Genomic DNA, 115,343 nt, shown 5'->3' with positions numbered 1-115,343 from the left:
AGGAAGGACAGGGTGGCTTCGAGCACGATGGCATTGGCAATCTGGATGGTGGCGAACACCATCACCGGGCCCATGCAGTTGGGCAGCAGGTGGCGCGTCATGATGCGCCAGCCGGGGAAGCCCAGGTTCTTGGCCGCCTCGATGTATTCCTTCTTGCGCTCCTGCAAGGCACGGCCGCGCATGATGCGGGCGTAATGCGCCCACTGCACCATCACGATGGCGATCACCACCTTGTCCACGCCCCGGCCCAGAATGGCTAGCAGCACCAGCGCCACCAGGATGGTGGGAAAGCCGAGGATGAAGTCGACGATGCGCATCAGCACGGTATCGACCCAGCCGCCAAAATAGGCCGCGACCAGGCCGACGAGACTGCCGATAATGGTGGCGAGCACCACGGCGCTCAGGCCCACCATCAGGCTGATGCGCAGGCCGTGCAGGATGGCCGAGAGCATGTCACGGCCCTGGTCGTCGGTGCCCAGCCAGTAGGTCATGCCCGAAGCAGCTTCGGACATCGGCTTGAGGCGGCCGTCCATGAGGTCGAGCGCGCCCAGGTCATAGGGGTTTTGTGGCGACAGAAACGGCGCCAGCAGCACCACGGCCAGCAGCAGCACGAGGGCGATCACAGCCCCTTTGACGGACGGTTTGCTGCGCAGTTTCTTCAAAATGGCACGCCGCTGGGGCGTGTCTTGCAGGGGCTGGGCCCGCTTGCTGGGGTCGATGGTCATCAGGGGTTTGTCGGGCTGCATCATTGGGCCTCCTGCAGCTGTACGCGCGGATCGAGCACCGCATAGGCCAGGTCCACCAAGAGGTTGATCATCACGAAGATGAAGGTGACCAGCATCACATAGGCCACCACCACCGGGCGGTCGAGCTTGTAGATGCTGTCAATCAAAAGCTTGCCCATGCCGGGCCAGGCGAACACGGTCTCGGTGATGGTCGAGTAGGCGATCAGGGTGCCGAACTCCATGCCGATCACGGTGACCACGGGGATCAGGATATTGCGCAGGATGTGGCGGGTCAGGATGCGGCGCTCGCTGATGCCCTTGGCACGCGCGAACTTCACATACTCCTGGGTCTTGGCCTCCATCACGCCGGTGGCGGTGAGCCGCAGCACCAGCGCGATATTGCCCAGCGCCAGGTTGATGGCCGGCAGCATCACATGGCTCCAGCCATCGGCGGTGAACAGCGACAGCGGCACGCCCAGCACATTGACCGTGTCACCCCGGCCCGAAGAGGGCAGCCACTGCAGCCAGACGGCGAACATCAGTATCAGCATCATGCCCTGCCAGAAGTTGGGCAGCGAAAAGCCCAGCACCGAGCCGCCCATCAGGCCCCGGCCCAGCGGCCTGTCGTTGAAGAGGCCGGCAATCAGGCCCAGCGGAATGCCGAGCAGGCAGGTCAGCCCAATGGCGACCACGACCAGCTCGAAGGTGGCCGGAAAGCGCTGCACGATCAGCTCGATCGCGGGGATGCCATGCACAAAGGAGGTGCCCAGGTCACCCTGGAAGGCGCGGGTCAGAAAACTCCAGTACTGCAGCCAGACCGGCAGGTCCAGCCCCAGGCGCTTGATCATCGCCTGGCGGTCTGCATCGCTGGCCTCGGCGCTCACCAGCAGCTCGATGGGGTCGCCCACCGCGTAGACCGCCATGAACACCACCAGCGAGACCGCCAGCAGCACCAGAAAACTTTGCACCATGCGGCGCAGGATATAGACGATCACATTACGTCCTCAAAATTAGAATGCCATGCGCTGTCACCTGCATGGTTGCCGCCCTCTGTGGAGTCTTTTCATCGTGGGGCGTACAAAATCACAAAGCCCGCATGGCCCCACCACTGGAGCTGGATGCGGGCCCTGCCAGGGACCGGGCCTGTTTGGCGCCCGGTGTGGCACCAGCTGTCTATTTCGGTTTGACCGACATCGCCAGCGTGTACTGGTCGCGTCGGCCTTCGTAGCTCAACCCTTTCTTGAATGCCCAGATGCTGCTCTCGAAGTGCAGCGGAATCAGCGGTACGTTGGCCAGCGCAATCTGCGTGGCCTGCTGGTAGGCGGCCTTGCGCGCGCTCGCATCCATCTGCGCCATTGCGGGCACAAACACCTGGTCAAACGCGGGCAGGCTAAAGCCGCCGTAGTTGCTGGTGCCCAGGCCCTTGTCCTTGTCGGTGGTGGCCACCCAGTACTGGAACAGGCCCGAGGCCTCGCCGTTCTCCGACGGCCAGCCGCCCATCGCAAAGCTGAACTCGCGCTTGGCCCGCTTGGGGAAATAGATGGCAGCGGCTTGCGCATCCACCGTGGTCTTGATGCCAATGCGCGTCAGGTACTGGGCCACCGCCTGCGCGATCTGGCCGTCGTTGATGTAGCGGTCGTTGGTGGTGGTCAAGGTCAGCTCAAAGCCTTGCGGGTAACCGGCCTCGGCCAGCAGCTTCTTGGCGCCTTCGGGATCGAACTTGATCTCGGCGGGCTTGTCGAGGCTGCCGAACATGCCCGTTGGCATGTACTGGTTGGCCACGGTGGCCATGCCATCCATCAGCCGCTGCACGATGGCCTTGCGGTCAATGGCCATGTTGATGGCCTGGCGCACGCGCAAATCCTGCAGCGGGTTCTTGCCATCGGCGGCCTTGGCAAACGGGCTTTGTGCGCGGCCGGCGTCCGGCTGGAAGAAGATCAGGCGGGTGGACGGCGTCGCGACAAAGTCGAGCTTGCTGTTGTCCTTGATGCGTGGCAGGTCGCGCGCAGCCGGGCTTTCGATGACATCGTAGTCCCCGGACATCAGCCCGGTCAGGCGCGGGCCGGCATTGGGCACCGGCACCATCTTGACGCTCTTCCAGTGCGGCTTGCTGCCCCAGTAGGCTTCGTTGCGCTCCATCTCGATACCGGTGCCCTTGACATAGGACTTGAGCTTGTACGGGCCCGTGCCGATGGACAGCTTGCCGGTGTTGAAATCGGCCACCGTGGGCCAGGGCGAGGTGACGCCGCAGCCCTCCTTGGGGGCAAAGCGCAGCTTGTCGAACTTGGCGATGCCGCTCCAGATGATGGGCAGCGAACGCGCCAGCTCATTGGGCATCGTCGGGATGGGCCGCTCGCTCTTGATGATGACGGTGTAGTCATCGGGCGTCTGCACATCGCTGAAGCTCTGGGCCGGCTCCATGTAGGAGCGCGAGACATTGGTCTCGTTGTTCAGCACGCGGCACAGGGTGAACAGCACGTCCTTGGAGGTGAAGGGCTCGCCATTGGAGAACTTCACGCCCTGGCGCAGTTTGAGCTCCCAGGTGTTGTCATCGACGGCGCGCCAGGACTGGGCCAGGCCCGGGATCAGCTCCATCTGCGCATTGCGGTTGATCAGCGACTCGAAGATATGGGCCGAGAACGCGTCGTTGGTGGTGACCTTGTGGTAATGCGGGTCAGCGGCGGTGGGCTCGGAGGCGAGGCCGATGGTCAGCGACTGGGCGGCCGCCATGCCCGCAGGCAGAGCGAGCGCAGCCAGACTGGCCAGCGACAAGGGTGTGCGGCGCGAGATCTTCTTGGTAGACACAGGTCGTTCCTCCTTGGTTAAAAGCCTCGTAGGGCAATGCAAGTGCCGTGCCACTACGTATTTCTCATCGCCCACGCCGGGGTGCAGGACCCCGGCTGCCGCAAGCACTTTGCTTACTTGGCGGGCTTGACCGATGTGGCCAGCGTGTACTGGTCGCGGCGGCCTTCGTAGCTCAGCTCTTTCTTGAAGGCCCAGATGCTGCTCTCGAAGTGCAGCGGGATCAGCGGCACGTTGTCCAGCGCGATCTGCGTGGCCTGCTCCAGCATGGCCTTGCGCTTGACCGGGTCCACCGTCTTCGCAGCCGGGATGTAGACCTTGTCGAAATCGGTGTTGCTGAAAGCGCCGTAGTTGCTGGTGCCCAGGCCCTTGGGCGAATCGGTGCTGGTCACCCACAGCTGGAACAGGCCCGAGGCTTCGCCGTTTTCCGACGGCCAGCCACCCATCGGGAAGCTGAACTCACGCTTGGCGCGCTTGGGGAAGTAGATCGAGGCGGTCATCGCATCGACCTTGGTCTTGATGCCGATGCGGGTCAGGTACTGTGCGACGGCCTGCGAGATCTGCGCATCGTTCATGTAGCGGTCGTTCGTCGACGACAAGGTCATCTCGAAGCCATTGGGGTAGCCGGCTTCGGCCAGCAGCTTCTTGGCGCCTTCGGGGTCGAACTTGATCTCGGGGGCCTTGGCCAGGCCGCCAAACATGCCATCGGGCATGTACTGGTAGGCGGGGGTGGCCATGCCGTCCATCAAGCGCTGCACGATGGCCTTGCGGTCGATCGCCATGTTGATGGCCTTGCGCACGCGCAGGTCCTGCAGCGGATTCTTGCCGTCGGGGGCGGTCACGAACGGCGACTTGTCGCGGCCGATATCGGGCTGGAAGAACACCAGGCGGGTGGACGGCGTGGCCACAAAGGCCAGCTTCTTGTCTTCCTTGATGCGGGCCAGGTCGCGGGCGGCCGGGTTCTCGATCAGGTCGTAGTCACCGGACATCAGGCCGGTCAGGCGCGGGCCGGCGTTGGGCACGGCCACCATCTTGACGGTCTGCCAGGCAGGCTTGGGACCCCAGTAGCCGTCATTGCGCTCCAAGGTGATGGCATTGCCCTTCACATAGGACTTGAGCTTGAAGGGGCCCGTGCCAATCGCCATCTTGCCGCTGTTGAAGTCGGCCACCGTGGGCCATGGGCCTTTGTAGCCGCAGCCTTCCTTGGGGGCGAACTTGAGCTTGTCGTGCTTGATGATGCTGCTGGAGATGATGGGCAGGTTGCGCGCAAACTCGGCCGGAATCAGTGGCACGGGCTCTGCGGTCTTGACGATCACGGTCAGGTCATCGGGGGTCTGCACATCGGTGATCAGCTTGGTCGTATCCATGTACGACTGCGAGACATTGGTCTCGTTGTTCAACGTGCGGCAGATGGTGAACAGCACGTCCTGCGAGGTGAAGGGCGCGCCGTTGGAGAACTTCACATCCTTGCGCAGCTTGAACTCCCAGGTCAGGTCGTCCAGGTTCTTCCACGAGGTGGCCAGCGAGGGCACCAGCTCCATGCTGGCGGTACGGCCCACCAGCGAGTCATAGACATGCGCCGAGAACGAGTCGTTCGTCGTCATCTTGTGGTAGTGGGGATCGGCCGCTGTGGGCTCGGAGGCCAGCGCAATGGTCAGGTGTTGGGCGTGGGCTGCGCCAATGAGCGAGGCACCCACCAGCGCCAGGGCGCGCTTGTTCAATGCGAAATTCATGTCTGTCCTTGGGATCTTGGCTAGCGCTGCCAGCAGGCAGCGCTTTCGAACCGGGAAGCAAGACCATCGCGCACCAGCGCGCGCCATCGTCCGCAGCCGGAAAGCCTGCGAATTCTCACACGAAATGACATCTGCTCACGCTCACGCAGCCCGTGAAAAGTGGGCATTTACCCCAATAAAACAAGGAGATGGGCGATCTTTTGCTGACATTGTTCGTGCAGCACACAATGTTATGCAAGCTGCGCAACAATGCGATCCCTGCGGGTGGGAAAATCCAGCACGCGCACTGCCCTCTGATCGGTACGATGCGCATCCACCCGCCCCCTGCCAATACGCTTTCCAACCCCTATGCGCCGCCGCCTTTTTTTGGCCTCCAGCCTGTTTGCCGCCAGCCTGCTGGCCGCCTGCTCCTTGCTTGCCCCACCCAGCTACACCCTGTCTGCCGCTGAGCTGCAGACCATCGTGGCCAAGTCCTTCCCCCGCTCCTATCCGCTGCTCGGCCTCTTGCAGCTCGATGTGCAGGCGCCCAGCCTGCAGCTGCTGCCCGAGACCAACCGCATCCAGGCGACGATGCGCGCCGAGATGTCGGGCAAGGTGCTGCCCCACCGCCTGGACGGCACCATGGTGCTGGACTTTGCACTGCGCTACTCGCCGGCCGACCACAGCCTGCGTGCCACCCAGGTGCAGGTGCAGTCGCTGCAGATGACCGGCCTGCCCGAGGCGATGGAGGTGATGCTGCAGGCCTACGCGCCGCGCGCGGCCGAGCATGCGATGGAGGATGTGGTGGTGCACACCTTGCGCCAGGAGGACCTGGAGCGCCTGGACAAGGCCGCCGAGCTGCCTGCCACCTTCCAGGTGACGGCCGAGGGCCTGCGCATCGAATTTGTGAAGCCCCAGGACGCGAAGTAGGCCGACAGGCCCGCGCCCAATCTGCTTTATGCTGCTGGCAAGGCGCATACCTGCAAGCCGCCTGCATATCGTCTGGAGATTCCCATGAGCACCCTCGCCGATTTCAGTATTACCCGCAAATGGCCGGCCACCCGGCCTGATCTGCTGCAGCTGTATTCGCTGCCCACGCCCAATGGCGTCAAGGTCTCCATCCTGCTCGAAGAGCTGGGCATGCCCTATGAAGTGCACAAGATCAGCTTCGAGAGCAACGACCAGACCTCGCCGGAATTTGTCGGCACCTTCCCGAACAACAAGATCCCGGCCATCATCGACCCCAATGGTCCCGGCGGCCAGGCGATTGCACTGTTCGAGTCCGGCGCCATCATGGTCTACCTGGCCGAGAAGACTGGCATGTTCCTGCCGCAGGACCCCGTCAAGCGCTACGAGACCCTGCAGTGGCTGATGTTCCAGATGGGCGGCATCGGCCCGATGTTTGGCCAGGTCGGTTTCTTCAACATCTTTGCCGGCAAGGATTTTGAGGACAAGCGCCCCCTGACCCGCTATGTGGACGAATCCAAGCGCCTGCTGACCGTGCTGAACAAGCACCTGGCCGGCAAGGAATGGGTGGCCGGTGACACCTACACGATTGCCGATATCGCCATCTTCCCCTGGATCCGAAACATGATCGTGCGCTACAACGCCGAGGCCTTGATCGGCTGGGGCCAGTACCCCGAAGTCAGCCGCGTGCTCAGCCACTGGCTGCAGCGCCCGGCCGTGCAGCGCGGTTTGCTGATCCCCTGATCGGCTGAATCTTTAAGCAAAAAATGCCAGCCCGAGGGCTGGCATTTTGCTGGGTGGCCGATGCTTAGAGGGCGGCGCTGACGATGATTTCGACCAGCAACTCTGGGCGCGCCAGCTTGGCTTCGCAGGTCGCGCGGGTGGGCATATTGGCCTTGTCGGCCCATTCGCCCCAGACCTGGTTCATGCCGGCAAAATCCTTGTCGATGTCCTTGAGCCAGATCTGCACGGTGAGCAGGCGCGACTTGCTGGTGCCGGCTGTTTTCAAGTAGCCGTCGATCTTGGCCAGCACGTCGCGGGTCTGGGCGCCAATGTCGCCCGAGATGTCGCCAGCGGTGACGCCGGCCACATAGACCACGCCGCCGTGTACAACGATGCGGCTGAGGCGTTCATTGCTGTCGATACGTTGGATGTCGTTGCTCATCATTTACTCCCTGAGATAAAAATACGACCGCCGCGCTGCTAGGCAGCGGCAAAGCGGTCCACACGAAACGCCGAAATCGGCAAGCTGCTGGTGCCCTTAGTCACCAGCTCGGCCACAATACAGCCGGTCATCGGACTGAGCTCAAAGCCATGGGCAGAGAAGCCAAAGGCATGCACCAGGTTATCAGCACTGGCACTGGGGCTGATGACCGGAATCTCGTCGGGCATAAAGCCCTCGATACCGGTCCAGGCCCGTGCAATGCTCACATCGCGCAGATGCGGGAACAGGTCGATGACCGTCTGCGCGCTCTTGGGCATGCGGTTGAGGTCGACCATCGCATGGCGTTGGCTGGCGTCGGCCTCGCAGCGCAGGCCGCCGCCAATCAACACCGTGCCATTGTCGAACTGCTTGAACGACAGCGGCCGGCCCATGGCGCCCAGCACCGGTTTGACAAAGGGCGCCACGCGCTGGGTCACCATCAGCATCAGGCCGCCGGCCACCATCGGCACCGGGTCGCCCACCTGCGCGGCAAAATCTGCCGCCCAGGCACCCGCGGTGTTGACCAGCCAGGGCGCATGGAATGCGCCCTGCGCGGTGCTCGCCTGCCACATGCCAGCCTGGTGGTCCACCCGCAGCACGGGCGCCTGCTCGACGATCTGCACGCCCAGCTTCTCTGCCGCCAGGCGGTAGGCCGTCGCCACCTTGTAGGGCAGCGCATAGCCATCGCGGTCGGCCCAGATGCCGCCCACCACATGGGGCGAGATGCTGGGCACCAACTCGCGCACCTGCTGCTGGTCCACCCATTGCTCATGGAAAAAGCCCAGGCCGTTGAGCATGGCCACGCGGGCCTTGGCCTTGATCTCGTCGGCCTCGTTCTCGGCGACCTGCAGCTGGCCCGAGGGCACAAAGCCGCCATCGCTGCCGATGATGTCGGCCAGGCGATGCCAGAGCTGCTCGCGTGCCGCCAGCGCCAGCGGGATCTCGGCCACATGGCGGCCCAAGGTGCGCACGCCGCCGGCATTGACGCCCGAGGCATGGCGGCCGCAGTACTCGGCCTCGATCAGGCGCACACGCAGGCCTGCCTTGGCCAACTGGAAGGCGCTGGACAGGCCCTGCAGGCCGCCCCCGATCACCAGCACATCGCTGCTGCCCGATGCCGGGTTTACCAGGGCAACCATGTCACACGCCTGCGGCCAGCTGGGCCAGCGACAGCGATTTGAGTGGCGGACGGATGCGGTAGTAGCCCACCTCCTGCGGCGGCAAATTGGCTTCCTTGGCGATGATCTCGGTCACCGTCAAACCGCATTGGCGGCCCTGGCAGGGGCCCATGCCACAGCGGCTGAAGGACTTGGTCTGGTTCGGGCCCACGCAGCCCAGCTGCACCTGCTCGCGGATCGCGCCTGCGGTCACCTCTTCGCAGCGGCAGACCACGACCTCGTCAGCCGGAATGCGGAACTCGTCCTTGGGCCGGTACTGCTGGTTCAGGAAGGGGCGGATGCGCAGGTGCTGGGCGATCTGGGCGCGCTGCTGGGCACCGTCTTCGCTGGTGCCAAAGCCCAGGCTGTTGGCCACGCCGATACCGGCGAGCGCGCCCTGCATCTCGGCCACCAGCGCGCCGCCAATGCCGGCGCCGTCACCGGCGATATAGATGCCCGGCAGGCTGGTCTGGCCCCAGCTGTCGAGCACCGGCAGCCAGCACAGCTGCTCATCGTCCCAATGGTGCTCGGCGCGCAAGGACCAGGACACCTGGGTGTTGGGCACCACGCCCTGGTGCAGCAGCACCAGCTCGCAGTCGATCTGCTGGGAGTGGCCCGCGCTGGTAAAGCGCACCTGGCGCACCGCGTCTTCGCCCTCGATGCGCAAGCCGCCCACATCCTTGAAGAACGGAATGCCGGCCGACTTGATCTCGCGCAGCAGCCCCAGGCCCTTGCGCACATAGCCCCAGCCGGCCAGCAGCGACGAGGCATGGCGGATCGCCAGGCGCCAGTCGGTGCCCGCAGACGTATCGAGCACCGCACGGATCTCGACGCCCGCGCGCAGGTACTGCGCCGCCAGCAGGTAGAGCAAGGGGCCGCAGCCGGCCAGCACCACCGGTACCTGGGGCACGACGGCGGCGTTCTTGAGCAAAATCTGGCCGGCACCGGCGGTCATCACCCCGGGCAGGGTCCAGCCCGGCACGGGGAAGGGCCGCTCCATCGCGCCAGTGGCGATCACCAGCGACTTGGTCTCGATGCGTGTGGTGCGGTCATTGCGCAGCACATGCACGGTCTTGTCAGGGTCGATCTGCCAGACCGAAGCGCCGGCCCAGTGGGTCAGGCCACTGGCGCGGACCTGATCGGCCAGCGATTTGCCGTAGACATAGTCCGCGCCGAGGATGCGCTCGCGCTGGGCATCGGTCTGGGTGATGCTGCGGTAGATCTGGCCGCCCACCTGGGGTTGTTCGTCCAGCAGCAGCACATCCAGGCCGCGCCGCTGGGCCGCCAGGGCCGCTGCCATGCCGGCCGGGCCGGCGCCAATCACGACCAGGTCGCGGACCTGGCTGGGCGCGTCGTTCAAAGGGATAGCGGGATTAGACATGCTTGGCCTCCTGCGCATCCAGCACGCTGGGCGCCGCCTGCATGGTGGTCACCTCCATGCCGTCTTCGGGGGTGATCAGGCAGGCCTGCTGGTTGGGCCGGCCGTTGACGTCGACCATGCACTCAAAGCACACGCCCATCATGCAGTAAGGCGCGCGGGCGCCCTGGCCCACGGGCGAGACGCGCACCGCGGTGATGCCGGCTGCCAGCAGGCCAGCGGCCAGGCTGCTGGCGGGCGACATGCGTACCACCGCGCCGTTGACCAGCACCGACACCGTGCCAGCGGCCCCGGCCTGGTGGCCAGGGAGGTATTTGAAAAGGGCTTTAGATGCCATAGGGTTTCACTTCCGTTTCCGGCGTAAATCGTGTCGCGGGGAATGCCTCGATGGCGGCCGGCCGCAGGCCCGTGGCCACCCAGGGGGCGATGCAAAAGACGTGCTGGGCCGCCAGCGTGACGCCGCTGTGGCAGGTCACCGCAAAGGCGCCAGGGTGGCTGTCCGACTCCTGGTACATCGGAAAGCCATCGGGCGACATCACCCGCAGCGCCGCCCAGGTGCGCACCACGCGGGCGTTGGCCAGCACCGGGAAGCACTTGACCGCACGCGCGGCAATCCTGGCGTTCACCGGCACGCGCACCATGTCGTCAAAGCCCAGCTCCTCCATCGAGTCGCCAATCTGCACCGTGCCCTCATCGGTCTGGCGCACATAGTTGGTGGGGTGCGTCAAGAAGGGCTGAACCCGTTCGGTGATGAAGACCTGGCCCTTGTTGGGCCGCACCGGCACAAACATGCCCACCATGGCCGACAGCTGTTGCGTCGCGTGGCCGGCGGCAATCACGATGCGCGGCGCCTGCCAGGCACGCTCGCCGGCGCTGACGTGGAAGATGCCACCGTCTTTGCGGATCGCATCGACCTGCATGCGGTTGTGGATACGCGCGCCCTTGGCGATATTGGCGCTGTAGAGCGCGCGCAGCAGCTTCAAGGGGTTGCAGTGGCCGTCCATCGCCGAATAGGTGGCGCCCGCGACCTCGGGGCCCAGCCCCGGCAGGTGCTCGGCCGCCTCGTCGCGGCTGAGCACCGTGCTGCGGTAGGCGGGGTCGCCCACCTCAGACTCGAGCCAGCGCAGTTTGTCCACGCGCTGGGCCATCTCTTCCTCGCTCAGGCAGATGTGCAGGCCTCCGGGCTGCATCAGCTCGACGTCGATGCCGGTCTGCGCCTGCAGTTCATCGCGCAGCGCAGGCCACTGGCGGGCCGAGCCAAAGCTCCAGCGGGCGTAGTCGGCCATGCCGAAGCCCTTGCCCTGCACCCAGACCAGGCCGAAGTTGCCGCGTGAGGGACGAATCGTGTCGTCCGCACCATCGAGGATCGTGACCGACAGGCCCTGGCGCAGCAACCCGTAAGCCACGGAACTGCCAACCAAGCCTCCTCCAATCACAATGACATCGCTGCTATGTGTGTTGTTGTTCATTTTTTGCTCTCTCAACCTTTGCCAATCAGTACCTTCTCCAGGCCGACGAGCTTGTCCAGGATGACCATCAGCACCAGCGTGCCGACGATCAGCACAGTGGAGACCGAGGTCACCAGCGGATCAATGGTCTGGGCGATGTGGTTGTACATGGCCACGGGAAGGGTCATCGTGCCGGGCGTGGCCACGAACACCGTCATCGTCAGTTCGTCAAAACTCTGGATGAAGGACAGCATCCAGCCGCCGGCGATACCGGCCATCAGCATCGGCACGGTGATGCGCAGAAAGACGGTGCTGCGCGATGCGCCCAGCGACAGGCCGGCATGCTCGATCTCGCGGTTCATGCCGGTGGCAGCCGACAGCACCATGCGCAGCGCATAGGGCATGATGCAGATCACGTGGGTAAACATGAGCCAGAAGAACGAACCCGAGAGCCCCGCGATGTTGAAAAAGCGCAGGAAGGCCGCGCCCAGCACGACGTGGGGAATCATCAGCGGCGACATGAAAAAGGCCATCAGCACCTCGCGGCCGGCAAAGCGGTAGCGGGTGATGGCCAGCGCCGCCGGTACCGCCAGCGCGATCGCGATCGAGGCGGCAGCCAGGCCCAGCTTGGCCGAGAACCAGAAGGCCGACTTGATCTCGGTGGCATCGAGGATGGCACGGAACCAGCGCAGCGACAGGCCATCGGTGGGGAAGGAGATGAAGCCCTTGTCGGTAAAGGCCACCGCCACCACCACGGCCAGCGGCGCCAGGATGAAGGTGATGAAAAGCGCGTGGTAGACCAGCGCCAGAGGACTGTTTTTTTGCATGGCTCAACCCTCGAAAACAGCTTTGAAGCGGCGCTCGATCCAGCGATTGCAGCCCACGATGATGATGATGTTGGCGACCAGCAGTACCACGGCAATGGCAGCGCCCAGCGGCCAGTTCAGGGTGTTGAGGAACTCGTCATAGGCGGCCGTGGCCACCACCTTCAGGCGCCGCCCGCCCAGCAGTGCAGGTGTGGCAAAGGCCGATGCCGACAGCGCGAAGACGATGATGCTGCCCGAGAGGATGCCGGGCAGCAGCTGGGGCAGCACGACACGGCGGAACACGGTGCGCTGGCTGGCACCCAGTGACAGGCCGGCGTTCTCGACCTGGGGGTCGAGCTTTTGCAGCGAGGCCCAGACGGAGATCACCATGAACGGCACCATCACATGCACCATGGCAATCGTCACGCCCGTCATCGTGAAGGCCAGGCGCAGTGGTTCGTCGATGATGTTGAACAGCATCAGGCCCTTGTTGATCAGGCCGTTGTTGCCCATCAGGATGGACCAGCCCAGGGTGCGCACCACCACCGAGATCAGCAGGGGCGCGAGGATGATCAGCAGAAACACACCACGCCAGCGGCCCCGCATGCGCGAGATGATGAGGGTCTCGGGCACGCCCAGCACCACGCACAGCACGGTAACGATGGCCGACATCAGCGCAGTGCGGCCAAAGATCTCCAGGTAGTAGCTGTCGCTGAAGATCTCCAGGTAGTTCTTGAGCGAGTAGACGCTCTGGATGCCTTCCATGCCGTTGAAGACATTGAGCGACAGGATGGCGGTCAAGGCCAGCGGCGCCAGCAGCATGGTCACAAAGACCAGCAGGCCGGGGCCGGACATGGCCCAGGGTTTCCAGCGGTTCTTGCTATCCACGGCTGGCCTCCTGCTGGGTCAGCACGCGCACATCGTCGGGGGCCCAGTTCAGCGTGACCTCGTCGCCCTCATGCAGCGCGGCACGCCGCGCATTGGGCAGGCTGATATGGATGTCGCCCAGCGCGGTGCCGACATTGACCACCCACTGGCTGCCCAAAAACAGCAAGGTCTTGATGGTGCCGGGCAGGCCGCCCTGGCCGGCCGGAGCCACCTCGATGCGCTCGGGCCGCAGGTAGACCACGACCGGGCCACTGTCCACCGGGCTGGGCGCGCCCAGCACCATGTCGCCAATCTTCACGGTCTCGCGGCTGTGGGCCTGGCCTTCGAAGCGGTTGGTCTTGCCCAGGAACACCGAGGCAAAGTCACAGCTGGGCTTGTCATAGATCTGCTGGGGCGAATCGACCTGGGCGATCTGGCCGTTGTGCATCACCGCGATGCGGTCGCTCATCGTCATCGCCTCGACCTGGTCGTGCGTCACCAAGATGGTGGTGATGCCCAGCTGGCGCTGGATGGCGCGCATCTCGACGTGCATTTCCTGGCGCAGCTTGGCGTCCAGGTTGGACATGGGTTCATCGAGCAGCAGCACCTCGGGCTGGATCGCCAAGGCGCGGGCAATGGCCACGCGCTGGCGCTGGCCACCGGAGAGTTCACGCGGGTAACGGGCGCCGAGCCCATGCAGGCGCACCAGCGCCAGCGCATCCTGAATCCGCTGCTGCACGACATCGCGGCTGAGCTTGCGCATCTCCAGGCCAAAGGAGATGTTCTGCTCGACCGTCATGTGGGGAAAGAGCGCATAGCTCTGGAACACCACGCCCATGCCGCGCTGCTCGGGGCGCAGCTGGGTGATGTCCTTGCCGTCCAGCACAATGCGGCCCTGGCTGGGGTCCAGAAAGCCGGCGATCATCTGCAAGGTGGTTGTCTTGCCGCAGCCCGAAGGGCCCAGCAGCGACACAAACTCACCGCGCTCGACGTCCAGGTGGAAGTCCTTGACGGCAACAAAATCCCCGAACCTCTTGGCAAGGCCCTCGATACGTAGAAAACTCATGTGAAACTCCGGGGCCTGCGGCCCGCGTGGGGCGGCGCGGCAGGCCTGTGTAGGGCGGCTGGCGGCTTAGCACCTATCCATAGCGAAGATGTCGAGGCACCCTTAGCGTTCGACAGTGCGGTTCCAGCGATTGGTCCATTCGGAACGCTTGACGTTGACGATCTTGTAGTCCACGGTCTTCAGCTGGGCGATCTGCTCGGGGCCATAAGGCACTTGCTTGGCGACCTTGTCGTCCAACTTGACCTTGCTGTTCATGGGGCCCCAGGCCTGGGTCTCGGCGAGCGCCGTTTGCGATTCAGGCGTGTAGAGGAACTGCACGAACTTCTGCGCACCGGCCTTGGGCTGCTTCTTGGCAACGGGGCAGACGGAGGTGAACAGCGCAAACGCGCCTTCCTTGGGGTAGACGAACTTCACGGGAAAGCCGGTATCGGCCAGCGCCTTGACGCGGCCGCTGCCCCAGACGCCGATGACGGCATCGCCGTTCTGAAACAGCTCGGTCATCTTGCCCGGCGACGGCTCCCAGGCCAGCACATTGGGGCCCACTTCCTTGATCAGCGCCTGGAAACCGGGGTCGATATTGCTCGCGCTGCCGCCGTTCATCTCGGCAAACATCAGCAAGGTCTGCAGACCGTAGCCGTTGTTGATCGGCGGGATCACGGTCTTGCTCTTGAACTTCTTGTCCTTGAGGTCGTTCCACGACGTGGGTGCGGCCCAGCCGGCCTTCTTGAAGGCCTCTTCGTTGTAGAACAGGCCGGTGGCGATGACGCCCAGGTTCAGCGACTTGTTGCCCGCGGTCTTGGCCATCGGGTAGAGGTCGTTGTAGACCGGTGCGGATTCGATGTCGCCGCAGAAACCGAACTGCACCGCCTGCTCCATCGGGCCGTCATCCATCAGCGCCACGTCGTACTGCGGGTTGTTCTTTTCGGCCTGCAGCTTGGCCAGGGTGTCGGTGGAGTTGCCAGGCACATAGATGACCTTGTTGCCGGTCAGCTTCTCATAGGCGGGAATTATCTTTTGCTTGAAGGCGGTCTCGGTCGAGCCGCCATAGCCACCGACATAGATGTCTTCAGCATGGGCGATGCCAGTGGTGGCAGCAAAGGCAGCAGCCAGGGAGAGAGCCAGACGGGATGCGGTCATCGAAATTACCTCCAGAAAGTAGCGTGAAACCAAGTGGAATTCAATCTGTCTGGTCACCAATGATAGGCATCTGCAGGCAAAATTGAATCGGTGAATTCCTGCTTCAATGCCTTTATGAGATGGAAATTTCTTAATCAATAAACCATTGAAATATTTACAAAATTAGTAATTTTGTAGACTATTCGATTGCATTAGGCCATTAACTCATGTCTTTACAACATGGATAAGAAAATCACACTGCGGCATCTGGAGGCCTTTCGGGCGCTGATGCTGCGCCGCTCGGTCACCGCAGCGGCCCAGTCGCTGGAGGTGACCCAGCCCGTGGTGACACGGCTGATTGCCGAGTTCGAGGCGCGCATCGGCATGCCGCTGTTCGAGCGCGTCAAAAGCCGGCTGCAGCCGACCTCGGCGGCGACCTTGCTGCTCGAAGACGTGCACCAGGCGCTGATGGGCATCGAGCGCATCCGCAACATCTCGGAGAACGTACGCTTTCGGCGCCTGCAGCGGCTGGAGGTGACGGCCGCGCCGGCGATGGCGACCTCGTTCCTGCCCAGCGCCATTGCCAAGTTCAGCGCCCAGTTCCCCGAGACCCTGGTCACCTTGCACATGCAGGCTTCGCCGGCCGCGCTGGACATGGTGCAGGCCGAGCGCTGCGATATCGGCTTTGTGATGCTCTCGCCCGACCACACCCGCTTCAAGGGGCTGGAGACCTTGGTGATCGGCAAATTGGTCGTCGCCGTGCCTGCCGGCCACAAGCTGGCGCGCAAGACCAGCCTGTCACCGGTCGACTTTGTCGACGAGCCCTTGGTGTCGCTGCCCACGATGATGGAGACCCGCACCAAGCTCGACAGCCTGTTCCTCGTCAACCGGGTGCAGCGCCGCGTGAACATCGAGACCCAGATCTCGTACGCCGCCATCAAGCTGGTCGAGGCCGGCGCCGGCCTGGCGATCATCGACCCGCTGACGGCCTGCAGCTACCACGGCCCGGATGTGAAGTTTGTGCTGTTCGAGCCCGCCGTCCCTTGCGAGTACTCGATGGTGGTCTCCAACCGCCATGCCTCCACCCTGGTGCTCAAGCCCTTCATCGACCTGGCTAAGGCAGAGATCAAGCGCATGCTGCCCAAACGCTGGATCCTATAAGAACCTGTTCAAAGCGGCGCTTCACTCCGGCGTAATGCCCGCTGCCTTGATCACCTGCCCCCATTTGGTGGTCTCGGCCGCCTGGAACTGCGCCAGCTCGGCCTGGCTCGTCGTCCAGGGCTCGGATCCCGACATCTCGAAGAAGGACTTGGCAGCCGCACTGCCCACGGCCTGGCCCAGCAGCTGGTTGAGCTTGGCGCTGACGGCAGCGGGCACATTCGCTGGAGCATAGGCGGCAAACCAATAGCCCATGTCATAGCCCTTCACACCGGCCTCGGCAATGGTGGGCACATCGGGCAGCTGGGCGCTGCGCTTTTGTGTGGAATAGCCCAGTGCGCGCAGCTTGCCCGCCTTGATTTGCGGCACGCCGGTGGAGACGTCGGTGATCATCAGGTTGATCTGGCCGCCCAGCAGGTCGGTGATGGCCAAGGGGTTGCTCTTGTAGGGCACTTGCAGGATGTCCACATGGGCCAGCTGCTTGAGCATCTCGCCGGCAACGCGGCTCGACGAGCTGCCGCTGCCAAAGCTGAGCTTGCCCGGGTTGGCCTTGGCATAGGCGAGCAGATCGCCCACCGACTGGTGGGGCGCATTGGCCGGCACCACCAGCACCTGGCCGCCCTTGCCCAGACCGGTGATCGGCGTGAAGTCCTTGACCGGGTCATAGGACAGCTTGCGGTAGAGGTGGATATTGGCCGCATGCGTGGTGTTGGTGGTGATCAGCACCGTGTAGCCATCGGCCGGGGCCTTGGCCACCGCCTGCGCGGCGATCATGCCGCTGGCACCGGCCTTGTTCTCGACGATCACCGGCTGGCGCGTCTGCTCGGTCACCGCCTGGCCCAGCGCGCGCGCCAGCTGGTCGGTGGCACTGCCTGCGGCAAAGGGCACGACAAAGGTGATGGGCTTGGACGGGTAGTCGCCCTGCGCAAAGGCCAGGGGGCTGATGGCCAGCGCCGTGGCACAGGCCAGCAGGTGGCGGCGGGTGGAAAATGTCATCTCTTGTCTCCGGTTGGTTTTTTATTCAGGGGTGGATGGGGGTTCCGCATCGGCCGGGCCCACCAGATGGGCCTGCAAATGCAGCGGCAGCGCGATCGGCATCTGCAGCACGCGAAAGCACAGGGTCTTGCCATGGCTGTCGAGGTTCAGCGCGTCGTTGACGCCGCCGTCCAGCACCTCGTCCAGCACCAGGTTCATCGCCTGCAGTTGGGGCAGCAGGTAGCGCTGCACACGGCTGGGCTGGCGGTCGGCAAACAGCGCGGCCACGGCCGCTTCGCTGACCTGCTCACAGATAACCTCCCACAGCGCGGGATGCCAGGCAATCACGCTGATGTTGGAGCGGTTGCCCTTGTCGCCGGTGCGCCCATGGGCCAGGCGGTACAGCGGGGTGGTGATGCTGTCGGTCATGCGGCGGCCTCCTCTTGCGCAGCCCAGGTAAAGCCCGTGGTAATCAGTGCCTGGGGCACCAGGCAGGACACCATGCCCAGGCGCTGGCGCATATGGCTGCGCACGCCACCGCCACCGGCGGGCCCGCAGCAGTACAGCGCATTGATCTCGCGCGGCAGGCGCGCTGCAGTGGCCTTGTCGGCATGCTGCCAGGCCATGCGCAGGCGCACATCCTGCGATGCGGCTGACAGGTCGGCACCGGCCAGCCAATCGCTGGCATCGTTGCCCCAGACGCTGGTGACACCGATCAGGTCGCTGCGCAGTGGCGCAATGCCCTCAAGGCGCTGGGCAACGGTCTGCGCCGCCAGGCGCGCACGCTCGGCCGCACGGGGGCCGGCATAGGAAATCTCGGCCTCGGCAAACCAGCCCGAGGCATAGCAGGTGTTGACCTTGAGCGCCTCGGGGCGCGGGTGGCCGATGACGCCCTCCAGGCGCACGCGGTTCTCGCCCTCGGCCCGCACCTGGGCCTGGCTGATGTCGGCCACCACATCGGGGGTCAGGTAGCAGCAGGGGTCGTGGATCTCGTAGAGCAACTGTTCCTTGACGGTGGCGGTCGTGATGCAGCCGCCCGTGCCCTCGGGTTTGAAGATGCTGCAGTTGCCGCTGTCGTCGATCTCCGCGATCGGGTAGCCCAGCCGGTCCATGCCTGGCACCTCTTTGTAGCCCGGGTCGGCAAAATAGCCGCCGCTCACCTGGGTGCCGCATTCGAGCAGGTGGCCGGCCATCGTCGCGCGGGCAAGGCGGTCCCAGTCATCCCAGGCCCAGCCAAAATGCGCCATCGCCGGGCCCAGCACCAATGATGGATCAGCCACCCGGCCGCAGACCACGATATCGGCGCCCGCCTGCAGCGCCTCGGCAATCGGCCGCGCGCCGATATAGGCATTGGCGCTGACCAGCGGCTGCTCGGGCATCTGCGCACCCAGCGCCTGGGCCAGCATGGGCCGGTGGGCCGGGCCGCTCAGGTCATCGCCCTGCACCACGGCGATACGGGGCGCGCGCAGGCCCAGGCTGCGCGCCAGCGCGGCAATGGCGCGGGCGGCGCCTTGCGGGTTGGCCGCGCCAAAATTGCTGACGATGCGGATGCGGTGCGCCAGGCAATCAGCCAGCACCGGGCGCAGCAGCTCCACCAGCAAGGGCTCGTAGCCGGCCTCGGGGTCGTCGCGCCGGGCCAGCTGGGCCAGCGCCAGGGTGCGCTCGGCCAGTGTTTCAAAAATCAGAAACGCGGGCTGCTGCAAGGCCACCAGCGCCTGCACCACCGGCGCTGCCGCATCCACCCGGTCGCCTGAAAAGCCAGCCGCGCAGCCAATCAGCATGGCTGCGGGCGGTGTCTTGTCTGTCTGCATAGCATCTCCTGCAGCCCACTATAGAAAAGAGGCTCTATGTTGTGAAATCGATAATTGAGATCGATTAATCTGTAATACAAATGAATCTATCCCAGCGCGACATCCAGGCCTTTTTGGCGCTGGCCAGCCAGAAGAACTTCACCCGAGCCGCCAGCCTGTGCCACCTGTCCCAGCCGGCTTTCAGCGCCCTCATCCGCGCGCTGGAGACCACCGTGGGCCTGCGCCTGTTCGAGCGCAGCACGCGGCATGTGCTGCTGACGCCCGAGGGCGAGCAGTTTCTGTTATCGGCCCAGCGCATCGCAGCCGAATTTGCCGCCTGTGAAAAAGCGATGCGCGCTACCGCCCAGCTTGTCCAGGGCCGGGTCGCCGTCGCGCTGCTCCCGTCGCTGGCCGCTGGCTGGCTGCCGCCGGTGCTGCGCAGCTTTGCCGGCCAGCACCCCGGTGTGCAGCTGCAGGTCTTCGATGTGCTGTCCGAGCCCTGCATTGCCGCGGTGGCCAATGGCGATGCCGACTTCGCACTGGCCGCCATCCGCGCCGACACGCCCGATCTGCGCGCCGAGCCCTTTTGCAGCGACCGCTTTCACCTGGTCTGCCCGGCCAACCACCCGCTGGCCGCGCTGGACGAGGTGCAGCTGCCCGATCTGGCGGCCTGGCCCTTTGTGCACCTGGCCCGGCACAGCAGCGTGCGCCAGTACCTCGATGCCGCCTTTTTCCCGCAGACCATGCAGACCCTGGTGGAGGTCGAGCAGCTGGCCACCGTGATGGGCCTGGTCAAGGCCGGTCTGGGCATCAGCGTGGTGCCGGCCCTGACCTTGTTTCACTTTGCGCAGCCTGGCCTGGTCACCCGGCCGCTGCATCTGCCCGGCATGGACCGCCAGATCTACCTGGTGCGCAGGCGCGAGCCGCAGCTGTCGGTGGCGGCCCAGGCGCTGTACCAATTAATGCAACAAAAACGCCCAGATTTCTCCCATATTGCTTGAGGCCCTCTACACTCCAGCGCTGATGTCCTTGCCTACGATGCCCCCGTTCGCACCGCCTGCACCCGCGATGCCGCTGCCCTACCTGGCGCTGCGCACGCGGGTCGTGTCGCTGTTGGCATGGGCTGCGCTGTTTGCGCTGCTGGCCTGCGCCATGCGCATGCTGCTGAACTACCCCCTGTGCGTCAACGACGAGAAGAACTGGATCGGCATCGCCCAGCAGCTCGACCAGGGCGTGGCCTGGCCGGTCTCGGGGCCTGCCTTTGTCAACACGCTGCGCCAGGCGGCCTGGGTGACCGGCTCCAGCCACGCCGAGGTGATGCCCTGGATGGGGGTCTGCGGCGTGTTTATCGTTGTTGGGGGTCTGAGCTGGGGCTACTACCGCCTGGGGCTCAAGACCTTGGTGCCGGTGTTTGCAACGCTGGCGCTGTCGAGCTATTTCTGGGCGCCCTTGCTTGAGGCTCGCCCGCAGCAATGGGGGCAGCTGGCGGTATTTCTGGGCACCATCTCGGCCTGGCGCTGGCTACAGCACCGGGGCGGCCTGGCCTTTTTTGTCGCGCTGCCTGCCGTCGCCTTTACCCATATCCTGAGTCACGCGGTGCTGGTCTTTCTGTGCCTGGTGCTGGTGGCCACCCATGGCATTACCCAGCGCCGCTGGAGCCTGCGCCACCTGGCCATTGCGCTGCTGTGCATCGCCAGCTTTGCGGTCTATGCCTGGCCCGGCGGGCCTTACACCGATATGCTGCGCGACCTGCGCCAGGCCCATTTCCAGCACTGGCCGCTGAGCCTGCCAGCCTCCTTGGACCTGCTGGTGGCCGTGGCCGCCATGGCCTGGGCCAGCCGCCGCTGGTGGCATGGCGACATCCGCTGGCCCGCTGCAGCCCTGGCCGGCTTGCTGCGCCACCAGCGTGCTGCCGGATGGTCGCTGTGCATCGCAGCGCTGCTGGTGCTCACGATGCAGGCCTATCTGCTGCCACCGGCGGCATGGGCGCCCTATGGCGGCTCCTGGATCCGGTTTGTCGTGTTCCAGTCCGGCAACCTGCTGCTCGCGGGTTTTTTGCTGGTCGGTGCCGGGCGCTGGCTGGGGGGCTTTCACCACCAGCGGATCGATCCGGGCATGGCCCGTTTTCTGGTCTGTGTGCTGGGGGGCGTTGCGCTGCTGGGCCTGCTGGCCGTTGCCGCGTCGTGGTGGCTGCTGGACACCAACTGGATGCTGCGCGTGCTGAACTACGGCATCTTCTTTGCCGCCGCACCTGCGGCACTGGGCATGGAGCATGTCACCCGCCACTGGCCGCGCTGGCGCCGGGGCTTGCTGCTGGGCGCGGGCATGGCCGCCAGTGTGCTGGCAGTGGTGCGCCCGCCCATGCTGCTGGGCTGCTGAGCCAGCCGCCCTGGCAAGAACCTATGCGCTAGACAAGCGCTGGCCAAATGCTGGCTAGGCGCTACGCATGAACAAATGCCCCCCTACCAAGGCGTGGCGTGCACCGGCCCAGGCAGCCATCTCATCGCCCCGCAAGAGCAAGGCATGGCGGCCCAGCTGCAGGTGGCGGACACCACGCCGCGCCAGCCAGCGCTGCCACCAGCCCGCAGGCGGCGCTGGCAGTGGCTCGGCACCCGTCTCGCTCAGCAGATCGGCGGCAGAGCGGATGGACAGGGCGCTAAGCGCCTGCTCAGCGGCGAGCCGCTGGACCAGCGTGATCACCTCGGACCAGCCCAGGTCGGCCAGCGACACCTGCGCCAAGCCGCCCAGAGCCTGCAGATCGGGACTGCGCTGGCCGCTGGCATCGACGCAGAGCAGCAGGCTCTCGGGGTGGGCGGCCTGCCACTGCTGCAGCAGCGGCCATTGCGCGGCCTGCTGCACCACCGCAACCTGTAAGGGCCTGGCCGCTGCGGCCGCCTGGGGCTGGGCAGGTGCCCGCTCACTGGCGGGCAGAATGCTGTCGTAGACCTCAGCAATTCGCCGCTCGCACTGGCCAATGGTGAAATAGGCGTCAGCCGCCTGCTGCGCCGCCAGACCACGCCCGGCCAGCTGTGCCTTGGCGGCTAGCGCCTGGCGCATGGCCTCTTTCCAGGCCTGCACCTGGTCGGGGGCATAGCACTGGCCGCTGCCCGACTGCCCCACCACCCAGGACATGCCCGAGCCATCCAAGTCGGAGGCAATGCAGGGCTTGCCATGCTGCATGGCTTCGATCAGTACCAGGCCAAAGGCCTCGGTGCGCTCACGCGAGGCCAGCGCAAAGATATCGCAGCTGTTGAACAGCGCATGCTTTTGCGCCTCACTGACCTGGCCGAGCAGCTGGACGTTGGCGCAGCCTTGCTGGGCGCGCTCGCGCGCAATCAGCGCTTCGAGTTCCTTGCGCTGCTCACCTTCACCGGCAATGATCAGCTGCACATCGGCAAAGCCGGCCACGGCCGAGATGAGGGTGTCAAAGCCCTTGTAGTAGGTCAGCCGGCCGACCGACAGCACGCGCAGCCGGGCATCGCCCCAGAGCTGCAGCTGTGGGGCCTCGGCCTGTGCCTGCTCCAGCACCCCCTGGCCCAGCGGCTTCAGGCCCAGCGGGATCGCCAAGGTCTTGAACAGCCAGCGCTGCAGCGGAACGCTGGCGGCCATGTAAGGCGGCGAGGTGGCGAGGATGGCCGCGCTTTGCCGCAGCAGCTTGGTCTCGAAGGGCCGGTAGACCTGGTAGCACAGCTGCAGCAGGCTATCCCATTTCGAGATCAGCACATCCGAGTGCCAGTGCGTGACCCAGGCCACCCGGCGCGCGGCGGGCATGATGAGCGCCCAGAACGCCGCATTGTTGGGCATGTGCAGATGCAGCACATCGGGTTGGAAGCCGCGAATGGCCCGGTGCAGCGCCAGCGGAAAGCCCAGCGCAATCGGCGCGAACACCAGGGTGATCTGCACCGGCACGCGGATGAGCCAGGGCGGGTCCTCGGGTAGCGGATCGCCATGCACGACCGCGCGGGCGTCGATGCCGTTGGCGCGCTGCTGCTCGATCAGATCGGCCAGAAACGATTCCATGCCGCCCCGGTACGGCGGGTAGAACTTGCCCACATGCAGCACGCGCTGCGGCGCATCGCCCGCCTGTGCATGCAAGGGCGCAGCCTGGGGCCGGCCCAGCCAATGGCGCAGCATGTTATTGGCCGCCCTGCAATTGCTGCAGCAGGCGCTGGTAGACCGGGTTGGCCGGGTCCATGGCGCTGGCGCGTTGCAGGTTGGCAATGGCCTGGGCACGGTCGCCCTGCTCGCGGTAGGCCAGGGCCTTGCCGTAGTAGGCGGGGGGGTTGGGCTGGCGCGAGAGCGACGCATCAAAGATCTGCAAGGCCTGCGCAAAATCGCGCTTGCCAATGAACGCAATGCCCAGGCCCACCTCCAGGCGGGTGTTGCCCGGCGACATCTGCAGCAGGCGCTGGTAGTTCGCAATGGCCACGTCGTAGTGGCCCGAGGGGATGGCAACCTCGGCCTGCTCCAGCAAGATCTTGGGCAGCAGGACGTCTTCGGGCTTCATCGCCAGGGCCTTGGCATAGCTTTGGAACGCCGGCTCCATCTGCTGCGTCATCTTGTAGGCCGTGGCCTGGTGGTAGGCCAGCGCCGCATTGTCAAAGCCTTGCTTTTGGGCGCTGTCAAACGCGGCCAGCGCCTCGGGGTAGCGCTTGAGCAGCTCCAGGGTCATGCCGCGGTTGAACTGTGCCGAGCCCAGGGGTTCTTGCAGCGCAACCGCTTTGTCAAAGTCCTGCAGCGCCTGCTCGTAGATCAGGTTTTCCAGCAGCGACGCACCCCGGTTGATAAAGGGGCGCCAGCGGCCAAAGGCGTTGAAGGGGGCCTGCTCGTCCACCTTCTGGGCGGCATCGCTCCAGGCGCTGTACTCAGACTTGAGGCTCAGGCTGCGCTCCGTGGCCAGGGCCGTCAGCACCAGGCCAGCGGCGCAGGCGATGGCCACCATCAGCTTGCGCGGAAACAGCAGCAGCACCAGCGCGAGCAAGGCCGGCAGCAGCATCGCCCAGATATAGCTGCGGTAGAGCACAAAGGGGTCTTGCAACCAGCTGGTGACAAACTCAGTGCTGAACAGCAGCGCCGTGCAAAGCAGCACCAGGCCCACCAGGCCCCAGGCATCACGTTTGCGCAGCAGCAGGACCGCGCTGCCAATCACCAGTGCCACATAGCCCAGGCCACCCAGCAGATGGGGCAGGCTGACAAAGCTCAGCGGGAAGACCGGGCGCAGGTCCAGCGCCATCCACTGCACATTGGGCAGCAGCCACAGCAGGCCGTACTGGAAAAACAGCTTGCCCTGGTTGAGCAGGCTGAGCGGGTAGATCGACGAGGTGATGCCTGGCTGCAGCTGCTCGAGCTGGCGCACATAGGCCCAGGAGGTGTCATCGGTGGCGACAGCGCCGACAAAGGCGCCCAGCTGCGTCCACAGCAGCGCGGTGAACAGCCCGATCAGCACGGCAATCGCCACGGCGATCGCCAGCAGCTTCTTCCACGAAGGCCGTTTGACAAACACATACAGCGGCAAGGCGAGTGCCGGCAGCACCACCGCATGCTCTTTGCTCATCAACGCGCAGAGCAGGAAAACCACGGCCAGCGCCGCCCATTGCAGCCCCGCCCCCGCCAAGGCGCGGATATACGCCCAGCAGGCCAGCGCGGAAAACAGGGTCATCATCACCATGCTGCGCTGGATCAGATAACCGACGGCATATACGCCCACCGGGTGCACGGCAAACAGCGCCACTGCGGCAAATATCGCCATCCGGATATTGGTGTCAAAACCCGGCTCTGCCCGCGCCTCGTCCGAAAACTGGGTGTGTTTGAACAGTGCCGACACCAGCAGCCATATTGCATAGCAAGTGGCCAGGTGCAGCACGATATTGACGACCCGCTGCACGGCCATACTCTCGCCAAAGAGCGACTGCACCCAGACAAAGCTGCCATAGGACAGCATGCGCACCTTGGGCTCGAGCAAGCTGCCATAACGGCCAAAAATGGTGCCGTCCGACAGCCGGCCATCGTCGAACACCAGGCCGTTGTGCAGGCCCAGGCCATAAATCGTGAGGACGGCGGCCAGGAGCGCCAGCACGCCCAACGACCAGAAAATTTTTGATTTTTGCATTGGCTAGTTGGCTTGAGAAAATGCCTTCGCCCTGCGTTGGCAGGGCCTGCGCAACACCTGCAGCAGGTGCGCGAGCCATTCTAGAGGACTATTTACCCTCTGTATAAAGCGCTCGGGGCGCTGAGCCAACAGGTCGGCCGGAGCGGCCCCCGATAATCGGCCCAGGATTTATTGCAAATCTTTGTGCCCATAGGCACAAAACCCTGGCTTGGGGCCTTTTTTGGGGTGCAGGCGGCAGGTTTCGGGCCGCTTGTCATACACGGTGCAGCGGCGCGCCACCGGGTCGAGAAACTGGCAGTCGCCACTGGCGCGGCGCGCCATCGTGAAGATATTGTTCTTGGGGTTGTAGTGGTCGATCAGCCGGGCCTTGAGCAGGCGCTTGGCGATCAGCTTGTGCGCGATGTTGTCCACTTCAAAGGCGTCCACCAGGCCCAGGCGCACCAGATCGGGCAGTTGCACCTCCAGCGGCATCGTGCAGCAGTTGGCCGCGCAGCTGTCGCAGAGACCGGCCTTGTACTTGGTCCAGGTCTCCAGGCGGTCAACATCAACAATTCGGATCGGGGATTTCATGGCGGGGCGCTGCGCAAGCGGCATGGCAGGAGTGGCCGCTTATTTTGAAGGGCGCCAGTATCGCGCCAAAAGGATGCCGTGGGAGCGCACTGGGGCTTGGCGAGCCGGGCAGAGGTTCAACCGTGCTTGAGCCACACCGCGCCATCGCGCTCTTCGACCGCCACCGCATCCAGGCTGGCGCCCCGGCAGGGGCCGCCCACGCATTTGCCGGTATCGGGCTGGTAGATGGCGCCGTGGTAGGGGCAGAGGATGAACTGGCGGCCGCTCTCCAGAATGTCGCCATCAAAGTCCATGGGCACGCTGGCGTGCTGGCACTCGTTGATCCAGCCGTGCAGCTGGCCCTGCCAGCGGATCACAAAGGCCTTCTGGCCGTTGGGCAGCTGAAAGAAAAAGGGCTTGCCGTTGTCCTGCAGGTCGGCGCTGGCACCCAGGGGTTCGGTGCCGTCAAACAAGATCGTGGGCGTGGGGGCGGTGGGCTCGGTCATGGCGGGCGCGTAGTCTTTATGGTCAAAAACAAAAGGCAGCCGCCCCATGCACATCGGCACGCGGCGGCTGCCCGGGGGCTGGCTGTATTTATGCGCTGGCAGCCGTGGTGGGCATGCAGGCAATCACCTGGGCCACGGCGGCGGTCAGCTTCTTGGCATAAGGCACATGCAGGAACTCATTGGGCCCGTGTGCATTGCTCTTGGGGCCCAGCACGCCGCAGACCATCATCTGCGCCTTGGGGAAGCCGGCGCTGAGCATACCCATCAGCGGGATCGAGCCGCCCTGACCGATAAAGCCGCAGTCGGCGCCAAAGTGCGCGCGGCTCGATTGGTTGAGCGCGTTCAGGAACCAGTCGCTGGTGTTGGGCGCATTCCAGCCATTGGCACCGCTGGCCCCTTCCCAGGTGACCTTGGCTTGGTAGGGTGCATTGTCTTCGAGCAAGGTCTTGAGCTCTTGCATGCACTGCGTGGCATCGACCAGCGGGGGCAGGCGCAGGCTCAGCTTGAACGCGGTATAGGGGCGCAGCACATTGCCGGCATCCTGCAGCGCAGGCAGCCCTTCGGCGCCGGTAACGGACAAGGTCGGCTCCCAGGTGCGCTTGAGCAGCGCCTGCGTGGGGTCGGTGGTGGTGGGCAGCGCAAACAGGCTCGAGCCATTGCAGTCAAAATGCGCCCAGGGGAAACGCTTGTACAGCTCGTCACCCAGAATGCCGGCCGTGGCCTGCGCCTGGGCCAGGCGCTCAGCCGGTACCGCGCAGTGAAAGCTCTCGGGCAGCAGGCGGCCGGTCTTGCTGTCTTCGAGGCGGTCGAGCACCTGGCGCATGATGCGGAAAGACGAGGGCACAACGCCCGAGGCATCGCCCGAGTGCACGCCTTCGGTGAGGATCTCCACCTTCAAGGTACCTGCGACCATGCCGCGCAGGCTGGTGGTCAGCCACAGCTGGTCGTAGTTGCCCGCGCCGCTATCGAGGCAGATGACCAGGCCCACATCCCCCAGGCGGGGCTTGAGCATGTCGATATAGACCGGCAGGTCGCCCGAGCCACTTTCCTCGCAGGTCTCGATCAGGCCGACAATGCGCGGGTGCGGCACATTCTGGCGCTTGAGCTCCTGGATGGCGGCCACGCTGGCATAGGTGGCATAGCCGTCATCGGCGCCGCCCCGGCCATAGAGCTTGCCGTCTTCGTATTTGGGGGTCCAGGGGCCCAGGTCATTGCGCCAGCCGGAGAACTCGGGCTGCTTGTCCAGGTGGCCATACATCAGCACGGTCTGCGTGCTCTGGGCCTGGGTGGCAGGCACTTCAAAGAACAGCACCGGCGTGCGGCCCGGCACGCGCACCACCTCCAGCGTCAGCCCCTCGACCTTCTGCGCCTCGATCCAGGTGGCGGCATTGCGCACCACCGTGTCGATGAAACCATGCTGCTCCCAGTTGCCATCAAAGCCCGGCGACTTGGCGGGGATGGCGATGTAGTCGGTCAGCTGGCGAAGGATATCGCGGTCCCACTGCTGGCTGATGTGGCTCAAGGCCGCATTGGCTTGCAGATGGGCGGCGTCTAGGCGGGCGTTCATGGGTGAATCTCCTGGAGGTGCTGCCACGACAAGGGCAGCCGCAGGCATAAGCGTACCAGCGCCAGCGCCGCCCGGCTATCGCCTCGGGCAAAGCCCTGCTGCCGTCATCCAGCGCAGGGCCCGGCCGGGCAAGGCCCGCAGTGCGGCTCAGGCGTGCTCGAAGTGGAACACCGCCGTGCCCGCGCGGGCATTGGGCAGCCAGCGCCGCACCTCACCATTTTGCAGGCCAAAGCTATCAAGAATACGCAGCTTGTTCTTGAGCGCCAGCACCTCAAAATCCTTGAAGGTGCCCACGCGGATATTGGGCGTGTCGTACCACTGGTAAGGCAGGCGCTTGGTCACCGGCATGCGGCCTTTCAGGATGGACAAGCGGTTGGGCCAGTGCGCAAAGTTGGGAAAGGCGACGACGCCCTGCTTGCCGATGCGCGCGGTCTCGCGCAGCATCACCTCGACATTGCGCAGATGCTGCAAGGTGTCAATCTGCAGCACCATATCAAAGCTGTTGTCCTCGAAGATGGCCAGGCCGTCTTCCAGGTTCAGCTGCAGCACGTTCACGCCCCGGCGCACGCAGGCGAGCACATTGGCGTCGTCAAACTCGATGCCATAGCCGCTGCACTGGCGCTCGCGCTGCAGGTAGGCCAGCAAGCTGCCATCGCCGCAGCCCAGGTCCAGCACGCGTGCGCCCAGCGGCACCAGGTTGGCAATGGCTTGAAAGGTGGAAGAAGCTTCGGTCATGCGGCCTCCTGGGCGCTGGGCTGGCCGGCGCTCAGTTCGCGGGCCATGTTCTCGAAATAGGAGCGCATCACGCCCATGTAGCGCGCGTCATCCAGCAAAAAGGCGTCATGCCCATGGGGCGCGTCAATCTCGGCGTAGCTGACGGTGCGGCGGTTGTCGAGCAAGGCCTTGACGATCTCGCGGCTGCGCGCCGGCGAAAAGCGCCAATCGGTGCTGAAGCTCACCAGCATGAAGCGGGCCTTGGCGCCGGCCAGCGCCTGGGTCAGGTCGCCGCCAAAAGGCTTGGCCGGGTCAAAGTAGTCGAGCGCACGGGTGATCAGCAAATAGGTATTGGCGTCGAAGTAGTCGCTGAACTTGTCGCCCTGGTAGCGCAGATAGCTCTCGATCTGGAACTCCACATCCTGGGTGCTGTATTTGAGATCCATGCCTTCGCGCAGCTGGCGGCCGAACTTCTGGTTCATCACATCGTCACTCAGGTAGGTGATGTGGCCGATCATGCGGGCAATGCGCAGGCCGCGCTTGGGGATCACGCCGTGGCGGTAGAAGTGGCCGCCGTGGAAGTCCGGGTCGGTCACGATGGCGCGGCGGGCCACCTCGTTGAACGCAATGTTCTCGGCCGACAGACAGGGCGCGCTGGCCACCACCACCGCATGGCGCATGCGGTCGGGGTACTGCAAGGTCCAGGACAGTGCCTGCATGCCGCCCAGGCTGCCGCCCAGCACGGCGGCCAGTTGCGTGATGCCCAGGCGGTCGAGCAGCAGCGCCTGGGCATTGACCCAGTCCTCCACCGTCACCACCGGGAAATCGGCGCCATAGACCTGGTCCGTGTCCTTGTCTGCATCCGGATTGCGGTGCATGGGCCCAGTGGAGCCAAAGCAGGAGCCCAGGTTGTTGACGCCGATGACAAAGAACTGATTGGTATCGACCGGCTTGCCCGGGCCGATCATGTTGTCCCACCAGCCCTCGCTCTTGGGCTGGCCCTCGTAGTAGCCGGCCACATGGTGCGAGGCGTTGAGCGCATGGCACACCAGGATGGCGTTGGAGCGGTCGGCATTGAGCTGGCCGTAGGTCTCGTAGGCCAGGTGGTAGTCGCGGATGGAGGCGCCACTTTGGAGCGGGAGCGCCTCCGGGAAATGCATTGATTGGGGTGTCGCAACGAATGACATAAAAAACCCGGCAACGCTAAAAACGAGGCCGGGTCGATGGAATGCAGTCGCCTACCGAGTCTTTAGCTGGATTTATAAAGCGCCCGCAAGCTGAAGCAAATCGGCGCCGTGAAATCTCAGTGTACTGCAAATCGGCCGCGCATGGGCTGCATCAACTGCCGCCCAGGTAGAGCCGGTTGGAGCTTTTGACCTCTTCCATCACCGCGTAGGTGCGGGTCTCGCGTACGCCGGGCAGCTGCCACAAAACCTCGCCGGCAAAGTGGCGGTAGTGGTTCATGTCGGCCACGCGGATCTTGACCAGGTAGTCAAAGCCGCCAGCCACCATATGGCACTCCATGATCTCGGGCCGCACCTGCACCGCCGCCTTGAACTCGTCAAACACATTGGGGGTCGTGCGGTCGAGCAGCACCTCGATGAAGACCAGCATCGCCGCGCCCAGCTTTTGCGGGTTCAAGCGCGCCTCGTAGCCGGTGATATAGCCTTCCTTGGTCAGGCGCTGCACGCGGGCCAGCACCGCCGTGGCCGACAGCGACACCGCCTCGGCCAGCTTCAGGTTGGAGATGCGGCCGTCGCGCTGCAGCACAGCCAGAATACGCAGATCGATGCGGTCCAGGTCCTCCGGTGGGTCGATGATGGCGGTCATGGGCTGAATTTTTCACTAAGAATGGGCCACATTATGGAGAGAAATTCAAACCATAAACGATCACACTGGCGGCATTCACTATCTACTTGCTAACCGAGCCCGCCATGACTGCCAATGCCGTTGTTGACAACCAGCCCACCACCACCTCGTCCCTTTCGGCCGCAGACAGCAGCCCATCTGGCGCAAGCGCTCCTGTTTTTAATGAGCTGGTGTCGGCACTGCAGCCCGCCTCGGCGCTGCGCGCGGCCATCACCGCCGCCTACCGCAAGCCCGAGCCCGAGGCCCTGCAAGCGCTGCTGCCCCAGGCCACGCCGCCCGCCGCCATCGCCCAGGCGGGCGACGCGTTGGCGCTGCAGCTGGCCCGCAGCCTGCGCGAGCGCAAGGCCGACAGCGGCCGCTCCGGCCTGGTGCAAGGCCTGCTGCAGGAGTTTGCGCTGTCGTCGCAAGAAGGCATTGCGCTGATGTGCCTGGCCGAGGCGCTGCTGCGCATCCCGGACACGGCCACCCGCGATGTGCTGATCCGCGACAAGATCGCCCACGGCCAGTGGAAGGCCCATGTGGGCAAGAGCCCGTCGATGTTCGTCAACGCCGCCGCCTGGGGCCTGGTGCTGACCGGCAAGCTGGTCGCCACGCACAGCGAAGGCTCGCTGGGCCAGTCGCTCACCCGCCTCATTGGCCGGGGCGGCGAGCCGCTGATCCGCAAGGGCGTGGACATGGCCATGCGCATGATGGGCGAGCAGTTCGTCACCGGCGAGACGATTGGCGAGGCGCTGAAGAACGCCGAGCGCCTGGAGGCCAAGGGCTTCCGCTACTCCTACGACATGCTGGGCGAAGCGGCGATGACCAGCGATGACGCCAAGCGCTACCTGCGCGACTATGAAAACGCCATCCATGCGATCGGCAAGGCCAGCCATGGCCGGGGCGTCTACGAAGGCCCGGGCATCTCGATCAAGCTGTCGGCGCTGCACCCGCGCTACAGCCGCGCCCAGTACGACCGCGTGATGGCCGAGCTCTACCCGGTGGTGCTGCAGCTGGCCGTGCTGGCCAAGGGCTACAACATCGGTCTCAATATCGACGCCGAAGAAGCCGACCGCCTGGAGCTGTCGCTGGACCTGCTGGAAAAGCTCTGCTTTGCGCCCGAGCTGGCCGGCTTTGCCGGCATCGGCTTTGTCGTGCAGGCCTACCAAAAGCGCTGCCCCTATGTGCTGGACTTCATCATCGACCTGGCCCGCCGCAGCCAGCACCGGCTGATGGTGCGCCTGGTCAAGGGCGCCTACTGGGACAGCGAGATCAAGCGCGCCCAGATCGACGGCCTGGAAGGCTACCCGGTCTACACCCGCAAGGCCTATACCGATGTGTCCTACCTAGCCTGCGCGCGCCAGCTGCTGGCCGCACCCGATGCGGTCTACCCCCAGTTCGCCACGCACAACGCCCACACCTTGGCCACCATCTACCACCTGGCCGACCCGGCCCGCTACCAGCCCGGGCAGTACGAGTTCCAGTGCCTGCACGGCATGGGCGAGCCGCTGTACGAGCAGGTCGTGGGCCGCAACGCCAGCGAGAACCTGGGCCGCCCCTGCCGCATCTATGCACCCGTGGGCACGCATGAAACCCTGCTGGCCTACCTGGTGCGCCGCCTGCTGGAGAACGGCGCCAACACCAGCTTTGTGAACCGCATCGCCGACCAGGACATCCCCCTGGCCAAGCTGGTGGAAAACCCCGTGACCACCGCCCAGCAGTGGGCGCAGAGCGAAGGCCAGCTGGGCCTGCCCAACCCGCACATTGCCCAGCCGCGCGCGCTGTATGGCGCAAGCCGCAGCAATTCGGCAGGGCTCGACCTGTCCAACGACGACCGCCTGCGCGCGCTGCAGAACGACCTGCAGGCCAGCGCCCAGATGGCCTGGCATGCCCAGCCGATGCTGGCCGATGGCGCGCCCGCATCCACCCAGGCCAGCGAGCCGGTGCTGAACCCGGCTGACCACGGCGACCAGGTCGGCAGCGTCACGCAGGCGTCGACCGAGCAGGTGGAATTTGCGCTGGCCGCCGCCCAGGCCGCCGCTGCCCGCTGGCAGGCCACCGCGCCCGCCCAGCGTGCTGACTGCCTGGCCAAAGCTGGTGATCTGCTCGAAGCACATATGCCCACCTTGATGGGCGTGCTGGTGCGCGAGGCCGGCAAGACCTGCTCCAACGCGATTGCCGAAGTGCGTGAGGCCGTGGACTTTCTGCGCTTTTACGCCGCCCAGGTGCGCAGCTGGGGCCAGGCGGATTACCAGGCGCTGGGCCCGGTGGTTTGCATCAGCCCCTGGAACTTCCCGCTGGCCATCTTCAGCGGCCAGATTGCCGCCGCGCTGGCTGCCGGCAACACCGTGCTGGCCAAGCCGGCCGAGCAGACCCCGCTGATCGCGGCTGCCGCCGTGCAGGCGCTGTGGCAGGCCGGCGTGCCGCGCGATGTGCTGCAGCTGCTGCCGGGCACCGGCGAGACCGTGGGCTCCCGCCTGGTGGGCGACCACCGCGTGCAGGCCGTCATGTTCACCGGCTCGACCGAAGTGGCGCGCATTCTGCAAAAGACGCTGGCCCAGCGCCTCGACGCCCAAGGCCAGCCCGTCACCCTGGTGGCCGAGACCGGCGGCCAGAACGCGATGATCGTGGACTCGTCCGCGCTGGCCGAGCAGGTCGTGGTCGATGTGCTGTCCTCGGCCTTTGACTCGGCCGGCCAGCGCTGCTCGGCGCTGCGCGTGCTGTGCGTACAGGAAGAAGCGGCCGACCGCCTGCTGCACATGCTGCGCGGCGCGATGCAGGAGCTCCAGCTGGGCAACCCCTGCCAGCTCAAGACCGATGTCGGCCCCGTCATCGACGCCGAGGCCAAGGGCGTCATCGACCAGCACATTGCCCGCATGCAGGCCGCTGGCCACCAGGTCTGGCAAAACAGTGGCGCCAGCGCGCAAGGCACCTTTGTGCCGCCCACGGTGATCGCCATCGGCCAGCTCTCCGAGCTCAAGCGCGAAGTCTTCGGCCCGGTGCTGCATGTGCTGCGCTACCGCCGCGAGAACCTGCCCCAGCTGCTGGCCGACATCAATGCCACCGGCTATGCGCTCACCCTGGGCCTGCACACCCGCATTGACGAGACCATTGCCCAGGTGGTCAACGCTGCGCATGCCGGCAATATCTATGTGAACCGCAATATCGTCGGCGCCGTCGTCGGTGTGCAGCCCTTTGGCGGCGAAGGCCTGTCGGGCACGGGCCCCAAGGCCGGCGGCCCGCTGTACATGCTGCGCCTGCTCAGCCGCATGCCGGCCACGGCCACCGTGGATGCGCTCGCCCACCTACCGCGCATGGCCGGTAGCGAGGCCCCGGCCGCCAGCACCGGCCAGCGCGGTAATGCCCATGGCCTGGAACAGGCCGATGCCGCCCCCGCCGCTGGGCTGGAGGCGCTGCAAAGCTGGGCCAGCCAGCAAGGCCAGGGCGATCTGGCAGCGCTGTGCCAGCGCTATGCCGCCCATACCGGCAACGGCTTTGCGGCCGAGCTGCCCGGCCCTACCGGTGAGCGCAATCTGTATGTGCTGAGTGGCCGCGAGCGCGTGGCCTGCGTGGCCAGCACCAGCAGCCTGCTGCTGGCCCAGCTCGCCGCCGTGCTCGCCGCGGGCTCCACCGCCGTGTGGCCCGCAGGCAGCAGCCAAGCCAGCCTGCTGGCCCAATTGCCCGCCTCGGTGCGTGCCTCGGTGCAGCTGTCTGCGCACAGCGAGCAGGCCTTTGTGCAGTCCGAAGCCTTTGATGCGCTGATCGTTGATGCCGCCAGCGGCTGGCTGCCCACGGCCAGCACCTTGGCGGGCCGCGCCGGCGCCATCGTGCCGATCACCGCCCAGGCTGCCGACGGCAGCGTGCCGCTGTTCCGCCTGCTGGCCGAGCATGCCATCAGCATCAACACGGCTGCGGCTGGCGGCAATGCCAGCCTGATGACCTTGGACTAACGCTGAGGCTTGGGGGGGCGCCCCATGGAAAAAGGGCTGGAGATCGCAAGATCCCAGCCCTTTGAGTTGGTGCGTTGCTAGTGTTGCTAGCGCAGCCAGCGCTATCAGTCCATCGTCGTGAACAGCGCGGCCACACCCAGCACCAGGAAGATCACCGCGCAGACGCGGTGGATCCAGCGGATCGGCAGCCTCTTGGTGATCTTGTCGCCAAACCAGACCACCGGCGCATTGGCCAGCATCATGCCGATCGTGGTGCCTGCGACCACCCAGTAATAAGAAGCGGGGTACTTGGCGGCCAGGCCCACGGTGGCCAGCTGGGTCTTGTCGCCCATCTCGGCCAGGAAGAACAGCAGCACGGTGGTGCCGAACACACCCCAGCGGCCGCTGCTCTTGCCCGCTTCGTCCTCGTCGATCTTGTCGGGGATCAGCATCCAGCCGGCCATCAGGATAAAGGACACGCCCAGAATCCAGCGCAGCACATCGGGGCCCAGCATCGTGGTGATCCAGGCGCCAACGGCACCGGCCAGCGCATGGTTGACCAGGGTCGAGACGAAGATGCCCAGCGCAATGGGCCAGGGTTTGCGGTATTTGGCAGCGAGGACGAGGGACAGCAACTGCGTCTTGTCGCCCATTTCGGCAAGGGCGACGACGGCGGTCGAGAGGAGAAAGGCTTCCATGGAGTGGGGATCGTTATTGCAGCCGGATATCGCAAGACAGCATTGACCGCATCGCGACTCCGGCATGGGATCGCAACGTGGTCAATGGTCTCGCCCAGCATCCTCATCACCAGATGCCGTGTACGCCATAGGCCGCGAAGGCCCAAGTTTGTTGACGCACACTCTGCGGCGCATTGCGCGCCCAGCAGGCTACTCCCCAAAGACTGGCGCATCATACGCCCAAAAGCGATGTTGCGCCGCAACACCCACGCCCTCCAGGGAAAATACCAAGGGCTGGTTGCAGCAACTGTCAACACAGCGTAAGGCGATTCACCCATAATGGTGAAGCTCAATGTGCCCCCGGGTACACTAGAGCGCGCGGTGATCCGTCTTGGAAGTTGTCACAGGTTTGTTGATTGCATCAGGCTCCATCGCTTTTTTTACTTTTTTCGGAGTCCTCAAATGGGCAACAAACTTTACGTGGGCAACCTGCCTTACTCTTTCCGTGACAGCGATCTGGAAAGCACTTTCAGCCAATTCGGTACCGTCTCCAGCGCCAAGGTCATGATGGAACGTGACACCGGCCGTTCCAAGGGCTTCGGCTTTGTGGAAATGGGTTCGGACGCTGAAGCACAAGCTGCTATCGAAGGCGTGAACGGCCAAGGCTTTGGCGGTCGTAACCTGGTCGTGAACGAAGCACGTCCAATGGAAGCCCGTCCTCCACGCAGCGGCGGCTTCGGCGGCGGTGGTGGTGGTGGCCGTGGTTTCGGCGGTGGTGACCGCGGCGGCTTCGGCGGCGGCGATCGCGGTGGCTTCGGCGGCGGTGGCCGTGGTGGCTACGGTGGCGGCAGCTACTAAGCACATCACATCCAAAACCTCTTAGAGGTTTTGACAGTGAGATGACGGGTTTTCCCGGAAAAAAGGCCTCTTTGAGGCCTTTTTTGCATCTGGTTGCAGCTTCTGCGCCACAACAGAGGGGCACAACTATCCCATTCCCGGTTTTTATGCCAGAAAATAAAGGATGGAGCATTCCTCCATTGGGCTACTGCGATAGATGACCGGTGTTCTACAGGGCGCGATCGCATTATTTAAGAGTTATCAGGAGTCCCTCAAATGGGCAACAAGCTTTACGTCGGTAATTTGCCATACCAGGTTCGCGACAACGATCTGGAACAGGCCTTTGGTCAGTTTGGCAGCGTAACCAGCGCCAAGGTGATGATGGAACGCGACACCGGTCGCTCCAAAGGTTTTGGTTTTGTAGAAATGGGCAGCGATGAAGAAGCCCAAGCTGCGGTCAACGGTCTGAACGGTCAGCCCCTGGGCGGTCGCAATCTGGTCGTGAACGAAGCACGTCCCATGGAGCCCCGTCCTCCCCGCAGCGGCGGTGGTGGTTTTGGCGGCCCCCGTGGTGGTGGCTTTGGCGGCGGAGGCGGTAACCGTGGCGGCTTTGGCGGCGGCGGTGGTGGTGGCTACGGCGGCGGTGGTGGCGGCGGCTACGGCGGCGGTGGTGGTGGTGGATACGGCGGCGGCGGAGACCGTGGCGGCTACGGTGGTGGCGGCGGCGGTGGCTATGGCGACCGCGGTGGTCGCGATGGCGGCCGTGGCGGCAATGACCGCGGCTTTGGTGGTGGCGATCGTGGCGGTGAGCGCGATGGCGGCTTCCGCAGCCCCTACGGCAATGGTTCGCGCAACCGCGGCGGCAACCAAGGCTACGACAACAACGACGATTATTGATGCCTGCAGGCACCGCCCAGCGCTGTGCCGCACCGCAACGACAAAGCCCCGCCAGGGGCTTTTTTCATGCCTGGCTTAGGACCTGCTTTCAGTCTTGACCCGGTGGCGCCTCTTGCACCCGCTCGCGGTGGCGGTGCTTGCGCGGGCGGTTGGCCAGCGCGCGGTCATAGAGGGCATTGGGCAGGCAGCGCAACAGCCGCGCCACCCAGCCCATCTGCCAGGGGATCACGGCATAGCTGCGCGCCTTGGCAATCACTGCAAAGGCCTTGTCGGCAAAGGCCTCTGGCTGCATCAAGAAGGGCATGCCGTAGCGGTTGTGGCGGGTGAGCGGCGTGGCCACAAAGCCCGGGCAGATGGTGACCACCTGCACGCCGCTACGCTTAAGCTCCACCCGCAGGCTCTCGCAGTAGCTGATGACGGCGGCCTTGCTGGCGCAGTAGGCGCCGTGGCCGGGCAGGCCGCGTATGCCGGCCACGCTGGCAATGCCCACCAGCTTGCCGCTGCCGCGCGCCTGCATGGGGCGCACAAAGGCATGGAAGGTCGCGGCCATGCCGATCACATTGGTCGCATAGGTCTGGGCCATGACCTCCAGGTCCTCGCGCTCGGCCGTGTCGATGCCGTAGCTCACCCCGGCATTGGCCACCACCACATCGGGCAGGCCCTGCTGCTGCAGGCATTGCGTGCAGGCAGCAATGGTCTGGTCCTGGTCAGCCACGTCGGCGCCATAGACCGCGTAGCGGCTGGCATCCATCGCCTGCGCCTGGGCCCAGTCCGCAATCAGCGCGGTACGGCGGGCCACCAGCGCGAGGCGGTAGCCGGCCTGGTAGTAGCGCCAGGCCAGCGCCTGGCCGATGCCGCTGGAGGCGCCGGTGATCAGCACCAGCGGTGCATCGCTCAGGGGGGTGGACATGCGGCGCTCAGCGTGCGGGTTGCAGCACGCCCTTGACCCGGCCCTTGAGCTCTGCGACCTGGGTGATGTTGTTGAAGACCATCGAGTCGGCCGTGAACCGGTCCTGGCCCCGGATGATCTCGACGGGCTTGTTCGAGCTCACCCGCTCTTCGTTGACAAAGGCGTGCAGAAACTCGCCCCGGAACTCCATCTGCGGCGCGCCCGGCTTGTTGCTGCTGCGCACCACCTTGGCATTGCCAAACAGCTGCACTTCGGAGCCATCGGCATTGGACAAGGCGCGGTTGGCGGTGGCCACTGTCGTCGAGCCATCCTGGCGGATGGAACGCATCGTGGCCGTGTCGATCTCCAGCGTGTCGGTGTCCATGTAGTGGCGCATCTTGTTGCCCTGGATCTCGCTGGTCAGCACGCCGGTGCCGTCAAAGCTGCGCACCGAAAAGTCGTTCATGTAGTAATCCACTTCGTGGCCGGCCACCGCTTGTTCGCGCACGCTCTGGGGCTTGGGGGCATTGCGCACCAGCCACCAGGTGCCCAGCGCCAGCAGGCCCATCAGGATCACCGGCAGGTAGATGGACGACAGGTCCATGAGGCGTCGCAGGCGAGATTTCATTGTCCGTACCGATCGAGCAGGTTGACATAGGCACCGCAGGCGGCCAGCACCGCGTCGCACAGCTCGCGCGCAGCACCTGCGCCGCCGTGGCGGGTGGTTACCCAGTGTGCCACGCCCAGCACTTCAGGGTGGGCATTGGCGGGCGCGCAGGCCAGCTGGCAGCGGCGCAGCACCGGCAGATCCGGCCAGTCATCGCCAATGGCTGCGGCCTGGTGCCAGTCCAGGCCCAGCGCCTCGAGCATGGCCTGGGCGGCAGGCAGCTTGTCCTCGGTGCCGTAGCGAACCTGCTCGATGCCCAGCGCCGCCAGGCGGTGGCGCAGCGGTGCCGAATCGCGCCCGGTGATGACGGCCGGCACAATGCCGGCCTCGCGCAGCATCTTGAGACCATGGCCGTCGAGCGTGTGGAAACGCTTGAGCGTCTCGCCCTGCTCGCTGATGTACAGGCCCCCGTCGGTGAGCACGCCATCCACATCGAAGAACACAATCTTGATACCCTGGGCGCGCAGCAGCAGCTCAGCGGGCCACTGCTGGGCGGGGGTGATGGCGGGCAAGGTTAATGTGCTGGCCATCAGATCACCTTGGCCCGCATCAGATCACCCACATGCACGATGCCCACCAGGCGCTGGTCCGCATCGGTCACCAGCACGCTGGTGATGCGGTGGGCCTCCATCAACGCAGCGGCGTCGGCCGCCAATGCGTCGGCCGAGATCTGGCGCGGCGTGGCATGCATCACCTCGGCAGCGGTCAGGCCGCGCAAGTCGGCACCAGCCTCAATACGGCGGCGCAGATCGCCATCGGTAAACACGCCCTGCAGCAGGCCATGCGCATCGACGATGGCAGCCGCGCCCATGCCCTTGGCACTCATCTCACGCATCAGGTCGCTGAAGCTGGCGCTGGGCAGCACCGTGGGCAGCGCATCGCCGCTGCGCATTACATCAGACACATGGGTGAGCAGGCGGCGGCCCAGCGCGCCACCGGGGTGGGAGCGGGCAAAATCCTCGGCCTTGAAGCCGCGCGCATCCAGCAGCGCCACGGCCAGCGCATCGCCCATCGCCATTTGCGCGGTGGTGCTGGCCGTGGGGGCCAGGTTCAGCGGGCAGGCCTCCTTGTCGACCTGGGTGTTGAGCACCCAGTCGGCATGGCGCGCCATCGAGGACTGCAGGTTGCCCGTCATCGCCACCACGGGCACGCCCAGGCGCTTGAGCACCGGCAGCAGCACGGAAATCTCGCCACTCTCGCCGCTGTTGGAGATGGCCAGCACCAGATCCTGGCCCGTGACCATGCCCAGATCGCCATGGCTGGCCTCGCCCGGGTGCACAAAGAATGCCGGCGTGCCGGTCGATGCCAGGGTGGCCGCAATCTTGCGCCCCACATGGCCGCTCTTGCCCATGCCAGTGACCACCACACGCCCGGGAATGTCCAGCATGCGCTGCACGACCTGGACAAAGTTGTCGTCCAGGCGCTGCGTCAGTGCCGCAATGGCCTCGGCCTCGATCGCAAAGGTAGACGCCGCCAGGCGCAGAATCTGCGCCGCTTCCACGGGGCGCTTGGGCTGTAGGGTGCTCATGGAGGCTGATTTTATCGGAGCGCCCGCGCCCCGGCCGGTGCGGGTCATTGCCAAACATGCTTAACCTGCGGCGGGTGCCGGTTGCAGCTGCCGCAGTTGGACTACCATGGCGGCTCCTCCCCTTTTCTGCCCGCCCACCATGCACGCTCCCGACGTCAACGCCTTTTTGCGTCACCACATCCGCACCGTTCCCGATTGGCCAGCGCCGGGCGTGCAGTTCCGGGACATCACCCCGCTGCTGCAGAACCCGCAGGTCTTCCATGTGCTGATCGATGCCTTTGTGCACCGCTACATGTCGCGCGACATGCGCCCCGATGTGGTGGCCGGGCTCGATGCGCGCGGCTTTATCCTCGGTGCCGTCATCGCCTACCAGCTCAAGGTGGGCTTTGTGCCCATCCGCAAAAAGGGCAAGCTGCCCTTCACCACGGTGGAGGAAACCTATGAGCTCGAATACGGCAGTGCCACGGTCGAGTTGCATGCCGATGCGGTCAAGCCCGGCGACAAGGTGCTGCTGGTCGATGACCTGATTGCCACTGGCGGCACGATGATGGCCGGCAAGAAGCTGCTGGAGAAGCTGGGCGCCCAGGTGATGGAGGGCGCTGCGATTGTCGACCTGCCGGAGCTCGGCGGCTCCAAGCGGCTGACCGATGCGGGTCTGCCGCTGTTCACGCTGGTGGATTTCGCAGGGCACTGAGCCCCAGTCACCGCCGCTGCGGTGCAGGCGCTCAGTGCAGGTCGCCGTACTGGGTATTGCTCAGGCCGCCAAAGCTGGTGTCTGCCGTGGGCGCAGGCGCACCGCCGCGTTGCGCGGCCTCCCGAGCGATCTGGGCATTGTGCGCGGCGCTGCGCGCGGGCGGAACAATCGGCGCGGGCCGGGGCGCTGCGCTGGTGGCAACGCGGCTTGCGGGCGATGCGCCGTCGAGCGCCGGCACCGGGTTCAGCGCCGCCTCGAGCAAGGCTTTCTTGAAGGCGGCAATCTCCGCTTCATCGACCGGGTCCATGCCCAGCGGCACCGGCACCACGGCCGGCTGGGGCGCGGTGACCGCACTGGGGGCCTTGGTGCTGGCGACACCCAGCTGGGCATTGAGACGCCAGTAAACCGAGGTGATCACAATCTCGAAACGGGTTTTGGCCGAGTAGGCGATCAAGGCCTCGATCTGGGTGAGCTTGTCGGGCGAGGCGCAGTACTGCTGGGCCAGATCCACCATCACGATGAACTGCGTGGCGCGCTTGTCCAGCGCCAGCACCTTGAATTTGTAACCTGCCGACAGAATGCCCGAGCGCACCATCGATTCGCGCACGGCCGAATACACCATCTCCCGGCGGGCCGAACGCTCACCGGGACGCGGCGCGGCGCTGTCGTGCTGCGGTGTCGCAGCCATGGGCCTGGCGGCCACCAAGGGGCTCTGGGCGGCCAGCATATCGTGCTGGCCCATACCCATTGGCTCGGCAAACATGGTTTGCGGCCCCAGGGGCGCAAAGGCCGATTTTTTTTCTGGTCGACTGAACCATTTGGCAAATATAGACATGCCACTCCCTACCCTGATCAGAATTTGTGCCCCAGACACAAGCCTTGCAACGTGGTTGCTCCGCCGTCAGCATCAAGCCTTGTCGGCCAGACTTGGTGCCCACCGTATACCTGCGGTGTGCTGGGCGGTGTCCGCGACGCTCACATGGTCACCCGTTTCATCGCGCAACAGGCGTTTGTAATTGTAGGAAGGAGTATTGCATACACTTGTCAGAAAAGCGCGTGCGATTTGACCAATGCCAAGCTTTTATGTTGCGGCTACGCGGCGTTTGCGGTTGCCCAGGCGCTTGGCCAGCACCGATCCGGCCGCCATCGCCAGCGCGACGGCCACCGTGGGCTGGCGGTTGCACAGCTCGGTAAAGCGGATGCTAGACAGCCCCCAGAGGCGGCAGCCAGCCACGGCCTGCACGGTGGCATTGCGCGGTTGGTGCGAGAAGAACGCGCCTTCGCCGACAATGGAGCCCGCGCCGACGATCGCCAGGCGAATGCGCTGCTTTTCGTCCTCGAAATGCACGCTGAGGCTGCCGCTTTCGACGAAAAACAAGGTGCGCTCCTGCGTGCCTTGCTGAAACAGCACCTGCGATGCGGCCAGCTGGGTCTGCGTCAGGTACGGCGCGAGAATCTCCCACTGCGCAGCCGTCAGCGGGTTGATCATGCTTTCCTCGTCCTGGCAGTTGTTGATGGCCGCCACCAGGGGCTTGATGTCATTGGCGCTACTGAACATGAAATCCTCCTCCGCAATCCTGGCGGTGGGCCCACCAGTGATTTATCGAAATTCCTAATCCAATAAATCTAACCGAGTGGCTGCACAATGGCTGGGCGGCTGGGCAAAAATTTGTAAGAAGTATCGTCCAGTCCACAATTCCTGACCAAGCACGCCGCCTCCCACCTTCTCTCCTAGACGTTTTTCAGATTCCATGCATGCATTACTAGAGGCCATCGCCACCATGCCCGCGAGCCAGCAGGCCCAACGCCTCTTCCACGGGCGAGGCGGCCTGTTTCCCGGTTGCGAACACCTGTCGCTGGACCTGTACCCACCGGCGGTGGTGCTGACCAGCTTTGCACCGCTGGCCGACGAGGCGCTGCAAAGCGTGGGCGATGCGCTGCAGCAGCGCTGGCAGCAGCTCTACCCGGGCGAGCCGCTGACCTGGGTCTACCAATGCCGGGCGCTGGGCGCGGCCGAAACCCGCCTGGTCCAGGGTAGCCTGCCCGAGCCCCATACGGTGCAGGAAGACGATGCCCGCTACCTGGTGCATGTGCTGCGCGGCCAAAACCATGGCCTGTTTCTGGACATGGCCGAAGGCCGGCGCTGGGTGCGCCAGTTCATCGCGCGCCAGCCCGATCCCGAGCGCTGCACCGTGCTCAACCTGTTTGCCTACACCTGCGCCTTTTCAGTGGCGGCGCTGCAGGCCGGCGCCGGCCAGGTGGTCAATATCGACATGAGCAAGGCGGCCTTGGCCAGCGGCCAGCAGAACCACCGCCTCAACCAGCTCGCAGGCGGCCAGTTCTGGGGCCATGATATTTTCAGCAGCTGGGGCAAGATCACCCGCACCGGCCCTTACCAGCTGGTGATCATGGACCCGCCCAGCTACCAAAAGGGCAGCTTTGTCGCCACCAAGGATTACGCGCGCCTGATCAAGCGCCTGCCCGACCTGCTGGCGCCGGGCGGCTTTGCGCTGCTCTGCCTCAACGCCCCCGAGCTGCCGCTGGCCTTTTTGCAAGACCAGATGGCCGCGCTGGTGCCGGAGCTGGAGTTCATCGAGCAGGTGGCCAACCCAGCCATCTTTGCCGATGTCTCGCCTGACCGGGCGCTCAAGGTGCTGGCCTACCGCATGCCCAGCTAAGCCTGGGCGGCAGGCTGGTCCGCTGAGTCGACAACCACCAGCTTGCCGCACAGCGCGAACGGGTGCTGAAGCCCTACTACCGCATGGAGCACTCCCGCAATGCCGCATCCGGCGGCGTGGGGCTGGGGCTGTCGATCGCGCAGACGGTGGCGCAGGCCCATGGGGGTGAGCTGTTGCTGCGCGACGCGGATGGGGGTGGGTTGGAGGCGGTGCTGGTGCTGCCTCGGGTGGCTGCAGACAGCGCCGCTAGCGCTGCAAGCTAAACGCGCGGCAAGGCTTATTTGCCAATACAAAAACTCGAAAAAATCACCCCCAGCAAATCATCCGATGTGAACTCGCCGGTGATCGCATTGAGTGATTGCTGGGCCAGGCGCAGCTCTTCGGCCAGCAGGTCGAGGGCGGGGCTGTCGACATGCAGCTGGGCATGGGCGATGTCCAGGTGCTCTTCGACCTGCTGCAGCGCCTGCACATGGCGGGCGCGGGCGATGTAGGTGCCTTCGGCGGCGGGCTGCCAGCCGGCCATGGCCAGCAGCTGCTGGCGCAGGGTGTCCAGGCCCGCGCCGGTTTTGGCCGACAGCACCAGCGGGGCCTGGTCGCCTGCAGCGGCAGCAGCAGCCGGGGTGCTGAACTGGGCGGCGGCCTCGGCGCTTTGGCGGTGCGCCTCATCGGGGGTCAGTGCGTCGGCCTTGTTCCAGACCTGCAGCACGGGCACCGTGGCAGGCAGTTGCTGCTGCAAGGTGGCGGCAATCTCGCGGTCGGCCTGGGCATAGTCGGCCTGGGCCATGCGGGTCAGGTCGTGCAAGAAGAGTACCGCGTCGGCGGCGGCGATTTCTTCCCATGCGCGGGCAATGCCGATGCGCTCGACCTCGTCACTGCTCTCGCGCAGGCCGGCGGTGTCGATCACATGCAGGGGCACGCCTTCGATCTGGATGGTTTGCGTGACCTTGTCGCGCGTAGTGCCGGCAATGGGGGTGACGATGGCCAGCTCGGCGCCAGCGAGCGCATTGAGCAAGGAGCTTTTGCCGGCATTGGGCTGGCCGGCAATCACCACTTTGATGCCCTCGCGCAGCAAGGCGCCCTGGCGGGTTCGCTGCATGACAGCCTGCACGGTGGCGCGCAGCTGGTCCAGCTGGCCATAGGCATCGGCTTTTTGTAAAAAATCGATCTCCTCCTCGGGGAAATCCAGGGTGGCCTCGACCAGCATGCGCAGGTGCACCAGCGCATCGCGCAGGCGGTGCACCTCTTGCGAGAAGGCGCCGGTCAGCGAGCGGCTGGCACTGCGCGCGGCCGCCTCGGTGCTGGCGTCGATCAAATCGGCAATCGCCTCGGCCTGGGCCAGGTCGATCTTGTCGTTCAGAAACGCGCGCTCGGTGAACTCCCCCGGCTCGGCCAGGCGCAGGCCGGGCAGCAGCGGCGTGCCACTGTCAGCCTGCGCCTGCGCGGCTTCCAGGCAGCGGGCCAGCAGCAGCTGCAGCACCACCGGGCCGCCGTGGGCCTGCAGCTCCAGCACGTCCTCACCGGTGTAGCTGTGCGGCGCGGGAAAGTACAGCGCCAGCCCCTGGTCGATGGCCTGGCCATCTGCTGCTTTAAAGGGCAGGTAGGTGGCTTCGCGCGGCTTCAAAGCCTTGCCGCAGAGGCGCTCAACCAGCGGCGCAATCGCCTTGCCCGATACGCGCACAATGCCCACCGCTCCGCGCCCGGGGGCAGTGGCAATGGCAACAATCGGATCGTGGTGGCGGGCAAGCATGGGCAGGTCTTTGGCGCGAGTGGGGCAAGCCCCACATTATCGTGGCGACCGGGCCGGCGCCATGTACTCCAGGCTATTGGCCTCGTTCACCGCACTTAGCCCCGCCCCATGAAAAAAGCCTGCTGGCGCAGGCTTTTGGGGTGGTTGGAGTGTGCAGCGAGACGCTTACTTGACCGTAGTCCAGGCGGGGATGGGGCGCGCATCGGCGCGGTAGACGGTCTCGATGCCCTTGCGCATCGCCCAGGGGAAGATCTGGTGGTGCACGGGGATCGTGTAGAAGTTGTCCTTGGTCATCTTCAAGGCATCGTTGATCAAGGCGTCGCGCTTGGCCGTGTCGGTCTCGGTCTTCATCGCGTCGATCTTGGCGTCCAGCTCCTTGTCGGCAATGCGGCCGCCGTTGTAGACGCCGCCGCCCGCGGCGCCCTTGCTGTGGATCAGCGCGTCAAGCGAGTAAAGCGCATCAAAGGTCGCCACGCCCCAGCCGAACAGGTAGGCGTTCGGGTCGGAGTTCATTACGCGGGTCACGAACTGCGCCATCGGCGTCGCCTGCAGGCTGGTCTTGATGCCGATGCGGGTCCACATTGCGGTGACGGCCTGGCAGATCGCCTCGTCGTTCACATAGCGGTCGTTCGGGCATTCGAGCTTGAGGTTGAAGCCATTGGGGTAACCCGCTTCGGCCAGCAGCTTCTTGGCGCCTTCGACGTCGTACTTGGCAGCACGCTCTTCGAGCTCCTTGCTCCAGCCATGCACCATCGGCGCCACCATCGTGCCGGCGGTGATCGACATGCCGCGCATCGTGCGCTTGTGCAGGCCGTCGGTGTCGATGGCCATGTACATGGCCTTGCGCACGCGCACATCCTTCATCGGGTTCTTGCCCGGCGTGCCAGCGCCTGGCAGCTCGTCGCGGAACACGTCCAGGCCCAGGTAGATGGTGCGGTTCTCGGTGCCCTCGAGCAGCTTCAACTCAGCGGTCTTCTTGATGCGCTCCTGGTCCTGGGGCGGCGGGTCGACCATGAAGTCGACCTGGTTGGAGATCAGTGCAGCGGTGCGGGTGGCGGCCGACTTGATGGGGGTGAAGACGATCTCGTCGACGTTGCCGGTGGGCTTGTCCCACCAGGCGGCGTTCTTCTTCAGGGTCAGCTTGACATCGGGCTGCCAGCTGACGGCCACAAAGGAGCCGGTGCCATTGGTGTTGCGGCTGGAGTAGCTTTCTTCCTTGCCGGCGTAGTCCTGGGTCTTGACGGCGTTGTTCTTCTCGGCCCAGGCCTTGTTCATGATGCGCGCCTCGGTCAGCTCGCGCAGCAAGATGGGGTTGGGGCCCTTGAGGATCAGATCGACGGTGAAGTCATCGACCTTCTTGACTTCCTTGATGCTCTGGGTGGCGCTCATCATGTTCGATGGCGGGGTCATGATGCGGGTCAGCGAGAACACCACGTCATCGGCGGTGAAGGGCGCGCCGTCGTGGAATTTGACGCCCTTGCGCAGCTCAAAGCGCCACTGGGTGGGGCTCACCTCGGTCCACTTGGTCGCCAGTGCGGGCTCCAGCTGGAAATCCTTGCCGTAGCGCACCAGCGGCTCATAGACCTGCTGCAGGAAAGCATGGGTGGTCTGGTGGTTCTGTGCGTGGGGGTCCAGGGTCAGGATGTCATTGGCACCTGCCCAGCGCAAGGTGGCTGCCTGGGCCGCGCCCGCACAGAGCAACACCGCCAGCGCCAGCGCGCTAGGTCGAAAAACCGATACTTTCGCCATACCTGAACCCCTATTTTGTTGAACACATTTTCAAACAACTCATGCTAACGAAAAAACGGTCGCTAATGCGACCGTTTGGGAGGTGTATCCGGGAATGCCCGCCTAGGCAATCCCTGCATTGACAAATGCTGGCTACTTGAACTTTGGCAGATTGAACTGCGGTGGCACACCCATGCGGGTATTGATGATCCACTGCTGGGCAATCGACAGCACGTTGTTGGTCAGCCAGTACAGCACCAGACCGGCCGGGAAGAAGAAGAACATCACGCTGAACATCAGCGGCATGATCCACATCATCTTGGCTTGCATCGGATCCGGTGGTGCGGGGTTCAGCGCCGTCTGCAGCAGCGACGACAGGGTCATCAGCACGGGAAGGATGAAGAACGGATCGGGCACCGACAGGTCATGGATCCAGCCGATCCAGGGCGCATTGCGGATTTCCACCGACGACAGCAGCACCCAGTACAGCGCGATGAACACGGGAATCTGGATCACGATCGGGAAGCAACCGCCCATGGGGTTGACCTTCTCTTCACGGTAGATGCGCATCATCTCCTGCTGCATCTGCTGGGGCTTGTCCTTGAGGCGCTCACGCATCTCCATGATGCGGGGGTTGATCGCCTTCATCTTGGCCATCGACGCGTAAGCCTTGGCATTGAGCCAGTAGAACGCAATCTTGAGCAGCAGCACCAGCGCCACAATCGACCAGCCCCAGTTGCCGATGAAGCCGTGCAGCTTGTCGAGCAGCCAGTACAGCGGCTTGGCCAGAATCGTCACCCAGCCGTAGTCCTTGACCAGTTCCAGGCCAGGGGCGATGGCTTCGAGCGTCTTTTCGATCTGCGGGCCCACAAAGAGGCGCGCATCGATGGCCTTGCTCTGGCCGGGAGCGATCTCGCCCAGGTGGGTGATCTCGCCGACCGAGTACAGGTTGGTGCCGGCCTTGCGCACATAGATGTCGCGCTGCGTGCCCTGGGGCAGCAGCCAGGCGCTGGCAAAGTAGTGCTGCACCATGGCCACATAGCCGTTGTCCGCTGCCTTGTCCACGCTGTCGGTCTTGCCGTTTTCGATGTCCTTGAAGTCGACCTTGTGGTACTTCTTGGCCTCGGTGTAGACGGCCGGGCCGGTAAAGGTCGAGTAGAACGAGGATTCGCCAGCGGGCTTGTTGCCGTCGCGCGTCAGCTGCAGGTACAGCTGGGGGTTGACCGCGGCCGAGCCGGTGTTGACGACTTCCTGCTTCAAGCCAATGGCGTAGTCGCCGCGCTTGAGCGTCCAGGTCTTGACCAGCTTGACGCCGCCCAGGTCAGGCGACTCGAACACCACGTTCAACTCGTTCTGGCCCTCGGCCAGCTCGCGCGGGCCGGGCTTGAGGGTCATCGCGGTCTTGTGGGTCGGGAAGTTGCCACCGATCAGACCCGTCTGGGCCACGTAGACGCGGTTGGCGCTCTCGTCGAGCAGCTTCACGGGCTTGGTCTTGTCGTCCTGGTCGGCGTACTTGAGCAACTCGGCACCCACCAAGGATGCGCCTTCGCTGTCAAAGGTCAGGCGCAGCAGGTCGGACGCCACGGTCAGCTTCTCGCGTGCAGCAGCAGGGGCTGCCGCATCCGCAGCAGCCGTGCCGGGCACGTTGCTTGCGTTCGCAGGCGCCGCAGGGCTGGCGCTGGCAGCGGGCAGACCGTTGTCGGTGCTGACTGCATCTGCAGGCGCCTGGGCCGTCACCTCAGGTGTGGGGAAGAATGTGGGTTTGCGACCATTGTGGATTTGCCACTTGTCCCAGAGCAGGACCAGGGAGAAACCAAATATCACCCACAAGATGGTGCGGCGAATATCGTTCATGAAGACTTCTCAGAGGGGGAAGAGGATGAATCGGCGGGAGTCACCAGACGACTGAACCAGCGCGGATGCGCGGGGACCGGATCGTGGCCGCCCTCGCACCAGGGATGGCAGCGCACCAGGCGGCGCACCGTCAAATAGCTGCCCATGGCAGCACCGTGCTGTTCCAGCGCCTGCAATGAATAGGCAGAGCACGTGGGCTCGAACCGGCAGGCAGAACCTAGCCAAGGGCTCAGCAGCAGCCTGTAGCCGCGCACCAAACCCATGAGCAAGCGTTGCATCATACGCTAAGCACCTTGGCGCCTTCGCTGCGCTCGGCTTTGGCCGGCTGGCTGTTCTTGTGCGCCCGGGCAAACAGCTGCATCAGCTCGGCCCGCACCGCCTGCTTGAGCACGTCGGAGCTGGGGCTGATGAACTGCTTGCGGTCGAACGTGCTGCGCAAGCGCACCACGTGGGCGGCGGCTGGCAGCTGCGCCTCATGCAAGGCAGCGACGGCATAGATCTGCCGCTTGATGGCGTTGCGGGTGACCGCGCGGCGCGCCCAGCGCTTGGGCACCATGGCACCCAGCCAGGTCGCCTCCAACGCAAAAAGAGCCTGCGACCCAGCCTTGACAGCTGGATCACCAGGCCCTGATGGGGCAGCAGCGCTGCCCGAGGCGTCGGCAGACAACACCAGCCTGTGCAGCGCAAAGTGCGCTGTACGGGCGATGGTGCCGCCTGCCATGGCGGCTTGGAATTGAGGGCGAGTCTTAAGGCGATGCATAAGTGTCACCCACTGGTGCACTACCTGGCACCCGAGAGGTGCCCGTCACCCTGTCAGCCTTACAGGCCCAGACGCTTGCGGCCCTTGGCGCGGCGTGCGTTGATAACAGCGCGGCCACCCTTGGTCTTCATACGGACGAGGAAACCGTGGGTACGGGCGCGGCGAACTTTGGAAGGTTGGTAAGTACGTTTCATGATGCAATTCCTAGAGAGGCTTGGTTCCGGTTTGTTGGCCGCTTGCATCCAAAAATGAACACAAAAGCAACCAAGCTCAAGCCCTGCTCAAGCGCAACACCGGTGAAATAGTGCGGTCCACCCCCATGGCAAGGACACAAGGTCTGTTGCCAGCGCGAGGGGACACGCGCGTAAAATTCGCCCTGACATGCAGGGAAACCGCAAATTATCGCAGTGTTTACTGTCCTTGGCAATTACTTGGCTTTGTCCTCGGTTTTTTCTGTAATATGCGCAGACTTTTGCCGAGTCTGCGGCCAGCCCATCGAGGAAACCCGAGCATGGGGTTTGTGCAGACCAGTCCGTTGTGTGGATAACTTTTGCACAAGCTACAATAGGCAGCCGATCAACCTTCCCCCTTATCCACAACAACAACAGCGTGGGGGATGAATCTTTCCGTGGGATAACAATGGATGAAGCCAGCCTGGGCCAAGGTTTGTGGCGTGCAGTTGTAGAGCAACTCGCCCAAGAAATGCCCGAGCAACAGTTCAACACCTGGATCAAGCCGCTGACCGCTGTCGTGTCGGACGACTTGTCCAAGGTCACGCTCTATGTGGCCAACCGTTTCAAGCTCGACTGGATTCGCGCCCAATACACCGGCCGCCTGGCCGCCATGCTGGAGGAAACCTACGGACAACCGGTGGCCATCGAGTTGGCCATTGCCCAGCGAGATGCGGCCGTGCGCACCGTTGTGCGCCCACCGGTGCGCAGCGGTGGTGCGCTTGCAGCGTCGGCTCAGGGCAGTGGCACCTCGTCAGGCATGGGCCTCGGGCCGTCCTACGGGCCAGCTAGCCGCAACCCCGGCCAGGCTGCCGCCAACGCGGCCGAGCAGTACCGCAACAGCATCCAGATCAGCGACGCCAGCCCCGCGCCCCATACGGGCCAGGCCAGCAGCGCCGAGGGTGATACCGGCAATGCCAGTGGCAACTTCCGCAACCGCCTGAACCCGGTGCTCACGTTTGACACGCTGGTCGAAGGTACTGCCAACCGCATGGCGCGCTCGGCGGCCATGCATGTGGCGGCGTCTCCCGGACATCTGTACAACCCCTTGTTCATCTACGGCGGCGTCGGTCTGGGTAAGACCCACCTGGTGCATGCCGTGGGCAACAAGCTGCTGGCCGACAACCCGGACGCCAAAGTTCTCTACATCCATGCCGAGCAGTTCGTTTCGGATGTGGTCAAGTCCTACCAGCGCCGCACCTTTGACGAGTTCAAGGAGCGCTACCACTCGCTCGATCTGCTGCTGATCGACGATGTGCAGTTTTTCGCCAACAAGGACCGCACGCAGGAAGAGTTCTTCAACGCCTTTGAAGCGCTGCTGGCCAAGAAGAGCCACATCGTGATGACGTCCGACACCTATCCCAAGGGTCTGGCCAACATCCACGAGCGCCTGGTCTCGCGCTTTGACTCGGGCCTGACGGTGGCTATCGAGCCGCCCGAGCTGGAGATGCGCGTTGCCATTCTGATCAACAAGTCGCGCGTCGAAGGCACCGAGATGCCCGAGGAAGTGGCCTTCTTCGTGGCCAAGAACGTGCGCTCCAATGTGCGCGAGCTCGAAGGCGCGCTGCGCAAGATCCTCGCCTACTCGCGCTTCAACCAGAAGGAAATCTCCATCCAGCTGGCGCGCGAGGCGCTGCGCGATCTGCTCTCGATCCAGAACCGCCAGATCAGCGTGGAAAACATCCAAAAGACCGTGGCGGACTACTACAAGATCAAGGTCGCCGACATGTACAGCAAAAAGCGCCCGGCCAGCATTGCCCGCCCGCGCCAGATTGCCATGTACCTGGCCAAGGAGCTGACCCAGAAAAGCCTGCCGGAAATCGGCGAGCTGTTTGGCGGCCGCGATCACACCACCGTGCTGCACGCGGTGCGCAAGATCGGCGGCGAGCGCCAGCAATTGACCGAGCTGAACCAGCAATTGCACGTGCTGGAGCAGACCCTCAAGGGCTAGCCGATGGAATTTTTTGATTTCGCCAATTGCCTGCGCGCCGCAGGCACAATGGCAAATGGGACAGGTGCAGAGGGGGCTCCGTGCACAACTGCCGTCCACAACAACACCGCAATTTGACAAGAGGTTGAAATGATTGTTCTGAAGGCCACACAAGACAAAGTCATCGCAGTACTGCAGTCGGTCGCCGGTATTGTCGAGCGGCGCCACACTTTGCCGATCCTGGCCAACGTGCTGATCCGCAAGACCGGCAATGCGCTGCAGCTGACCACCAGCGACCTGGAAATCCAGATCCGCACCACGGCCGAGCTGGGCGGTGACATGGGTGACTTCACCACCACCGTGGGCGCGCGCAAGCTGATCGACATCCTGAAGACCATGCCCAGCGACCAGACCGTGAGCCTGGAGACGCAGCAGTCCAAGATGATCCTCAAGGGTGGCAAGAGCCGCTTCACCTTGCAGACCCTGCCGGCAGAAGACTTCCCGCTGGTGCAGGAAGCACCCTCGTTCGGCCCCGTGTTCAGCGTGCCGCAAAAGGTGCTCAAGGACCTGATGGGCCAGGTCTCGTTCGCGATGGCTGTGCAGGATATCCGTTACTACCTGAACGGCATCCTGTTCGTGGCCGAGGGCAACACGCTGAGCCTGGTGGCCACCGACGGCCACCGCCTGGCCTTTGCCAGCGCCACTCTGGATGTGGAAGTGCCCAAGCAGGAAGTGATTCTGCCGCGCAAGACCGTGCTGGAGCTCCAGCGCCTGCTGTCGGACGCCAGCGGCGACAACCAGCCCGTCATCGAGATGCAGTTCGCCAGCAACCAGGCGCGCTTTACCTTTGCCGGCATGGAGTTCGTCACCAAGCTGGTCGAGGGCAAGTTCCCCGACTACAACCGCGTCATCCCGCGCAACCACCCCAACAGCATCACGCTGGGCCGCGCGCCACTGCTGGCCAGCATGCAGCGCACGGCCATCATGACCAGCGACAAGTTCAAGGGCGTGCGCCTGACCATCGAGCCCGGCACCCTGCGCATTGCAGCCAACAACGCCGAGCAGGAAGAGGCGGTGGATGAGCTCGACATCGACTATGGCGGCCCGGCCGTTGAAGTCGGCTTCAACGTCACCTACCTGATCGATGTGCTCTCCAACATGGGCCAGGACATGGTACGCATCGACTTTGCCGACAACAACAACTCGGCGCTGATCACCAACCCGGAAAACGACACCTTCAAGTACGTGGTCATGCCGATGCGCATGTAAGCCACGCAGGCGACCCGCGCGCCGGTTTGCAGCAGCAGGCCGGCGCAGCACCGAGATTTATTTGATTCAAAGACATGGCAGGGCGCCGCGCCCGCCAGTGCAGTACCAAGGCAGCTTCATGACCGCAGAAAACCAGCCGGAACAATCCCCCAGCACGCCAGGCCCCGATGCCAGCGGCTATGGCGAAGGCGCCATCCAGATCCTGGAAGGGCTGGAGGCGGTGCGCAAACGCCCGGGCATGTACATCGGCGATACCTCGGACGGCACCGGCCTGCACCACCTGGTGTTTGAAGTGGTGGACAACTCCATTGACGAGGCCCTGGCCGGCTATTGCGACGACATCCTGGTGACCATCCATGCCGACGGCTCGCTGTCGGTGGTGGACAACGGCCGGGGCATTCCCACCGGCGTGAAGATGGATGACAAGCACGAGCCCAAGCGCTCGGCCGCTGAAATCGCGCTGACCGAGCTGCACGCCGGCGGCAAGTTCAACCAGAACAGCTACAAGGTCTCGGGCGGTCTGCACGGCGTGGGCGTGTCCTGCGTGAACGCGCTGTCCATCAAGCTCAAGCTCATCGTGCGCCGCGAAGGCCAGGTGCACCAGATCGATTTCTCGCGCGGCTTTGTGCAAAACCGCCTGGTCGAAGTGGTCGACGGCGTGGAAGTCTCGCCGATGCGCATTGTGGGCGCCACCGAGAAGCGCGGCACCGAAGTGCACTTCCTGCCCGACCAGGAAATCTTCAAGGAAAACTACGAGTTCCGCTACGAGATCCTGGCCAAGCGCCTGCGCGAGCTGTCCTTCCTGAACAACGGCGTGCGCATCCGCCTCAAGGACGAGCGCGATGGCAAGGAGGACGACTTCTCCGGCGCCGGCGGCGTGCAGGGCTTTGTCGAGTTCATCAACGGGACCAAGAAAGTGCTGCACCCCACCGTGTTCCACGCCGAAGGCAGCCGCCCGGCCGAGACCTATGGCGGCATCCCCGGCACCGAGATCGGTGTCGAAGTGGCCATGCAGTGGAACGACGGCTACAACGAGCAGGTGCTGTGCTTTACCAACAACATCCCCCAGCGTGACGGCGGCACCCATTTGACCGGCCTGCGCGCGGCGATGACCCGCGTCATCGGCAAGTACATCGCTGACCATGACCTGGCCAAGAAGGCCAAGGTCGAAGTCACCGGCGACGACATGCGCGAAGGCCTGTGCGCGGTGCTCAGCGTCAAGGTGCCCGAGCCCAAGTTCAGCAGCCAGACCAAGGACAAGCTGGTCTCCAGCGAAGTGCGCGCGCCTGTCGAGGACATCGTCGGCAAGCTGCTGACCGAGTACCTCGAAGAAAAGCCCAACGACGCCAAGATCATCTGCAACAAGATCGTTGAAGCGGCCCGCGCCCGTGAAGCGGCCCGCAAGGCCCGCGAAATGACGCGCCGCAAAGGCGTGCTCGACGGCATGGGCCTGCCCGGCAAGCTGGCCGACTGCCAGGAAAAAGACCCAGCGCTGTCTGAAATCTACATCGTCGAGGGTGACTCCGCAGGCGGCTCGGCCAAGCAAGGGCGTGACCGCAAGTTCCAGGCCATCCTGCCGCTGCGCGGCAAGATCCTGAACGTGGAAAAAGCCCGCTACGAAAAGCTGCTCTCCAGCAGCGAAATCGTCACCCTGATCACCGCGCTGGGCACCGGCATCGGCAAGGTGAGCGAAGACTCGGGCAAGAGCAGCACCGACGACTACAGCCTCGCCAAGCTGCGCTACCACCGCATCATCATCATGACCGATGCGGACGTCGACGGCGCCCACATCCGCACCCTGCTGCTGACCTTCTTCTACCGCCAGATGCCCGATCTGGTCGAAGCCGGCCACATCTACATTGCGCAGCCGCCACTGTACAAGGTCAAGAACGGCAAGGAAGAGCTGTACCTCAAGGACGGCCCTGCCCTCAACCAGTTCCTGCTGCGCGTGGCCCTGCAAGGCGCCAGCGTCAGCACCGGCGGCGCCAACCCGCGCACCATCGATGGTGAAGAGCTGGGCCGCCTGGCCGGCATGCACCTGGCCGCCGAAACCGTCATCGACCGCCTCTCGTCCTACCTGGACGCCGAAGCGCTGCGCGCCATCGCCGACGGCGTGCAGATCCGCCTCGACACGCTGGACGACGCCATGGTCTGCGCCCCGGTGCTCGAAGCCAAGCTGCGCGAGCTGACCACCACCGGCGTGCCCGCCGAGGTCACGGGCGAGCTGGACCCGCACACCGAAAAGCCGATCCTGCGCATCAGCCGCCACCACCACGGCAACATCAAGAGCTCCATCCTGACGCAGGAGTTTGTCGAAGGCCAGGACTACGCGGCGCTGGCCGCCGAAGCCCAGAACTTCCACGGTCTGCTCGCCGAAGGCGCCAAGGTCACCCGTGGCGAAGGCGAAAAAGCCAAGATGGAAAAAGTGACCGACTTCCGCCAGGCCATGCAGTGGCTCATCAGCGAAGCCGAACGCACCACCGCCCGCCAGCGCTACAAGGGCCTGGGCGAAATGAACCCCGAGCAGCTGTGGGAAACCACGATGGACCCCCAAGTCCGCAGCCTGCTGCAGGTCAAAGTCGGCGACGCCATCGAAGCCGACCGCGTCTTCACGATGCTGATGGGCGACGAGGTCGAGCCCCGCCGCGACTTTATCGAGACCAATGCATTGCGGGCGGGGAATATTGATGTGTGATGGGTGTCAGCGGCGTAGGGCGCCGTATTGTTTGCGACTCGCGACACAATTTTGCGACTGGATGCCACAAACCAAACGACTCACCTACCTTTAGGCGTTAAATGAAGACTCTTGGCATAGCCAGCAAAAAGAGCCCGGATTCATCCGGGCTCTTTTTTATATCTTTTTTCTATGGACAATTTGCAGTGATTGTTGTCACCTATGATCTCATTGCACTATTTCGCTCACAACCGCATAGCGGTCATTCGCGCACGGATGTTCGAGATGGCTCTGTGACGGCTTTCAACTCTTGATGGGCATGTTTTCGTAGCCCAAGCGGTGAGCGTTGGAGGGCGAGGTCAGGCCTTTCGCGCGAGCACCTCAAACTCGTGGTGAATTTCGGCTGGATTCGATGTGTTACGCAGGCCCGTGCTGAATCGCGCGACGGCATGAAGAAAACCCATGTGGTCAGTAACCCGGTAGAAGCCTGATTCTGGCTCCGGCCTTCCAAGACTTGGCGGCAAGGCCTCATCCCATCCCTCTTCGGCCGCTGGCCATGGCCGCAGGACATAGTCGCCCTTCTTGTGCGGGTACAGAACCCATTTACTGCCATCGTCAAAGGCGTAGCAGAAGAAGCTGCCGTTCAATTTCACCTCCTGCGCCCAAGGTGGAGAGGGTGGCGCCACAGGACCATCAGGCTCTTGGTGCTGCGTGAAAACGCGCGGTACAGGCTCTTGGATCACTTTGTTGGCAAATGCCGCTCTCAAAGCTCGAAGCTTTTCCCGTGGATCGAAGGCAACAGTAGATCTTGCAGCCAGGCGTTGGGCTTCCCGGCGACGCTCTTCCATTTGGGCAGCGAGTCGCCTTTGCTCCTGCTCCTGCTCCTGCTCCTGCTCCTGCGCCTGCGCCTGCTCCCGGATCAGGCGCTGACGCTCTTCCTCCTCAAACCGCGCCAGCAGAAGATCTGTATTGGTATCCAGCAACTCGCGCTCCTCGGTTGTCAGCGGTCGACCAGACCCACCGAAGTTGAACTGGGGCTGTCCCAGAGCTTTGGCGCTTCCATAGCGGCGCTCAAAGCATGTGCTGCCCAGCACCATCAGGACTCCGCCCTCGCGCACGATATGGATTGCCGCGTGCACCCCATGGCCACAACCAGGGTTCTGGCAGCGAACCCGCTCGTTTTCAGGTACACGAACAATAGCCAAGAGCTTTGAACCCATTGTTTGCATCTAGAACACCTCCGCTTTTTCGACAGTCTACAAGTGGCGGACCGAGCCAAACGGCACTTCATCCATCATTGCGCCCCGTCCATAGGACAATCCATGAATGACACTCATAGCCACCATCGCGGCAACCGGTAAAGATGTCGAGTCATTCAACACGCCACCGGACATCTGGGCGCATTGGCGGAAGCAGCCCATCGGCACCTTTGTCATTGGCCGACACCGAACGCCAGCAGTACTCAAGCGCAGTCCACGCGGTCTCTAGTTCCTTGCCGCAGCACCAGGATATGCAGAAAGACGGCACACAGCATGGAAGTGGCAGGAGGGACGACCGGCTATGAGCACAAGGTTTAAAGGCGGCTCAACGCTTAGCATTTGAGCAGACTGTGCCACCCATGAGTGGAATTTGAAGCGCGTGAAATGAACTGGGCCGACTGCCGCTATTGGGTCGGACCGATGACTGCATAGGGTCGAGCAGCAACAGTCATGCGCCGCCACTTGGAGCTGCTGGTACGATGCCTCAATTCGGCTACTTCCGGAAATTTGTGCCTTGTCTCTAAATTCGATAAATCCTCCTCTTTCCGTCAACGCCGCCCTTGATGCACTTGCAACCTTAGTAGGTCATGAGGTCGCGTTGCAGGGGAACCTACGCTTCGAGTTCGAAGGAACCGCCTTGGACCATTTCCCCAAGGCAGAACGTCGCAATGTGGCTGATGAGGGGCCGCTGGAGCCATCGAGCGTTTGGCTGAGCGTTGGGACAGGCGCATTGCAGTTCAACGAAGAACAGCTTCGGCGATGGCATGGTAAGCGAGTCTTAGTGCTCGGAACCCTGCTCGGTCCCAATGAGAAGCTTGGAGGGTGCGGCCATTTCTCGGCGTTTCCTGCTGAGATTCTGGCTAGGTCTATCGAGCGGCTCTAGTCGCCCAGAAGCGTTCGGACAACGAGATAGCTGTCGGTGCGCCGTGAGTTTTGAATTTTTCTCACTGAGGTTTGAACTCGGGGCTCAGTGAACTCAGCTCGAGGGCGTGCCGGGGCGGCTTCCAGCCTGTCGCCGGCCCGTGAGGCTGCTGGTGCGCCTGGTCAATTCGAAGGTAGGATGGTGGCTCTCGGCCAGAAGCAGCCAGCTAACCAATGCTGCTCACTGAGATAAGATGTGGGGATGCCGAGGCCTCGCCCCATTCAGTTTCGTGCCGTCCACGACAAAAATCGCTGGAGAAACTCGAGTCACGAGTCTGAAAAGCACGCGCTCGTCGGAAGCTCGTCGACAGACATACGCAGCGCTCGCGCGCTGTTTGACTATCGGAACACCGCGATTGACTACAGCGAGGAAGGTCGGCCGAGATACGTGGTGGTATGGGACCCAAAGGCCAATGTCGGTACGATTGTGCAGCCAGACTCGAACCAATCCGATGGCCTTCGCCACGCACTCATTCCCATGGAAGACATTGAAAGGTTCGAGCGGGAAGGTCCGCCCTCAAATGCTGAACTCGAACGCTATTTCGTTCTGAATTCAATCTGCATTTCAGCTGCTGATTTCGAAGATTTTGACAGTGTGCTCGAAGACTTCAACCAAAGGCTGGCTGTGTCGCTTAAAAGTAGTTCTGCCGACAGGAAGCGAAGGCTTGCACGCGCCAATCCCGTTCCAACCAGAATTGAAGTTCGCACCAGCGTATTTGTACGTAATACTGATGTGATCGCAGAGGTTCTGGAACGCGCTGCAGGCGTGTGCGAAGGTTGCCGGGAGTCCGCCCCGTTTGTACGTGCATCAAATCGCACCCCGTATTTGGAGGTTCATCATCGTGTCCAATTGGCTCGCGGTGGTCCGGATACAGTGGCCAATGCTATAGCGCTCTGTCCTAACTGCCATCGACTAAGGCATTTCGGTGTGTGGGTTGAGTGTTAGCAAACAGAAGGTTGGGCCACAAACATTGATTTGAACCTGAGGACGGCAATTTACGCTCTCAGGCTTCTCTCATATCTGTGGCTTTCGCTGCGACCACTGCAGCGAGCGAGACTCAGGAAGTGACAATCGCCTTCGCCCAAGAACTTGATGCCCGTGGAATCGGCCAGCAGGTGTAAGCCTTTGTCGCTTGCGCGGTAGTGCACCTGCACATTCAAGCTGTTTTGCCTGCGACACACCGTGCTGTAGTCGGGCACTGGCCAAGGCAGGCCTGCCATACGCAATAGCGACTGCACCAGGCCCAGTGTCTGGCGCAAGGGCTGGCCAAACAGGCTCTTGATGGTCAGGCAAAACTGGATGGCCGCATCTGAGAACTTCTGGCAACGACCACGCCTACCCGTGGGCAGGGCTAGCCACTGCATGTCCCTATCCAGCCAGATGCTCAGGTCTCCTCGCGCCTTCAACGCTGCGTTGTACGCCTTCCAGTTTGTGGTGCGGTATTTGCGCCGCCCCCAGTTCGTCTCACTCATCTCCTCAGCCTACGCTAGCTGAGGACGACATTTGTGCAACAACGCCCACCTCCAACCTAGTTGATTTGCCCAGCCTCACAGTAATAATTTCCGATGCGTGCACCAGCACTCCACCCTGTTCGAAGCCGCTGAAAGCGTAGACAAAGCGATTGGCATGTCTTCTCTGAAATCTCGTGCAAACAAACTTCACGACCAACGTAAATTTGCGATCCTTTTATAAAATAGATATAAAGCGAATAAAATCATATACTATGGTCAAGCACGTAGAAAGTTATCAACAGTAGCTGCCATCGCCATTCTTTTGAAATTTAGTTGATTTGCAAATCAAACCGATCAGAATCATAAAGATTAGCTCGACAAGACTTATATGAAAAAAACTCTTGCCATCCTAAAGAAATTGCTTTTAAAAAGTCTTCACAACGCATTATCTTGGTTGGAAGCCAAAGACAAATTCACTGGTGCTCACACCAAATTCTTGGATCTCGCGCCGACGGATGAGGCAGACAGCGCGGGCGTATACTCCGAAGCTATTCTATTTGCAACAAGCAATTCCAAGGTTTTTAATATTGCTCTAACAGGTCCCTATGGCTCGGGGAAGAGCAGCATTATAAAGTCCTTTTTAAAAAATTACAGACGATCAGCATTACATATATCTCTCGCCGCATTTATCCCTGAGAGCAACTCAGAGAGTGGAAATGTAAGCCGCCAAGAAATCGAAAGAAGTATTTTGCAGCAGATGCTATATGGAGCTGACGCCAACAAGCTTCCACTGTCACGCTTTAAAAGAATTCAGTCACCCAGTTTTTGGTCAATTCCTAAATCTCTCTACATAACATTGGGAATTCTCTCTCTCTGGTACATCCTGAGTCAGCAAACAAACATCATCAGCGGAAAGTTCTTTATTCCACTAGAATTAAGCAACTGGCTTAATTTGGGAATTTTCTTTTTCTCAATGATATTCTTATGGACGGCCTTACATCATTTTTATATCGCCAGCTTCGGACTGTCCCTGAAGAGCGTTTCATTGAAGGATGTTGAAATACGGCCAGCGCACGACGATCAGACATCAATACTAAATCGTCATTTAGATGAAATACTATACTTCTTTCAATCAACCGATTACGATCTAGTGATCATTGAGGATTTAGATAGATTTAATGACAGCGAGATTTTCGTAACATTACGCGAAATAAATAGCTTGATAAATGAGAATGCAGGCATCAAACGAACTATCAGATTCCTCTATGCCCTACGAGACGATATGTTCATCAACACCGATCGAACTAAATTTTTTGAATTCATTATTCCTGTAATTCCCATCATCAATTCCTCCAACTCCATTGACATGGTATTAAAGCAGGGAAGAAGACTTTCGCTTGACGAACGCCTCGATAAACAATTCCTTCGTGAAGTCTCGCGCTACTTAAATGACCTTAGACTAATCAACAATATATTTAACGAGTATGCCATTTATGTAGCCAATCTTGAAACTGATGGGGAGAACCTACTTGATGCAAACAAGCTGCTGGCAATTTTAATTTATAAAAATGTTTACCCAAAAGACTTTGAACAATTACATCGTGGCATTGGAAATCTGGCATCGATATTTAGTCGCCAGCAAGAACTGATTAGACAAGGGGAAGCGAGATATAGAAAAGACATCGAGAAAATGGAAGCACTATTAGTATTGGGTGAGCGACAAACCCCTTCAGACTTGCGAGAGTTGCGGCAAATCTATGCGATGGCAATTATCGAAAAACTTCCAACAGGCATCGTTCATATTAGTCTTGACAGACAAACACTGATTCCTCTACCGCAATTGGCAGATCACAGTGAATTTGAAAAATTGATTGCTGCTCCCCGTGTCTATCATCATTATTATAACAATCAAGGAAATTGGGCCGATTTCTCCAACCTTCAAACGGAAGTGGACTCTCAAAAATCCTACATTCAACGTAAGGATGAGATCCAAAACAAAGATGTTGACACTAGAAATAAACTACAAAAGAAAATCCTCGAACTTAGACTAATGATCCCAACACTTCGGACCATAAAGCTAAATAAACTATTGCGCTTGAATGCAGAACATGTAGAAGATCTATTCAAAGGGTTCGAATTAAATGGGGAGCTTGCACGCTTTCTAATTTTAGAGGGGTATTTGGATGATACCTACTATCAGTACACTTCACTTTTTCACTCAGGCCGCCTATCACCCAGTGACAACAAGTTTCTAATCCAAATACGCGCATTCATCACACCTGAGCCCAGTTTCCCTCTCGACAATCCCAAGGAGGTTATCGCAGCAATGCGAGACGAAGATTTTCGACAGAGCTACGTCTTGAATGTTAGGCTCGTAGATAGCCTTTTAGGTGATCAGTACCTTAAAGACACTCATGCGAAGCAACTCCTCGAGTTTTTGTCCTCCAATTTCGACATTTGCGAGGAATTTTTTAGCGCTTATTATATAAGTGGCCTTACCGCACCCGTACTTCTTCAAGAATTAGCGAATGTATGGAAAAATTTAGTGCCTACTTTACTCGTAAGCCCTAACAACATTTCCCACATTACTCAGTTGATCGCGAACCTACCGCTAGACTCATTGAGTACCCTAGCAAGGGAATTTCAAGACCTATCAGATTTTACAGCAGAAAATCTTTCCAAAATTCTTGCAACTCAACCTGAATTGACATCCGAGCGCCTTAATTGCCTAGATTTTGACGTGAAAGATTTCACGGAAATCAAAGATTATCCTAAAATAGTGCGCTTCATGTTCGAAGAGGAGAAATACGAGCTCACGATAAAAAATCTAGAATACATTTTCCAAGAAATCCTTCTTCAAAGTGATATTAAACCATTATATGCAAGTAATTTCACCACCATCCGCTCAACGAACAGCCCCCCCTTAATAAACAAGGTAGAGCGCAACTTCAGTAATTATATGCATGATATTCTGTTGAAGTTAACAGAAAATTCCGAGGAAGATGTGTCCGCTATTCTAGAAGTTCTTACCAAATATTCACTTGATCAAAGTGACTTGAGGAGCTTTTTGGATATGCAAAGTGCCAGACTGCCTTCACTAGAAGGTATATCTGAAAAATTGCACTCGATGCTCTTTCAGCTTAATGCGATAGAAGCAACTTGGGAAAATTGCCTCTCCTTCATAGAATCCACTGAATTTGAGCCAAATAGTCTGATCGGCTTTCTGGACTCGTATGGTGTGCGTACTGCAATCCTACAGCACTCAATACCAAGCGATGCGAAATCGTCGAAATTACGTCAATTTATTCTTAATTCAGTTTCGCTGTCTGATGACGCATATAAAGCTTATATACAAGCCCTCCCGAACCAGTTCACGGAACTACCACAAGAACTTGAATCAAGCAAAACTAGAATATTGATATCAAACAAAAAGATCACATTTAATAAAGCAAACTTAGATGTAATCGACGACAATCAAGATCTACAATTAATTTTCGTCAAAAATAACATCCATGCGTATCTTGATGAGCATGAGCACTTTTCCCTAGGTGATAACTTCAACGAAAAACTTCTACAATCTGATATAGATAACTCCATCAAACTTAAGTTAGTTGAACTAATGAATTTGGGCGCATCGGAAAATCCCCCAGAGAGATTTGCGCTTATTGGTTCAATTATTCATATTACAGATGGAAATATATCATCCATTGACAAGAAAATCGCTCAGTTATTAATAATCCATTCCTCCCCTGTAGAAACACAAATTTCGCTTCTCAATAAATATAATTCTTTATTGTCAGATGAAGATGTACGGTTTATTTTGGCCGCTTTACCCCGCCCATATTCAGATATTAAGATTGGCTACAACTCACCAAAATTAAAAAAGAGCTCAGACAATATTACTTTAGTTAAATCTCTTGATTCAAGGAATATCATATCCTCATGGGGAGAAGATAAATTATTTACGGATGAAATTAAAATAAATCTTTATAGACGCTAATTAGTGTTAGCGCCGATGCAAATCTGATCAGCTAAACCATAAAAGGGGGGTGCGGACGAAAACTTGGACTGCCAGGAGGCAGTTCATGTATTCATACGAAGATCGCATTCGAGCCGTTGAGCTCTACATCAAGCTGGGCAAACGCGTTAGGCCTACTATCCGGCAGCTGGGCTATCCCACCAAAAATGCGTTGAAGGGCTGGTATCGCGAGTATCAGCAGTGCTTCGATTTGCCTGCAGGCTATGCTGATCGCAAGCCCAAGTTCTCGCAGGAGCAGAAGAAGGCAGCCATTGAGCACTACCTCGCCCACGATCGGTGTATTGCTGCCACCATAAGGGCACTGGGCTACCCGTGCAGAGGAACGTTAAGTGAATGGGTTCGCGAGGCCTTTCCAGAGACCAAGAGAGCCATAGTCGGGAGTGTGGGCCAACGAAGGTATCCCGAAAGTGTGAAGCATGCCGGGGTCATGGAGCTTTGCACTCGGCAGGAAAGTGCGCAGGTTGTGGCCGAGAAGCTAGGCGTTTGCCGGCCAACGTTGTACAACTGGAAGAACCAACTTCTGGGACGTGAGGCACCCGCATCCATGAAACACACCCACCCATCCCCAAAGGAGCGTGAGCAGCAAGAGCTCGAGCGCCAGGTTGAGGCATTGCGCCGGGAGTTAAGGCAACTGCGGCTAGAGCAAGACCTCTTGAATAAGGCTAATGAATTATTAAAAAAAGGCCTGGGCCGAGATCTGCAGCTCCTGTCCAACCGGGAGAAGACACTGCTGATTGACGCCCTCAAGGAGCACTACCGCCTGCCAGAGCTCCTTGCACACTTGGGTCTTGCACGCAGCTCATACTTCTACCCTCGGTCCCGCACAGCGGTCGGAGACAAGTACCTTGTGGTGCGCCAGTCCCTTACCGAGATCTTTGAGTCAAACCACCGCTGTTACGGCTATCGCAGGCTGCAGGCCTCGCTGACCAGGCAGGATGTGACCATATCCGAGAAGGTGGTGCAGCGGCTAATGAAACAAGAGAGCTTAATCGTGGCCCAGCCCAAATGGCGCAGGTACACGTCCTACCTCGGCGAGATCAGCCCCGCGCCCGAGAACATCATCAACCGCAACTTCCATGCCGAAGTCCCCAACGAGAAATGGCTCACGGATATCACTGAATTCCAGATCCCAGCGGGGAAGATCTACCTGTCGCCGATCATCGATTGCTTCGACGGCATGGTAGTGAGCTGGACCATTGGAACGAATCCAGATGCTGAGCTGGTCAACACAATGCTGGATGCAGCGATAGAGACAGTGGCTGACACAAGCTCACCCTTGGCTCTCTCAGCCCTATCGAATACCGGGCGAGCCTTGGACTTACGGTGTAAAACCAGTCCAAGTTTTTATCCGCCCCCCCCTTTGTGGTTTAGCTGATCAGATTTGCATCGGCACTAACATCTTGACCATCGGAGCCAACACGGCTTGGCCAATCACCGCCGCACCAGGTCCCTCGCCTAACAGCTCGGCGATGCGACGCTCATCGAGGCGGCCCACTTTGATGTCCTCTCTCATCTGAGAAGCAAGCGCACCCTTGGCGAGGTCCAGCGTCTCGGTCGCCTTGGTCGAGAGCCCGTTGGCTGAGTTCGGGTCATGAATGGTCATCGCGTCGATCATTGGCCCAAGCGTCAGGAGCAGCGCCGCCGGAAGATGCGGCTTGAAGTTTTCAAGAACATATTTGGCGACGTTCAGCACACGCTGTGCCTGTCCATCTATCACACGAGCCAAGAGATCCTCGGCCTCAACCTCAGACAGCGCCGAATAGCCGGCAAGCTCAGCATGCACCTTGGCGGCGGCCTTGCCTAGCGAATGGGCTTCGATCTTTCGCAACAGCTCCGAGAACACGCGCTCTTGACTCTTAGTTGAAATCGCCGCAGCCAGACTCGCGTTGGGCTGCGCGGGGACAGCAACGCGGGCGATTGCCGTGGCAGACTCGATCTTTTTGATGTCGTTAGGCGGGTGAGCCGCCATGGGGTCAATGTCCACCGTCACGGTCTTGGTCACGACGCTCGCGCTCGCCGCGCCAAAGCGCATGCCGAAGTGGATCGAGGAGAACAGCGAGAAGCGGCCGAAGATTTGCCCGTCGACCGCATCGACGCCCACGACCACGCGGTGGCCGAACTCAAAGGCGTTGGGCGTGGCGTCTGGCTGCGGGTCGAAGTCCCACCACACGGGGGCCTGCCCACCCAAAGACGCGAGCGAGGCCTCATAGGCTTGGCGCGCGGGCTCCAACCTTGGATCGGGCGGACCGTTCTTCATCTCGCTGCAGCCGCCATTGATTTGGGCGAGCTTGGCAATGGCCTGCGTGTAGGCGATGAACTGAGCCAAGTCGCCAGAGCGAGCCAAGTCGGGGAACGCCTGGGCCAAGAAGGTCTGCGTCACATACGCTACTGCCCCGAGGCCGCACGGACCGCCAAAACGCAGCCGGTGGTGGACCTCACCAAGGTAATACGTGTGCTCCTGAGCCTTCTGCAACGGCGTCACATCGAGCCCGTTGGCCTTCTGCTCGGCCAGCCACTGGTTCATGGCCTGCCGGCTCGGAAAGGACATTTCCATTTGAACGCCATGGGCGATGGGCTTTTGGAAGAGCACGCGCGGGGCGGTAAAGGAACTCTCATTGACCGACAGCTTCAGCTCCTCGCCAGAGTGGGCGTCGTGTGCGCGCACGCTCTTGACTTCATTGGAGTGGTCAGGGACCACTCCAAGCATGGCGTTGAAGGCATCGACCTGATTCGCCAAGTCCGCGACCAAGCTGGAATAGCCGTTGTCGTGGGTCGTGCAGTAGATGTTCTTGTTGGTTCTGCGGCCACCGAGCGCCGCCGGAAAGACGTGTTCGCCGGACCCTGCAGCCCGGCCGCAGACGATGCAAGTATTGGCCATCTTCTACCCTGACTAGTTCGGTGATGTCCCATTTTCAGGCATCGCCGACTAAGCGTTGGTTGGCAAACCCCCGCCAGCGAACATGCCATAAACGACGTTCCAGTGAGCCGCAGAGCTCTTTGAGATAGATCCAAGGGCGTGCATGCTTCTCTATGTGGACGAGAGCGTGCACACAGGTTCGGATCTGTTTGACGCGGTCCAGCGGGCCTTGTACTACGGGGTAAATTCGAGCGACGTAAGTCTTGATGTACTGGCCGAGGCGCGACTGATTTTTGCGAAAGTGTCTTGGCGTGGACCGGCTGCACGCGGCGCAATTGGGGGTCGGCAGGGTTGCCACCATTGCCCACGAGCTGGGAAGAAGTGCAGACGGATCCGCGTTCGTGCGGAATTTATTCAAAAGCGCAGAGCTACTTGAGATCGCCAAGATCACAAGAAGGTGCTGATCGCAAGTGCCGTGAAAGATCTTCGCTAAGAATGGATGGTTTCCGCGAGACCATAGGTACTCCAAATTCGGGATCGAATCTTTCGCCTGGGAAAAAAGCGGCCTCCACCGCACGAAGTGAAAGCATCCCAAATCCATGAACACGAAGCAGTTCATGAGGGTAGCTTGACCTAATCTGATCGACTGTCTTGATGCCGCACCGCGCCAACGCATTGACGGCACGTGGAGATAGCACGCATGCGATTATGGCAGCGTCATTCATCGAAATGCTCCGATCTCCAAATTTCTATACAAAGTGTGCATAGGTGCTGTCACGATAGTACAGGACACCTGTCAATACTCTCAGGTCCGTCAGTTCTCGTTTGAGTCCAGCAACCGTAAAAGATGTTCGACGCTCAGACACTGTTCGATCACCCGACGTTCACTAATAACAACAGCAACTGTAACAGAATTCATCCAAATTGCCTTACAAATTTACTGAGTTGCGTGATTTTATATACATAAAACAATACCACTTACCCTCTAAAAAAAGAAAACACAGCAGCATATTTTCTACTAGGAAATCATCAAATCAAACGTAATGCAACAGTAGAAAAATCTTGATCTGATTTGGAACAATCTATATTGTTCTCTACCTATGGATATCAAAAGCCTGTTGCTCATCCCCGACAGTTTGCGCAAACTTCGCCTTCGCCAAGGTCAGACTCAGCGCACTGTAGCTGACCAAGCCCATGTGGCTCAGTCACTGCTATGTGCAATAGAGAAGGGGCGAAAGATTGTGGGACTCGAACAGGTAGAGCGAATGGTCAGAGTGCTGACTGACGACTCTGTTGAGATACAGCGCTTCAAAGACTTTGCAACTCACGATCAGATCGTCGCCCTCGTGTCTCAACGCTGTAGCGAGAGTCAAGCCCAAACGGTATCGGTTGCTCTGCGAGCACACTACATGCTCTCAGAAGGAGAGCTAGAAAACATTACATCTCTGCTCGAGGAGTGCATCACAGCTAAGAGCCTCCTCAAAAACCCCCGATCGGAGCTAAAGATGAGCCCATAAAAGACAAACGGCGAGCACCCTCACGAGTACTCACCGCTGCCTCGGTTCGCTGGAAGCTTCACCGGCTTGCACCTGAAGTCTCCCTCATTCCGCTGCCAGCGTCAACTCCCCCTTCGTCAGGGGAGGCATGTACTCGTCCTTTAATTACACATTCGTGCTCAGAAATGAGTGCGCAGGATATCTACATGCATAATATTTTTATTAACTGGCCTATTACTGAAGCTCAAATATCGGAACGCATTGAAGCTCTTATCTCCTCTCGTTCGCCCAGAAAGGTTATTACGCGCTCTGGGCGCAACGTTCGAGGATTGTTCCCCAGCCTGAAATCGCGTTCTCGCAAGGAGAAATTCGAGTCAAATCTGGAGGCTTCCGTCTTAGGAATTCTTGATGTCTCTTCAGCAGTCCTTCGACTGAGGACTCACCCCTATGTGTTGCTTCTATCCGGCGGCGCAGACACCAAAGATCTGTTTTACACACCAGACGTAGAGATCGAAACAGCAAATGGCAAAGTAATCATTGAGATCAAAGGCCTTCCGTATCTTAAAAGCCAGAAATCCCAGACACGCTACCGGTCGATTAGCCGAGCACTCCGAGGGCAGCGCATCCCTTTCATAACGATTCTCTCTTCAGACATTGAGAAGTGGCCGACACAAGACGAGGTCCAGCAGCTTTTAAAAGCTCGACCATGGCCTCGTTTTGGCACACGCAGGCAACTTCAATCCGGTGTACCAGGCTTGGATGTGGATGAGTGCTCAGAGGAATTTTTAGAGCGCTGGCGTAAGGCAAGCGAGGAGTGTGATGCCTTGCTAACACGCTTGATGAGCCGAGGTCCTGACGAAACGCTTGCCCAAGTTGCCTGAGGAGAAGTTATGCAATACGAACTTCCCTTCGACAACAAGAAGACTGTCTACCTCGACGACATAGCGTGCAAGTTCCTGGGTGTGACCAATGATGACCAGGTGCTGCTTCAAAACCAGGAATCCGGTGCCACCGTCATCGTCGGCTCGCAAGAGTTGGTTCAGAAGTACCTTGCGGGAGATCTGAAGCTCGCCGTTACTGTCAGGCAGATGCGTGTCCATGGCGAAGAGCATGGCGCAGCTGTGCGTGCTGACAAGATGTCTCCGTTTGGACGGTTCAATTCTGACCGGCACATCGCGTACGTGACCCAGCTCAATGAGCGCTTTGCCACTTGCGGCAGCCGAGCAATGCTGCAAAAAGCCATTGATCAAATCGCTCATGAGCGTGGCGAGCAGATCCCGCCGCACGCGTCCACTGTCTACCGCTGGTTAGGGGAATATCGAGCCGATGGCATTTCTGGGTTGCTGAGTCGGATAGGAAACTGTGGAGGGGCCAACAAAAGCAGACTACCGGCTCCGGTCGATGCGATCGTTCATCAAAAGATCGAGGAGACCCTCGATAGCAGCCACGTCTGGTCCGCTGAGGCCATCTTGGACAGCATCCGGGCAGAGATCAACATCAGGAATAAATTCCTGACTCAGCACGAGCGGCTGACTGCCCCATCTATACGCACCTTGCAGCGCAGGCTTGCATCGCTTCCGCAGTTCGATGTGGCCGTAGCTAGATATGGGATTAAAGAAGCCGAGCGAAGGTTTGCCAACCACGGCGTTGCACGGAGGACCAAGCGGATACTGGAGCTCGTTGAGATTGACCACACGCCACTGGACATCCTCATCGTCGATGAACACGGCAATGTCATTGGCCGACCCGTTCTAACGCTGATTATTGACCGGTACTCGAGGGTGGTACTGGGCTTTCATCTGTCTCTTGATGGTTACGGCGCGCACTCAGTTTTCGCGGCATTGCGCCACGCGCTGTTGCCCAAGACCTATCTTAAAGAGGGCAGGTTTGCAGATCTCAAGCTAACCTGGCCATGCTTTGGCTGGTTTGAACGCTTGCTGATGGACAACGGCAGAGAGTTCCACTCCCGTGCGGTAACCGATGCCTTGCTCAATCTCGGCATCGTCGGCGAGTTCGCCAAGTGCCGGCAACCTAACGACAAACCTTTCGTCGAGCGCTTGCTAAAAACCATCAATTATTCATTTGTTCATCAACTGGCTGGCACCACGTTTGCGAAATATGACCAACGGCAGGGTGTGGACTCTGAACAAGAAGCTGCCTTTACCCTCGAACAGCTCGACATTGCTCTTCATGTCTGGCTGCTGGATAGATACCATCGACGCCCCCACCGGGGCCTTAGAAACAAGACTCCGCTGCAATTGTGGAGTGAGTCTGCAAAGGCTTTTCCCCCAAAGCTGAAGTGCGACGTCGATCACGTGGATTTCGAATTCGCGGAACGGAAGGAGTCGGCACTGCAGCACTATGGGATTGATCTCAACACCTTCAGGTATACCTCCACAGAGCTCATGCAGCTGCGCCGAATGCTGCCCGCGAACCAGAAGGTGGAAGTTAAGTGGCCACGCAGAGATGTCGGACACATCTTTGTCTGGGATTCGCTCGACGAGCGCCCCATCAAGGCGTTCAATACTGAGCCTGAGTTCAGCGGCCTGAGCCTTGAGCAAGCACAAGCCGTACGCAAACACCACGCCCAGGATCTCCCGGAAAACCGGTCAATACGAGCTTCCGCAGTTGCGACTATCAATCAAATGCAGGAAGACGCACGGAAGTCAAAAAGACTAAAGGAGCGCAAAGCAGGGTCACGTCTGGCTGGAATGAACAGCAGTAGTTTCCGCGCTCCGAAGCGCTCGCCGTCGCGGCAAGGGCCCGTGCCTTCACGTCAATTTCAAGTAGATGTCGACACAGGCCATAGCGATGACCTCGATGTATTCGAAATGCTTGAGCTGGAGACCGAACTGTGAGCACCCTGCAAACCATCCAAATTAACTTCAGCCAAATTTCGCAAAAAGTGTCCAGCGCGTTTGGCAAGTTTCCCCAAGTGACAAGCCTGTTGAATACGCTAGACGAAAGGCTGCGATCGGCGTTGTCCCCAGGTGAGCCGGAGCACTTGCTGATAACGGGGCTGCCAGGGACCGGCAAAAGCACCCTACTGAACCACTTCACCAAGCTTCACCCAAGCATAGTTCATGAGGAATGGACAGAAGTACCCGTGGTCTATGTTGAGATTCCACCCAGGACGACGATCAAAGCCTTGGCTGGAATTGTTCTGCGCGAAATGGGCTCGCCATACTGGGACAAAGGGGACGAAGCTCAACGGACCATCCAGCTGCGAACACTGATCATTGCTTGCAAGACCCGCATGATAATCTTCGACGAGGTCAATCACTTGGTAGATCGCGGAGGCGTCAGAACGCACTATCACGTCGGAGATTGGATCAAGCAGCTGTGTCGTCCAGGTGGACCAGTCCTTGTGCTCGCGGGTATACCGCGCGCAGAGCTATTGCTCGCAACAAACGCTCAGTTGCGCAGTAGATTCGGAGAGCAGATGTTCGTTCATGCTCTGTCTGCAAACGGCGAGGACATCAAGCTATTTTCAAAGGTTCTCAAGAGCTTTGAGAGGATGCTGTTGCCGCTCCCATGCATCGACCTGGGCGATGCCGCTGTGACACGTCAATTCGCATTTGCTACAGATGGCCGCCTGAGGTCAATCTGCCACCTGCTACGACGTGCCGTCGCTATTGCTTCCCAGCAACCCAATCCAAAGATCGACGGGCAGACTCTGGCTCAAGCTTTTGTAGAAGTGGTTTACCGCGAAGCAACCCATGAGCGCAATCCGTTCCATCCCAAGTTCAATGGCATCGCGCTCACCCGCGCGAAAGAGCCGTTTGCTCAGGAGGCACAACGTGGATGAGTTGCAGAAAACGTACCCTGCTTCCGGGACAGCGCTGCTGGTGCGACCGGTACGAAAATGGGATGAGTGCGTCATTGGGTTTCATGGTCGAGTTGCCGCGCAAAATGGCATCAGACGCCGAGAGTTGGAACCACTCTTGCCCCGACAAAAAGTTTGCACCCATGCGTTCGGTCATCCGTTACCAGCTTGGGCCTGGAAGTACCGAGGAAAGGAGTATTCCACCTCCGCATGCATCCATTGCATATGGGAGAACCGCTACATCAAGCAGGCATGGAGGATCAAGCTCGTGGAAGTCTGCCACGTACATCACACGTTGCTCAAGCCTGCGCGCGGCGTGGATAACAAGCGCTGTAGCTTTGATTCCATCTATTCAAGCCTTGATGATCCGACATTCCGCTCGGCCAACACCTGTCACGCCAACTATCGTGATGATGAATGGAGAGTCTTCCAATCCATCTGGCCTTGGATAAATGAACAGCGGGAAGTGGGCTCGCAGGAGCTCGCTGCAAGCACACTCATCGCAACATTGCTACAGCGCATGGCATATGTCAGACCAGAAGATGGTGGCACCCAGCGACAACCATTCCTTGCCCAAGTGGACCGTTGGGCCAAGTCAATTGACCTGGACATATGCGCATCCAGATACGGTATCGATGAGTTGCTGGTGAGATTGCCAAGCTCGCTCCACCGTGCTGCGGCCTATCGATTTCTCAATGAGGTAGTGGATGCCGAAGAGATCCAACCGTCGGTCATGCGCGAGCTGCCTCTACACCGATGGCTGTCCCTGCTGCAATCGCTCCTCGCGTCAGGCTCTGATGCTCTAGCACCTGACAGACTGAGTGCCGTCGACAACGCTTCGTTGCGACAGCGGATAGAGGATCTGTACGTTCCCGCAGAAAAGAGGCAGTTCCTATTGGAGATTTTTGAAAGAGCCGCTACCCAAGCTGAACGAGAGCGCCCAAAACACGGTCGCATATTCAAGCTTCATAAGGCTATTTCACTCGAGGTGGTGGCAGCAGACATCTGCATGCCACACGAGGCCATTCGCCACCTGCAGCTCGGGCACTGCCAGCCTCTCGTCATTGCTCTACGTCGATGCGATTTGCTGCGAGCTTGGCAGACTGGTCCGCACCAGTTCTATCTGCGAAGCCAGATGGAGGGTATGCTGGAAAAGCTCACGCGTCACGCACATCCATTTGAAGGGCAAACTGCCCTTTCGCTCAACGAGCCGGCGTTCTACCAAGGAATCCATGACCAAGCCATCGAAGAGCTGCTCTCAAGCATCTCGATGGGGAAGGCTATGGTCTGGCATGATCCCAAGTGTCCGGGTTTAGAGGGCATCAAGGTCCCACGATCAATCCGAACCGAGTTGGCTGCCCGCACTCGTCAGCTCGACGCCGAGAAGTCCTCTTAGCATGCTCATCTCTCCAACCAAATTCCCATTGGAGTCAGAGGTGGGCTTCCTACTGCGCGTTGCTCATGCCAACGGATTGTGTGAGCCTAAATGGCTCGCTACGGATGCCACAAAAGGACTTCACCAACGACTGCGCATCTGTCCCCGTTGCTTGTTCGAGCCAAGTGCTTATTGGTTCGCCGCGTGGCAGAGCGGGCCTCCCATCTGTCACCAGCATCAATGCTGGCTCATTGATGCATGTCCGGACTGTCTGAAGCCTTTTAGTTTTTCGACTTGTAGGCTCCATTCGTGTAGATGCGGCCAGCCATATCGCGCACATTGCAGTGTTCCGGTGGATCCACAAATTTGGAAGAGCCTCTATGTGGATAGAGTTGATCCAGATGTTCTGATGTGGATGGGCTCTTTGGCCAAGCATGGCTTACAAGGCAAGCCAGGCAAACGTGCAAGCTCCAAACAGGTGCAAGAGATTGCTGAATTCATCGAGCTTGGATCGGCTGCGGCAGTGGAATGGCCAAAGGGGTTTCATGCTCTTCTCAGCCGCATACGTATCCCACAGACAGGTGCCAAGATTGCACTTGCAAGCAGCGCATTTCCAGCATTCGCTAAGCGCATTCGCTCAATCCGTGATACCGATTGGAGAGCCACAATCGAGATCGAGTTTCTTGACTATATAAGGAACACGCAGGGGCAAGAAAGTGCCCTTCTTTCCAGACAAATCAGATCTATGAGCAATGCAAAACTGATTGCTGGGAGGCACGGACTCTCCGTGGACCGTATCAAACGGGTAGCTTCGCAAAATGCGTTACCTGTGCGTGTAACGGAAGGAGGCCGAAAGCGGTATATCATTGCGCCTGAAATCGAGGAGCGAATGATTAAAGAGCTTGGTGACGAAGTGTCGACCAAGCAGGCGTCAGCAGTCCTAGGCCTGCACCCTACGCGCGTCACTGCGCTACTTTCAGCGCAAGAACTGACTGCATTGGGACGAGGGATCAGGCTTGCCTCAATTCGCTTATTCAAGGATCAGATACTGGCGTTGGCGACACCAGTCGACTCGCGCTCAGATCGATGGGCGTCCTTGAGCAAAGTCCTTAAGGCGTATGTACCTCGCACGTCTACCACTGAATTTTTCCAAGCAATCAAGACACGCCAGATTGGGGTGAAGTGCACCATCCATCTGCCTTCTCAGACACTTGGTGAAGGGCTACTGATCCAACCCGACCAGGTACTTGCATGGCTCGCCACCCTGCGCGCGGTACAACGGTGCTCAGACCTCAAGCTCGACATCACTCATGTAGCCAAGGCGCTAGGTGTCAAACCGGATGTGGTGCGCACGCTTGTTCTCAAGGGCTTTCTCACTCCCATAGAGACTCGTGCCAACGCGCGGGCGCCGCAGTATTTCCATCGGCGGGACATTGACCGGTTTCAAGCAGCGTTCATCAGCCTCAAGTCGTTAGCTGCAGAGGCTGGTATTGCCCCCAAACAAGCGCCCTGCTGGGCTCGCCAGGTTGGTTACGAGATCGTAAGCGGCCCCACTATAGATGGTTGCCGACAGTATTTCGTACGCAAGGCGATGCCCCGAAAGCCCGAACGTCTGGCGTCATAGCAACACCCATCGCGAGCATCGGCGCAACAGCTTGCCCACGCTCTTGATTCAGATTACCATTGGCCTAGAGCGCGCTTGAGCCTCCTCGCTCTCTAAACATATGATGAGGTCCGCGTAGCACCGTCCATGGTCGGCTTGTAAAGAGCAAATAGTGGGAAGGTTAGACAGCGGCTAACCATTTGGACAATTAAATTGCGCTCCAATTTTTGTCTGAGACCGGGTGGCGAGTTTCTGAACTCTTATCCGGGATGTGTGAGCGCCAGGCGACTCTGCTCTCCTGAACGCGACTTGAAAGCCAGATCCGTTGATCTGGCTTTCGCCTTTGAGGCCCACGTTACTACAATGTAGAAGCGGTGATCCGCGCTACTTTAATGTTCAGATTCCTCGATAGGATGGATGATCCCACTTGGCCGGATCAGCTAACCTATCCGCTGCATCACTTCCATGCGGACTTGCGGTCAACAACAGGATAGACAACTATGACCTCGAACAGCCAACCTAAGATCCCTCAGCAAGACCCATCTGTTGCTGGCGAGGAAGTTCGCTATGAACTCGACGACGGCCCCCTGAACAAGGCGCAAGTCCAAGCCATCCAGAAGTTAGCCGACGAGCAAGCGTTCACTGGAGCGACTATCCGCAAAACTAGCCTTCTGCCAATCGAACTATAGGCTCGTAGCCTTATGGACGATCTCGTGAAGACGTCATGGGACGGATCGGCGAGCCCTTGTTTGTGCATCAGGTATAGGCTTTTGCCAAGCGGCCCGTTGGAGTGAAGATTCCAGCAGCCACTGCAGCCTCGAAGGCCTCTTTACCTTTCAGCGCCTTTACTACGTAGCTACCACGTGGCAGTTTTTGTCTAACGCGATGAGCCAATTTGGCTGGGTTGGATTCAACAACGTATTCCTTTCCATACTCGTCAGCAGTAAATGAATTCGTAGCGGCCTGACGCTTGCGCTGTTGAGACTGTGGTGCCATTGGGACCACTATGACACAACAAAGGAAGGTTGGCATATAAATACACATATGAGGTACCAAATGCTGAGGGCACCCTTCTCAAAAACAACCGCAACCAAGCACTGCGTCTGTCTCTAGCCTCGAACGCTTCTCAAGCGACCTGGTCGGCTAGCTGACCGTACCAGCAGGTCCGCCAACTCCCTAGGTCTTGATCTTTGCGTTCGCACGATGGCCGAGCTTGCAATGATAGTGCGCATCCGTTCAGCTGGCCGTCCAAAAACCGTCACTCATTGGCCAGCATGGTCTGAGAAACCTCGATTTCCTACAGCTCCATATCTCGCGATGACGCTGACCGTACCATTTCACAAACAGGCGCACCGATTACAAAGAGTCCTGCCCCGCAAGTCGGCTATAGTGTTTGCAACAAATCCACTCCCGGATCTGGTCCAGTGACCGTGCAGCGCGCAAAAAAGGAGGGATGGCGGCTTTTATGGCTGAGTCTGGTGCTTATCTTCAAACAGAATGCGCGCCGTTAAGCGACGCTACAAGCTCTATCCCGCATTTTTTCTTACCAATGTTAGCCGCAGGCGCCAGATATAGCGTGCGGTTTGGCGCGGTATACATTTCGTTAGCCATCAGAGGACAATATGTCACGCGAAAAGATTGAGAACAAGCACTTCGAGAAGTACGGACTGTTCCTCGTAGAGAAGCACCGTCCACCCAGTCGAGGTGGCAACACTAGTGCGCTCCATTCCCATGCGTTGACCATTGACGGTGAGCGGTACAGCTTCCTGGCACTTGGGTCCCAGCAGTGGGCGTACAAATCTGATAGCCTATCGTTCGAGTACGAGATCAAAAACGGTTACAAAGAAATCGTTGTGGAGACTTTTGTGGCTATATGCAAGTCCGGCTCACCAATAGTTCGTGGCAATAGAGGCTTCAAGCCTACACTGCGTACGGCAGATTCCCGCATGCCTGCTAGTCGTCGTGAGCAACGGGGCTAATGGTCAGAAATTCATTCAAGCCGAAGCCGCTTTGTTTATTTTCGCACCGTAGTAGCATTGAGCTTTCATCGAACACACAGCGTTGAACCGCATTCACTCTAGTAGTCACAGCCGACTGTAGACTTAGTATCCTAGTAAGAAACTGTCTCTGCGTCTGCTCTAACGTACAAGGGATGTTTCGGCATACCGGTGTTCGTGATGGCAAGAGCTTCCAAACGCTGCTGTAAACGCCCTCGGACAGCATCAGAGCGCCCCATGAGCGTCCCACCGTTTCCCCATGCCGCGATTGCAATGTCAGCCATCGAAACTGCGCGGTCGATCCAGGTGTCATTCTCCGGTCCAACTGGCTCGGTATGCGCCTGCAAGGCCCGGGGATCTGTCGATCGGAGTGCAAATAGATTGACCATCACCAGCAACCCCGCATCACGGCGCTTCGCAAATCCAATGCACCGCCTGATTGTTGGATCATCGAGGGTCGCATCAGCCGTCGATGGATTTAAGCCAATGAAGGTGACAACCCGATCCGTAAGCCCGATCTGCCGTGACAACATGTAGCGGTATTGACCACAGTCAGAAATTACGGCTGCAGGTATGTGGGGATACAAATTCATTGGTTCTTATGAGCGCTGTCTTCGGGATGACTCTTGCCCTTTGCAGAGGTTGGCTCAGCTGAGTTCTTCTCGCCTGCAGGTTTGGAGGCAAGTTTCCGCTGCTCTCCGCCCTTCGTTGAGGTATCCATTGGTGCTGGAGCGGAGCCAGCATTCTTCAACTCCTCAACAGTCCTTTGTTTCTTTGCCGAATCTTCGGTGCTGGAATCTGGCGCCTTCTGCCTTATTTCGTACCCTGCTGCTTCAAGCGTCTTTGCAAGCGTAGCTCCGAACCACCCAGGCGCTAGGGTGGCGAAAAGCCCCAACACAGTAAGGATCAGGCCAACAACAGTGATCAGAGCTCCTAAAGTTGCTCTTATCAATGACATCGTTCCGTCTAACTTGATGGCGAAATCATTTGTTCGTTTTTCAAGGTCAGCCAAGTGGCGCTGCAACATGAGAGGCGAAAACACTTGTTCAGTCATGTTTGCAAGCAGCGACGCCTTTATGTCGACCTGCCTCTGCGACGCACCATTGTAAGTTTTGGCAGAATCCCTATCAAGGTCGGCATAGACGATAAGGAACATCGGCTCACCACGTTCAACAATAACGTCGGCCGGTCCAGCGTTGTATACACTGAACAGAAGTTTTCCATCCCAACCAGGGTCGACATGAAAGCCTGAGACGTTTATCAAACCTTTGAATTTGTACCCTGCTCTAATGGAAATTAAAGCGAGCGCATAATTAGGGACCCGCACGCTTTCAAGCGTCATCAGGAAGGCAAACTGGCCAGGGCGAATTCGAAGCAGATTATCAGGCGGATCTTTTAGAACACTGACTAATGCGGCCGAAGGGGCGCTAGATGAGAATTTGTCAGAGGTTGCAAAAACCTGATCGCCAACAGATAGGCGATAGGATGCACAGTCCAAATTCTTTACGTTAAAGCCATCAATCAGCCCAGGAAGGTGCTGAGCGAGCTCTTCTCCACTCCAGAACGCCACCCTTAACGCTCCAACGCAGGGAATGGCCGCAGAAAAATCGACTTCAACTCGACTCCACTCAGTCTTGCTCGTACATCGCTCTCTAGCTTACCGTTCAGATGCCCGAGGATACCCAGGACTACAGCAGTAAGTTGGGCAACAAGCACTTCCATCGTCGCACGAGGATCACCTCGCTCCATATGATCTGCGGACTCAATAGCTTTTGCCATCTGTCCACCAAGAACCACAAGTGTCCGCACAGCCTCAGCAGATAGATCTGTGCTCTGGATCTTCTTTCCCAGTTCTCGGGCCAACGAGTCAAGATCATTCGCATCTGCCACTTCGGAGATCGACTCGCCGAGCGAAATATTCATTGCATTCGCTGAAGCCATGCAAATAATTAATGTATCGATCAGTGTCCCCCGCAATTGCTGCGAGTCACCTGTTCCTCGGGACATCTCGATCCGACCTGCATACTTGTAAAAGTGCAGAACCATGTGCTTCAAACGCTTGTAGAGGTTGAAGCTTAAGATGTCACGGTGGGCGGCTTCATCATGTGCCTGCTGCAGCTTCTGCAACGGCAGCAAGATGCGCTCTGCTGAACAGTGCTTCATAGCAGTCCTAGGGTCCTCATGTCAGTCAGTACAAAAAACGCTCAAATCCTTTAGCGTAGCATGTGATTTTACTATTTTAAGCAGCTTTAGCCCACGAAGCCCTTGCGAGCTCGGGTGGCAATGACAAGCAGGCCGACGCGACCTCCAGTTGAAGCAAAATCGACGACAGGCGCAAAGGCGCGCTGACCGCAGAAATCCCGTCAATCGACTGCTCTTCATGCTTCAAGTATAAGTCCGTCCCATTTCTAGCGATGTGACTGCCTAGTAAGAAAATTAGCGGACCTCAAGGTGATGCTTGTGCAGTCCCCTCCGGCCCGTCTTCATCCTACTCGGAATCACTACCATTTGCCGACTATTTGTCACTAGCTTTAGCGCCACGATCTCACAAAATTTGTGCAGATTTGCTCGTCTAGTGTCGACATCTGTTGCGTTCCGGCAAACTGGGAGAGCCCACTAAGCGGGCTGACCCCTGTTGGCCCGTTAGCCGTCATGTCAACCTCAGAAACTCTCAGGACTTGATCGGCCTGCTGCTAGCACAATCAAAATCGCCAGCTGTGCATGAGTGAACCGCACTGGGTTTTGTGGAGGCTTCAACTCTTAAGATGATGAAGCCATGAATAAGTCCAACAAGTTCTCTCCCGAAGTCCGTGAACGCGCAGTACGAATGGTGCAGGAGCACCGCGGGGAATATCCGTCGCTGTGGGCAGCCGTGGAATCGATTGCACCCAAGATCGGCTGCGTGCCACAAACGCTGCTGGACTGGGTCAAACGCGCTGAAGTCGACGCCGGGGTGCGCGAAGGCGTCACGACCAGCGAGGCGCAACGAGTCAAGGATCTGGAACGAGAGGTCAAGGAGTTGCGCCGGGCCAACGAGATCCTGAAGCTGGCCAGTGCTTTTTTCGCCCAGGCGGAGCCGGGCCGCCGGCTCAAGTCCTGAGGGAATTCGTCGACAAGCATCGCATCACCTTTGGGGTCGAGCCGATCTGCAAGGTATTGCAGATCGCCCCGTCGGGATATCGGCGCCACGCGGCGCTGCAGCGCGAGCCACACAAGCGCTGCGCCAGGGCGTTCCGTGAAGACGCCCTTATGCCAGCGATACAACGCGTCTGGCAGGCCAATATGCAGGTCTACGGTGCCGTGAAAGTCTGGCGTCAGTTGGCCCGTGAAGGAACGAGCGTGGCGCGTTGTACTGTCGAGCGGCTGATGCGCCGCCTTGGCCTGCGAGGCGTGATGCGCGGCAAGGTAGTCCGCACCACCATCAGTGATGCCAAGGCTCCATGCCCGCTGGATCGTGTCAATCGGCAGTTCCGTGCCGAGCCTCCGAACCAGCTTTGGGTCAGTGATTTCACATACGTATCGACGTGGCAAGGTTGGCAGTACGTGGCCTTCGTCATTGATGTGTACGCCCGGAGAATCGTTGGTTGGCGGGTCAGCAGTTCGATGCGTACGGATTTCGTTCTAGATGCGTTGGAGCAGGCGTTATACGCCCGACGTCCTGAGCGCGACGGGTCCTTGACCCATCATTCCGACAGGGGGGTCTCAATACGTCAGCATTCGCTACTCTGAGCGGCTTGCCGAGGCAGGCATTGAGCCCTCGGTGGGCAGCCGTGGTGACAGTTACGACAACGCTTTGGCCGAGACCATCAACGGCTTGTATAAAGCCGATTTGATCCATCGCCGGGCACCGTGGAAGACCAGGGAATCCTTGGAGCTGGCCACGCTGCAATGGGTGTCTTGGTTTAACCACCACAGGCTGCTCGAGCCCATCGGGTACATCCCGCCTGCAGAAGCTGAGGCAAACTACTACCGGCAACCCGCCAGTCAGGCCACCAAGGTGGCAGTCTGACTTAAACCAAACTGCCTCCACGAAACCCAGTGCGGTTCATGAGCGACCATTGCAATGGCTCCTAGTTCACTCTCAAGTCTCAACGACGATCGATAGCAAGCTTGCAACACCAGTCGCAGTCGCTGTGACACCAAGTAGGCCAGTCGCATGCAACTAGACAAAAGGCAAGTGATCTCTCAGTCATCGTATGCGCAATGTGTTGAATTTGCTCTCATCAAGTCTCGGTCTCTCTGACGTCCTACGAGCGGTCAAAGGTGGCGGCGCTGTTTTAGAGCCTCCCTCTTTTGACGGATACTTCGGACTAGTCAGAAACCTCCATAAAACAGCCGCGAAAGCGGCTGTTTTTGCGTGTGCTGGCGCGCTCGCGATTCATGCCTGCTCTCGCAATCTGCCTGCGACTGACAGACTGGGATTTCCATCAAACCCGAACTACTATCCAGCCATAAATCCTAATGCACTAGGATTTTTTATAAACACTGAAGAAGAATAAAGATCCTATTTTGCTAGGCATTTTTGCAAACGTTATCAATGCCTTTCCATAATTCCTAGTCAACCAGGAACTATGAAGCTCGACATCAAGTCTTCGTCAGACCTTGGCCATGCCGTCCGAGCCATGCGCAAAGCCTCCGGTATTCGGCTGGATGGTCTCTCCGGCATCGTTGGTATCAGCAAGCAGACGACGTCCAATCTGGAGCTACACTGCTCCCGACCTCACTCCCCGCCCTTTCGCCTTGGCCCAAGCACCCCACAACCGCGCCGCCCAACGCAAGCGCAAGTCCAGCTGGTCATCGCTGCGCATGCCCCAGCACATGGCATCCACCCTGCAGAAAAAACACTGGCTGCGTCTGCATGGCCTGTGCATGGGGCTGCTGGTCTTGCTGGTGATGTGGGCGGTCACGGCAGCACTGCTCCATTCCGGGGTGACATCGATGGCGCTGCGCTATGCCATCAGCCTGGGCGTGGGCTATGCCGTGTACCTGCTGGTGCTGCGGCTGTGGGCGGCCTACCTGGTGCGCAATGCCTATGCGCGCAAGCGCGATGACTCCTGGGCCGATGGCATCGACCCGGTGCCCGATCTGCACGTAGACAAAGGCGCGCCCGATTGGCAGTCAGGCGGGGGCGGCAATTTTGGTGGTGGCGGCGCGTCGGGGGATTGGGCGGATGTGGACCTGTCGTCGACTGCATCAGGTGCTTCCAGCTCCTGGACCGGTGCCGTCGATGTGGTCGATATCGGGCGCGGCGATGAGGGCATCATCATCGTGCCCATCCTGGCGGTGTTTGCCGCCCTGCTGCTGGCCTTCTTTGGCCTTGGCGCGCTGCTATGGCTGTACTTTGGCGTCGATGTGCTGCTGACCGTCGCGGTGGAGCTGGCCTTTTCGATGATGACCGCCCGCGCCCTCGTGCGGGTCGAGCGCGCAGGCTGGCTGGCCTCGGCCGTGCGACTGACCTGGAAGCCGCTGCTCGGCGCCCTGGTCTGCGCCGTGGCGCTGGGTGCGCTGGCAGACTGGTGGGTGCCAGAGGCCACCACCTTGCGCGAAGTGATCGCCCATATCCGGGGCACGCGATAACTACCTTGGCCTACCCAGCGCTGCCACAAAGCCCGTTTATGCTGGTCCTTTGCTGGCCGCCACGGCTTCCCTCTCATCCATGACAAGGACTGTTCATGCCCATCGTTGTTACCGCCCAGAGCACCATCCAGATCGGCGCTGCCGAGCCTCTTCAAGGCAATGCGCCCGAAGGCAGGTATGCAGCGGTGTTTCAAGACGATGGCGACACCGCCTACTTCTATGCGCTGGATTTTGCAAATGCCGAGCAACCCATCCAGAACGCGCTGCACATCTACAACGTGGCCGATGTCTCGGACAAGCACCTGCCGTCCGAGGTGACGATTGGCTGGTCCACCGACGGCAGCAAGGTGGTGCTGCTGATCAATGGCTACCCGCATGCGGTGTTTGATTTTGCGGCCAAGCGTGGCTACTGCCGCACCGCCTTTCCGCCCCCTGATGCAGATTCCGGCTGGAGCGGCCATGACTGGTCGGACGACGCCATCGAGCTGTTTGCCACCGAAGCCTGAGACGACGAGGAGCATCGCCATGCACAGCCACCAGTTTGACCATTGGCCCTTTGCCGATGCGCACAACACCGCCAGCTTTTCTACGACCAAGGTGGTACGCGAGCATCTGCCAGTGTTGATGGTCTCGCATGATGCCGATGGGGCTTGGCAGTTTCTGGATGCCAGCAACGACGAGCCCGGCGAGGCCCTCCTGGTCTGCATGGCTTGCATCTATGAGCGCGACCAGAGCCTGGAACAAATCGCAGACCTGCCACTGGGTTGGAGCGCCTGGCGCCAGGAAGTGGGCGGCACCTGGGAGCGGTTTGAAAACCCGCCTGAGGACGACGACGAAGACGCAGACAGCACGGATTGAAGCCCCAGGCATCAGCGTCCTGCTCCAAGCCACCTCCACCCCCAGGGCTGCCGCCATCCCTTATTCTTGGGGTTTTGTTCAACCCAAGGCCCGCATGCCCTACACCGTCCAACACGAAGAAGCCGATTCCAAAGGCGCGTTCTTTATCAACCGCGATGCCACACGCGTGGCTGAGATGACCTACAGCCGCACCAATGCCACGATGATCATCATCGACCACACGGAAGTGGATGATTCACTGCGCGGCGAAGGCGCAGGCCGCCAGCTGCTCAATGCGCTGGTGGCTTGGGCCCGTGAGACCCACACCAAGGTGCTGCCACTGTGCCCCTTTGCCAAGGCCCAGTTCGCCAAGGATGCGTCGCTGCGCGACGTGCTGTCCTGATCGGCTCTAGGCTGCACACATGGGACCTTACTTCGGCCCATGTGCGCTTTGACCACCGCCAATGCAGATCGACCCCCATAGCAGCAGCCGTCTGCCTCGCTCGTAAAGCTCAACCGATCAAAAAACCTGCAGCAATCCCCATGGAGAGAAACGGGAAGATTGCGCCATCCAGCAACAAATACTTCAGCTTGCCCTCATCCATCCTTTTCAGCAGCTGCACCTCCATCAGCGCCAACACCATTCCAATGCCAAACGCTTTGAAGAAGCTCAGCGCTGGCACCGAAAAAGCCATCCTCATCAAAAAGCAAATGCAGGCAGCAAGCAAAAATATGAGTGAGGGGATGAGAATCGAAGTGAGTCTGTACATTACAGTTCCGCAATCGCCATATTAAGCTCCATCAAGAAATAGGCCAATGCAACTGCCAGCAAGACTCCTAGCACCGCGCCTGTAATAGGGTTGGCAAAGAATAGCCCCAAAGCAGCAGCGCCCTCCATCGCGGCGACAGAGAATGACAGCACCATCAGAATCTGAGCCACTTTCTTGGGGGTAGACAGATCCGGATTCTGGACAATATCGACAATGGATACGATGAACGACAGAATCGTGGCGGCTTTAGCCGCCAAATTGATGTAATACGATCTCGTCAGTTCATTCAAAGGTCCATTGACTGCATTGGGGTTTCGGAGTTTTGTGATCAATGCATCTACCAGCCCAGCCAGGGCGGCTGAAAGCAACGTCAACCAGCCTCCATTGCTGCCCCCCTCAATGGTATAGGCGCCAGCGCCGGTTTCTGGATCAATGCTGATAAAACCAGCACCTTTCCAGCCATGCACAATGATCGGGCGCTCGTGGATCGTTACCTCTTTCCCCGCAGCCAGTGCTTGCCCCACTTTCATCTGCGTCTCATAGCTGTGCGCGCTGAGTGCAGCATTTACGATGTTCGGATGGTTGGCGTAGATTTTTTGGGTGATGGTGTAAATCTTTTGCCCTTCAGCCGTTGCAAGCCCAATGGCTTTGACTGCCGAGATGCCCTCGGGGCAACTGGGCAGGCCTGCTACCGGATTGGCTGCCCCCACCAGGTTGCACTGCGCCGAATCATTAAAGAACCGCTCCGGTACTGCATGCTCCAGCGCACTCATGAACTGCCCGCGAATGCGGTTGTAGCCAATCCACTTGCTTTTGTCGTTGTCCTTCGCCCAGGTCAGGTTACGGATATGGCCAATGTCCAAATTCACACCGGGAAATCTGACCTGTCGAACCACACCCCAACTGTAAACAGGGCTGGCCGCAGCATGGAATAGACCGTAGCTCAGTCCTGGCGTCTCCATGACGCCGGTTTGGTTCTGGCTGAGGCGATTATGGCTTTCCGCCACCGCAAACCAGCTCCAGATGACGGCCGTCAGCAGGTCGCCACTGACTTTCTCACCCGTGAGGTTCTGCACGTCATTGGCTTGCAGCTGGCTCTTGGTGTTGTTCAGCCTTGCTTTGAGTACCTCCAGCTGCTTAGCACTGATCCCTCCCGCACTGATCCCAATCGCAGTCGCCTGCCCCACCACATGGCTCGAGTCGGGCGTCAGGTCCCACTGAGTGGGGTTGCTGTATTGCGTAAAACCGCCCTGGCCTTGCAAATCGGTGCCCATGGTGAGCCCCATGCTGCTGCGGGCGACAACCTGGCCATCCACATTGATTTGCGGGTTCAAGCGGATCAGATAGCCCGGCAGGCTTGTGGGCAGCTCGCTTGGCTGGATGGGGCTGCCGTCTGCATGGGGCTTGGGCAGATAGCTGGCGATCAGGTCTTCGGTGGCCTTGTCGGCGGGTACATAGCTCAGCGTGATGCGCTTGCCGGCCAACTGGCTGACTTTGGCGGTGTAGCTCAGGATCTGCTCGCCCCACTGGTCCATCAGGCTGTACTGGAACTGGTGCTGCAGGCTGGCAGGGATGCGGCTGGTGGCGGGGTTTTCCGTCACCACCGTGTAGGGCAACTGGCCGCTCAGCGTGGAGGGCATGCGCTCGGCAATGATCTTTTTACCGATTACATCGCCCACGGTGGCGCCAGCGTTCTGGCTGTTGATGTAGCTTTGCAGTTGGGCCTGGTACTGCTGCATCTGGTTTTGCACGGCGGCCTGGTTCAGGTTCTGCACCCAGCCTTCAGCTTCGTTGACGGTGGCACCCAACTGGGCACTGTCGAGTAGCGCCTTGGCATCCAGCGGGACCGCCTTTTGCAGGTCCATGCCCGGGGCGTACTGGTATTGCTTGTAGCTGGCATCGAGCGGCAGCCAGCCATTGGCGTTCGCGTTGATGTTGGGGTGCTGCGGTGGGCTGGCATCGGCGCCGCCATCAACGGCGCCTTTGCTGGCTGCATAGTTGACATAGGCGCTGGCCCAGACGTGCTCCATACGAATGGAGGCAATCTTGCCATTCATGATGATGCCGGTGTTGGCGATGCCGCCTTGGGCCATCAGCTGCTGCGCAGCCGCGGGCACCTGGGCGCCGCCTACCCAGTTCATGGTCTGGGCCACGGGCAGCTCAATGGTGCCCAGCTGGTAGCGGGCGGGGATATTGCTCGCGCGCAGCAGCGCAATGGCCAGGCTGGCAATGTCAAAGGCATTGCCCCGGCCGCTGGCCAGCACGGTGTCGGCCGTCTGCACGGCTCCCCAGGTGGGCACCCATTCGATGTGGTTGCGCACCCAGTTTTGGATAGCGACGGGGTTCTTGCCCAGCTCGGCGGCCTTGGCCTTGATCGCATCGGTCAGTACGATCTCGTCGGTCTCGCCCAGGTCGGCATCGCTGGGCGCCTGGTCGGCGCTGGGTGGCACGGTAAATTGCACGCCGCCCACGGTGGTGAGCTTGGTCACTGGTGCAGACTGCAGCGCGGCCTGGCCCATTGGCAGGCCCAGTTGCTCGCTCCAGGCCTGGCGGGTCTGCGCGGGCTCGCGTTTGGTAGGGGTGGGAGTGCGCCAGGGCAGCTCCGGGCTGGTGGTGATTTTCTTCTGCGGTGCGCCTTGCGCGAGCAGTGCACCCAGCGCTTGCAGATCCGTGCTGTTGATGGCGGCGGCAGACTTGGCCGCCAGGCCGCCGTTGTTGCCCAGCAAGCGCGCAGCCAACGCATCGAGCTTTTGCACCTTCAACTCAAACTCGGCAGCCGCTGCATCGTGGCGGGCCAGTATCTCGGCACCCAGGCCTTTTTGCACCAACTCAGCGCGCATGCTGCGCAGGTCTTCGCGCGCAATACCGCTCTCGTCCTGGATAGCGGCGAGCGTGTTTCGCAGCGATTCTGGGGTCGTCTTGGCGTTGTAGATGGGCGCTGGGCCTGCTTTCTTTTGCTGCGGCTGTGCCAGCGACTGCTGCACCTGCAAGTCCCGGGTTTGCTCGCCCGCTTGCGCGATGAGCTCTTGCAAACGTTGCGAGCCGGCCTGCTCCATTTTCTGGGCCTGGTAGTTGGCCGCCTTCAGTTTGGCATCCCAGGCCTGCAGGCGCTGCATTTGGCTTTGCGCCATCGGGTTGTAGGCCTGCTGGCCTTTTTCCTGGGCGATGGCGCTCAGCGGTTGCAGCGCCAGCGCGATGTGGGCTGCAGCCACCACGTAGGCAACAGGACGCACTATTTTCTTGAAGCCGCGCATCACGGCATCGGTCGCTGCGTCACCCGCTGCGGCTGCCATCTGTCTGTTGGTCATAACGATCGCCATGTCGATCTCTCTCTTGATTTCTTGTCGTTGTCAGGTGCGGGCCCATACCTTGGTGCATGGGCCCGTTGTGGTGGTGGTCAGCGGCCCGCTTGCCGGCGTCGCAGGCCCGCAGCGGCCAAGCAGGCCAGTGCGGCACTCAGCAGCAGCAATCCAACAGGGCCATGGACTGGCACCTTTTTGGCGTTGCCGGTTTCTGTTCCGGCGCCGTTGCCATTGCCGCCGTTGCCAATCTTCAAGGCCGCTGTGGCCACGGCCTCCTCGCAGCCCGCCTTGCCCAAGCTCGCAATTACCAGCACATGGGCAGGCGCGCCTTGCGGTACGGTCCAGCGGTAGGTCTGGCTCCACTGGCCAGAAGCTGCTATCGACACATTGGCGCTGGCCTCTTCCATCAGCAGCGCGCCGCTGTCGGGGTGGACCACGCGCAGGGTGACTGCGCCGTTGGCCAGCGCAGCGCCGGGGTTGTCCAGCTTGAAGCCCAGCGCAACGCTGTCGCCAATGTTGGCCGTGCTGGGCGTTGCGGTAATGGCACCCACCGCACCAGGCACGCAAGCGGCTGCCGCCTTGACCTGGAAGCCCGTCGTGCTTTCAGACAAGAGGTTGCCCGCGCTGTCGTACAGCTTTAAATGCGCCTGGTAGGTGCCTTCGCTCAGTTGCCCTGCGGGCAGGGTGTAGCCAAACTCGCGCGATCCGGCGGGCACCAGCTGCGTGATCGCCTCCATCTGCTGGAACGAAGGGGTCGCCTTCATCCGCTCACGCTTGGTACTCGTCAGCTGCAGCACCACGGTTTCTGCACGCAGGTTTTGCTGCACCACGTTCGATGAAGTGTTGCCTGCACGTGAGGTGATCTGCGTGGCCTGGCCCACCAGGTACTCGGCCTTGTCGGTGCTGATCTTGGTCGCATTGCCGGGCCCCGGGCCGCCCACCACCTTGAAGGGTGCGGTGGCACTGCCGTAAACCACCCCTTCTGGCGACACCAGCTCGGCCAGCAGCAGGTAGTCGCCCGCCAGCACACCCGCTGCCGGCCAGGTACTGTCCACCTGCAGGGTCTGCCCCACACCGACGTTGACCGGTGCAGGCAAAGGCAGAGAGGCCACGGCATCGCCATTGGCATCCAACACGGTAAAGCGCACTTGTGCCTCACGCGCAGCCACACCCTGGTTGGTGACCGGAGCGGAGAAGAACGCGGTCTCCTGGCTGGTGTACACCGGCTTGTCCGTCAACGCCTGGATGCGGATGTTGGCATTGGCGGCAATGCGCGGCACCACGATGGGCGACACCACCTCGCCCACCACAAAGCTGTTCTGGAACTGCAGGCTCGCGATCTGCGCGGCCGGGCGCACTTCTTCAATGGCCATGTTGGCCAGCGCCAGGTCAAAGTTGACCTCGCGGCCCGTCTCGGTAATGCCGGTGAATGACCACAGGTATTGCGTGGAGCCATCGGCCTGCGGCAGCGTCTTGGTGGGCGCGGGCTGGATATTTGTCGGCGCCGTGTTGGCCGCAAAGTTCACCACCAGGTCGGCATCGAGCGCACCCAGACGGTCCAGCATCGTGGGCAGCCAGATCTCGATCCAGGTCGAAGACAGCAGCGATCCGCCCAGCCCCTGGTTACTCAGCCAGGAGCCATCGGCGCGCTGCTGGTTAAGCACATACTGAATCGCTCGCCGCAACCTCGGGTCGCTGCGCGAGGGGTTGGTGAAGTCCAGCGCCACGCCCACGATGGCCGTCGCCACCGGGTCGCTGGTGGTGTAACCCGTCGTATTGCCCCAGCCGCCGTCGCTGTTCTGGCGGCTCCACAAGGTCTGCGCCATGTCGTAGATCAGCGTATCGAACTCCGCAGCGCGCGCCGTGCCTTGGTAGTACTCGCGCAGCTTGGACAGGCCCATCATTCTGAACGCCATGTCCGCATTGTTCGAGGCATTGAATATCGAGCCCGCCACCAGCTTGGTCGCCGACTTCGCCAAGGCCGCGTCGATCTTGGCCGCAACATCAGCAGCGTCCGCCGGCGTGAATGCCATGCGGTTGAGGCTGTAGCTGTCGCTCCACAGCAGCGAGCCATCCGGCAAGGCCACCGCCGTATTGACGGAGGCAAAGCCCAGGCGCTCGACAATCCAGTTCTCGTTGTACCAATACAGCCCATTGCTGGTGCTCAGCAGATAGCCCTTGTCGCCCCACCGAACCAGCTGGTAAGGCGTGCCATTGGTATATGCCGCAGGCGTATCTCTGAACGCGCCACTCAGCTCAAAGCGCAAGACGCGGTTTTGCCCGGGGTGGGTCACCAAGATGGCGCCATCGGGCTCCTGCTCCAGTTGCCCGCCCGTCGATTCGAGCAGGTTGCTGTTAAGGAACTCCGACAGGTTGCCCGCGTCATCGAGTTTGAAGAGCTTGGTCTGCCCATAGGCCTTGAGCAAGTAGCCCCCACCTGCCAGCTCCATCGCATCGCTGCTGGCCTGGCTGCTGATCCTGACGGGCGTGCCCCCGGTGTCCGACAGGTAGACACCCGAGGTGGTGGCGATCAGCAATTTGCCATTGGCCAGCACACGCAGGTTCTGGATCGGCAAACCCGTCGCCACTGGCGTCGCCTGGGCAGAGGCCAGATCCACCGCATAGACAGTTTGCCGGCCCCTGTCCCCCACATAGACCTGGCCGTTGGCAGCCACGGCCAAGCGCTGGTCACCAGTGCTGAGCCCTGCAATGCTGACTGGCGCATTGGTTTTGACGGTACCCGGGCCGTGCTTGTTCAGCAGCGTGCTGTAGTCCACCAAGCTGGCCACATTGATGCCCGTCGATTGACCGGTTGAGCCCCACCAGTGGCCGCCATAGTCCGGATTCCATTCGCCATTGTTGGCGATGGAGACAATGGCTTCGGCCAGCTTGCGGTTGCTCGATGCAATCTCCTGCGGGTTGTGCCACTCCTTGGTCGCCCACAAGCCCAAGGTGGTGGTGGTACGGATGTAGGTGTCACCCGAGTAATTGACTTTGCCGTCCGCACGCACCTGCTGCAAGATGGCATTCATCAGCTCGTTGCGCTTGTTCTGGTCGAGCGGCTGCACAAAGCGCAGGTTCTTCTCGCCACCCACCACAGCCTGCGTCTGCACATGGCAGGCAAAGCACTTGAGATCGCTCACATGGTGCTGGTAGGCATAGCTGTCGCCATAGCGCACGGCCTTGGTCACGGCATCCCGAATCACCGGCGCCAACAGATCGGTGCTGCTGCCCGATGCCATATCCAGCCCGGTGATCTTGATCTTGCCTTTGACCGTCTGGTCACCTGGCGGAACCACTGGCTTGTCAACCGTGAACTCGGCCTTGGCCATATCACCCACATACAGGCTGGACTGGATAGCGGCGCCCGGCGCAATGCCGGCGGTCACCTCCACCTTCAGGCTGGCCGCCTTGTCGGGCATCCAGGTACCAAAGCTGATCTCCTGCAGGCCACCAAGCGCAATGCTGGGGGCTTGCGCCGTGGTCTGGTACACCAGCGCGCCGGTGGTGGAGTCACTCACCTTGAGCAAGTAGCCCGATGCGGGCAGCACCACGTTGCCATCGTTCTTGACCAGGGCGCTAAAGGCCACCGGCGTATTCGCACCAGCCTGTACGACCGGCGGCTCTGCATTGGCCGAGCCAGAGAATGCGGCCTGGGGCGTGATGTCCAGTGCAGCGCGCAAGCTGCCGGTGACCACGCCAGTGGGGTTGTCCTTGCCGCGCGATCCGGGCTCGACCAGCTTGGCAATCACCGCATACCGGCCGGCGGCGTGGCTGGCGGTGTTCCAGTCAAAAAACACCTCCAGCGCTTGGCCAGGGTTCAGCGTCGCATCGCCCAATGGAATGGCCGCCGCATCCAGCGCAGACAGTGTGGCCACCACATCACCGGCGGGGCCCTGGATCTCCAGCACGATGCTGGTGGTCGATGCCGCCGCAGAGTTGTTCTTCAGCTTGACGCTGGCCTTGACAGGCTTGTTCAAACCCGTGGTCGTGGGCGCTACCACCAAGTCGGCGAGATCGAGAAAGCCCACCCCTGCCGACGCCGGAATCACAAAGTCCTGCGTGATATCGCCGGGCTCGGCAATCGTCAGTTGGTAGCTACGCGATTGGAAGCCGCTGGCAGACACCTGCACATCCCAGGCGGTGCCTGTCAGCCCCTCGAGCACATAGGCACCGGCCGCATTGGTCAACGCGCTGTTTGCACCCACGGCCACCGTGGCATTGGCAATCGCAGCGCCCGATGTATCGGTCACCAGGCCATGCAAGACGCTGGTTTGGCGCGCCGCAGACATCTCAATGATGCCGGCATCCAGCCGCGATCCGATGGATGAAGTGCCAGACTGGCTGATGGCGCCATAGCCCGTCAGGGTGTACTTCAGGGTGATGGCCCCGATGGGCGCCGTCATCGAGAACTTGCCATCGGCACCCGAGGACCCGGTGGTTTGGGATGAGGGCCCTTGGATCGCGATCACGACACCGGCCAGTGGCGCTTTCGTCGCCGCATCGATGACCTGTCCGCTCACCGGCACCGATGTGGCACCCGCCGAGCTCGCATCGATCAGCGCAGGCGAGAAAAGGCCCGTGCTGCCGGCAGGCAGGTGTGCCGTGCCCGATGCACTGACCCAGCCCGCTTTGTCAGCAGAAAGTACGACTGCACCGGCAGCCACACTGGCGATGCTGTATTTGCCTGCGGCATCGGTGCTCGCCTGGTAGCTTGTTCCGGCGGCCGTGTTCTTCACTGTCACCGTCACCCCGGCCATCGGCGCGCCATTGGCTTCTTGGGTCACCGTGCCCTGCACCGTCACCGTCGTCACTGCGGGGTCCGGGTTGGCAGGCGGGGTCACGGTGATCGCCTTGGTCAACGTGGGCGAGAAGCTCAAGCTGCCGCGCGCCTGCACCACCCCCGATCCCGTCACCAGGCTATAGCCTTCCTTGGTCGCCGCAACGCCTACCTGGCCGGCGGGCGATACCGCAATTTCGTACAAGCCTTGTGCATTGGTCTGCACCGAGATGGGAGCTCCTCCTGAAGCCGGTGTCACCGTGACCGTGGCGTTCTCCAGCGGTGCATTGCTGCTGCCATCGAGCACCATGCCCAAGACCGTGCCGGAGTTGGCCTGCTGGCCCGGGTCGGTCGGCTTGACGGCAACCAACGCCAAAGCCCTCAAAGCGAGGGCGGTCGTGTAGCTGTCGGCTTCCCAGGATCCATCGGGCTTTTGGCTGGCCAGCAAATAGCTTTGCACTTGGGTAGCAACCTGCGGTGCCGATGCGGTGTAGGGATGCACTGCTTCAAACACCAAAGCGGTGAGCATTTGGCTCTCGCCCCATGCGCCAGAGGCCGCCTGCTTGGCCAGCAGCGCCTGGGCCAAAGTCTGTGCCAAGGCCAAGGTGCCTGCGTCCTTCAAGGCATCTGGATTGATGGCGCGCAGCACCACCGCCGTGGTGTAGAGATTGGCATAGCCGCCCGCCTTGAGCATGCCACCCGATTGCTTGGACATCAGCCACTGCATCACCCCTTGGCGCGTGGATGCGGCGGGTGTCGCCATGGTGCTGTAACCCCAGGCCGTGTCGATGATGCCGGGCACCATTTCATCGGGATAGGTGGCAAAGCCTTTGTCGGCAATAAACCGAGAGGACAACGGCGAGGTAATCTGCACGCCCTGCTGGGTTTTAAGCGACTGCCAGCAAGCCAGGGTTTCCGTCGGTACGTTATCGCCCGATGCGGGCATGGCATTCACCAGCGCCGTTACCTGGCTGTTATTGCCTGCCAGGCGAAGCAACGTTTGCGCCGCTTCGCATTGCGCCTGCGCAGCAGTACCAAAGCGTGATTTACTAGCCAGTTTGCCGGACGGCAGAACCTGCCCCTGCAACCATGCCAAACCTTTGGCCTGCGCCACGCCATCGGCCCGTGCTGCAGTCACCCCCGCAGCCATGAACAGCAGCAGTAACAGCCATATCGATAAGCGTCTGCCCCACGCACGAAAAAATTGCTTCCCCTCTGGCACCATTGTCGTCACCATCCATCTCTCGTATTTATAAAAATCGCAGCAGACACGACAACGCGGATGCGTACAGGCATCCCTCCGTTTCAGATCTGCAGGTATTAGGTTATCTCGGTATTTGCCACCACAGCGGGTGAGCCAGCCAGCGCGGCGCTGGTGCCAACCTCTCTAAAAGGGGTCGATGGCTATGAGAATTGACCAAGAGTGCGATCAGCTATTCATAGTGATCACTCACCACGCATTGCCAGCGTGGTTTTCGCCAGGGCGGCGAAGCATTACGACATCGATGCAGCGCGCGGCCGCTTCCCTCCCCCAGGCTCCCTCTATATACATTTTGTTTCCATTTGATATAACTATGGAGGCAAATGTAGACGAGCTTTACAAAAGCACCTAACGTGTTTGTAACCGTCGAAATGATGGTGGGTTTCTGGTTAGTTGTCAGCGACTTGTCAGTATCAAGCGCTAGGCACAATGGCGCACTGACTTGGATTTTTGGCCTAGAAATAGACCGTTTATCTTGAGATTTATTACGCTACAAGCTCTGCTTTTGGATAGCGGCTGTCAGGCACTAATCCCACGCCCCAGCATCGCCGTTCTAATAGTTCGGGATCCAATACAACGGCCAAGACACGCAAAACGCTGGTGGTGTTTATACAGATTTACACAGTTTGAAACAAAAAACACTGTTTTCTGGCGCACAGGATTCAGATATGTCTCATTTCAGCGTAAGGCCCCGTTACGTCATAGGCACCATGGACGCATATACCAGCGCAATTCTGAAAGCACGGATATCCCACCCAAGCCGGCCATCAAAAACTGCTTTGCTGGATATAGCATGGCTTATTGCAGCCGTTTTATTCGCAAAATGCGGCTCAACTCAAGCCCCCAACACCCCATCCCGCAACTGCGCCAGCGCCCCATTACCCAGCGCCTGCGCGTTGTAGCACAGCCCAATGCGGCGTTTGAGTTCCAGCCCCAGCGGCTGGGTCTGCACGCCCGGAATTGCTTGCGCGAGAGTTTCGGGCACGATCGCCCGGCCCACGCCGGCAGCCACTAGGTCCAGCGCCAGCGAGAAGTTGCCAGCCAGCGCGGCGGGGGTGTCGGCGCGGCTGCCGTAAATCGGCATCAGGCGTTGGTGGCTGGCGTGGCTGGGGCAGACGATCCAGTCGGTGGCGAGGTCTTGTGGGGTGCCCGCTGCGTGGTCTGGCGGCAGCGCTTGGTCGGGCAGGGCCAGCACATAGCGCTCGCTGAGCAGCGGTAAAAACAGCTCGTCCTCGCAGCGCAACTCTTCGCTGGCCAGGCGCGCATCGCCCTCGCACTGCGCCAGCAGGTGCAGCTGCAGGCCGGGCACGCAAGCACGGGCGGTGGCGGCCAAGTGCTGCACGGTGCTGCGGGCCACATCTTCTTCGACGCCAATGGTCAGGCGCGCACGCGCGCCGCGCTGGCGAAAGCGCTGGGCCAGGTCGTCGGCCTCGGCCACCATGCGGCGCAGTTGGGGGTAGAGCGCGCGGGCGTCGTCCGTCACCTCCACCCCCCGCGCCTTGCGCACAAACAGCGCCGTGCCCAGGGCCTCTTCCAGCAGGCGGATGCTGCCTGACAGCGCCGGCTGGCTCAGGTGCAGGCGCTGCGCGGCGGCGGTGATATTGCGCTCTTCAAAGACGGCCACAAAGGCGCGGAATTGGCGGTAGTCCATCTCAAGCCATAAGTAAAACGTATGAGTGAAAGAAGAATAAACCATTTTTCAAACGCCATACGCTCGCTCTACACTAGATTCTCTACTGATTCATCAGAAAAATCTATTTCTTTAGAAAGCCACACCACCATGCAAAACCGCCAACCCCTGATCGTCATCACCGGTGCCAGCTCGGGCATTGGCCTGGCCACCGCGCAGCTGTTTTCGTCGCTCGGCCACCCGCTGCTGCTGCTGGCGCGCCGGCTCGAGCCCATGCAGGCGCTGAACCTGCCTGGCACGCTGGCGCTCTCCGTCGACGTGACCGACCGCGCCGCACTGGCCGCCGCCGTGCAGCAAGGCGAAGCGCGCTTTGGCCCGGCCGATGCCATCGTCAACAACGCCGGCGTCATGCTGCTGGGCGAGATCACGCGCCAGGACCCGGACCAGTGGGACCGCATGCTCGACGTGAATGTCAAAGGTGTGCTCAACGGCGTGCATGCCGTTGCCGCCGGCATGGTGCAGCGCCAGCGCGGCAGCATCATCAATGTGAGCTCGGTCGCCGGCCGCAAGACCTTCCCCAACCATGTGGCCTATGTCGGCACCAAGTTTGCCGTGCATGGCCTGTCGGAAAACCTGCGCGAGGAACTCGCTGCCCACCATGTGCGCGTGACCACCATCGCCCCCGGCGCGGTGGAGACCGAGCTGCTCGGCCACACCACCGATGCGGCCATCAAGTCCGGCTACGAGGACTGGAAAACCGCCATGGGCGGCAAGGTGCTGGCGGCGCAGGATGTGGCCAATGCCATCCACTACGCCTATGCGCAGCCGGCCGGCGTCTGCATTCGCGAAATCGTGCTGGCCGCAACGCGCCAGCAAGCCTAAAAGCTCCGGCTCCACCCCGGCCACAGCCTCCATCGCCGCCAGCATGTTGCGGCCTTGGAGGCTTTTTGTGGACGACTGAAGATGCCCCACCCAAGCGAAACTGATCCTAAGTATTAGTTTTAATTAAGTTGTTATCAAAATCTCCGCTTAATGGCTAGTATTTGTAGAAATACTAATACTTAACGACCCTCTGTAAAACTCCCTGCCGTGGTCTGATCGCGGGCTCGGGCGATCCGCTGTGTTGTCTTTCTTGTCAATAGCGCGCTATTGACTGCAAAAGACGCCTTGCGCCTCATCCCGATCCGCGTCCATCCCGCTTGGCGAGGGTTTTGCAGAGGATCCTTAAAAATCCACCGCAAAACGCCTCAGCTGCTGCAGTGGATCCACAACGGAGACGACATGAAGACAACCTCGGGTCTCGATGTGCGCGCCTTGAAGATTTTCGAGGCCGTGGCGTCTTCGGGCAGCCTGTCCAAGGGGGCGGCGGCGCTGGGGGTCACGCAATCGGCGGTCTCACAGACGATCACGCAGATCGAGGCGATCTTGCAGACGCAGGTGTTTGACCGCTCGCAGCGGCCCTTCAAGCTCACGCCCGCAGGCATTGCACTCAGCCGCCGCGCCGGGCAGATTGTCGAGGACATGGAGCGGCTGGTGGTGCATGTGCGCGATGCCGACCTGGCCAGCCGCCCGGCCATCCGCGTCGGCATGATCGACTCCTTTGCCGCCACGGCAGGGCCGGCCATCGTCAAGAAGGTCACCGAGTCGGCCAGCCAGCTGCTGCTCTGGTCGGGCCTGGCCAACAGCCATGCGACGGCGCTGATGAAGCGCCAGCTCGACCTGATCGTCACGACAGACACGCTCGATGACATCGACCACATCGTGCGCCGCTCGATCTTCTCCGAGCCCTTTATCGCGGTGATCCCCAAGGTGCGCGAGAAAGAGTTCAAGAACGCCGACCTCACCACCTTGATCGAGAAGATGCCGCTGATCCGCTTCAGCGCCCGCTCCCACTTTGGCGCGCTGATCGAGCGCCACCTGCGCCGCCAGGGCTTCAGCCCACGCCCCTATCTGGAGATCGACACCTCCGACGTGGTCATGGCCATGGTCGCCGCCGACCTGGGCTGGACCGTCACCACCCCCATCTGCCTGCTGCAGGGCCGCACCTACAGCGGGCAGATCACCGCCATTCCGCTGCCCGGCGCCAGCCTGCACCGCACCATCTACCAGCTCTCCCGCGAGGGGGAGTACGTGGACATGGCCGAGAACTGCTTCCAAGTAAGCAGAAGCGTCATGGAAAACGACATCTTTCCCGATGTACGCCAACTGATCCCCTGGCTCAGAAGCGGGATCGCGCTGAGCTAGCCCACCCTTGCACAAGCCGCTGTCCATGGCTGGGATGCCGCCGCATCCGCGCCAGGGGAGTGTCTTGTCCAGCGATTGGCCAGCTCTTTAAAAAACAGGAAATCCAAGGAGACACATATGACCCTCAACCGCCGTTCTTTTATCCAACAAAGCGCCGCCGCCTCATTGGCCAGTGCGCTGTCGCTGCCCAGCTGGGCGGCCGATGCGACCGTCAAATACGGGGGCTCACCCTGGCTGGGCCACTACCCCGCCCACCTGGCGATGGCCGAGGGCTATTTGAAGGAGGTGGGCATCACGCAGGACTGGCAGTCCTTTGCCACCTCGTCGGCCCGCATGAGCGCCTTCATGTCCGGCGGTGTCGATATTGGCTGCGCCGGCATTGTCTCGGCATTGGCGCTGATGTCGCGCGGCGCCAAGCAGTTCGCGATCATTGCGATTCCGGAAAACTTTGGCCGCGTCGAAGGCCTGGTCGCCCGCAAAGGCATCGACTCCGTGGCCGATCTCAAAGGCAAGAAGATCGGCGTGACCTTTGCATCCAGCACCCACCTGCTGGTGCTCGATGTGCTGGAGCAGGCGGGCATCAAACCGGGCGGGGCCGATGTGCTCAACATCCCCGGCCCGGAGCTGCATGGCGCGATCAAGACCGGCCAGATCGATGCGGCCGCCGCCTGGACCCCGCACTTTGACAACATCCTGCGCGAGCCCGGCGTCAAGCTCTTGGCCGATGACTCGCAGTTCAGCCTCTACAAGTCCTTCAAGGTCACGCCCGGCCCCGATGTGCTGCTGGTGCGCCGCGAGTTTGCCGCCAAGAACGGCGACCTGGTCAAGCGCTACCTGTCGGCCTACTTCAAGGCCAGCGATCTGCTGCGCGAGCAGCCCGAGAAGGCCTCGCAGGCGCTGCTCAAGTTCACCGGCCTCACCATGAAGGAGCAGATGTCGGCCGTCACCGGCTCGGACTGGTACCCGCAGGCGCAGCAAAAAGAGCTGCTGACGGGCGAGTTTGTGCAAGGCCTGCAAAAGCTCGCCGAGATGCTGGTCAAGCACAAGCAGATTGACAAGGCCCCGGTCGTCAAAGACTGGATTGATGCCTCCTTTGTCTGAAGGCCGGAGCACACCCCGTGATCGCCAAACCCCCTTCTTCCATGGCGCTGGCCGCCACCAGTGCAGCCTCCGTGCTGCTGTTCATCGCCGTCTGGGAGGCCGTGTGCCGTGCAGGCCTGGTCGACCCCATCTTTCTGCCCCCGCCCAGCGCCGCGCTGGGCAAGGCCGCCGCCATGCTGGGCGATGGCACCTTCTGGCCCCACATCCTGGCGTCTGCGCGCCGGGTGATGATCGGCTTTTTGGCGGCCACCGCCGTCGCCATTCCGCTGGGCATTTTTCTGGGCACCTCGTCCTACGCCCGGGCGGCCTTTGACCCCATCCTGTCGTTTCTGCGCCCGCTGCCGTCGATGAGCTGGATTCCGCTGTCGCTCTTGTGGTTCGGCATCACCGAGACGCAGAAGTACAGCATCGTCTTCATGGGCTGCTTTGCGCCAGCGATGGTCTATGTGATCGAGGCCACGCGCAATGTCGATCCGCTCCTGGTGCGCGCCGCGCAAAACCTGGGCGCCAACCGCTGGCAGGTGATGAAGGAGGTGATCCTGCCGGGCAGCCTGTCGCAGATCCTGAGCGGCTTCAAGGTGATCCTGGGCCTGGCCTGGACCTGCGTGATCGCCGCTGAGCTGGTCGCCGCGCGCGAAGGGCTGGGCTTTCTCATCATGAATGGCAAGGAGTTCTTCCAGACCGAGGTGGTCGTGCTGGGCATGGTGCTCATCAGCACCACGGTGCTGATCACCGACTTTTTCTTCCGACTGATTGAAAACTGGGTACTGAGGTGGAAACAATGAACGCGCAACACAAAGGCCCGATGATCTCCATCCAGGGGATCGCCAAGCACTACGGGGATTTCAAGGCGCTCGAGCGCGTCGATCTGGAGATTGAAAAGGGCGAGTTCGTCGTGCTGCTGGGCGCCTCGGGCTGCGGCAAATCCACCCTGCTCAACCTGGTCACCGGTTTTGACAAGCCCACGGCCGGGCGCATCGTCGTCAACGGCCGCGAGGTCAACAAGGTCGATCCGCACTGCGGCATGGTGTTCCAGCAGTACGCGCTCTTTCCCTGGCTCACGGTGCTCGACAACGTCGCCTTTGGCCTCAAGATGAAGGGCATTGCCAAGGCCGAGCGCCTGCAGGTGGCGCGCCGCTTTATCGACATGGTGGGCCTGCAGGGCTTTGAGGACAAGTACCCCAATGCCTTGTCGGGCGGCATGCGCCAGCGCGTGTCCATCGCCCGGGTGCTCGCCAATGACCCCGATGTGATCCTGCTCGACGAGCCCTTTGCCGCGCTCGATGCGATGACGCGCCAAGTGCTGCAGGACGAGTTGCTGCAGATCTACGAAAAGAGCAAGAAGACCATCATCTTCATCACCCACTCCATCGACGAGGCGCTGCTGCTGTCCACCCGCATGCTGATCATGAGCGCGCGGCCCGGCCGCGTGGTCACCGACATCCGCAACGACCTGCCCATGCCGCGCAATGCACAGGTGCAGCTCTCGCCGCGCTACAACGAACTCAAGGGCCAGATCTGGGACACCGTGCAGTCCGAGGTCATGCGCAGCCTGCAGGCCACCCGCCACTAACCAACACCACCCCATGTCCAAGCAACCTACTTTCCCGAGCTACCAAGCGGGCTCGGGCTGGAATACCTTGCTCCCCAAAAGGCAGGCCCACACGCAGGCGCCCACGGAGCGGCACTTTGATGCCATCGTCATTGGCGCCGGCGTCACCGGCCTGGCCGCTGCCCGGCGCATTGCTGAGCTCGAGCCCCAGGCACGCGTGCTGCTGGTCGATGCCAGCACCGTGGGCGACGGCTCCTCGGGCCGCAACTCGGGCTTTTTGATCAACCTGCCGCACAACACCGGCATGTCCGGCCACGGCAGCCCCATCGAGGTGGCGCGCAAGCAGATGGCGCTCTACAACACGGGTCTGGCCTGGCTCAAATCGCTGATCGACCAGCACCAGATCGGCTGCGGCTGGAACCCTGTGGGCAAGTACCACGCAGCCGCCACGCCCGATGGTGCCGCCCGCCTCAAAAGCACGCTCCAGCAGTACCAGGACTGGGGCGTCGCCTATACCGAGCTGGAGCGCGATGCCTTGCAGCAGCAGCTGGGCACCACGCACTACCACTACGGCTACCACTCGGACAACAACGTCTTTGTGCAGCCCGCCGCCCTGGTGCGCGGCTTGGCCGACAGCCTGCCCGCCAATGTGCAGCTCTGGGAGGGCGAGCCCGTGCTGTCGCTGCACGAGGGCAAGCCCCACCGCGTGCGCACCGCCACGGCCGAGCTGAGCGCCCCGCGCATCGTCATCGCCAACAACGGTTTTGCCCGCAAGCTCGGCTTTGCGCGTGACCGCGTGTTCACCATCTACACCTACGCGGGCCTGACCGAGCCGCTGGACGAGGACGAGCTGAAAAAACTGGGCCCCGCGCCGGAATGGGGCGTGATCCCCGCCAACCGCCTGGGCACCACGTTGCGCAAGGTCGCGGGCGGGCGCTTCATGGTGCGCAGCTCGTACTCGTACGATAGCGAAGAGCCGCTCGCCGAAGTGCGCCAAGCGCTGCAGGGCTGCTACCAGATGCGCTACCCTCAGATGCGCTCGCATGCGCTGCCGCTGGTCTGGGGCGGCGTCACCGCCCTCACCCGCAACGGCGCGCTCTACTTTGGCCAGGTGGGCGATGGCCTCTACATTTCCATCGGCTGCAATGGCGCGGGCATGCTCAAGGGCAGCATGTTCGGCAAGCTGCTCGGCGAGATGGCCTGCGGCCAGCAGTCGCCCCAACTGGCCGATGCGCTGGGCTTTGAGCGCCCCAGCTGGCTGCCACCCGAGCCGCTGCGCCGCATCGCCGTGGTCAGCACCATCCAGTACCAGAAATACAAGGCCGGCATTGAGCGCTGATAAAGCACCCGCCTTTTGCCACCATTCAGGAGAACACCCCATGAGCAACAACACCATCACCCGCATCGGCGGCAACCACCGCATGTCCCAGGTCGTGCGCCACGACCACACCTTGTACCTGGCCGGCCAGGTGGCCGACCAGGTCGATGCCGGCATCAGCGGCCAGACCCAAGAGGTGCTTGCCAAGATTGACCGCCTGCTGGCCGAGCATGGCAGCCACAAGGAGCGCATCCTGAGCTGCCAGATCTACCTGGCCGATATGCGCCACTTCGCCGAGATGAATGTGGTCTGGGACCAGTGGGTCGCCGCTGGCCATGCACCGGCCCGCGCGACGGTGGAAGCGCGCCTGGCCAGCCCGGCCAAGCTGATCGAGATTTGCGTGGTGGCCAGCGCGGCCACTTGATGCCGCCGGCATGGCGCCCGCCATTGATGAGCCCCGCTCATGATGGCGGGCCATGCCAGCCGTCTAGTCATCACGGGGCTACATACCTACGTTGATAGGCATGAACTCTGATACCCACACCCCCATCCCCGCCCGCCCACTCAGTCGCAGCGGCCTGCAGGTCTCCGCCCTCGGCCTGGGCTGCATGGGCTTGAGCTTTGGCTATGGCCCCGGGGTTAGCCGCAGCGCAGGCGTGCAGCTGATCCGCGATGCCGCCGCGCAGGGCGTCACCTTTTTTGACACGGCCGAGGCCTATGGCGCCTTGAACGAAGAGATGGTTGGCGAAGCACTGGCGCCGGTGCGCAACCAGGTGGTGATTGCCACCAAGTTTGGCTTCAAGGATGGTGACTCTAAGAACCTGTTCAAAGTCTCCTCGCGCCGCGACAGTGTCTTTGCGGGATGGGATGCTAGGGGGGGGGGCGCCCAGCCGCGCCATACCGCAGCAATAGCCCAGCTATTGCGAGGATTTGCAACGACGCAGACCGCCCCTGCCCGGGCGGCCCTAGCCGGGCGCCCCTTCCCGGGCAGCGCAAAGCCACTGTCCCTTAGGGTTGGAGTGAAATCGGGCGATTTCTGCGCGCTGGCCCTTGCTTGCACCCCGGTGCAAGCTGCGCTCCATCCCTTCGAACTCATCCCGATTGCACTCCAACGCGGCTGCGTAGTGACTTTGAACAGGTTCTAAGGCCGGGCTCGACAGCCGGCCCGAGCGCATCCGCGCGGTGGTCCATGCCTCGCTGCAGCGCCTGCGCACAGACCCTATCGATCTGCTCTACCAGCACCGCGTCGATCCTGCCGTGCCGATGGAAGAGGTAGCCGGTGCCGTCAAAGACCTGATTGCCGAGGGCAAGGTGCGCTACTTTGGCCTGTCCGAAGCCGGCGTCGATTCGATCCGCCGCGCCCATGCGGTGCAGCCAGTGGCAGCGCTGCAAAGCGAATATTCGCTGTGGTGGCGCGAGCCCGAGCAGGCCACCTTGCCGCTGCTCGAAGAGCTGGGCATCGGCTTCGTACCCTTCAGCCCGCTGGGCAAGGGCTTTTTGACCGGAGCGATCCAGGCAGACACCGCCTTCAGCCCGGATGATTTTCGCAACATCGTGCCGCGCTTTAGCACCGAGGCGCGCCAGGCCAACCAGGCGCTGGTCGATGCGCTGGGCAGCATGGCGATTGAAGGCGCACGCTACCTCGGCCATCTGGCCAGTCGGTTCAGCCGTTGACACTTGCGGCCATCGCCCCAAGTGGCGCGTGCGGGTGCAACACCCCAGGGGCCTATGTCAGCGCTGCGCTCAGGCGGCCATCAACAGCCATATGCAGCCATATGCAGCCAGCCACCCAGATAAATACCGCCCATCAATGGGCGGAATGTGCTGCAGCCAGCATTGCGCCCCCTCTCCAGGTCAAAAACGACGACTTCTCCTCTCGCCTTGCGCATCAAATGCGCAGGCATTGCAATGCGTTGCAATCCCATTTTCATGACCTATATCAAGAATATTTGATAGCAAGATTTTGACAATCTTTAACAAAGTGAATAATCACATTCTTTTAGAAAATTGAATTTAGAAATATGCATAAGTACTTGTTTTTATGGACTATTGATGGCTCTATGCGTTTTGTATAGTAATTTTCTCATCTCTTATAACTATGATAAAAAACCTCATCATAAATTTAAATACTAAATGAGGTGAGAGCATGAAACTAGGACAACTGTTGGCGGGAATGCTGGTCAGCGTGCCAGCCATCGTTTTGGCCCAGGCCAATATCGACAACGGCACCTTGCGGGTGGGGGTGCGCAACGATGGCTCGTTGATGCCCGAAGAAATATCGCCACTGACGGGCATCACCTATTTGGCCAACGGCGCCGATGGTCTGACACCAGGGTGCTATTGCGAGGCCTGGGGCATTGCCGATGCCCTGAGCAATACGTCGGGATTTACCGGCGCCAGCGTGGGCATCCAAGGGATTACGTCAGAGTCGTTCACCTCTACGGCCACGACCGCTACCGCCGTGGCCAATGCCTTTGGCACCTTCCGCGTGACCCATGCTTTCGCGCCTTCTACGGCCACCAGCAATATTTACGAAGTCAAGGTCACAATCGAAAACATCTCGTCCGCACCGGTCGAGGCGCTGTATGGCCGCGCGATGGACTGGGATGTTTTCCCCACCCAGTTCAACGAATACACCACCATCCAGCGCGGCAGCAGCACGGCGCTGGTCTTCTCCAGCGACAACGGCTTCCATACCGCCGACCCGCTCGAGAGCGATTCGGGCATCCTGTTTGTCGACCAGGATGTGGTGGACAGCGGCCCGACCGACCACGGCGCGCACTTTCGCTTCAACTTTGGCACCATTGCGCCCGGCGCCAAGGTCGAATTCACCATCGGCTACGGCGTTGCGGGCAACCAGGTCGATGCGCTGGCCGCATTGGGCAGCTTTGGCGCCGAGGCCTATTCGCTGGGCAAGCCCAGTGAGAACCCTCCCGGCACCCCGAACACCGATGGCACGCCCAACACCTTTATCTTTGCCTTCAAGGGCATTGGCGGTGTGCAGCTGATTGGTGTCGATGCCGTCAATGACGCCGCCCCCGCCATCACCCGCCCCACCAGCGGCACCGTCACCGCTGTCAATGTGCTGGCCAATGACACGGTCGATGCGGCACCCGCCACCACCAGCAATGTGGCCCTGACGCCCGTGGGCACCTGGCCCACCGGCATCACCGTCACGCCCGATGGCAATGTGCTGATTGGCGCGACCGCCACGCCGGGCGCCTACACGGTGAGCTACCAGATCTGCAGCACCGTGCAGGCCACGCAATGCGATACGGCCACCGTCACCTTGGAGGTGACTGCCCCCGTAGTGGTCGTGCCCAAGGCGGTGCCGGTCGGCCACCCCCTGGCGCTGGCGGGCCTGGGTTTGCTGCTGGTCGGCCTTGCCCGCCGAAAACTGGTCTGAGTCTGCGGCGCGTCGCGGCCTAGCAAGACCCCAGGGTGCGCTGCACGGCCACCCTGCTCCGTCATAGTCAATGCCCCGTGGCCTGCGCCCGGGGCATTTTTATCGCTGGTGCCCAGAGCGCCGTCGCCGCTACGGCGCCCTGGCGCGGGCACAAAAAAGCCGGGGCAGCTGCCCCGGCGGTTTGGCGTATCGGCGCTCAGCGGCCCCGGTGGAATGGGCCACCTAGCCCCTGCTGCCGCGCAGAGGCTTAGTGCATTCAGCCCTGGCGCCGGCGCAGCGTGGCAGCGCCCAGCAGCATCAGCGACAGCGCCACCAGCGCCCATTGCTGCAGCGTAGGCACGGCAGCGGGCACGGCGGGCACCGTGCGCACAAGGGTGTAGACAAAGGATGCCGTGTTGCCGCTGGCGCCAGTCACCAGACCCACCGATACCGGCAGCGTCTCGCTCCAGACATAGTCTGCGGGGGCCGCTGGCATGGTGGGCGTTTGTTCTAGCGTGCAGTTGGCACCCACAGGCACATTGGTGATGGCAATGGCTCCAGCGCTGCTGCCGCTCAGGTTCACGGTGGCGCTAAAGCTGCCATCGGCGCCGCAGTTGGCGGTATAGCCAAAGCTGCCGCTGATGCCCGCTGCCGGGCCACCGGTCACGGTGGTGCTGATGGTGATGTCGGTATTGGCACGTGCCAAGGTGTTGACCAGCAGCGCATGGTTGGCCGCTGGCGGCGCGGCCATCGCGACCGAGACGCTGGGCGCCGGGTCTTCCACCCAGATATGGTTGGCGGGGGGCGCGGGGCGTGTGCCCTCGGTCACCACGCAGCTGCCGCTGGCGATCACTGGCGTGACGGTGACACTGCCGGTCTTGGGCGTATCCAGCGTGATCGAGGTGTCGATCGCGGGCAAGGCCTGCCCATCGCTGCCGGTGCAGACCACCGAGACGGGGAAGCTGCTGCCGGTCAGATCCACCGGCGTGATGTTTGCCGGCCAGACCACTTGCTTGGCGATGGAGAGTTGCGCGGGCTGGCAGGCCAGCGTGGCCGTCGCTGGCGTGTTGACCTGGCCAATCGGCGAGACAAAGTCTGTGCCCGGCGTGATGGTGTTGGTCAGCACCGGGGTGTCCGTGCAAGCCTGACGGCCAGCATCGGTGTTGGGCCAGACCACCGGCACCGTGATGCTGCAGCCGCCGGGCGGAATGGTCACACCGCTGCTGCGGATGACATTGGCGCCAGCGACGGCACTGAGGCTGCCGCCCGTGCAGGTATTGCCGACGGTGCCTGCCCCCACCACCAAAGGCGCTGGCAGGTTGTCGGTCATATCGACATGGATGATAGGGTCGCGCGTGCCATTGGACAGATCGATCGTCAGCACGGTGCTGTTGTCGCTACCGCCCAGGTAGATATCGCTTTTGTCAAAGCTTTTGCTGACCTTGGGCAGGCCGCAGGCGCCGTTCTCGGAGGTAACCGCCTTGAGGAAGGCGGGGCCCACCTTGCCCCGGTTGGCCGTCCACGACTGGTACTGCGGGATATCAAAGAAGGAAGAAAACTCCACCATGGCAAACACGCAGGCTCCACGGCTGTTATTGGATTGGAAGGTGGGAATCAACACCCCATAAACATCGTTGATGGGCGTTGTGCCAGGAGCGGGAAAGTTGGATGGCGGCGTTCCCTGTGCCAAATACAGTGCGTTGTCGGCTGGCACGTTATTGATGTAGTTAACAGAACCGCCTTCAAACGGATTCAAGCCTGAGAAGTCCGCTGAAAATCGAGTATTGGTATTGAGCGGGAAGCGTGCATCGGCTGCAGCGCGCCCCACTGAAAAAGCCGAGCCGGTTCCGGCATTCAAGGCAGCCATCATTTGGCGCGCATTGCCTCCAGTCTGTGCCTCGCAACATCCATCAGTGAAGAACACAATGGAGTTGGCCCAGCGGTTGGCCACCGCATCTTGCAATACTAACCAGTTCGATGCATCGACGGGCCTTTCACTACTGGCAACAATGACAACGTCATAAGGTCCCGGTGCATCGGTAAAGGTGCGCTGCGAGATCGCACCAGCGGTGCCCAACACCGACAGGCGCGTCAGATCACTAGGGTTGGCGAGTTGCGAGGCAAATTCACCTTGCAAGTTGTCAAAACCACTGGCGATAAGGGCTCGCTCCGCATTGGCACCCGTGATATTGGTCGTCAGCAGCAGCACCTTTTGTGCCCAGGCCTGCTGCGCACCCGCGCTTAGCAACAAAGCCGCCAGGCATAGCCTGAAAAAATGGGGGAAATTTTTCATTTCGTCCTCTCTGAACTTGTCCATCTAAAAAACAGATCTGCAAGGCAAACCGATGGAGCGTCTCCCGAGCGGCTGTTGCAGCTGGCTCTTGCAAGCGCCTGCGGTTGCATAGCCCGGTGGCGCACCAAGCAGGAAGGTGGCGGGCTTGCGTTGCAGAGACATCGTGTGAGAGGTGATCATACATATTCAAAAGCTATTAGGAAAATTTACCAAACGATCAAATGCAATCTATTGCAATTTTGTTGTTAATTGATTAAAAGCATCATTGGAAATCGGCGGGCGATCAGGGGTGGCCGGCGTGGGCGCCGCAGCACGGACGGCCCAGAGCAGCCAGTGCACAGCGCAGCGGTTGTACCCACGCAAGGTTTCACAAAGCTAGGGATATACCCGTGTGCTCGCAAAAAATCTGAGGCGAATCAACACCGTATTGCCCGATCTGTGCCGCCTGTCCATAGACCTAGGGACAGACAGCGCCAGCGCGTGACCGCAGACTGGGTGGCATGGGCGCAGACGCTGTGGCAAGGGCCGGGCTTGGCTTGGCAGGCAGCCGCGTTGGCGTGAATGAACACCATGGATGGACTACCAAGGAGCACCAAAGCGATGGCAAAACCGTTTGCATCATCGGCCGACATGACGGCCAAAACCGAGACGCTGGAGATCCTGGGCGATGGCGTCTATGCGCTGACCGCGCAAGGCGACCCCAATGTGGGCGCGATCGAGGGCGAGGACTTTATTGTGGCGATCGAGGCGCGCGCCACACCAGCGGCAGCGCGTGACTGGCTGCGCACGCTGCGGGCGCACACGCAAAAACCCATCAAATACCTGGTGCTCACGCACTACCATGCCGTGCGGGTGCTGGGCGCATCGGCCTTTGAGGCCGAGCACATCATCAGCAGCGACGTGACCCGCCAGCTGATCGAGGAGCGCGGCGAGCAGGACTGGGCCAGCGAGTACGGCCGCATGCCGCGCCTGTTCAAGGAATTCGAAGGCATTCCGGGCCTGACCCGGCCGACCCAGACCTTTGCCACCCGCCACGAGATCGCGCTGGGAGGCGAGCGGGGCACGCTGGAGCTGCAGTTCAACGGCCGGGGGCATACGGCGGGCGACATCGTCGTCTGGCACGACAAGAGCAAAACCCTGTTTGCGGGCGATCTGGTGGAGGCCGAAGCGGCCTTGTACACGGGCGATGCCCACCACTTTGAATGGGCCGGCGCAACGCTGGACCAGCTCAAGCAGTACCGCGCGCAGAACTTGGTCGGCGGCCGGGGCGCGGTGGCCCGGGGCGAGGCGGCATGCGACGCGGCCATCGAGCAGACGCGCGCGTTCCTCCAGGGCATGATCGACCAGGTGGGACCGGTCTACCGGCGCGGCGGCACGCTCAAGGAGGCTTTTGAGGCCACCCACCAGGCGTTGGCGCCCCAGTTTGGCCGCTGGCCCATTTTTGAGCACTGCCTGCCGTTCAATGTGCAGCGCCTGTGGGACGAGTTCGATGGCATCAGCTGGCCGCGCATCTGGACGGCCGAGCGCGACCGGGACGTCTGGGCCCAGCTGCAAGGGTGAGCGCCATGGCAGCGAGCACGATGCATCCCCTGGCGCAGGCGCGCAGTGCCACCGCGCCGCCCGCCACCCCACAGCACCGGGGCATTCCGGTGTGGCGCCATATCGGGGCCACGCCGGCAGCCAGCCGCCAGGAGCCGCGCGCCAGCGTGGTCATCGCCGGGGCCGGGCCGGTGGGGCTGGCCATGGCGCTGGACCTGGCGCGGCGCGGCCATGCGGTCGTGGTCATCAGCCGGCTGGACTTTGTGCCGGGAGGCTCCAAGGCGATCTGCTTTTCCAAGCGCTCGCTCGATATCTTCGAGCGCCTGGGCGTGGGCCAGACCCTGCTGGACAAGGGCGTGACCTGGAACGTGGGCAAGGTCTTTTGGGGCGCGCGCGCCGAGCCCATTTACCAGTTCGACATGCTGCCCATCAAGGACCAGCAGTACCCGGGCTTTATCAATATCCAGCAGTACTACGTCGAAGAGGCCTTGCTCGATGCGCTGCGCGCCCTACCCAACGTGCAATTGCGCCTGGGCCAGAACATCGAGTCTCTGCAGGTCTTGGCGGACCATGTGCGGCTGGGCGTGCAGGCGGGCGCGCAGCATTACACGCAGGAGGCCGACTGGCTCATCGCCTGCGACGGCAGCAAATCGACGCTGCGCGGTCTGATGGGGCTCGATTTCAACGGCCGGGTGTTTGAGGAGAACTTCCTCATCGCCGACATCCGCATGCCCCAGGAACGCCCTGCCGAGCGCTGGTTCTGGTTTGATCCGCCGTTCAACCCCGGCCAGTCGGCGCTGATGCACCGCCAGCCCGATGGGCTGTGGCGGCTCGATTTTCAGCTTGGCTGGGGCATTGACCGCGAGGCCTGCGCCCAGCCCGAGAACGTGGAGCGCTATGTGCGCGCAATGCTGGGGCCCGGGGTGCCGTTTACCACGGAGTGGCACAGTATCTACACCTTCCAATGCCGCCGCATGGACCGCTTTGTCCATGGCCGCGTGCTGTTTGCAGGCGACAGCGCCCACCTGGTATCGCCCTTTGGGGCGCGCGGCTGCAATGGCGGCCTGGCCGATACCGACAACCTGGGCTGGAAGCTCGACCGGGTGCTGCGCGGGGAATCGGGGCAGGCGCTGCTGGAGAGCTACAACGACGAGGCCATTGCGATGGCCGATGAGAACATCCTGCATTCGAGCCGCTCCACCGACTTCCTCACGCCCAAGAGCGCTGCCAGCAGGGCCCTGCGCAATGCGGTGCTGGAGCTGGCAGCGCGCGAAGCCTGGGCCCGGCCCTTTGTCAACTCAGGGCGGCTGTCCACCGCCATCCCCTGCCCGCACAGCGCGCTCAACACCGCCGATGACCAGCCATGGGAGGGCGGCCTGTGCCCCGGCGCGCCAGCGGTGGACGCACCACTGGCCGGGCATTGGCTGCTGCCACGCCTGGGGGGGCGCTTTGTGCTGCTGGCCCACCAGTGGCATGAGGCCCTGCCCGCAGGCGTGGAGCTGCTCGATATTGCCGCGCTGGGCGATACGGCCCTGCTCCAGGCGCGCTATGCGCTGGCGCCGGGCTGCGGCTACCTGATCCGCCCGGACCAGTATGTGGCCGCGCGCTTTCAGGCGCCGGTCGCGGCCAGCGTCTTGCAAGCAGCACTGGATACCGCTTGCGCCTGTGACAGCGCCAGCACCGGTGCCGCCCCGTTGCCCACCCGATTCACCACTGCCACAGGAGCACGGCCATGACCTGCCTGATCCGCCACCCCAACCTGGAGCGCGTCGATGATATTTACCAGCAACTGTTGCACATGCACGAGGGCCTGGACGAGGCCCAAAGCCTGCAGGCCAGTGCCAGGCTGATCTTGCTGCTGGCCAACCATATTGGCGACAGCAGCGTGGTGCTCAGCGCCATCGCACTGGCCGCGTCGGCTGCGGGCAAAGCGGCGGACTGACCGCGCCCCGGGGACCCCTGGCCCCTGGGCTCGGTGGCCTGTTCGCAAGCCGCAACGCCAGCGCCAGCGCCAGCCAGCAAATAGGGCATAGACCCACTTTATAAAAGGAGACAAATACATGGGGAATTCATCGATCAGCAGCCTGCCCGCGTCGCCGGCAGGCACCACCACCCCGGATGAACGCCGGGTGCTCACTGCCACCTTGGTCGGCACGGCCATCGAATGGTATGACTACTTCATCTACGCGCAGATGGCCGGCCTGGTGCTGGGCACCTTGTTCTTTGGGCCTTTGGCCCAGCACAACCCGGCCCTGGCACAGATCATTGCCTTCGCCACCATCGGCATTTCGTTCTTGTTCCGGCCGCTGGGCGCGGTCGTCTGCGGCTCGCTGGGTGACCGGCTGGGCCGCAAGGCCGTGCTGGTGATGACCCTGGTGCTGATGGGGGGCGCAACGATGCTCATCGGCCTGCTGCCCACCTATGCCCAGATTGGGGTATGGGCGCCCATTTTGCTGGTCGTGCTGCGCGTGGTGCAGGGCTTTTCGGCCGGCGGTGAATGGGGCGGCGCGGCCCTGATGGCGGTGGAACACGCCCCGCGCCACCGGCGCAGCTTTTTCGGCTCCTTTCCGCAGATCGGGGTGCCCATTGGCCTGCTGCTGGCCACCTTGGTGCTCAGCATCCTGACCTCGTCGATGTCCAGCGAGCAGTTCATGGCCTGGGGCTGGCGCATTCCGTTCCTGCTGTCGATCGTGCTGATCGGGGTCGGCACCTTGATTCGCCGCAGCGTTGGCGAGTCGCCGATCTTTGAGCAGATGCATGCCCGCAAGGCCGCTTCATCCGCCCCGCTGCGCAGCCTGTTCCGCCACCACGGCGGCACCGTGCTGCGCACGGCGCTGATCTTTGTCGGCAACAACGCCGCCGGCTACTTGCTCATTGCGTTCTTTGTGGCCTATGGCCGCAACAAGCTGGGCCTGTCGGCCACGCCGCTGCTGGTGGTGACCATGGCCGCCTCGCTCAGCTGGCTGGTGTTCACGCTGGTGGGGGGCATGATGGGAGACCGCTTTGGACGGGTGCGCACCTTCCAGATCGGCTATGTGCTGCTGGCCCTGTGGGCGGTGCCGATGTGGTGGCTGGTGGATTCGGGCAGCCTGGCTCTGTTCTTTGTCGCGCTGGCGCTGCTGAGCATTCCGCTGGGTCTCACCTATGGCCCGCAGGCGGCGCTCTATGCAGAGATGTTTCCGGCCCATGTGCGCTACTCGGGCGTGTCCGTGGGCTATGCGCTGGGAACCATCCTGGGCGGGGCCTTTGCCGCCTCCATTGCGCAGTGGCTCATCACCAGCTATGGCCAGTCCTTCTATATCGGCATCTATATCATGGGGCTGGCCCTGGTGTCGCTGGTCGCCGTCAGCACCACGCGCGAGCGCATGGGGGTCGATCTGCAGCAGTAGCGGGTGCACAAGCGGGTCAGCGCACTGCGATGGCCCGCGTCGTTCCACGATGCCACCCACAGAGCCCCTAATGGCTGCCCAGGCCGCAGCAAGGAGTCGCCACCATGCAAGCGTTGATGTTTGATCCCTCGATGGGGCAGTCGCTGCTCGACGCGGCGCTGTCGCCCGATTTTGCGCAGACGCTGCTGGGCGCCTCGCGCGGCCTCGACCAGGTCGAAGAGATCTTCGCCTACCAGGTCGATGCAGCGGGCGGCGTGCACGAGGTCCTGGCTGCCGGCGAGCGCCGGGGGATTGCCGAGCGGACAGGCGCCTACGCCCGGCGCTTCCATGCGATGGACCCGGTGCTGCAGGCGCAGGCCTTGCGGGGCAAGCGCAGCGGGGGTTTTTCGCAGCAGGTGCGGGCCTGCCATCTGCCCTCGGGGGAGTACCGCGAACTGTGTTTTGAGCAACCGGGCTTTGTCGACAAGCTCAGCTTCAGCTGGGTCGATGCTTCGCAGCGCTTGCTGATTCTGAGCTTTTACCGGGGTCTGCATGTGCAGTCCGCCAGCCCCAGTCCGCAATTGGCCGCCCTGGGGCAGTTGGCGATGGTGGCCTTGCATGCCCGGGTCCGGGAATCAGCCGCCCCCACCCGGCCGCAAGCCGATGCCGATGCCGATGCCCAAGGTCTATTGCTGGCGCGCCTGCAGCGCAGCTTTCCGTCCCTCACCGCGCGCGAGCGCCTGGTCATTGCGCGCTCCTTGCTGGGCGACAGCGCCCAGGACATTGGCACCGCGCTGTCCATCAGCACGGCGACAGTGCATACCTACCGGCTGCGTGCCTATGCGCGTTTCCGGTTTCGCCGGGCCAGTGATTTTTTGCCAGGGCTGCTGAACTAGCGCCTGCCGTCTTCAGAGCAGTTGAGGCGCTCGCAGCGCGCAATGAGCGTGCCTTTGCGCACACGGGCATCCAACCAACAGGCATAAAAAAACCGGGGCATCAAGCCCCGGTTTTGCTGGTTGTGCTCACCCAGCCAGCAGTGCGGAGTGGCCCGCCCTGCTGGATGGCTGATTTAGCGCTTGCGCAGTTGCAGGCTGGCGCCGGCAGCCAGCAGCAGTGCCAGCAGCAGCAGTGCTACGCGGCTGTCCACTGGCACGGGCGTTGGCGTGCCCGCTTGTGCCTTGACCAGGCTGTTGCTCACCGTCACTGGCACATTGGTGTTGGCCGCGATGGTCACCGGGCTGCCTTCCAGCGTTGGCGCATCCCACTGGTAGCCAGCCGGTGCGGCAGGCAAGGTTTGCGCAATCGTGCACTCAGCGCCGGCCTGGGCACCGGTGATGGTGCCGGTCGCGCTCGCTGGTGGCGACACGATGGTCACGCTGTGGGTGGTTCCCGCTGTGGGCAGGTTGCAAGTGGCAGTCACGACAAAGCTGAAGGGACCGGCCACGCCATCGGGCAGGGTGGTGTTCAGGTTCACCAGAATGTCACCGGTCTGCCCGGTCAGCGCATTGGTCACACCGACTGCCACCGCACCGGTGCTGGGCACCACCACGGGTGCGGGCACCGACGGAGCCGCCCACACGTAGTTGGCAGGCGCCGTTGGCAGCGGCTGGTCTTCCACCACCGTGCAGTTGGCACCGGCTGGCACATTGGCGATCGTCACCTTGGTGTTGGTCGGGTAGTCGGCCAACGTGGCGGTGTAGACCGAGCCAGCGCTAGGCAGGTCGCAGGTGGCGGTAAAGCCAAAGCTGAAGGGGCCGGTCACGCCGCTGGGCAGTGCCAGGGTCTTGGTCACTTCAATGCCCGCTTGCTGGCGCACCAGGGTGCTGGCCATCGTGGCGGCAACGGCGCTGTTGGCAGACACCGTGACGTTGACATTGGCCGCCGCAGGGCCCCAGCTGAAGTTGGCAGGTGGCGTGGGCAGGGGGCCTTCAGCCACTACGCACTGGGCGCCAGCGGGCACATTGGCAATGGTGGCCGACGTCGCGGTCGGGTAGCTCAAGCTCGCAGGGAACACCGTGCCGGCACTGGGCAGGTCGCAGGTGGCCGTGTACGTGAAGTTGAACGGACCGGTCACGCCATTGGGCAGGGTCAGCGTCTTGTTGATGGTGATGCTGCCAAACTGCTGGTTCAGCGCATTGGTCACCGCCACCGAAGCCACGCCACTGCTGGGCACCGTGACCGGAGCAGGCACGCTAGGCGCTGCCCATTCGTAGCCATCCGGTGCGGTTGGCAGCGGGGTGTTTTCCGTCACCGCGCAGCTGGCGCCCGAGGGGATGCCAGGGATCGTCACCCGGGTGTTGGTCGGGTAGTTGGCCAAGGTCGCAGTGAAGGTCGAGCCCGCGCTGGGCAGGTTGCAGGTGGCGGTAAAGCCAAAGCTGAAGGGGCCGGTCACACCGCTGGGCAGCGCCAGGGTCTTGGTCACTTCAATACCGGCGGTCAAGCGCACCAGGCTGCTGGCCATCGTCACCGGGGCTGAGGCATTCAGCGGCACCGTCACATTGGCGTTCGCTGCCGCAGGGCCCCAGGTGTAGTTCGCAGGGGCTGCAGGCAAGGGGCCTTCCGCCACGACGCACTGCGCACCAGCGGGCACATTGGCAATGGTGGTCGACGTCGCGGTCGGGTACGTCAGGCTGGCGGGGAACACCGAACCGGCCGTTGGCAGATCGCAGGTCGCCGTGTAGCTGAAGGTGAACGGACCAGGGGCGTCACCTGGCAACACCAGATCCTTGGTGATCGTGATGCTGCCATACAGCGCATTGAGCGTATTGGTCACCGTCACCGCCGCGTTGCCGTTGGCAGCGATCACCACGGGCGCAGGCGCCGAGGGGGCCGCCCATTCGTACGAGGCAGGGGCCGCGGGCAAAGGGGTGTCTTCGGTCACCGTGCAGTTGGCAGTGGCGGGCACCTCGTCAATCGTCACCGAGGTATTGGCCGGGTAGCCGGTCAGGGTCGCAGGGTAGGTGAAGCCAGCGGTGGGCAGGTCACAGGTTGCGGTAAACGCAAAATCAAAAGGACCGGTCACACCCGCGGGCAGCACGAGCGCCTTGTTGATGGTCAGGCTGCCCTGCTGGCGCTCGGCAAACAGGTAGTCCACCGCCGTTCCGCCCGTGGGTACCACGATGCCGCTGATGCTGCGGTCCACCGCCGTGCCAGACGCTGCGCCATTGACGGTGCCGGGGGTGGCACCAACGGCCAGCCACTGCGCATCGGGGGCAATGCTCAAGGTCCAGGAGCCGCTGGCAAGACCTGGGAAATTGGCCTGGCCATCGACCGTGGCGCCCGGCGCAAAGCTGTACACGCCCGAGGCGTCGGTCACTGCGCTATGCGTTTCGCCCGCCGTGCAGGCAGGGCCGGCATCGCAGGTCAGCGTGGCCGTGATGCCCGCTACTCCCGCTTCACCAGCGTCCAGCGTGTTGTTCATGTTCAGGTCGTTGAACACCAGGCCCGTCAGGCTGGCAGCCGCCTGGCCACGCAGCTCCACCTGTCCGCTTGCCGTCAGCACCAGGCCCCCGGGGCTCAGCTCGCGGCCAAACACGTCGTTGTACAGCTCGGTGGTGGGCGCCAGCGGGGAAGCGCTGCGCATCGTCAGGTTGGCAATACCGCTGTAGCCCGGTTGCAGCGTCGAGCTGGTGGTAAAGCGCAGCGCCGTCACACCGGCGGGGAAGGCACCGCCGGCGTAGGCCGTCCAGGCCACGCCGGTGGCTGCATCTTCATTGCCCGGGGTTTGGACGGCAGCGCGCACCGTGGCCGCTGCCGTGGTGGTGTACTCAATGCCGATCGTGCCCTGGCCGGAGCCACCCATGGCGGCGGTGGCGCTGACCATTTGCAGCGGGCCCAGGCCCGTGGTGCCGCGGTCGTCGCCATCAAAGGGCAGCACATCGACCATGCGCAACTGGCCCTTGGCCGTGCTGGTGGCATTGCCAAACGAGATCGCATAGGTAAAGGGCTGTCCAGCGGTGATGCGGGTGACCGGATTGGCCGGGTCGCTGTTGTCGACCGTGCCGCCACTGACCAGCGCCTTGCTCATCTGGAAGCCGGCAACGCCCGACACCGTGGTGCTGACCCGCTCATTGCGGTCTTGCAGCAAGGCGGCCGGCACGATATTGGGCA

At 61.4% G+C, this 115,343-nt stretch carries 91 protein-coding genes, 5 pseudogenes, 1 riboswitch and 1 other annotated feature (2 of these 98 cut by a window edge); of the genes and pseudogenes, 44 read left to right on the top strand and 52 right to left on the bottom strand.

Going from position 1 to position 115,343, the window contains the following annotated elements; all coding sequences use genetic code 11:
- From N4T19_RS17630 to N4T19_RS17615, 4 genes are all read right to left on the bottom strand, one after another.
- On the bottom strand, positions 1–746 hold the 5' portion of the coding sequence (locus N4T19_RS17630; protein ID WP_232539496.1) for an ABC transporter permease. Its footprint begins 181 nt before the window's first position; only the first 746 of its 927 coding nucleotides appear in the window; its start codon is at positions 744–746; its stop codon lies off the left edge, out of view.
- The gene (locus N4T19_RS17625; RefSeq protein WP_182344571.1) at positions 746–1,720 is read right to left on the bottom strand and encodes an ABC transporter permease; all 975 of its coding nucleotides are present in this window, start codon (positions 1,718–1,720) and stop codon (positions 746–748) included. The genes N4T19_RS17630 and N4T19_RS17625 overlap by 1 nt, the downstream gene beginning before the upstream one ends.
- Positions 1,721–1,898: 178 nt before the next feature.
- On the bottom strand, positions 1,899–3,515 hold the full coding sequence (locus N4T19_RS17620; protein WP_116925535.1) for an ABC transporter substrate-binding protein: 1,617 nt from the start codon (positions 3,513–3,515) through the stop codon (positions 1,899–1,901).
- A gap of 128 nt (positions 3,516–3,643) precedes the next feature.
- Positions 3,644–5,260, bottom strand: coding sequence for an ABC transporter substrate-binding protein (locus N4T19_RS17615; protein ID WP_116925503.1), 1,617 nt, complete (start codon positions 5,258–5,260; stop codon positions 3,644–3,646).
- Between the two features lie 348 nt (positions 5,261–5,608).
- Between N4T19_RS17615 and N4T19_RS17610 the strand changes: the two genes are divergently transcribed.
- Together N4T19_RS17610 and N4T19_RS17605 are read left to right on the top strand one after the other, a co-directional pair.
- Entirely contained in the window at positions 5,609–6,169 is a 561-nt protein-coding gene (locus tag N4T19_RS17610) for a DUF1439 domain-containing protein (protein ID WP_182344569.1), read from the top strand.
- An 84-nt stretch (positions 6,170–6,253) separates the two neighbouring features.
- Positions 6,254–6,949, top strand: coding sequence for a glutathione binding-like protein (locus tag N4T19_RS17605; protein WP_116925501.1), 696 nt, complete (start codon positions 6,254–6,256; stop codon positions 6,947–6,949).
- Positions 6,950–7,013: 64 nt separating this feature from the next.
- Here the strand turns inward: N4T19_RS17605 and N4T19_RS17600 are convergent, their stop codons facing one another.
- From N4T19_RS17600 to N4T19_RS17560, 9 genes are all read right to left on the bottom strand, one after another.
- The gene (locus N4T19_RS17600) at positions 7,014–7,370 is read right to left on the bottom strand and encodes a RidA family protein (RefSeq protein ID WP_116925534.1); all 357 of its coding nucleotides are present in this window, start codon (positions 7,368–7,370) and stop codon (positions 7,014–7,016) included.
- A gap of 38 nt (positions 7,371–7,408) precedes the next feature.
- Positions 7,409–8,548 (bottom strand): NAD(P)/FAD-dependent oxidoreductase, encoded by a 1,140-nt coding sequence (locus N4T19_RS17595; RefSeq protein WP_182344566.1) that lies wholly within the window; start codon positions 8,546–8,548, stop codon positions 7,409–7,411.
- A gap of 1 nt (position 8,549) precedes the next feature.
- Positions 8,550–9,947 carry an FAD/NAD(P)-dependent oxidoreductase gene (locus N4T19_RS17590; RefSeq protein ID WP_182344564.1) on the bottom strand — a complete coding sequence of 466 codons (1,398 nt, stop codon included), beginning with the start codon at positions 9,945–9,947 and terminating at the stop codon, positions 8,550–8,552.
- A complete protein-coding gene (locus N4T19_RS17585; protein ID WP_116925498.1) occupies positions 9,940–10,281 on the bottom strand; it encodes a (2Fe-2S)-binding protein in 342 nt (113 codons plus the stop codon). The genes N4T19_RS17590 and N4T19_RS17585 overlap by 8 nt, the downstream gene beginning before the upstream one ends.
- Positions 10,271–11,413 carry an NAD(P)/FAD-dependent oxidoreductase gene (locus N4T19_RS17580; RefSeq protein WP_116925497.1) on the bottom strand — a complete coding sequence of 381 codons (1,143 nt, stop codon included), beginning with the start codon at positions 11,411–11,413 and terminating at the stop codon, positions 10,271–10,273. Before N4T19_RS17580 ends, N4T19_RS17585 begins: the two co-directional genes overlap by 11 nt.
- Positions 11,414–11,424: 11 nt before the next feature.
- Entirely contained in the window at positions 11,425–12,219 is a 795-nt protein-coding gene (locus tag N4T19_RS17575) for an ABC transporter permease (protein WP_116925496.1), read from the bottom strand.
- Positions 12,220–12,222: 3 nt separating this feature from the next.
- On the bottom strand, positions 12,223–13,053 hold the full coding sequence (locus N4T19_RS17570) for an ABC transporter permease (protein WP_116925533.1): 831 nt from the start codon (positions 13,051–13,053) through the stop codon (positions 12,223–12,225).
- 25 nt (positions 13,054–13,078) lie between these two features.
- Complete coding sequence (locus tag N4T19_RS17565) at positions 13,079–14,131, bottom strand: ABC transporter ATP-binding protein (protein WP_182344560.1); 1,053 nt, start codon at positions 14,129–14,131, stop codon at positions 13,079–13,081.
- Positions 14,132–14,233: 102 nt separating this feature from the next.
- Complete coding sequence (locus N4T19_RS17560) at positions 14,234–15,268, bottom strand: ABC transporter substrate-binding protein (RefSeq protein ID WP_116925494.1); 1,035 nt, start codon at positions 15,266–15,268, stop codon at positions 14,234–14,236.
- A gap of 219 nt (positions 15,269–15,487) precedes the next feature.
- Between N4T19_RS17560 and N4T19_RS17555 the strand changes: the two genes are divergently transcribed.
- A complete protein-coding gene (locus N4T19_RS17555; RefSeq protein ID WP_182344556.1) occupies positions 15,488–16,408 on the top strand; it encodes a LysR substrate-binding domain-containing protein in 921 nt (306 codons plus the stop codon).
- Between the two features lie 21 nt (positions 16,409–16,429).
- Here the strand turns inward: N4T19_RS17555 and N4T19_RS17550 are convergent, their stop codons facing one another.
- Genes N4T19_RS17550 through N4T19_RS17540 form a run of 3 tightly spaced genes read right to left on the bottom strand, consistent with a single transcriptional unit; the run spans position 16,430 to position 19,191 of the window.
- Positions 16,430–17,401 carry a Bug family tripartite tricarboxylate transporter substrate binding protein gene (locus N4T19_RS17550; protein ID WP_260718656.1) on the bottom strand — a complete coding sequence of 324 codons (972 nt, stop codon included), beginning with the start codon at positions 17,399–17,401 and terminating at the stop codon, positions 16,430–16,432.
- 21 nt (positions 17,402–17,422) lie between these two features.
- Positions 17,423–17,809, bottom strand: a complete 387-nt coding sequence (locus N4T19_RS17545; RefSeq protein ID WP_116925491.1) for an AtuA-related protein — start codon at positions 17,807–17,809, stop codon at positions 17,423–17,425.
- A complete protein-coding gene (locus N4T19_RS17540) occupies positions 17,806–19,191 on the bottom strand; it encodes an acyclic terpene utilization AtuA family protein (RefSeq protein WP_116925490.1) in 1,386 nt (461 codons plus the stop codon). Before N4T19_RS17540 ends, N4T19_RS17545 begins: the two co-directional genes overlap by 4 nt.
- An 80-nt stretch (positions 19,192–19,271) precedes the next feature.
- Here N4T19_RS17540 and N4T19_RS17535 point away from each other — a divergent pair, with 80 nt between their 5' ends.
- The gene (locus tag N4T19_RS17535; RefSeq protein WP_260718655.1) at positions 19,272–20,171 is read left to right on the top strand and encodes a LysR family transcriptional regulator; all 900 of its coding nucleotides are present in this window, start codon (positions 19,272–19,274) and stop codon (positions 20,169–20,171) included.
- 22 nt (positions 20,172–20,193) lie between these two features.
- Complete coding sequence (locus tag N4T19_RS17530) at positions 20,194–21,549, top strand: hypothetical protein (RefSeq protein ID WP_260718654.1); 1,356 nt, start codon at positions 20,194–20,196, stop codon at positions 21,547–21,549.
- A gap of 54 nt (positions 21,550–21,603) precedes the next feature.
- Here the strand turns inward: N4T19_RS17530 and N4T19_RS17525 are convergent, their stop codons facing one another.
- The 8 genes from N4T19_RS17525 to N4T19_RS17490 all read right to left on the bottom strand — a co-directional run bounded on the left by N4T19_RS17525 (position 21,604) and on the right by N4T19_RS17490 (position 30,445).
- Positions 21,604–23,304 (bottom strand): glycosyltransferase, encoded by a 1,701-nt coding sequence (locus N4T19_RS17525; protein ID WP_260718653.1) that lies wholly within the window; start codon positions 23,302–23,304, stop codon positions 21,604–21,606.
- 1 nt (position 23,305) lies between these two features.
- Positions 23,306–25,279 (bottom strand): tetratricopeptide repeat protein, encoded by a 1,974-nt coding sequence (locus N4T19_RS17520; protein WP_260718652.1) that lies wholly within the window; start codon positions 25,277–25,279, stop codon positions 23,306–23,308.
- A gap of 168 nt (positions 25,280–25,447) precedes the next feature.
- Positions 25,448–25,849 carry a YkgJ family cysteine cluster protein gene (locus N4T19_RS17515; protein ID WP_260718651.1) on the bottom strand — a complete coding sequence of 134 codons (402 nt, stop codon included), beginning with the start codon at positions 25,847–25,849 and terminating at the stop codon, positions 25,448–25,450.
- Between the two features lie 116 nt (positions 25,850–25,965).
- On the bottom strand, positions 25,966–26,334 hold the full coding sequence (locus tag N4T19_RS17510; RefSeq protein ID WP_116925484.1) for a Rieske (2Fe-2S) protein: 369 nt from the start codon (positions 26,332–26,334) through the stop codon (positions 25,966–25,968).
- Between the two features lie 88 nt (positions 26,335–26,422).
- Positions 26,423–27,901 carry a M20 family metallopeptidase gene (locus N4T19_RS17505; protein WP_260718650.1) on the bottom strand — a complete coding sequence of 493 codons (1,479 nt, stop codon included), beginning with the start codon at positions 27,899–27,901 and terminating at the stop codon, positions 26,423–26,425.
- A gap of 147 nt (positions 27,902–28,048) precedes the next feature.
- Positions 28,049–28,636 carry a methionine biosynthesis protein MetW gene (gene metW, locus N4T19_RS17500; RefSeq protein WP_260718649.1) on the bottom strand — a complete coding sequence of 196 codons (588 nt, stop codon included), beginning with the start codon at positions 28,634–28,636 and terminating at the stop codon, positions 28,049–28,051.
- Positions 28,633–29,802 carry a homoserine O-succinyltransferase MetX gene (gene metX, locus N4T19_RS17495; protein ID WP_260718648.1) on the bottom strand — a complete coding sequence of 390 codons (1,170 nt, stop codon included), beginning with the start codon at positions 29,800–29,802 and terminating at the stop codon, positions 28,633–28,635. Before metX ends, metW begins: the two co-directional genes overlap by 4 nt.
- 151 nt (positions 29,803–29,953) lie before the next feature.
- Entirely contained in the window at positions 29,954–30,445 is a 492-nt protein-coding gene (locus N4T19_RS17490; protein WP_021025653.1) for an Lrp/AsnC ligand binding domain-containing protein, read from the bottom strand.
- A gap of 104 nt (positions 30,446–30,549) precedes the next feature.
- Here N4T19_RS17490 and putA point away from each other — a divergent pair, with 104 nt between their 5' ends.
- Positions 30,550–34,413, top strand: a complete 3,864-nt coding sequence (gene putA, locus N4T19_RS17485; RefSeq protein ID WP_260718647.1) for a trifunctional transcriptional regulator/proline dehydrogenase/L-glutamate gamma-semialdehyde dehydrogenase — start codon at positions 30,550–30,552, stop codon at positions 34,411–34,413.
- A 104-nt stretch (positions 34,414–34,517) separates the two neighbouring features.
- On the opposite strand, the gene N4T19_RS17480 is transcribed toward putA, so the two are convergent.
- The gene (locus N4T19_RS17480) at positions 34,518–35,090 is read right to left on the bottom strand and encodes a TMEM165/GDT1 family protein (RefSeq protein WP_116925480.1); all 573 of its coding nucleotides are present in this window, start codon (positions 35,088–35,090) and stop codon (positions 34,518–34,520) included.
- 96 nt (positions 35,091–35,186) lie between these two features.
- Positions 35,187–35,300: riboswitch (yybP-ykoY riboswitch) on the bottom strand.
- A 231-nt stretch (positions 35,301–35,531) separates the two neighbouring features.
- Between N4T19_RS17480 and N4T19_RS17475 the strand changes: the two genes are divergently transcribed.
- Positions 35,532–35,927: an RNA recognition motif domain-containing protein gene (locus tag N4T19_RS17475; protein ID WP_116925479.1), complete on the top strand. Its 396-nt coding sequence runs from the start codon at positions 35,532–35,534 to the stop codon at positions 35,925–35,927.
- 255 nt (positions 35,928–36,182) lie between these two features.
- Positions 36,183–36,803 (top strand): RNA recognition motif domain-containing protein, encoded by a 621-nt coding sequence (locus N4T19_RS17470; protein WP_182344540.1) that lies wholly within the window; start codon positions 36,183–36,185, stop codon positions 36,801–36,803.
- 88 nt (positions 36,804–36,891) lie between these two features.
- Here N4T19_RS17470 and N4T19_RS17465 read toward each other — a convergent pair whose 3' ends face one another.
- From N4T19_RS17465 to N4T19_RS17450, 4 genes are read right to left on the bottom strand one after another with little or no spacing between them, the layout of a single operon-like run.
- Positions 36,892–37,713 carry an SDR family oxidoreductase gene (locus tag N4T19_RS17465; RefSeq protein ID WP_165841160.1) on the bottom strand — a complete coding sequence of 274 codons (822 nt, stop codon included), beginning with the start codon at positions 37,711–37,713 and terminating at the stop codon, positions 36,892–36,894.
- A gap of 7 nt (positions 37,714–37,720) precedes the next feature.
- Positions 37,721–38,320, bottom strand: coding sequence for an LPS export ABC transporter periplasmic protein LptC (gene lptC / locus N4T19_RS17460; RefSeq protein WP_116925477.1), 600 nt, complete (start codon positions 38,318–38,320; stop codon positions 37,721–37,723).
- Entirely contained in the window at positions 38,317–38,889 is a 573-nt protein-coding gene (locus N4T19_RS17455) for a KdsC family phosphatase (protein ID WP_116925476.1), read from the bottom strand. The genes lptC and N4T19_RS17455 overlap by 4 nt, the downstream gene beginning before the upstream one ends.
- Positions 38,889–39,887, bottom strand: a complete 999-nt coding sequence (locus tag N4T19_RS17450; protein ID WP_116925475.1) for a KpsF/GutQ family sugar-phosphate isomerase — start codon at positions 39,885–39,887, stop codon at positions 38,889–38,891. The genes N4T19_RS17455 and N4T19_RS17450 overlap by 1 nt, the downstream gene beginning before the upstream one ends.
- Positions 39,888–40,026: 139 nt before the next feature.
- Between N4T19_RS17450 and N4T19_RS17445 the strand changes: the two genes are divergently transcribed.
- A complete protein-coding gene (locus N4T19_RS17445; RefSeq protein WP_021025692.1) occupies positions 40,027–40,581 on the top strand; it encodes an adenine phosphoribosyltransferase in 555 nt (184 codons plus the stop codon).
- Between the two features lie 31 nt (positions 40,582–40,612).
- Here the strand turns inward: N4T19_RS17445 and N4T19_RS17440 are convergent, their stop codons facing one another.
- Together N4T19_RS17440 and N4T19_RS17435 are read right to left on the bottom strand one after the other, a co-directional pair.
- The gene (locus N4T19_RS17440) at positions 40,613–41,416 is read right to left on the bottom strand and encodes a hypothetical protein (protein ID WP_260718646.1); all 804 of its coding nucleotides are present in this window, start codon (positions 41,414–41,416) and stop codon (positions 40,613–40,615) included.
- 246 nt (positions 41,417–41,662) lie between these two features.
- Positions 41,663–42,139: a Crp/Fnr family transcriptional regulator gene (locus N4T19_RS17435; RefSeq protein WP_116925473.1), complete on the bottom strand. Its 477-nt coding sequence runs from the start codon at positions 42,137–42,139 to the stop codon at positions 41,663–41,665.
- Positions 42,140–42,332: 193 nt separating this feature from the next.
- Between N4T19_RS17435 and N4T19_RS17430 the strand changes: the two genes are divergently transcribed.
- Together N4T19_RS17430 and N4T19_RS17425 are read left to right on the top strand one after the other, a co-directional pair.
- On the top strand, positions 42,333–43,259 hold the full coding sequence (locus N4T19_RS17430) for a class I SAM-dependent methyltransferase (RefSeq protein WP_260718645.1): 927 nt from the start codon (positions 42,333–42,335) through the stop codon (positions 43,257–43,259).
- Between the two features lie 62 nt (positions 43,260–43,321).
- Positions 43,322–43,522, top strand: coding sequence for an ATP-binding protein (locus N4T19_RS17425; protein ID WP_313900068.1), 201 nt, complete (start codon positions 43,322–43,324; stop codon positions 43,520–43,522).
- Between the two features lie 14 nt (positions 43,523–43,536).
- Here the strand turns inward: N4T19_RS17425 and mnmE are convergent, their stop codons facing one another.
- From mnmE to rpmH, 6 genes are all read right to left on the bottom strand, one after another.
- Positions 43,537–45,006 (bottom strand): tRNA uridine-5-carboxymethylaminomethyl(34) synthesis GTPase MnmE, encoded by a 1,470-nt coding sequence (gene mnmE, locus N4T19_RS17420; RefSeq protein WP_260718644.1) that lies wholly within the window; start codon positions 45,004–45,006, stop codon positions 43,537–43,539.
- A gap of 165 nt (positions 45,007–45,171) precedes the next feature.
- Positions 45,172–46,755: an ABC transporter substrate-binding protein gene (locus N4T19_RS17415; RefSeq protein WP_116925470.1), complete on the bottom strand. Its 1,584-nt coding sequence runs from the start codon at positions 46,753–46,755 to the stop codon at positions 45,172–45,174.
- Between the two features lie 132 nt (positions 46,756–46,887).
- Positions 46,888–48,588, bottom strand: a complete 1,701-nt coding sequence (gene yidC / locus N4T19_RS17410) for a membrane protein insertase YidC (protein ID WP_116925469.1) — start codon at positions 48,586–48,588, stop codon at positions 46,888–46,890.
- Positions 48,585–48,869: a membrane protein insertion efficiency factor YidD gene (gene yidD, locus N4T19_RS17405; protein ID WP_084635722.1), complete on the bottom strand. Its 285-nt coding sequence runs from the start codon at positions 48,867–48,869 to the stop codon at positions 48,585–48,587. Before yidD ends, yidC begins: the two co-directional genes overlap by 4 nt.
- A complete protein-coding gene (locus N4T19_RS17400; protein WP_116925468.1) occupies positions 48,866–49,348 on the bottom strand; it encodes a ribonuclease P protein component in 483 nt (160 codons plus the stop codon). The genes yidD and N4T19_RS17400 overlap by 4 nt, the downstream gene beginning before the upstream one ends.
- A 59-nt stretch (positions 49,349–49,407) precedes the next feature.
- Positions 49,408–49,542: a 50S ribosomal protein L34 gene (rpmH, locus tag N4T19_RS17395; protein ID WP_084635723.1), complete on the bottom strand. Its 135-nt coding sequence runs from the start codon at positions 49,540–49,542 to the stop codon at positions 49,408–49,410.
- A 445-nt stretch (positions 49,543–49,987) separates the two neighbouring features.
- Between rpmH and dnaA the strand changes: the two genes are divergently transcribed.
- The 3 genes from dnaA to gyrB all read left to right on the top strand — a co-directional run bounded on the left by dnaA (position 49,988) and on the right by gyrB (position 55,472).
- A complete protein-coding gene (gene dnaA / locus N4T19_RS17390; RefSeq protein WP_116925467.1) occupies positions 49,988–51,529 on the top strand; it encodes a chromosomal replication initiator protein DnaA in 1,542 nt (513 codons plus the stop codon).
- Positions 51,530–51,658: 129 nt separating this feature from the next.
- Positions 51,659–52,777: a DNA polymerase III subunit beta gene (gene dnaN / locus N4T19_RS17385; protein ID WP_116925466.1), complete on the top strand. Its 1,119-nt coding sequence runs from the start codon at positions 51,659–51,661 to the stop codon at positions 52,775–52,777.
- 118 nt (positions 52,778–52,895) lie between these two features.
- Positions 52,896–55,472, top strand: coding sequence for a DNA topoisomerase (ATP-hydrolyzing) subunit B (gyrB, locus tag N4T19_RS17380; RefSeq protein WP_182344529.1), 2,577 nt, complete (start codon positions 52,896–52,898; stop codon positions 55,470–55,472).
- A gap of 338 nt (positions 55,473–55,810) precedes the next feature.
- On the opposite strand, the gene N4T19_RS17375 is transcribed toward gyrB, so the two are convergent.
- Positions 55,811–56,680 (bottom strand): hypothetical protein, encoded by an 870-nt coding sequence (locus N4T19_RS17375; RefSeq protein ID WP_260718643.1) that lies wholly within the window; start codon positions 56,678–56,680, stop codon positions 55,811–55,813.
- Positions 56,681–58,109: 1,429 nt separating this feature from the next.
- Between N4T19_RS17375 and N4T19_RS17370 the strand changes: the two genes are divergently transcribed.
- On the top strand, positions 58,110–58,577 hold the full coding sequence (locus tag N4T19_RS17370; RefSeq protein WP_260718642.1) for an HNH endonuclease: 468 nt from the start codon (positions 58,110–58,112) through the stop codon (positions 58,575–58,577).
- Between the two features lie 125 nt (positions 58,578–58,702).
- Here the strand turns inward: N4T19_RS17370 and N4T19_RS17365 are convergent.
- A pseudogene (locus N4T19_RS17365) lies at positions 58,703–59,104 on the bottom strand (IS5 family transposase); the annotation flags it as partial.
- A gap of 367 nt (positions 59,105–59,471) precedes the next feature.
- Here N4T19_RS17365 and N4T19_RS17360 point away from each other — a divergent pair.
- Entirely contained in the window at positions 59,472–63,083 is a 3,612-nt protein-coding gene (locus N4T19_RS17360) for a YobI family P-loop NTPase (RefSeq protein ID WP_260718641.1), read from the top strand.
- 85 nt (positions 63,084–63,168) lie between these two features.
- Positions 63,169–64,392 (top strand): annotated as a pseudogene (locus tag N4T19_RS17355) (IS3 family transposase); the annotation flags it as partial.
- Between the two features lie 105 nt (positions 64,393–64,497).
- On the opposite strand, the gene N4T19_RS17350 reads toward N4T19_RS17355, so the two are convergent.
- A complete protein-coding gene (locus tag N4T19_RS17350; RefSeq protein ID WP_260718640.1) occupies positions 64,498–66,000 on the bottom strand; it encodes an HNH endonuclease in 1,503 nt (500 codons plus the stop codon).
- 407 nt (positions 66,001–66,407) lie between these two features.
- A complete protein-coding gene (locus tag N4T19_RS23370) occupies positions 66,408–66,704 on the bottom strand; it encodes a DNA-directed RNA polymerase subunit alpha C-terminal domain-containing protein (RefSeq protein WP_409935123.1) in 297 nt (98 codons plus the stop codon).
- A 375-nt stretch (positions 66,705–67,079) separates the two neighbouring features.
- On the opposite strand from N4T19_RS23370, the gene N4T19_RS23365 reads away from it, so the two are divergent.
- The 7 genes from N4T19_RS23365 (at position 67,080) to N4T19_RS17320 (ending at position 74,968) form a co-directional block, all read left to right on the top strand.
- Positions 67,080–67,496: a helix-turn-helix domain-containing protein gene (locus N4T19_RS23365; RefSeq protein ID WP_409935122.1), complete on the top strand. Its 417-nt coding sequence runs from the start codon at positions 67,080–67,082 to the stop codon at positions 67,494–67,496.
- Positions 67,497–67,681: 185 nt separating this feature from the next.
- Entirely contained in the window at positions 67,682–68,356 is a 675-nt protein-coding gene (locus N4T19_RS17345; protein WP_260718639.1) for a hypothetical protein, read from the top strand.
- 9 nt (positions 68,357–68,365) lie between these two features.
- Entirely contained in the window at positions 68,366–70,333 is a 1,968-nt protein-coding gene (locus N4T19_RS17340; protein ID WP_260718638.1) for a Mu transposase C-terminal domain-containing protein, read from the top strand.
- The gene (locus N4T19_RS17335; protein WP_260718637.1) at positions 70,330–71,283 is read left to right on the top strand and encodes a TniB family NTP-binding protein; all 954 of its coding nucleotides are present in this window, start codon (positions 70,330–70,332) and stop codon (positions 71,281–71,283) included. Before N4T19_RS17340 ends, N4T19_RS17335 begins: the two co-directional genes overlap by 4 nt.
- A complete protein-coding gene (locus N4T19_RS17330) occupies positions 71,276–72,697 on the top strand; it encodes a hypothetical protein (RefSeq protein WP_260718636.1) in 1,422 nt (473 codons plus the stop codon). The genes N4T19_RS17335 and N4T19_RS17330 overlap by 8 nt, the downstream gene beginning before the upstream one ends.
- 331 nt (positions 72,698–73,028) lie before the next feature.
- A complete protein-coding gene (locus N4T19_RS17325; RefSeq protein ID WP_260718635.1) occupies positions 73,029–74,300 on the top strand; it encodes a helix-turn-helix domain-containing protein in 1,272 nt (423 codons plus the stop codon).
- Between the two features lie 479 nt (positions 74,301–74,779).
- A complete protein-coding gene (locus N4T19_RS17320; RefSeq protein ID WP_260718634.1) occupies positions 74,780–74,968 on the top strand; it encodes a hypothetical protein in 189 nt (62 codons plus the stop codon).
- A 67-nt stretch (positions 74,969–75,035) separates the two neighbouring features.
- Here N4T19_RS17320 and N4T19_RS17315 read toward each other — a convergent pair whose 3' ends face one another.
- From N4T19_RS17315 to N4T19_RS17300, 4 genes are all read right to left on the bottom strand, one after another.
- On the bottom strand, positions 75,036–75,275 hold the full coding sequence (locus tag N4T19_RS17315) for a hypothetical protein (protein ID WP_260718633.1): 240 nt from the start codon (positions 75,273–75,275) through the stop codon (positions 75,036–75,038).
- 1,114 nt (positions 75,276–76,389) lie between these two features.
- On the bottom strand, positions 76,390–76,869 hold the full coding sequence (locus N4T19_RS17310) for a DUF1643 domain-containing protein (protein WP_260718632.1): 480 nt from the start codon (positions 76,867–76,869) through the stop codon (positions 76,390–76,392).
- Positions 76,866–77,846 (bottom strand): dCTP deaminase domain-containing protein, encoded by a 981-nt coding sequence (locus tag N4T19_RS17305; RefSeq protein ID WP_260718631.1) that lies wholly within the window; start codon positions 77,844–77,846, stop codon positions 76,866–76,868. The genes N4T19_RS17310 and N4T19_RS17305 overlap by 4 nt, the downstream gene beginning before the upstream one ends.
- A gap of 2 nt (positions 77,847–77,848) precedes the next feature.
- Positions 77,849–78,439: a hypothetical protein gene (locus N4T19_RS17300; RefSeq protein ID WP_260718630.1), complete on the bottom strand. Its 591-nt coding sequence runs from the start codon at positions 78,437–78,439 to the stop codon at positions 77,849–77,851.
- A gap of 613 nt (positions 78,440–79,052) precedes the next feature.
- On the opposite strand from N4T19_RS17300, the pseudogene N4T19_RS17295 reads away from it, so the two are divergent.
- From N4T19_RS17295 to N4T19_RS17275, 5 genes and pseudogenes are all read left to right on the top strand, one after another.
- A pseudogene (locus tag N4T19_RS17295) lies at positions 79,053–80,285 on the top strand (IS3 family transposase).
- Positions 79,331–79,447: a sequence feature (AL1L pseudoknot), on the top strand. Its footprint overlaps the pseudogene before it by 117 nt.
- Before the next feature lie 731 nt (positions 80,286–81,016).
- The gene (locus N4T19_RS17290; protein WP_260718629.1) at positions 81,017–81,853 is read left to right on the top strand and encodes a hypothetical protein; all 837 of its coding nucleotides are present in this window, start codon (positions 81,017–81,019) and stop codon (positions 81,851–81,853) included.
- A gap of 95 nt (positions 81,854–81,948) precedes the next feature.
- On the top strand, positions 81,949–82,359 hold the full coding sequence (locus N4T19_RS17285) for a DUF2251 domain-containing protein (RefSeq protein ID WP_260718628.1): 411 nt from the start codon (positions 81,949–81,951) through the stop codon (positions 82,357–82,359).
- A gap of 19 nt (positions 82,360–82,378) precedes the next feature.
- Positions 82,379–82,711: a hypothetical protein gene (locus tag N4T19_RS17280; protein WP_260718627.1), complete on the top strand. Its 333-nt coding sequence runs from the start codon at positions 82,379–82,381 to the stop codon at positions 82,709–82,711.
- A 94-nt stretch (positions 82,712–82,805) separates the two neighbouring features.
- Positions 82,806–83,093, top strand: coding sequence for a GNAT family N-acetyltransferase (locus tag N4T19_RS17275; RefSeq protein ID WP_116925463.1), 288 nt, complete (start codon positions 82,806–82,808; stop codon positions 83,091–83,093).
- Between the two features lie 109 nt (positions 83,094–83,202).
- On the opposite strand, the gene N4T19_RS17270 is transcribed toward N4T19_RS17275, so the two are convergent.
- The 4 genes from N4T19_RS17270 to N4T19_RS17255 form a co-directional block, all read right to left on the bottom strand.
- On the bottom strand, positions 83,203–83,460 hold the full coding sequence (locus N4T19_RS17270; protein WP_260718626.1) for a hypothetical protein: 258 nt from the start codon (positions 83,458–83,460) through the stop codon (positions 83,203–83,205).
- On the bottom strand, positions 83,460–86,768 hold the full coding sequence (locus N4T19_RS17265) for a transglutaminase domain-containing protein (RefSeq protein ID WP_260718625.1): 3,309 nt from the start codon (positions 86,766–86,768) through the stop codon (positions 83,460–83,462). The genes N4T19_RS17270 and N4T19_RS17265 overlap by 1 nt, the downstream gene beginning before the upstream one ends.
- Before the next feature lie 89 nt (positions 86,769–86,857).
- Entirely contained in the window at positions 86,858–92,539 is a 5,682-nt protein-coding gene (locus N4T19_RS17260; RefSeq protein ID WP_260718624.1) for a carboxypeptidase regulatory-like domain-containing protein, read from the bottom strand.
- A gap of 1,099 nt (positions 92,540–93,638) precedes the next feature.
- Positions 93,639–94,454: a LysR family transcriptional regulator gene (locus N4T19_RS17255; RefSeq protein WP_260718623.1), complete on the bottom strand. Its 816-nt coding sequence runs from the start codon at positions 94,452–94,454 to the stop codon at positions 93,639–93,641.
- Positions 94,455–94,583: 129 nt separating this feature from the next.
- On the opposite strand from N4T19_RS17255, the gene N4T19_RS17250 reads away from it, so the two are divergent.
- The 9 genes and pseudogenes from N4T19_RS17250 to N4T19_RS17210 form a co-directional block, all read left to right on the top strand.
- Positions 94,584–95,315 carry an SDR family oxidoreductase gene (locus tag N4T19_RS17250; protein ID WP_260718622.1) on the top strand — a complete coding sequence of 244 codons (732 nt, stop codon included), beginning with the start codon at positions 94,584–94,586 and terminating at the stop codon, positions 95,313–95,315.
- 399 nt (positions 95,316–95,714) lie between these two features.
- Positions 95,715–96,677, top strand: a complete 963-nt coding sequence (locus N4T19_RS17245) for a LysR family transcriptional regulator (protein WP_260718621.1) — start codon at positions 95,715–95,717, stop codon at positions 96,675–96,677.
- A 117-nt stretch (positions 96,678–96,794) separates the two neighbouring features.
- Positions 96,795–97,778 (top strand): ABC transporter substrate-binding protein, encoded by a 984-nt coding sequence (locus N4T19_RS17240; protein WP_260718620.1) that lies wholly within the window; start codon positions 96,795–96,797, stop codon positions 97,776–97,778.
- A gap of 41 nt (positions 97,779–97,819) precedes the next feature.
- Positions 97,820–98,563: an ABC transporter permease gene (locus N4T19_RS17235; RefSeq protein ID WP_021028878.1), complete on the top strand. Its 744-nt coding sequence runs from the start codon at positions 97,820–97,822 to the stop codon at positions 98,561–98,563.
- A gap of 20 nt (positions 98,564–98,583) precedes the next feature.
- Positions 98,584–99,351 (top strand): ABC transporter ATP-binding protein, encoded by a 768-nt coding sequence (locus N4T19_RS17230; RefSeq protein ID WP_116925529.1) that lies wholly within the window; start codon positions 98,584–98,586, stop codon positions 99,349–99,351.
- Positions 99,352–99,364: 13 nt separating this feature from the next.
- Positions 99,365–100,669: an NAD(P)/FAD-dependent oxidoreductase gene (locus N4T19_RS17225; protein WP_182344521.1), complete on the top strand. Its 1,305-nt coding sequence runs from the start codon at positions 99,365–99,367 to the stop codon at positions 100,667–100,669.
- A gap of 40 nt (positions 100,670–100,709) precedes the next feature.
- Positions 100,710–101,072 (top strand): RidA family protein, encoded by a 363-nt coding sequence (locus N4T19_RS17220; RefSeq protein ID WP_116925455.1) that lies wholly within the window; start codon positions 100,710–100,712, stop codon positions 101,070–101,072.
- Between the two features lie 184 nt (positions 101,073–101,256).
- Positions 101,257–101,460 (top strand): annotated as a pseudogene (locus N4T19_RS17215) (aldo/keto reductase); the annotation flags it as partial.
- A 337-nt stretch (positions 101,461–101,797) separates the two neighbouring features.
- A pseudogene (locus N4T19_RS17210) lies at positions 101,798–102,304 on the top strand (aldo/keto reductase); the annotation flags it as partial.
- A 98-nt stretch (positions 102,305–102,402) separates the two neighbouring features.
- Here N4T19_RS17210 and N4T19_RS17205 read toward each other — a convergent pair.
- Complete coding sequence (locus N4T19_RS17205) at positions 102,403–102,579, bottom strand: hypothetical protein (protein ID WP_260718619.1); 177 nt, start codon at positions 102,577–102,579, stop codon at positions 102,403–102,405.
- Between the two features lie 215 nt (positions 102,580–102,794).
- On the opposite strand from N4T19_RS17205, the gene N4T19_RS17200 reads away from it, so the two are divergent.
- On the top strand, positions 102,795–104,054 hold the full coding sequence (locus N4T19_RS17200) for an Ig-like domain-containing protein (protein WP_182344515.1): 1,260 nt from the start codon (positions 102,795–102,797) through the stop codon (positions 104,052–104,054).
- Positions 104,055–104,310: 256 nt separating this feature from the next.
- Here the strand turns inward: N4T19_RS17200 and N4T19_RS17195 are convergent, their stop codons facing one another.
- Complete coding sequence (locus N4T19_RS17195; protein ID WP_260718618.1) at positions 104,311–106,326, bottom strand: IPTL-CTERM sorting domain-containing protein; 2,016 nt, start codon at positions 106,324–106,326, stop codon at positions 104,311–104,313.
- 600 nt (positions 106,327–106,926) lie between these two features.
- Here N4T19_RS17195 and N4T19_RS17190 point away from each other — a divergent pair.
- The 5 genes from N4T19_RS17190 to N4T19_RS17170 all read left to right on the top strand — a co-directional run bounded on the left by N4T19_RS17190 (position 106,927) and on the right by N4T19_RS17170 (position 112,129).
- Positions 106,927–107,886, top strand: coding sequence for an MBL fold metallo-hydrolase (locus N4T19_RS17190; RefSeq protein ID WP_116925452.1), 960 nt, complete (start codon positions 106,927–106,929; stop codon positions 107,884–107,886).
- A 5-nt stretch (positions 107,887–107,891) separates the two neighbouring features.
- On the top strand, positions 107,892–109,601 hold the full coding sequence (locus N4T19_RS17185; RefSeq protein WP_260718617.1) for an FAD-dependent oxidoreductase: 1,710 nt from the start codon (positions 107,892–107,894) through the stop codon (positions 109,599–109,601).
- Positions 109,598–109,807, top strand: coding sequence for a DUF2783 domain-containing protein (locus tag N4T19_RS17180; RefSeq protein WP_260718616.1), 210 nt, complete (start codon positions 109,598–109,600; stop codon positions 109,805–109,807). Before N4T19_RS17185 ends, N4T19_RS17180 begins: the two co-directional genes overlap by 4 nt.
- A 118-nt stretch (positions 109,808–109,925) precedes the next feature.
- A complete protein-coding gene (locus N4T19_RS17175; RefSeq protein ID WP_116925451.1) occupies positions 109,926–111,254 on the top strand; it encodes an MFS transporter in 1,329 nt (442 codons plus the stop codon).
- A gap of 104 nt (positions 111,255–111,358) precedes the next feature.
- Positions 111,359–112,129: a helix-turn-helix transcriptional regulator gene (locus tag N4T19_RS17170; RefSeq protein ID WP_260718615.1), complete on the top strand. Its 771-nt coding sequence runs from the start codon at positions 111,359–111,361 to the stop codon at positions 112,127–112,129.
- Positions 112,130–112,302: 173 nt separating this feature from the next.
- Here the strand turns inward: N4T19_RS17170 and N4T19_RS17165 are convergent, their stop codons facing one another.
- Positions 112,303–115,343 carry the 3' portion of a DUF5979 domain-containing protein gene (locus N4T19_RS17165; RefSeq protein ID WP_260718614.1) on the bottom strand. It continues 2,257 nt past the right edge of the window, so 3,041 of the gene's 5,298 nt are visible here — the last part of the coding sequence; its start codon lies off the right edge, out of view; it ends in the stop codon at positions 112,303–112,305.

Origin of the sequence: Comamonas squillarum (assembly GCF_025309455.1) — a bacterium.
Classification (GTDB): domain Bacteria; phylum Pseudomonadota; class Gammaproteobacteria; order Burkholderiales; family Burkholderiaceae_C; genus Comamonas; species Comamonas squillarum.
The sequence above is the reverse complement of the archived record's forward strand: the minus strand, read 5'-3'. Positions and strand labels throughout refer to the sequence as shown.

Bases quoted from the DNA above. Each gene is read 5' to 3' on its own strand.
- N4T19_RS17615 (WP_116925503.1), bottom strand. From the start codon at position 5,260: ATGAATTTCGCATTGAACAAGCGCGCCCTGGCGCTGGTGGGTGCCTCG.
- N4T19_RS17610 (WP_182344569.1), top strand. From the start codon at position 5,609: ATGCGCCGCCGCCTTTTTTTGGCCTCCAGCCTGTTTGCCGCCAGCCTG.
- N4T19_RS17605 (WP_116925501.1), top strand. From the start codon at position 6,254: ATGAGCACCCTCGCCGATTTCAGTATTACCCGCAAATGGCCGGCCACC.
- N4T19_RS17600 (WP_116925534.1), bottom strand. From the start codon at position 7,370: ATGAGCAACGACATCCAACGTATCGACAGCAATGAACGCCTCAGCCGC.
- N4T19_RS17595 (WP_182344566.1), bottom strand. From the start codon at position 8,548: ATGGTTGCCCTGGTAAACCCGGCATCGGGCAGCAGCGATGTGCTGGTG.
- N4T19_RS17590 (WP_182344564.1), bottom strand. From the start codon at position 9,947: ATGTCTAATCCCGCTATCCCTTTGAACGACGCGCCCAGCCAGGTCCGC.
- N4T19_RS17585 (WP_116925498.1), bottom strand. From the start codon at position 10,281: ATGGCATCTAAAGCCCTTTTCAAATACCTCCCTGGCCACCAGGCCGGG.
- N4T19_RS17580 (WP_116925497.1), bottom strand. From the start codon at position 11,413: ATGAACAACAACACACATAGCAGCGATGTCATTGTGATTGGAGGAGGC.
- N4T19_RS17575 (WP_116925496.1), bottom strand. From the start codon at position 12,219: ATGCAAAAAAACAGTCCTCTGGCGCTGGTCTACCACGCGCTTTTCATC.
- N4T19_RS17570 (WP_116925533.1), bottom strand. From the start codon at position 13,053: ATGTCCGGCCCCGGCCTGCTGGTCTTTGTGACCATGCTGCTGGCGCCG.
- N4T19_RS17565 (WP_182344560.1), bottom strand. From the start codon at position 14,131: ATGAGTTTTCTACGTATCGAGGGCCTTGCCAAGAGGTTCGGGGATTTT.
- N4T19_RS17560 (WP_116925494.1), bottom strand. From the start codon at position 15,268: ATGACCGCATCCCGTCTGGCTCTCTCCCTGGCTGCTGCCTTTGCTGCC.
- N4T19_RS17555 (WP_182344556.1), top strand. From the start codon at position 15,488: ATGGATAAGAAAATCACACTGCGGCATCTGGAGGCCTTTCGGGCGCTG.
- N4T19_RS17550 (WP_260718656.1), bottom strand. From the start codon at position 17,401: ATGACATTTTCCACCCGCCGCCACCTGCTGGCCTGTGCCACGGCGCTG.
- N4T19_RS17545 (WP_116925491.1), bottom strand. From the start codon at position 17,809: ATGACCGACAGCATCACCACCCCGCTGTACCGCCTGGCCCATGGGCGC.
- N4T19_RS17540 (WP_116925490.1), bottom strand. From the start codon at position 19,191: ATGCAGACAGACAAGACACCGCCCGCAGCCATGCTGATTGGCTGCGCG.
- N4T19_RS17535 (WP_260718655.1), top strand. From the start codon at position 19,272: ATGAATCTATCCCAGCGCGACATCCAGGCCTTTTTGGCGCTGGCCAGC.
- N4T19_RS17530 (WP_260718654.1), top strand. From the start codon at position 20,194: ATGTCCTTGCCTACGATGCCCCCGTTCGCACCGCCTGCACCCGCGATG.
- N4T19_RS17525 (WP_260718653.1), bottom strand. From the start codon at position 23,304: ATGCTGCGCCATTGGCTGGGCCGGCCCCAGGCTGCGCCCTTGCATGCA.
- N4T19_RS17520 (WP_260718652.1), bottom strand. From the start codon at position 25,279: ATGCAAAAATCAAAAATTTTCTGGTCGTTGGGCGTGCTGGCGCTCCTG.
- N4T19_RS17515 (WP_260718651.1), bottom strand. From the start codon at position 25,849: ATGAAATCCCCGATCCGAATTGTTGATGTTGACCGCCTGGAGACCTGG.
- N4T19_RS17510 (WP_116925484.1), bottom strand. From the start codon at position 26,334: ATGACCGAGCCCACCGCCCCCACGCCCACGATCTTGTTTGACGGCACC.
- N4T19_RS17505 (WP_260718650.1), bottom strand. From the start codon at position 27,901: ATGAACGCCCGCCTAGACGCCGCCCATCTGCAAGCCAATGCGGCCTTG.
- metW (WP_260718649.1), bottom strand. From the start codon at position 28,636: ATGACCGAAGCTTCTTCCACCTTTCAAGCCATTGCCAACCTGGTGCCG.
- metX (WP_260718648.1), bottom strand. From the start codon at position 29,802: ATGTCATTCGTTGCGACACCCCAATCAATGCATTTCCCGGAGGCGCTC.
- N4T19_RS17490 (WP_021025653.1), bottom strand. From the start codon at position 30,445: ATGACCGCCATCATCGACCCACCGGAGGACCTGGACCGCATCGATCTG.
- putA (WP_260718647.1), top strand. From the start codon at position 30,550: ATGACTGCCAATGCCGTTGTTGACAACCAGCCCACCACCACCTCGTCC.
- N4T19_RS17480 (WP_116925480.1), bottom strand. From the start codon at position 35,090: ATGGAAGCCTTTCTCCTCTCGACCGCCGTCGTCGCCCTTGCCGAAATG.
- N4T19_RS17475 (WP_116925479.1), top strand. From the start codon at position 35,532: ATGGGCAACAAACTTTACGTGGGCAACCTGCCTTACTCTTTCCGTGAC.
- N4T19_RS17470 (WP_182344540.1), top strand. From the start codon at position 36,183: ATGGGCAACAAGCTTTACGTCGGTAATTTGCCATACCAGGTTCGCGAC.
- N4T19_RS17465 (WP_165841160.1), bottom strand. From the start codon at position 37,713: ATGTCCACCCCCCTGAGCGATGCACCGCTGGTGCTGATCACCGGCGCC.
- lptC (WP_116925477.1), bottom strand. From the start codon at position 38,320: ATGAAATCTCGCCTGCGACGCCTCATGGACCTGTCGTCCATCTACCTG.
- N4T19_RS17455 (WP_116925476.1), bottom strand. From the start codon at position 38,889: ATGGCCAGCACATTAACCTTGCCCGCCATCACCCCCGCCCAGCAGTGG.
- N4T19_RS17450 (WP_116925475.1), bottom strand. From the start codon at position 39,887: ATGAGCACCCTACAGCCCAAGCGCCCCGTGGAAGCGGCGCAGATTCTG.
- N4T19_RS17445 (WP_021025692.1), top strand. From the start codon at position 40,027: ATGCACGCTCCCGACGTCAACGCCTTTTTGCGTCACCACATCCGCACC.
- N4T19_RS17440 (WP_260718646.1), bottom strand. From the start codon at position 41,416: ATGTCTATATTTGCCAAATGGTTCAGTCGACCAGAAAAAAAATCGGCC.
- N4T19_RS17435 (WP_116925473.1), bottom strand. From the start codon at position 42,139: ATGTTCAGTAGCGCCAATGACATCAAGCCCCTGGTGGCGGCCATCAAC.
- N4T19_RS17430 (WP_260718645.1), top strand. From the start codon at position 42,333: ATGCATGCATTACTAGAGGCCATCGCCACCATGCCCGCGAGCCAGCAG.
- mnmE (WP_260718644.1), bottom strand. From the start codon at position 45,006: ATGCTTGCCCGCCACCACGATCCGATTGTTGCCATTGCCACTGCCCCC.
- N4T19_RS17415 (WP_116925470.1), bottom strand. From the start codon at position 46,755: ATGGCGAAAGTATCGGTTTTTCGACCTAGCGCGCTGGCGCTGGCGGTG.
- yidC (WP_116925469.1), bottom strand. From the start codon at position 48,588: ATGAACGATATTCGCCGCACCATCTTGTGGGTGATATTTGGTTTCTCC.
- yidD (WP_084635722.1), bottom strand. From the start codon at position 48,869: ATGATGCAACGCTTGCTCATGGGTTTGGTGCGCGGCTACAGGCTGCTG.
- N4T19_RS17400 (WP_116925468.1), bottom strand. From the start codon at position 49,348: ATGCATCGCCTTAAGACTCGCCCTCAATTCCAAGCCGCCATGGCAGGC.
- rpmH (WP_084635723.1), bottom strand. From the start codon at position 49,542: ATGAAACGTACTTACCAACCTTCCAAAGTTCGCCGCGCCCGTACCCAC.
- dnaA (WP_116925467.1), top strand. From the start codon at position 49,988: ATGGATGAAGCCAGCCTGGGCCAAGGTTTGTGGCGTGCAGTTGTAGAG.
- dnaN (WP_116925466.1), top strand. From the start codon at position 51,659: ATGATTGTTCTGAAGGCCACACAAGACAAAGTCATCGCAGTACTGCAG.
- gyrB (WP_182344529.1), top strand. From the start codon at position 52,896: ATGACCGCAGAAAACCAGCCGGAACAATCCCCCAGCACGCCAGGCCCC.
- N4T19_RS17375 (WP_260718643.1), bottom strand. From the start codon at position 56,680: ATGCAAACAATGGGTTCAAAGCTCTTGGCTATTGTTCGTGTACCTGAA.
- N4T19_RS17370 (WP_260718642.1), top strand. From the start codon at position 58,110: ATGGAAGACATTGAAAGGTTCGAGCGGGAAGGTCCGCCCTCAAATGCT.
- N4T19_RS17360 (WP_260718641.1), top strand. From the start codon at position 59,472: ATGAAAAAAACTCTTGCCATCCTAAAGAAATTGCTTTTAAAAAGTCTT.
- N4T19_RS17350 (WP_260718640.1), bottom strand. From the start codon at position 66,000: ATGGCCAATACTTGCATCGTCTGCGGCCGGGCTGCAGGGTCCGGCGAA.
- N4T19_RS23370 (WP_409935123.1), bottom strand. From the start codon at position 66,704: ATGAATGACGCTGCCATAATCGCATGCGTGCTATCTCCACGTGCCGTC.
- N4T19_RS23365 (WP_409935122.1), top strand. From the start codon at position 67,080: ATGGATATCAAAAGCCTGTTGCTCATCCCCGACAGTTTGCGCAAACTT.
- N4T19_RS17345 (WP_260718639.1), top strand. From the start codon at position 67,682: ATGCATAATATTTTTATTAACTGGCCTATTACTGAAGCTCAAATATCG.
- N4T19_RS17340 (WP_260718638.1), top strand. From the start codon at position 68,366: ATGCAATACGAACTTCCCTTCGACAACAAGAAGACTGTCTACCTCGAC.
- N4T19_RS17320 (WP_260718634.1), top strand. From the start codon at position 74,780: ATGACCTCGAACAGCCAACCTAAGATCCCTCAGCAAGACCCATCTGTT.
- N4T19_RS17315 (WP_260718633.1), bottom strand. From the start codon at position 75,275: ATGGCACCACAGTCTCAACAGCGCAAGCGTCAGGCCGCTACGAATTCA.
- N4T19_RS17310 (WP_260718632.1), bottom strand. From the start codon at position 76,869: ATGAATTTGTATCCCCACATACCTGCAGCCGTAATTTCTGACTGTGGT.
- N4T19_RS17300 (WP_260718630.1), bottom strand. From the start codon at position 78,439: ATGAAGCACTGTTCAGCAGAGCGCATCTTGCTGCCGTTGCAGAAGCTG.
- N4T19_RS17285 (WP_260718628.1), top strand. From the start codon at position 81,949: ATGCCCATCGTTGTTACCGCCCAGAGCACCATCCAGATCGGCGCTGCC.
- N4T19_RS17280 (WP_260718627.1), top strand. From the start codon at position 82,379: ATGCACAGCCACCAGTTTGACCATTGGCCCTTTGCCGATGCGCACAAC.
- N4T19_RS17275 (WP_116925463.1), top strand. From the start codon at position 82,806: ATGCCCTACACCGTCCAACACGAAGAAGCCGATTCCAAAGGCGCGTTC.
- N4T19_RS17270 (WP_260718626.1), bottom strand. From the start codon at position 83,460: ATGTACAGACTCACTTCGATTCTCATCCCCTCACTCATATTTTTGCTT.
- N4T19_RS17265 (WP_260718625.1), bottom strand. From the start codon at position 86,768: ATGACCAACAGACAGATGGCAGCCGCAGCGGGTGACGCAGCGACCGAT.
- N4T19_RS17255 (WP_260718623.1), bottom strand. From the start codon at position 94,454: ATGGACTACCGCCAATTCCGCGCCTTTGTGGCCGTCTTTGAAGAGCGC.
- N4T19_RS17250 (WP_260718622.1), top strand. From the start codon at position 94,584: ATGCAAAACCGCCAACCCCTGATCGTCATCACCGGTGCCAGCTCGGGC.
- N4T19_RS17245 (WP_260718621.1), top strand. From the start codon at position 95,715: ATGAAGACAACCTCGGGTCTCGATGTGCGCGCCTTGAAGATTTTCGAG.
- N4T19_RS17240 (WP_260718620.1), top strand. From the start codon at position 96,795: ATGACCCTCAACCGCCGTTCTTTTATCCAACAAAGCGCCGCCGCCTCA.
- N4T19_RS17235 (WP_021028878.1), top strand. From the start codon at position 97,820: ATGGCGCTGGCCGCCACCAGTGCAGCCTCCGTGCTGCTGTTCATCGCC.
- N4T19_RS17230 (WP_116925529.1), top strand. From the start codon at position 98,584: ATGATCTCCATCCAGGGGATCGCCAAGCACTACGGGGATTTCAAGGCG.
- N4T19_RS17225 (WP_182344521.1), top strand. From the start codon at position 99,365: ATGTCCAAGCAACCTACTTTCCCGAGCTACCAAGCGGGCTCGGGCTGG.
- N4T19_RS17220 (WP_116925455.1), top strand. From the start codon at position 100,710: ATGAGCAACAACACCATCACCCGCATCGGCGGCAACCACCGCATGTCC.
- N4T19_RS17205 (WP_260718619.1), bottom strand. From the start codon at position 102,579: ATGAAAATGGGATTGCAACGCATTGCAATGCCTGCGCATTTGATGCGC.
- N4T19_RS17200 (WP_182344515.1), top strand. From the start codon at position 102,795: ATGAAACTAGGACAACTGTTGGCGGGAATGCTGGTCAGCGTGCCAGCC.
- N4T19_RS17195 (WP_260718618.1), bottom strand. From the start codon at position 106,326: ATGAAAAATTTCCCCCATTTTTTCAGGCTATGCCTGGCGGCTTTGTTG.
- N4T19_RS17190 (WP_116925452.1), top strand. From the start codon at position 106,927: ATGGCAAAACCGTTTGCATCATCGGCCGACATGACGGCCAAAACCGAG.
- N4T19_RS17185 (WP_260718617.1), top strand. From the start codon at position 107,892: ATGGCAGCGAGCACGATGCATCCCCTGGCGCAGGCGCGCAGTGCCACC.
- N4T19_RS17180 (WP_260718616.1), top strand. From the start codon at position 109,598: ATGACCTGCCTGATCCGCCACCCCAACCTGGAGCGCGTCGATGATATT.
- N4T19_RS17175 (WP_116925451.1), top strand. From the start codon at position 109,926: ATGGGGAATTCATCGATCAGCAGCCTGCCCGCGTCGCCGGCAGGCACC.
- N4T19_RS17170 (WP_260718615.1), top strand. From the start codon at position 111,359: ATGCAAGCGTTGATGTTTGATCCCTCGATGGGGCAGTCGCTGCTCGAC.